This is a genomic window from Paraburkholderia sp. SARCC-3016 (assembly GCF_031119615.1).
Lineage (GTDB): Bacteria > Pseudomonadota > Gammaproteobacteria > Burkholderiales > Burkholderiaceae > Paraburkholderia.
The window spans coordinates 57,672-172,202 of the sequence record NZ_JAVHZD010000008.1; the positions used below are offsets into that span (position 1 = coordinate 57,672).

The 114,531-nt window shown below is 63.7% G+C and carries 105 protein-coding genes and 1 pseudogene (2 of these 106 running past the window's edge); 46 read left to right on the plus strand and 60 right to left on the minus strand.

Annotation, left to right across the window (positions count from 1 at the left end; all coding sequences use genetic code 11):
* From QYH69_RS10055 to QYH69_RS10075, 5 genes are all read right to left on the minus strand, one after another.
* On the minus strand, window positions 1-401 hold the 5' portion of the coding sequence (locus QYH69_RS10055) for a hypothetical protein (RefSeq protein WP_308831716.1). The gene continues 58 nt to the left of window position 1, outside the view; 401 of the gene's 459 nt are visible here — the first part of the coding sequence; its start codon is at window positions 399-401; its stop codon lies beyond the left edge, outside the window.
* Entirely contained in the window at window positions 398-1,024 is a 627-nt protein-coding gene (locus QYH69_RS10060; RefSeq protein ID WP_308831717.1) for a cytochrome c oxidase subunit 3, read from the minus strand. The genes QYH69_RS10055 and QYH69_RS10060 overlap by 4 nt, the downstream gene beginning before the upstream one ends.
* Before the next feature lies 1 nt (window position 1,025).
* Window positions 1,026-3,044: a cytochrome c oxidase subunit I gene (ctaD, locus tag QYH69_RS10065; protein WP_308831718.1), complete on the minus strand. Its 2,019-nt coding sequence runs from the start codon at window positions 3,042-3,044 to the stop codon at window positions 1,026-1,028.
* Window positions 3,045-3,088: 44 nt separating this feature from the next.
* The gene (gene coxB, locus QYH69_RS10070; RefSeq protein ID WP_308831719.1) at window positions 3,089-4,087 is read right to left on the minus strand and encodes a cytochrome c oxidase subunit II; all 999 of its coding nucleotides are present in this window, start codon (window positions 4,085-4,087) and stop codon (window positions 3,089-3,091) included.
* Window positions 4,088-4,356: 269 nt separating this feature from the next.
* A complete protein-coding gene (locus QYH69_RS10075; RefSeq protein ID WP_308831720.1) occupies window positions 4,357-6,150 on the minus strand; it encodes a thiamine pyrophosphate-requiring protein in 1,794 nt (597 codons plus the stop codon).
* 206 nt (window positions 6,151-6,356) lie between these two features.
* Between QYH69_RS10075 and QYH69_RS10080 the strand changes: the two genes are divergently transcribed.
* From QYH69_RS10080 to QYH69_RS10105, 6 genes are all read left to right on the plus strand, one after another.
* Complete coding sequence (locus QYH69_RS10080; RefSeq protein WP_308831721.1) at window positions 6,357-7,517, plus strand: enolase C-terminal domain-like protein; 1,161 nt, start codon at window positions 6,357-6,359, stop codon at window positions 7,515-7,517.
* Between the two features lie 57 nt (window positions 7,518-7,574).
* The gene (locus QYH69_RS10085; protein WP_308831722.1) at window positions 7,575-8,543 is read left to right on the plus strand and encodes a hypothetical protein; all 969 of its coding nucleotides are present in this window, start codon (window positions 7,575-7,577) and stop codon (window positions 8,541-8,543) included.
* A gap of 106 nt (window positions 8,544-8,649) precedes the next feature.
* Window positions 8,650-9,276 carry a gluconate 2-dehydrogenase subunit 3 family protein gene (locus QYH69_RS10090; protein ID WP_308831856.1) on the plus strand — a complete coding sequence of 209 codons (627 nt, stop codon included), beginning with the start codon at window positions 8,650-8,652 and terminating at the stop codon, window positions 9,274-9,276.
* On the plus strand, window positions 9,266-10,909 hold the full coding sequence (locus QYH69_RS10095) for a GMC family oxidoreductase (protein WP_308831723.1): 1,644 nt from the start codon (window positions 9,266-9,268) through the stop codon (window positions 10,907-10,909). The genes QYH69_RS10090 and QYH69_RS10095 overlap by 11 nt, the downstream gene beginning before the upstream one ends.
* A gap of 55 nt (window positions 10,910-10,964) precedes the next feature.
* Entirely contained in the window at window positions 10,965-11,969 is a 1,005-nt protein-coding gene (locus QYH69_RS10100) for an SDR family oxidoreductase (protein WP_308831724.1), read from the plus strand.
* Window positions 11,970-11,971: 2 nt separating this feature from the next.
* Window positions 11,972-12,088 carry a trehalase-like domain-containing protein gene (locus QYH69_RS10105; protein ID WP_308831867.1) on the plus strand — a complete coding sequence of 39 codons (117 nt, stop codon included), beginning with the start codon at window positions 11,972-11,974 and terminating at the stop codon, window positions 12,086-12,088.
* Window positions 12,089-12,119: 31 nt separating this feature from the next.
* On the opposite strand, the gene QYH69_RS10110 is transcribed toward QYH69_RS10105, so the two are convergent.
* From QYH69_RS10110 to QYH69_RS10120, 3 genes are read right to left on the minus strand one after another with little or no spacing between them, the layout of a single operon-like run.
* Window positions 12,120-12,905: an SDR family NAD(P)-dependent oxidoreductase gene (locus QYH69_RS10110; RefSeq protein WP_308831725.1), complete on the minus strand. Its 786-nt coding sequence runs from the start codon at window positions 12,903-12,905 to the stop codon at window positions 12,120-12,122.
* 60 nt (window positions 12,906-12,965) lie between these two features.
* Window positions 12,966-13,136 (minus strand): hypothetical protein, encoded by a 171-nt coding sequence (locus tag QYH69_RS10115; RefSeq protein ID WP_198039129.1) that lies wholly within the window; start codon window positions 13,134-13,136, stop codon window positions 12,966-12,968.
* Window positions 13,137-13,192: 56 nt separating this feature from the next.
* Complete coding sequence (locus QYH69_RS10120) at window positions 13,193-13,423, minus strand: hypothetical protein (protein WP_308831726.1); 231 nt, start codon at window positions 13,421-13,423, stop codon at window positions 13,193-13,195.
* 169 nt (window positions 13,424-13,592) lie between these two features.
* Here QYH69_RS10120 and QYH69_RS10125 point away from each other — a divergent pair, with 169 nt between their 5' ends.
* Entirely contained in the window at window positions 13,593-13,832 is a 240-nt protein-coding gene (locus QYH69_RS10125; protein WP_308831727.1) for a hypothetical protein, read from the plus strand.
* A 45-nt stretch (window positions 13,833-13,877) separates the two neighbouring features.
* Here the strand turns inward: QYH69_RS10125 and QYH69_RS10130 are convergent, their stop codons facing one another.
* Genes QYH69_RS10130 through QYH69_RS10140 form a run of 3 tightly spaced genes read right to left on the minus strand, consistent with a single transcriptional unit; the run spans window position 13,878 to window position 17,795 of the window.
* A complete protein-coding gene (locus tag QYH69_RS10130) occupies window positions 13,878-16,100 on the minus strand; it encodes a xanthine dehydrogenase family protein molybdopterin-binding subunit (protein WP_308831857.1) in 2,223 nt (740 codons plus the stop codon).
* Window positions 16,101-16,143: 43 nt separating this feature from the next.
* Window positions 16,144-17,154 (minus strand): xanthine dehydrogenase family protein subunit M, encoded by a 1,011-nt coding sequence (locus tag QYH69_RS10135; protein ID WP_308831728.1) that lies wholly within the window; start codon window positions 17,152-17,154, stop codon window positions 16,144-16,146.
* The gene (locus tag QYH69_RS10140; RefSeq protein ID WP_308831729.1) at window positions 17,151-17,795 is read right to left on the minus strand and encodes a 2Fe-2S iron-sulfur cluster-binding protein; all 645 of its coding nucleotides are present in this window, start codon (window positions 17,793-17,795) and stop codon (window positions 17,151-17,153) included. Before QYH69_RS10140 ends, QYH69_RS10135 begins: the two co-directional genes overlap by 4 nt.
* A 254-nt stretch (window positions 17,796-18,049) precedes the next feature.
* Here QYH69_RS10140 and QYH69_RS10145 point away from each other — a divergent pair, with 254 nt between their 5' ends.
* Both QYH69_RS10145 and QYH69_RS10150 read left to right on the plus strand, forming a co-directional pair.
* Entirely contained in the window at window positions 18,050-18,367 is a 318-nt protein-coding gene (locus QYH69_RS10145) for a hypothetical protein (RefSeq protein WP_374992379.1), read from the plus strand.
* A gap of 63 nt (window positions 18,368-18,430) precedes the next feature.
* Complete coding sequence (locus QYH69_RS10150; RefSeq protein ID WP_308831730.1) at window positions 18,431-19,723, plus strand: HlyD family secretion protein; 1,293 nt, start codon at window positions 18,431-18,433, stop codon at window positions 19,721-19,723.
* 98 nt (window positions 19,724-19,821) lie between these two features.
* On the opposite strand, the gene QYH69_RS10155 is transcribed toward QYH69_RS10150, so the two are convergent.
* Window positions 19,822-20,076 (minus strand): hypothetical protein, encoded by a 255-nt coding sequence (locus tag QYH69_RS10155; RefSeq protein ID WP_308831731.1) that lies wholly within the window; start codon window positions 20,074-20,076, stop codon window positions 19,822-19,824.
* 193 nt (window positions 20,077-20,269) lie between these two features.
* Here QYH69_RS10155 and QYH69_RS10160 point away from each other — a divergent pair, with 193 nt between their 5' ends.
* Both QYH69_RS10160 and QYH69_RS10165 read left to right on the plus strand, forming a co-directional pair.
* Window positions 20,270-22,486, plus strand: coding sequence for a VTT domain-containing protein (locus QYH69_RS10160; protein ID WP_374992385.1), 2,217 nt, complete (start codon window positions 20,270-20,272; stop codon window positions 22,484-22,486).
* Between the two features lie 92 nt (window positions 22,487-22,578).
* Window positions 22,579-23,343 (plus strand): endonuclease/exonuclease/phosphatase family protein, encoded by a 765-nt coding sequence (locus tag QYH69_RS10165; protein WP_308831859.1) that lies wholly within the window; start codon window positions 22,579-22,581, stop codon window positions 23,341-23,343.
* Between the two features lie 61 nt (window positions 23,344-23,404).
* Here QYH69_RS10165 and QYH69_RS10170 read toward each other — a convergent pair whose 3' ends face one another.
* From QYH69_RS10170 to QYH69_RS10185, 4 genes are read right to left on the minus strand one after another with little or no spacing between them, the layout of a single operon-like run.
* Complete coding sequence (locus tag QYH69_RS10170) at window positions 23,405-23,692, minus strand: PAAR domain-containing protein (protein ID WP_308831733.1); 288 nt, start codon at window positions 23,690-23,692, stop codon at window positions 23,405-23,407.
* A 3-nt stretch (window positions 23,693-23,695) separates the two neighbouring features.
* Window positions 23,696-25,120 (minus strand): hypothetical protein, encoded by a 1,425-nt coding sequence (locus QYH69_RS10175; protein ID WP_308831734.1) that lies wholly within the window; start codon window positions 25,118-25,120, stop codon window positions 23,696-23,698.
* Window positions 25,110-27,815 (minus strand): DUF2345 domain-containing protein, encoded by a 2,706-nt coding sequence (locus QYH69_RS10180; protein WP_308831735.1) that lies wholly within the window; start codon window positions 27,813-27,815, stop codon window positions 25,110-25,112. The genes QYH69_RS10175 and QYH69_RS10180 overlap by 11 nt, the downstream gene beginning before the upstream one ends.
* A complete protein-coding gene (locus QYH69_RS10185; protein ID WP_308831736.1) occupies window positions 27,794-28,555 on the minus strand; it encodes a phage late control D family protein in 762 nt (253 codons plus the stop codon). The genes QYH69_RS10180 and QYH69_RS10185 overlap by 22 nt, the downstream gene beginning before the upstream one ends.
* A 402-nt stretch (window positions 28,556-28,957) precedes the next feature.
* Between QYH69_RS10185 and QYH69_RS10190 the strand changes: the two genes are divergently transcribed.
* The 3 genes from QYH69_RS10190 to QYH69_RS10200 all read left to right on the plus strand — a co-directional run bounded on the left by QYH69_RS10190 (window position 28,958) and on the right by QYH69_RS10200 (window position 33,372).
* Entirely contained in the window at window positions 28,958-30,559 is a 1,602-nt protein-coding gene (locus QYH69_RS10190) for a DHA2 family efflux MFS transporter permease subunit (protein WP_308831737.1), read from the plus strand.
* A gap of 13 nt (window positions 30,560-30,572) precedes the next feature.
* A complete protein-coding gene (locus QYH69_RS10195; RefSeq protein WP_308831738.1) occupies window positions 30,573-32,183 on the plus strand; it encodes an efflux transporter outer membrane subunit in 1,611 nt (536 codons plus the stop codon).
* A 151-nt stretch (window positions 32,184-32,334) separates the two neighbouring features.
* The gene (locus tag QYH69_RS10200) at window positions 32,335-33,372 is read left to right on the plus strand and encodes a glycosyltransferase (RefSeq protein WP_308831739.1); all 1,038 of its coding nucleotides are present in this window, start codon (window positions 32,335-32,337) and stop codon (window positions 33,370-33,372) included.
* A 27-nt stretch (window positions 33,373-33,399) separates the two neighbouring features.
* On the opposite strand, the gene QYH69_RS36055 is transcribed toward QYH69_RS10200, so the two are convergent.
* From QYH69_RS36055 to QYH69_RS10215, 3 genes and pseudogenes are all read right to left on the minus strand, one after another.
* A complete protein-coding gene (locus QYH69_RS36055) occupies window positions 33,400-33,834 on the minus strand; it encodes a GAF domain-containing protein (RefSeq protein ID WP_374992380.1) in 435 nt (144 codons plus the stop codon).
* Window positions 33,749-34,321: a hypothetical protein gene (locus QYH69_RS10210; protein ID WP_308831741.1), complete on the minus strand. Its 573-nt coding sequence runs from the start codon at window positions 34,319-34,321 to the stop codon at window positions 33,749-33,751. The genes QYH69_RS36055 and QYH69_RS10210 overlap by 86 nt, the downstream gene beginning before the upstream one ends.
* Before the next feature lie 384 nt (window positions 34,322-34,705).
* Window positions 34,706-34,993, minus strand: a pseudogene (locus QYH69_RS10215) (chemotaxis protein); the annotation flags it as partial.
* Between the two features lie 287 nt (window positions 34,994-35,280).
* Here QYH69_RS10215 and QYH69_RS10220 point away from each other — a divergent pair.
* The 5 genes from QYH69_RS10220 to QYH69_RS10240 all read left to right on the plus strand — a co-directional run bounded on the left by QYH69_RS10220 (window position 35,281) and on the right by QYH69_RS10240 (window position 39,625).
* Entirely contained in the window at window positions 35,281-36,882 is a 1,602-nt protein-coding gene (locus QYH69_RS10220) for a methyl-accepting chemotaxis protein (protein ID WP_308831743.1), read from the plus strand.
* Window positions 36,883-37,311: 429 nt separating this feature from the next.
* Window positions 37,312-37,764, plus strand: a complete 453-nt coding sequence (locus QYH69_RS10225) for a CBS domain-containing protein (protein ID WP_308831744.1) — start codon at window positions 37,312-37,314, stop codon at window positions 37,762-37,764.
* A gap of 29 nt (window positions 37,765-37,793) precedes the next feature.
* Window positions 37,794-38,306 (plus strand): PRC-barrel domain-containing protein, encoded by a 513-nt coding sequence (locus tag QYH69_RS10230; protein ID WP_308831745.1) that lies wholly within the window; start codon window positions 37,794-37,796, stop codon window positions 38,304-38,306.
* Between the two features lie 53 nt (window positions 38,307-38,359).
* Complete coding sequence (locus QYH69_RS10235) at window positions 38,360-38,956, plus strand: DUF4142 domain-containing protein (RefSeq protein WP_308831746.1); 597 nt, start codon at window positions 38,360-38,362, stop codon at window positions 38,954-38,956.
* A 15-nt stretch (window positions 38,957-38,971) separates the two neighbouring features.
* The gene (locus QYH69_RS10240) at window positions 38,972-39,625 is read left to right on the plus strand and encodes a UdgX family uracil-DNA binding protein (RefSeq protein ID WP_308831747.1); all 654 of its coding nucleotides are present in this window, start codon (window positions 38,972-38,974) and stop codon (window positions 39,623-39,625) included.
* A gap of 108 nt (window positions 39,626-39,733) precedes the next feature.
* Here the strand turns inward: QYH69_RS10240 and QYH69_RS10245 are convergent, their stop codons facing one another.
* Window positions 39,734-39,943, minus strand: coding sequence for a hypothetical protein (locus QYH69_RS10245; RefSeq protein WP_308831748.1), 210 nt, complete (start codon window positions 39,941-39,943; stop codon window positions 39,734-39,736).
* Between the two features lie 137 nt (window positions 39,944-40,080).
* On the opposite strand from QYH69_RS10245, the gene QYH69_RS10250 reads away from it, so the two are divergent.
* The 3 genes from QYH69_RS10250 (at window position 40,081) to QYH69_RS10260 (ending at window position 42,576) form a co-directional block, all read left to right on the plus strand.
* Window positions 40,081-40,512, plus strand: coding sequence for a PRC-barrel domain-containing protein (locus QYH69_RS10250; RefSeq protein ID WP_075157024.1), 432 nt, complete (start codon window positions 40,081-40,083; stop codon window positions 40,510-40,512).
* Window positions 40,513-40,679: 167 nt separating this feature from the next.
* The gene (locus QYH69_RS10255; protein ID WP_308831749.1) at window positions 40,680-42,005 is read left to right on the plus strand and encodes an MFS transporter; all 1,326 of its coding nucleotides are present in this window, start codon (window positions 40,680-40,682) and stop codon (window positions 42,003-42,005) included.
* A gap of 124 nt (window positions 42,006-42,129) precedes the next feature.
* On the plus strand, window positions 42,130-42,576 hold the full coding sequence (locus QYH69_RS10260) for a hypothetical protein (RefSeq protein ID WP_308831750.1): 447 nt from the start codon (window positions 42,130-42,132) through the stop codon (window positions 42,574-42,576).
* Window positions 42,577-42,635: 59 nt separating this feature from the next.
* Here the strand turns inward: QYH69_RS10260 and QYH69_RS10265 are convergent, their stop codons facing one another.
* Window positions 42,636-42,866: a hypothetical protein gene (locus QYH69_RS10265; RefSeq protein WP_308831751.1), complete on the minus strand. Its 231-nt coding sequence runs from the start codon at window positions 42,864-42,866 to the stop codon at window positions 42,636-42,638.
* 189 nt (window positions 42,867-43,055) lie between these two features.
* Here QYH69_RS10265 and QYH69_RS10270 point away from each other — a divergent pair, with 189 nt between their 5' ends.
* Window positions 43,056-43,226, plus strand: coding sequence for a hypothetical protein (locus QYH69_RS10270; RefSeq protein WP_308831752.1), 171 nt, complete (start codon window positions 43,056-43,058; stop codon window positions 43,224-43,226).
* 119 nt (window positions 43,227-43,345) lie between these two features.
* On the opposite strand, the gene QYH69_RS10275 is transcribed toward QYH69_RS10270, so the two are convergent.
* From QYH69_RS10275 to QYH69_RS10345, 15 genes are all read right to left on the minus strand, one after another.
* Entirely contained in the window at window positions 43,346-44,644 is a 1,299-nt protein-coding gene (locus tag QYH69_RS10275; RefSeq protein WP_308831753.1) for an MFS family transporter, read from the minus strand.
* A gap of 358 nt (window positions 44,645-45,002) precedes the next feature.
* A complete protein-coding gene (locus QYH69_RS10280) occupies window positions 45,003-46,730 on the minus strand; it encodes a SpoVR family protein (RefSeq protein WP_308831754.1) in 1,728 nt (575 codons plus the stop codon).
* Window positions 46,727-47,995: a YeaH/YhbH family protein gene (locus QYH69_RS10285; RefSeq protein ID WP_308831755.1), complete on the minus strand. Its 1,269-nt coding sequence runs from the start codon at window positions 47,993-47,995 to the stop codon at window positions 46,727-46,729. The genes QYH69_RS10280 and QYH69_RS10285 overlap by 4 nt, the downstream gene beginning before the upstream one ends.
* 141 nt (window positions 47,996-48,136) lie before the next feature.
* Entirely contained in the window at window positions 48,137-50,059 is a 1,923-nt protein-coding gene (locus QYH69_RS10290; RefSeq protein ID WP_075157018.1) for a PrkA family serine protein kinase, read from the minus strand.
* A gap of 1,111 nt (window positions 50,060-51,170) precedes the next feature.
* Entirely contained in the window at window positions 51,171-51,932 is a 762-nt protein-coding gene (locus QYH69_RS10295) for a hydratase (RefSeq protein ID WP_308831756.1), read from the minus strand.
* A gap of 682 nt (window positions 51,933-52,614) precedes the next feature.
* The gene (locus tag QYH69_RS10300; protein ID WP_308831757.1) at window positions 52,615-54,441 is read right to left on the minus strand and encodes a methyl-accepting chemotaxis protein; all 1,827 of its coding nucleotides are present in this window, start codon (window positions 54,439-54,441) and stop codon (window positions 52,615-52,617) included.
* A gap of 377 nt (window positions 54,442-54,818) precedes the next feature.
* Window positions 54,819-55,751 carry a ribokinase gene (gene rbsK, locus QYH69_RS10305; RefSeq protein ID WP_308831758.1) on the minus strand — a complete coding sequence of 311 codons (933 nt, stop codon included), beginning with the start codon at window positions 55,749-55,751 and terminating at the stop codon, window positions 54,819-54,821.
* A 127-nt stretch (window positions 55,752-55,878) separates the two neighbouring features.
* On the minus strand, window positions 55,879-56,913 hold the full coding sequence (locus tag QYH69_RS10310; RefSeq protein ID WP_075157011.1) for a LacI family DNA-binding transcriptional regulator: 1,035 nt from the start codon (window positions 56,911-56,913) through the stop codon (window positions 55,879-55,881).
* A gap of 213 nt (window positions 56,914-57,126) precedes the next feature.
* Window positions 57,127-58,209 carry an ABC transporter permease gene (locus QYH69_RS10315; RefSeq protein WP_374992381.1) on the minus strand — a complete coding sequence of 361 codons (1,083 nt, stop codon included), beginning with the start codon at window positions 58,207-58,209 and terminating at the stop codon, window positions 57,127-57,129.
* The gene (locus tag QYH69_RS10320) at window positions 58,206-59,801 is read right to left on the minus strand and encodes a sugar ABC transporter ATP-binding protein (protein WP_308831759.1); all 1,596 of its coding nucleotides are present in this window, start codon (window positions 59,799-59,801) and stop codon (window positions 58,206-58,208) included. Before QYH69_RS10320 ends, QYH69_RS10315 begins: the two co-directional genes overlap by 4 nt.
* Window positions 59,802-60,213: 412 nt before the next feature.
* Window positions 60,214-61,170, minus strand: a complete 957-nt coding sequence (locus tag QYH69_RS10325; protein WP_308831760.1) for a sugar ABC transporter substrate-binding protein — start codon at window positions 61,168-61,170, stop codon at window positions 60,214-60,216.
* A gap of 218 nt (window positions 61,171-61,388) precedes the next feature.
* The gene (gene corA / locus QYH69_RS10330; RefSeq protein ID WP_308831761.1) at window positions 61,389-62,366 is read right to left on the minus strand and encodes a magnesium/cobalt transporter CorA; all 978 of its coding nucleotides are present in this window, start codon (window positions 62,364-62,366) and stop codon (window positions 61,389-61,391) included.
* 62 nt (window positions 62,367-62,428) lie between these two features.
* Window positions 62,429-62,875, minus strand: coding sequence for a hypothetical protein (locus QYH69_RS10335; RefSeq protein WP_308831762.1), 447 nt, complete (start codon window positions 62,873-62,875; stop codon window positions 62,429-62,431).
* Window positions 62,876-62,990: 115 nt separating this feature from the next.
* Window positions 62,991-63,410, minus strand: a complete 420-nt coding sequence (locus QYH69_RS10340; RefSeq protein WP_308831763.1) for a type II toxin-antitoxin system VapC family toxin — start codon at window positions 63,408-63,410, stop codon at window positions 62,991-62,993.
* Entirely contained in the window at window positions 63,397-63,639 is a 243-nt protein-coding gene (locus tag QYH69_RS10345) for a DNA-binding protein (RefSeq protein ID WP_075158765.1), read from the minus strand. The genes QYH69_RS10340 and QYH69_RS10345 overlap by 14 nt, the downstream gene beginning before the upstream one ends.
* Window positions 63,640-63,937: 298 nt before the next feature.
* Between QYH69_RS10345 and cydX the strand changes: the two genes are divergently transcribed.
* On the plus strand, window positions 63,938-64,108 hold the full coding sequence (gene cydX / locus QYH69_RS10350; RefSeq protein ID WP_308831764.1) for a cytochrome bd-I oxidase subunit CydX: 171 nt from the start codon (window positions 63,938-63,940) through the stop codon (window positions 64,106-64,108).
* 40 nt (window positions 64,109-64,148) lie between these two features.
* Window positions 64,149-64,736, plus strand: coding sequence for an ATP-binding protein (locus QYH69_RS10355; RefSeq protein WP_308831861.1), 588 nt, complete (start codon window positions 64,149-64,151; stop codon window positions 64,734-64,736).
* A 49-nt stretch (window positions 64,737-64,785) separates the two neighbouring features.
* On the opposite strand, the gene QYH69_RS10360 is transcribed toward QYH69_RS10355, so the two are convergent.
* Together QYH69_RS10360 and QYH69_RS10365 are read right to left on the minus strand one after the other, a co-directional pair.
* The gene (locus QYH69_RS10360) at window positions 64,786-65,883 is read right to left on the minus strand and encodes a saccharopine dehydrogenase C-terminal domain-containing protein (RefSeq protein ID WP_308831765.1); all 1,098 of its coding nucleotides are present in this window, start codon (window positions 65,881-65,883) and stop codon (window positions 64,786-64,788) included.
* A 293-nt stretch (window positions 65,884-66,176) separates the two neighbouring features.
* Window positions 66,177-66,650 (minus strand): Lrp/AsnC family transcriptional regulator, encoded by a 474-nt coding sequence (locus tag QYH69_RS10365; RefSeq protein WP_308831766.1) that lies wholly within the window; start codon window positions 66,648-66,650, stop codon window positions 66,177-66,179.
* Between the two features lie 384 nt (window positions 66,651-67,034).
* Here QYH69_RS10365 and QYH69_RS10370 point away from each other — a divergent pair, with 384 nt between their 5' ends.
* The 3 genes from QYH69_RS10370 to QYH69_RS10380 all read left to right on the plus strand — a co-directional run bounded on the left by QYH69_RS10370 (window position 67,035) and on the right by QYH69_RS10380 (window position 69,884).
* On the plus strand, window positions 67,035-68,378 hold the full coding sequence (locus QYH69_RS10370; RefSeq protein WP_308831767.1) for a nucleobase:cation symporter-2 family protein: 1,344 nt from the start codon (window positions 67,035-67,037) through the stop codon (window positions 68,376-68,378).
* 274 nt (window positions 68,379-68,652) lie between these two features.
* Window positions 68,653-69,159 carry a Spy/CpxP family protein refolding chaperone gene (locus QYH69_RS10375; protein ID WP_308831768.1) on the plus strand — a complete coding sequence of 169 codons (507 nt, stop codon included), beginning with the start codon at window positions 68,653-68,655 and terminating at the stop codon, window positions 69,157-69,159.
* A 287-nt stretch (window positions 69,160-69,446) separates the two neighbouring features.
* On the plus strand, window positions 69,447-69,884 hold the full coding sequence (locus tag QYH69_RS10380) for a PGDYG domain-containing protein (RefSeq protein ID WP_308831769.1): 438 nt from the start codon (window positions 69,447-69,449) through the stop codon (window positions 69,882-69,884).
* A 45-nt stretch (window positions 69,885-69,929) separates the two neighbouring features.
* Here the strand turns inward: QYH69_RS10380 and QYH69_RS10385 are convergent, their stop codons facing one another.
* The 4 genes from QYH69_RS10385 to QYH69_RS10400 form a co-directional block, all read right to left on the minus strand.
* Entirely contained in the window at window positions 69,930-70,298 is a 369-nt protein-coding gene (locus QYH69_RS10385) for a DUF3022 domain-containing protein (protein WP_308831770.1), read from the minus strand.
* Between the two features lie 66 nt (window positions 70,299-70,364).
* The gene (locus QYH69_RS10390) at window positions 70,365-71,225 is read right to left on the minus strand and encodes a YhfC family intramembrane metalloprotease (protein WP_374992382.1); all 861 of its coding nucleotides are present in this window, start codon (window positions 71,223-71,225) and stop codon (window positions 70,365-70,367) included.
* A 248-nt stretch (window positions 71,226-71,473) separates the two neighbouring features.
* Window positions 71,474-72,442, minus strand: coding sequence for an NAD(P)-dependent oxidoreductase (locus QYH69_RS10395; RefSeq protein ID WP_308831771.1), 969 nt, complete (start codon window positions 72,440-72,442; stop codon window positions 71,474-71,476).
* Between the two features lie 153 nt (window positions 72,443-72,595).
* On the minus strand, window positions 72,596-73,480 hold the full coding sequence (locus QYH69_RS10400; RefSeq protein ID WP_308831772.1) for a LysR family transcriptional regulator: 885 nt from the start codon (window positions 73,478-73,480) through the stop codon (window positions 72,596-72,598).
* 128 nt (window positions 73,481-73,608) lie between these two features.
* Here QYH69_RS10400 and QYH69_RS10405 point away from each other — a divergent pair, with 128 nt between their 5' ends.
* From QYH69_RS10405 to QYH69_RS10430, 6 genes are all read left to right on the plus strand, one after another.
* Window positions 73,609-74,724: a YeiH family protein gene (locus QYH69_RS10405; RefSeq protein ID WP_308831773.1), complete on the plus strand. Its 1,116-nt coding sequence runs from the start codon at window positions 73,609-73,611 to the stop codon at window positions 74,722-74,724.
* 213 nt (window positions 74,725-74,937) lie between these two features.
* Complete coding sequence (locus tag QYH69_RS10410) at window positions 74,938-75,675, plus strand: glutathione S-transferase (RefSeq protein ID WP_308831774.1); 738 nt, start codon at window positions 74,938-74,940, stop codon at window positions 75,673-75,675.
* Window positions 75,676-75,909: 234 nt separating this feature from the next.
* The gene (locus QYH69_RS10415; protein ID WP_308831863.1) at window positions 75,910-77,643 is read left to right on the plus strand and encodes a ClcB-like voltage-gated chloride channel protein; all 1,734 of its coding nucleotides are present in this window, start codon (window positions 75,910-75,912) and stop codon (window positions 77,641-77,643) included.
* 248 nt (window positions 77,644-77,891) lie between these two features.
* Window positions 77,892-79,229: a C45 family peptidase gene (locus QYH69_RS10420; protein WP_308831775.1), complete on the plus strand. Its 1,338-nt coding sequence runs from the start codon at window positions 77,892-77,894 to the stop codon at window positions 79,227-79,229.
* A 249-nt stretch (window positions 79,230-79,478) separates the two neighbouring features.
* On the plus strand, window positions 79,479-79,730 hold the full coding sequence (locus tag QYH69_RS10425; RefSeq protein ID WP_308831776.1) for a hypothetical protein: 252 nt from the start codon (window positions 79,479-79,481) through the stop codon (window positions 79,728-79,730).
* Between the two features lie 171 nt (window positions 79,731-79,901).
* Window positions 79,902-80,141: a DUF2795 domain-containing protein gene (locus QYH69_RS10430; RefSeq protein WP_308831777.1), complete on the plus strand. Its 240-nt coding sequence runs from the start codon at window positions 79,902-79,904 to the stop codon at window positions 80,139-80,141.
* A gap of 4 nt (window positions 80,142-80,145) precedes the next feature.
* Here QYH69_RS10430 and QYH69_RS10435 read toward each other — a convergent pair whose 3' ends face one another.
* From QYH69_RS10435 to QYH69_RS10450, 4 genes are all read right to left on the minus strand, one after another.
* Window positions 80,146-80,418: a hypothetical protein gene (locus QYH69_RS10435; protein WP_308831778.1), complete on the minus strand. Its 273-nt coding sequence runs from the start codon at window positions 80,416-80,418 to the stop codon at window positions 80,146-80,148.
* Window positions 80,419-80,875: 457 nt separating this feature from the next.
* Window positions 80,876-81,844 (minus strand): hypothetical protein, encoded by a 969-nt coding sequence (locus QYH69_RS10440; RefSeq protein WP_308831779.1) that lies wholly within the window; start codon window positions 81,842-81,844, stop codon window positions 80,876-80,878.
* Between the two features lie 77 nt (window positions 81,845-81,921).
* Window positions 81,922-82,518 (minus strand): hypothetical protein, encoded by a 597-nt coding sequence (locus tag QYH69_RS10445; protein WP_308831780.1) that lies wholly within the window; start codon window positions 82,516-82,518, stop codon window positions 81,922-81,924.
* A 493-nt stretch (window positions 82,519-83,011) separates the two neighbouring features.
* On the minus strand, window positions 83,012-85,528 hold the full coding sequence (locus QYH69_RS10450; protein WP_308831781.1) for a penicillin-binding protein 1A: 2,517 nt from the start codon (window positions 85,526-85,528) through the stop codon (window positions 83,012-83,014).
* 598 nt (window positions 85,529-86,126) lie between these two features.
* On the opposite strand from QYH69_RS10450, the gene QYH69_RS10455 reads away from it, so the two are divergent.
* The 3 genes from QYH69_RS10455 (at window position 86,127) to QYH69_RS10465 (ending at window position 89,363) form a co-directional block, all read left to right on the plus strand.
* On the plus strand, window positions 86,127-86,792 hold the full coding sequence (locus QYH69_RS10455; RefSeq protein WP_308831782.1) for a hypothetical protein: 666 nt from the start codon (window positions 86,127-86,129) through the stop codon (window positions 86,790-86,792).
* Between the two features lie 482 nt (window positions 86,793-87,274).
* Window positions 87,275-87,955, plus strand: coding sequence for a PspA/IM30 family protein (locus QYH69_RS10460; RefSeq protein ID WP_308831783.1), 681 nt, complete (start codon window positions 87,275-87,277; stop codon window positions 87,953-87,955).
* A gap of 187 nt (window positions 87,956-88,142) precedes the next feature.
* Complete coding sequence (locus tag QYH69_RS10465) at window positions 88,143-89,363, plus strand: tetratricopeptide repeat protein (RefSeq protein ID WP_308831784.1); 1,221 nt, start codon at window positions 88,143-88,145, stop codon at window positions 89,361-89,363.
* 112 nt (window positions 89,364-89,475) lie between these two features.
* Here QYH69_RS10465 and QYH69_RS10470 read toward each other — a convergent pair whose 3' ends face one another.
* Window positions 89,476-90,252: a class I SAM-dependent methyltransferase gene (locus QYH69_RS10470; RefSeq protein WP_308831785.1), complete on the minus strand. Its 777-nt coding sequence runs from the start codon at window positions 90,250-90,252 to the stop codon at window positions 89,476-89,478.
* A 184-nt stretch (window positions 90,253-90,436) separates the two neighbouring features.
* Window positions 90,437-90,604: a hypothetical protein gene (locus QYH69_RS10475; RefSeq protein WP_308831786.1), complete on the minus strand. Its 168-nt coding sequence runs from the start codon at window positions 90,602-90,604 to the stop codon at window positions 90,437-90,439.
* Between the two features lie 76 nt (window positions 90,605-90,680).
* Here QYH69_RS10475 and QYH69_RS10480 point away from each other — a divergent pair, with 76 nt between their 5' ends.
* Entirely contained in the window at window positions 90,681-92,405 is a 1,725-nt protein-coding gene (locus QYH69_RS10480) for a ShlB/FhaC/HecB family hemolysin secretion/activation protein (RefSeq protein WP_308831787.1), read from the plus strand.
* A gap of 49 nt (window positions 92,406-92,454) precedes the next feature.
* Complete coding sequence (locus QYH69_RS10485; RefSeq protein ID WP_308831788.1) at window positions 92,455-94,434, plus strand: filamentous hemagglutinin N-terminal domain-containing protein; 1,980 nt, start codon at window positions 92,455-92,457, stop codon at window positions 94,432-94,434.
* A 168-nt stretch (window positions 94,435-94,602) separates the two neighbouring features.
* Here QYH69_RS10485 and QYH69_RS10490 read toward each other — a convergent pair whose 3' ends face one another.
* The 5 genes from QYH69_RS10490 to QYH69_RS10510 form a co-directional block, all read right to left on the minus strand.
* The gene (locus QYH69_RS10490) at window positions 94,603-94,953 is read right to left on the minus strand and encodes a hypothetical protein (RefSeq protein WP_308831789.1); all 351 of its coding nucleotides are present in this window, start codon (window positions 94,951-94,953) and stop codon (window positions 94,603-94,605) included.
* 680 nt (window positions 94,954-95,633) lie between these two features.
* Window positions 95,634-96,452 carry an ABC transporter permease subunit gene (locus QYH69_RS10495; RefSeq protein ID WP_308831790.1) on the minus strand — a complete coding sequence of 273 codons (819 nt, stop codon included), beginning with the start codon at window positions 96,450-96,452 and terminating at the stop codon, window positions 95,634-95,636.
* Window positions 96,449-97,378, minus strand: a complete 930-nt coding sequence (locus QYH69_RS10500; protein ID WP_075156982.1) for an ABC transporter permease subunit — start codon at window positions 97,376-97,378, stop codon at window positions 96,449-96,451. The genes QYH69_RS10495 and QYH69_RS10500 overlap by 4 nt, the downstream gene beginning before the upstream one ends.
* Complete coding sequence (locus QYH69_RS10505; RefSeq protein ID WP_308831791.1) at window positions 97,375-98,538, minus strand: polyamine ABC transporter ATP-binding protein; 1,164 nt, start codon at window positions 98,536-98,538, stop codon at window positions 97,375-97,377. Before QYH69_RS10505 ends, QYH69_RS10500 begins: the two co-directional genes overlap by 4 nt.
* A gap of 105 nt (window positions 98,539-98,643) precedes the next feature.
* On the minus strand, window positions 98,644-99,747 hold the full coding sequence (locus QYH69_RS10510) for a polyamine ABC transporter substrate-binding protein (RefSeq protein WP_308831792.1): 1,104 nt from the start codon (window positions 99,745-99,747) through the stop codon (window positions 98,644-98,646).
* Window positions 99,748-100,134: 387 nt separating this feature from the next.
* On the opposite strand from QYH69_RS10510, the gene QYH69_RS10515 reads away from it, so the two are divergent.
* Together QYH69_RS10515 and QYH69_RS10520 are read left to right on the plus strand one after the other, a co-directional pair.
* Window positions 100,135-101,436, plus strand: a complete 1,302-nt coding sequence (locus QYH69_RS10515; protein WP_308831793.1) for an Nramp family divalent metal transporter — start codon at window positions 100,135-100,137, stop codon at window positions 101,434-101,436.
* Between the two features lie 153 nt (window positions 101,437-101,589).
* The gene (locus QYH69_RS10520) at window positions 101,590-101,793 is read left to right on the plus strand and encodes a DUF1289 domain-containing protein (protein ID WP_308831794.1); all 204 of its coding nucleotides are present in this window, start codon (window positions 101,590-101,592) and stop codon (window positions 101,791-101,793) included.
* Window positions 101,794-101,838: 45 nt separating this feature from the next.
* Here QYH69_RS10520 and QYH69_RS10525 read toward each other — a convergent pair whose 3' ends face one another.
* A complete protein-coding gene (locus QYH69_RS10525; protein ID WP_308831795.1) occupies window positions 101,839-102,528 on the minus strand; it encodes an OmpW family outer membrane protein in 690 nt (229 codons plus the stop codon).
* 146 nt (window positions 102,529-102,674) lie between these two features.
* A complete protein-coding gene (locus tag QYH69_RS10530; RefSeq protein WP_308831796.1) occupies window positions 102,675-104,111 on the minus strand; it encodes an aldehyde dehydrogenase family protein in 1,437 nt (478 codons plus the stop codon).
* A gap of 236 nt (window positions 104,112-104,347) precedes the next feature.
* On the opposite strand from QYH69_RS10530, the gene QYH69_RS10535 reads away from it, so the two are divergent.
* Window positions 104,348-104,839, plus strand: a complete 492-nt coding sequence (locus tag QYH69_RS10535; RefSeq protein ID WP_308831797.1) for a hypothetical protein — start codon at window positions 104,348-104,350, stop codon at window positions 104,837-104,839.
* A gap of 72 nt (window positions 104,840-104,911) precedes the next feature.
* On the opposite strand, the gene QYH69_RS10540 is transcribed toward QYH69_RS10535, so the two are convergent.
* Both QYH69_RS10540 and QYH69_RS10545 read right to left on the minus strand, forming a co-directional pair.
* Window positions 104,912-106,504, minus strand: a complete 1,593-nt coding sequence (locus QYH69_RS10540; RefSeq protein WP_308831798.1) for an ABC-F family ATPase — start codon at window positions 106,502-106,504, stop codon at window positions 104,912-104,914.
* Between the two features lie 162 nt (window positions 106,505-106,666).
* Complete coding sequence (locus tag QYH69_RS10545) at window positions 106,667-107,560, minus strand: NAD(P)-dependent oxidoreductase (protein ID WP_308831799.1); 894 nt, start codon at window positions 107,558-107,560, stop codon at window positions 106,667-106,669.
* Window positions 107,561-107,772: 212 nt separating this feature from the next.
* Here QYH69_RS10545 and QYH69_RS10550 point away from each other — a divergent pair, with 212 nt between their 5' ends.
* On the plus strand, window positions 107,773-107,982 hold the full coding sequence (locus QYH69_RS10550) for a dodecin (protein ID WP_308831800.1): 210 nt from the start codon (window positions 107,773-107,775) through the stop codon (window positions 107,980-107,982).
* Between the two features lie 342 nt (window positions 107,983-108,324).
* A complete protein-coding gene (locus tag QYH69_RS10555) occupies window positions 108,325-109,254 on the plus strand; it encodes a LysR substrate-binding domain-containing protein (RefSeq protein WP_308831801.1) in 930 nt (309 codons plus the stop codon).
* Between the two features lie 29 nt (window positions 109,255-109,283).
* On the opposite strand, the gene QYH69_RS10560 is transcribed toward QYH69_RS10555, so the two are convergent.
* A complete protein-coding gene (locus tag QYH69_RS10560) occupies window positions 109,284-110,669 on the minus strand; it encodes an 8-oxoguanine deaminase (protein WP_308831802.1) in 1,386 nt (461 codons plus the stop codon).
* 359 nt (window positions 110,670-111,028) lie between these two features.
* On the opposite strand from QYH69_RS10560, the gene uraH reads away from it, so the two are divergent.
* Entirely contained in the window at window positions 111,029-111,382 is a 354-nt protein-coding gene (gene uraH, locus QYH69_RS10565; protein ID WP_308831803.1) for a hydroxyisourate hydrolase, read from the plus strand.
* A gap of 254 nt (window positions 111,383-111,636) precedes the next feature.
* A complete protein-coding gene (locus tag QYH69_RS10570) occupies window positions 111,637-112,830 on the plus strand; it encodes a urate hydroxylase PuuD (RefSeq protein ID WP_308831804.1) in 1,194 nt (397 codons plus the stop codon).
* A 135-nt stretch (window positions 112,831-112,965) separates the two neighbouring features.
* On the opposite strand, the gene QYH69_RS10575 is transcribed toward QYH69_RS10570, so the two are convergent.
* Both QYH69_RS10575 and alc read right to left on the minus strand, forming a co-directional pair.
* Window positions 112,966-113,484, minus strand: coding sequence for an ureidoglycolate lyase (locus QYH69_RS10575; protein WP_308831805.1), 519 nt, complete (start codon window positions 113,482-113,484; stop codon window positions 112,966-112,968).
* A 62-nt stretch (window positions 113,485-113,546) separates the two neighbouring features.
* Window positions 113,547-114,531, minus strand: the 3' portion of a protein-coding gene (alc, locus tag QYH69_RS10580; protein WP_308831806.1) for an allantoicase. It continues 26 nt past the right edge of the window; only the last 985 of its 1,011 coding nucleotides appear in the window; its start codon lies off the right edge, out of view — the gene reads right to left on this strand; the stop codon is at window positions 113,547-113,549.

Here is a 114,531-nt window from a genome sequence, read left to right on the forward strand (position 1 = left end):
CCGAACATAAAGAGCGCGCTCGACAACGCACTGACCCGCGCGAGAAACCATTCGAGTTCCGCCACGCGGCGTGCGCGGCCCTCGAGCCGATGCTTGCGCTTTTCGCGCGTGAATACGACGTTGCGCCACGCGATCACGACGCCCGCAATACCGATCGCGAAGCACGCCACGCTGACCGCGATCAGCACGGGCATCGCCCACGGCGGCGGCCCGACCGGACGAAGCGCATCGGACAACCCGCACACATTGGCGGTCAGGATTTCGCCCGCGCCCATCAGCGCGAACCACGCGAGCGCGGTCGCGAGCATGCCGATCGACAACCGCCATGGATGAAACTGCGGCGCGGCGCTATCGGGCCGCGTCGACGGCTGCGGTTGCATGCGTGCGCGTCGATCGCTCATGTGCGGGCCCTCAACACATACGGCGACAGATAGATCGTCGAGAAGATAAAAAGCCATACGAGATCGACGAAGTGCCAGTACAAGCCGCCGATCGTCAGCGCGACACAGCGCTTCTCATCGAAGTAACCAAGCGCGGTCCACAGCAGCAGCAGGGCAAGCACGACGAGCCCGACCAGCACGTGCGCCATATGAAAGCCCGTTATCGTGAAGTACAGCGAGCCGTATAGGTTCGACGTCATGCCATACGGGTGGTCTCGCCACTCCTTGATCTGGATGCCGACAAAAATCACGCCGAGCACGAGCGCCGTTGCCATCGATGCGACGGCCCAGCGCACGCGCCGCCGCTTCACGCAGCGCTCGCAGAGCATCACGAACACGCTGCTCGTCAGCAGAATGACCGTGTTGGCGCCGCCGAGGCCGAGCTTCGGCAAACCTTCGGGTGGCCACATACGGCCGCTTTGCGAGGCGAGATACAGGTACGAGAAGATCAGGTAGCCGAATAGCGAGCCTTCCGTGGCGATCAGTGCGAGGCAACCGAACCAGCCCCCCGAGCGCTCGCCTGCGCTGCCGACCGGCAGTCGCACGGACCCGGAATAGGTGTCCTCGCTCGATGCGTCGCTCATATCAGCTCCTCGCATCGTGTACGCGCCGCGGCTCGCGCTGGATCAGGCTGCGCTCCGGCCACAGCCATACGACGATCGATACGGCGCAGCCGAGCAGCATCGCCGCGGCAAACCACCACGTTTGCAACGCGAGCCCCGCGAAAAACAGTGCTGAAAACGCGCCCAGCGCGAACGGCGTACAGGAGTCTTCGGGCATCTTCAGAATGACGTCGGGCCGCGCTTCGAGCGCCGTCGTGCCGAGCGCTTCGCGGCCATGATCGAGCATGTAGCCTTCCGCGAGCGACGATCGGCTGCCGCTTCTTCCCTCCCCTTCGATGCGCCCTTCCTCTTCGATGCGTCCCTCCCATAACGGATGCCGGCTCGCGATAGTCGGCACGACCGCGAAGTTGTAGGGCGGCGGCGGCGAAGTCGTCGACCATTCGAGCGTGCCCGCGTCCCACGGATTGTTGCCCGCCAGTGCGCCGCGCCGCAGGCTATAAAACAGATCGCACAGGAAAATCAGAATGCCGAACGCGAGCACGAACGAGCCGATCGACGTAATCATGTTTACCGTGTTCCAGCCCATATCGGGTGCATAGGTATAGATGCGGCGCGGCATGCCGAGCAGCCCTGCGATGTGCATCGGAAAGAACGCAACGTTAAAGCCGATAAACATGACCCAGAACGCGAGCTTGCCGACACGCTCGCTCATCATGCGTCCCGTGAACTTCGGAAACCAGAAATACACGCCGCCGATCACCGGAAACACATTGATGCCGAGCAGCACGTAATGCAGATGCGCGACGACGAAATACGTATCGGTCAGTTGCCAGTCGAACGGCACCGCGGCCGTCATCACGCCGGACACGCCGCCCACTACGAACAGCAGCACGAAGCCCGCGAAGTAATAGAACGGCACGCGAAACACGGGCCGTCCGAGCCAGATCGTTGCGATCCACGCGAACGTGGCGATCGCGCTCGGCACCGCGATCGCCATACTCGCCGCGCCGAAGAACGACAGCGCGAGCGCCGGCAGACCGGTCGCGAACATATGGTGAATCCACACGCCAAAACCGATCAGCATCGTCGCGATCGTCGAGAACGCCACAGGACCGTAACCGACGAGCGGCCGCCTGCAGAACACGGGCAACGCATCGGAGACGATGCCCATCGCCGGCAGCACGACCACATAAACCCACGGATGAGCGAAGATCCAGAAGAGATGCTGCCAGAGCAACGCTCGCCCACCGTTCGCGACATCGAAGAAATGCGTGCCGATGCGCCGGTCCATCCACAGCAGGAAAAACGCGAGGCTGACCGACGGCACCGCGGCGAGGTTGCCGCACGACGCGGTCATCGTGCCCCAGACGAGCACCGGAACGCGATCGAGCGACATGCCCGGCGCGCGCATTCGCAATAGCGTCACGACGAAGTTCACGGCGCCGACCGTCGTCGAAATGCCGAGCAACACCATGCCGAGCGCGTAGACGTCGATATTCGGCCCCGTGTTGTATTCGAGGCCCGATAACGGCACGTAGTTGAACCAGCCCGCATTCGGCGCTTCGCCGAGCGGAAAACTCGCATAGAGAAAAATCGCGGCGAACAGGAACACCCAGTAAGACAGTGCGTTCAGGCGCGGAAACGCCATATCGCGCGCGCCCAGTACCAGCGGCCATAGGTAGTTCGAGAAGCCTGACAGCACCGGCAGCGCATACAGAAAGATCATCGTCACGCCGTGCATCGTGAAGATCTGGTTGTACTGTTCGGGCGTGAGCAGCGTCGCATTCGGACGGGCAAGCTGGATGCGCATGATCAGCGCCTCGACGCCGCCGGCGATCAGAAAGATAAACGCCGTAACCAGATAACGCATGCCGATGCGCTTGTGATCGACCGTCGATAGCCAGCCGCGCCAGCCGGCCGGTGTCTCCCACAAGTCGCGCAGCTGTTCCTCGGCGGCGCTGCCGCGCGCGACGACGCCGCGCCGCAGCGTTCTTTCGAGCTGTGGTGCACTCGTCGAAGAGTGTGTCGTCGTGTCGGCCATCCTGGTTCCGTTTTATTCGCTCGCGCGACAGGTTCAAGTCGGGTTCAGTGCAGCGTCGCCAGATAGGCGGACAACGCGGCCGCGTCGTTCGCCGTCAGTGCGATGCTCGGCATCAGCGAATCGGGTTTGATCCGTTGCGCGTGGGCGATCCAGTCGAGCTGATGCTCGCGCGTGTTCGTCATCGTGCCGGCCGCAATCAGGCGGCGCGTGTCGAGATGCGTGAGGTCGGGCGCCTGTGCGCCGTTCGCATCGGTGCCGCGCACCGTATGGCAGCCCGCGCAGCGGTCGAGAAACAGCTTCTGTCCATGCAAGGCCAGCGCATTGGCCGCACCGGCAACGGGCGTAGCAGGTTTCGCCTCGGTGCTGCGCCATGCGTCGAACGCGGCGTGGTCCTGCGCGACGACCTCGAAGGCCATATGCGCGTGCTGCGCGCCGCAGAATTGCGAGCATTGCCCGCGATAGACACCGGGCGCGTCGGCCTGAATCCACTGCTCGTTGATCTGACCTGGAATGGTTTGCGTCTTGCCGGCGAGTTGCGGCACCCAGAATGCGTGGATCACGTCGGCGCTCTTCAGCACGATCTTCACGGGCTCGCCGACCGGTATGTGAATTTCATTCGCCGTGACTAACGCCGGGCCGCCGTCCGCATCGCTGTATTCGACTTTCCACCACCAGTCGTAGGCCGTCACGGTCAATGTAAGCGAGGGCGCGCGGGGCGGCGCTGCGACCGAATCGAGCGTGAAGAGCGTGTAGGCGAGCGCAGCGATCAGAAATACCGACGAGATGCCTGTGCCGATATAGACCCACCGCATGCCGGTCTTCTCGTCCCGCACGATCGTCGGACCTGCATGGTCCGCTTCGATTCGGCGGCGACGCGCGGTCGCCACCGCGAGCAACAGCGCGACGATGACGATCACGGCCATCGATAAAGCCGCAAGCGCCCAGCCGAGAACCATCGTCGGTCCGGCGGCAGGACCCGCCGCATGCAGAAAATAGTCGAGGGGCGCGGCGTGCATATGAATCGATTCCACCTTCCATTGCATCCGGCCGCACTCCCGCCCTGTTCGATGTCCGAATCCGGCGCGTCACGAGCGCCCCCTCAATCAACAGACGCGTAGCAAGAAATGGACTTGACAGGCTGTAAGCTGGAAAAGCGGAAAGGTAAATAGTCCGGCAAGAAATCGCCGCAGACCGGACCTGCGCCGTGACGCACCGATCTGCGCGGCTTCGTACGATTTACATCACATTGCGACATTTACATGCGGCAGCAGAGGCGCCGCCGCGTGCAGTTCGCCGCCCGTCGTAGCATTGGTTAGTCTTTCGTGCCGGGAAGCACCGAGCCGAGCACCTGCCGCGCGGTATTCGCAATCACGCTGCCTTCCTTCGGGTCGCCCTCCATTAGCGTGCGCGCAAAGGCCTTCGCTTGCGGCAGCGTGACATGAGGCGGCAGAGGCGGCACTTCCGGGTCGCACTTCACCTCGAGCACGACCGGCCGTTTCGCTGCAAGCGCGGTTTCCCACGCTTCGGCCAGCTGGTCGGCCTTGTCGACATAAATGCCGGTCAGCCCGATCAATTCTGCAAAACGGTGATATGGCACATCGGGAATCTGCTGCGACGCGTTGAACTTCGGATCGCCGTTCATCACGCGCTGCTCCCAGGTCACCTGGTTCAGGTCTTCGTTGTTGAGCACCATGCAGATCCAGCGCGGATCGGCCCACTGCTTCCAGTATTTCGACACCGTAATCAGCTCGGCCATATTGTTCATCTGCATCGCGCCGTCGCCGACCATCGCGATAACGGGCCGACCGGGATAAGCAAACTTTGCGGCGATCGCATACGGCACGGCCGCACCCATCGACGCGAGCCCGCCCGACAGCGACGCCATCATGCCGCGCCGGATCTTCAGGTCGCGCGCGTACCAGTTCGCGCACGAACCTGAGTCGCTCGTCAGGATCACGTTGTCGGGCAGACGCGGCGACAGCTCGGTGAAAGCGCGCTGCGGGTTGACACCGTTCGCGGTCGGCTGATGTGCGCGTTCGTCGAGTGTCTCCCACCAGCGCGATGTCCAGCGCTCGATTCTCGAACGCCATGCGTCGCCGGTTTTTTCCTTCAGCAACGGCAGCAGCGCGCGCAGCGTCTGTGCGCTGTCGCCGACCAGATTCACTTCCATCGGGTACCGCAGGCTCAGCATGTCCGCCTTGATATCGATCTGGACGCCGCGCGCATCGCCCTCCTTCGGCAGGAATTCCGAATACGGAAAACCCGTGCCGATCATGAGCAGCGTGTCGCAGGTGTTCATCATTTCGTAGCTCGGCTTCGTGCCGAGCAGGCCGATCGACCCTGTCACCCACGGTAGATCGTCAGGTAACGCGGCCTTGCCGAGCAGCGCTTTCGCGACGCCCGCGCCGAGCCGGTTCGCCACTTCGATTACTTCGTCGGTGGCGTTCAGCGCGCCCGCGCCGACGAGAATCGCGACCTTGTGACCCGCATTGAGCACCTCGGCCGCGCGCTGCAGTTCGTCCTGCGTCGGCACGACTGTGGGCCGCGCATAGCCGACGCCCGAATGCGCGGTGCCGTGCTTGCGCGCGGGCCCTTCGTATTCGAGATCCTGCAGATCGTTCGGCAGGATCAATGCCGTGACACGCCGCTCGGCGAGCGCGATGCGTATCGCACGGTCGACCATATGGCGCACTTGCGCGGGCACGCTTGCCTGCTGCACATAAGAACCGGCGACATCCTTGAACATCGCGGCAAGGTCGAGTTCCTGCTGATAGTGCGAACCGAGTCCCGCGCGCGCCTGCTGTCCGACGATCGCGAGCACCGGCATGTGATCCATTCTTGCGTCGTAGAGCCCCGTGATCAGGTGGGCCGCGCCCGGGCCCGAAGTCGCGATGCACACGCCGAGTTCACCGGTGAATTTCGCGTGTGCACTGGCCATGAAGGCGGCCATTTCTTCGTGACGCGTCTGCACGAATTCGATCTTCCCGTCCGCGCGGTTCAGTGCGCCGAACACGCCGTTGATGCCGTCGCCGGGGTAGCCGAACATCCGCCTGATGCCCCACTGATGCAGCCTGTCGACGATAAAGTCGCCCACTGTCATAGCCATGAAAATCTCCTGCTAAAGAAAAATGGTGCCGAACGCGTTGTGCGTGTCGACGTGTCTGTCGTGCCATCAAGCAGCCCTTCAGGCGTACCTTCCACGCCCAGCAAGCGACGCGCCGCGTCGCGCGAAACCCTGCTGTAAGGAACAGCCATTGCTGATGCGCCAGTAATGGAAACTGTTGGTTCCTGTCGTTTCTGAAAGCGCACACCATGCACGACGCTGCTTCTTCTTCATCGCCTTCTTTCCCGCGCGCCGCGAGCGATCGTTGCGCCGCAGCGCCGATCGCGCGTATCGTTGCGGATGCCTACACGATTCCGACCGACGCGCCAGAAGCGGATGGCACGTTCGAATGGAATTCGACGACGCTCGTCGTTGCCGAGGTCGAAGCCGGCGGTGTAACCGGGCTCGGTTATACGTACAGCGATGCGAGCGTCGCAACACTGATCCGGCACACGCTTTCGGACACGCTCGAAGGCGAGGACGCGTCGGACCTGCAGCGCCTGTGGCTGCGGATGCAGCAGCGCGTGCGCAATCTCGGCCGCGACGGCATCGCGGCCACCGCGATTTCGGCGCTCGACTGCGCGCTCTGGGATCTGCATGCGAAGCGCCTCGGCGTTCCGCTCGCGACTCTGCTCGGCGCGGCGCGCGATCGCGTGCCCGTGTACGGCAGCGGCGGCTTTACGACCTACACGGACGGCCACATGCGCGAGCAGCTATCGCGCTGGGTACGCGACGACGGATGTCGCTGGGTGAAGATCAAGATCGGCAGCGACGCGGCACGCGACCCCGCCCGTGCCCGATGCGCACGCGATGCGATCGGCAACGACGCGGGCCTCTTTGTCGACGCGAATGGCGCATTCGATCCGAAGACGGCTTTGCGTTTTGCCGAGGAAATTTCCAGACTCGACGTGCAATGGTTCGAAGAGCCGGTCAGTTCGGACGATCTCGCCGGGCTCGCCGCGATCCGGTTCGCCGCGCCGCCGGGTATGCGGATCGCCGCGGGCGAATACGGCTATACGGCCGACTATTTCAGGCGAATGCTCGAAGCGCAAGCGGTCGATGTTCTGCAGGCCGATGCAAGCCGTTGCGGCGGCGTGACGGGCTTTATGCGCGTCGCGCATCTTGCCGATGCGTTCCATATCCCGCTTTCGGCGCATTGCGCACCGGCGCTGCATCTGCACGCGGCGGCCGCTGTGCCGGGGCTGTGTCATCAGGAATGGTTTCACGATCATGTGCGCATCGAATCGATGCTGTTCGACGGCGCGCCGCGCGTCGCTAACGGCAGCATCGCGCCCGACCTGTCGCGCCCCGGTTGCGGACTCGAATTCAGGCGCAAGGATGCGCAGCGTTTCGCCGTGAGCATGCCTTGATGCACATACTGAAGCATCGCAGTTCAATGTTTCTGGTTCGCCCATACGACATCGACGATGATAAGAACCACGTTATATGTGCTCGGCGCGCTGAGCGCACTGTCAGGCGCCGCGTTGCTGGCGACGCGTAGAACCGGTGCTCGCGCACAGCGCGCGCATGCACCGGTCGGGTCCGCAGCAGTGGCGAGTAGCGATCGATGGAGGTCGCCTCAGCGCGTGCATATCGATGCCGCGCGTGGGTTCAATCACAGTTCCGCGCTGCTCGCCTTCTCCGCTTTGGCCGATAGCGCCGTCGAACACTATCGCGGTTCGTTCGAGAATCCCGCCATGGTGACGCCGCTCGTATCGGCGACCTGCGCGCTGTTTGCAGGCTTGCATGGCGGCCGGGATCATACCGAGGCGTCGCATTCGATCAGGCATGCGATCTATCTGGCCGCGGCTGCCGCCGGCGTCGCGGGCAGTGGCTTCCACCTGTACAACGTCACGAAGCGTCCCGGCGGTTTCAGCTGGCATAACCTGTTCTATGGCGCGCCGCTTGGCGCGCCGATGTCGTTGCTGCTGTCGGGGGCGCTCGGCGCGGTCGGCGAACAGTTGCGCAACGAACCTGCACTCGACCCGCGTCTGTTCGGCATGCCCGCCGGCAAGGCGCTCGCGCTGGCGGCCGGCATCGGGCTCGTCGGCACGATCGGCGAGGTCGGACTGCTGCATTTTCGCGGTGCATTCCAGCATCGCGCGATGTATGCGCCAGTCACGATCGGACCGCTTGCGGCGGTACTGCTTGCGCATTCGGCACTCGCGTCGCCGGGTCCACGCTGGTTTACGCGCATCTGGCTGCGCACGACCGCCGCGTTGGGCTTCGTCGGCACGCTGTTTCATGCGCGCGGTGTCGCGCGCATGCAAGGCGGCTGGCGCAACTGGACGCAGAATATTCTGGGCGGTCCGCCGCTGCCGGCGCCGCCGAGCTTTACCGCGCTCGCCATGGCCGGCCTCGAGGCGTTGCGCCTGAGGGAGACCGAGCGTGAGTAAAGACCTCAATGCGAACTCGAACGCGGACCTCAATGCGGACCTCAATGCGGACGCCAATGCGCGCGTCAATGCGCACGGTGCCCTTCCCGCCTATCCGCATTACGACGTGCTCGACAAGCGAGATTCGCCTTCGTGGGACGATGCGACGCGCAGTGTAATCGACGATCGCATCGGCACCCGCGACGAACCGGCATGGTGCACTCCGGAAGAATGGCGCACGCTACGCGCGCTATGTGCCGTGATCATTCCGCAGCCGGACAGCCGCTCCGCTGCGAATCGCCGGCCCGTTCCGCTGGCCGCGCTCGTCGACCGCAAGATCGCCGGCAATAAAACCGACGGCTATCGCAACGCGAGCCTACCCGGCTTGCAGCAGGCGTGGCGCATCGGTCTTTCCGCACTCGACGACGAAAGCCGGCATCGCTATCAGGCCGCGTTCGCCGATCTCGACGACCACGCGCGCATCGCTCTCGTGCAGGCAATGGAACACGGCACGCTGACGCGCGATTCGTGGCAAGCCATGTCATCGAAGCTGTTCTTCCGGCAGCGCGTGCTGCACGATGTCTGCACGACTTACTATGCGCATCCGTCGTCGTGGAGCGACATCGGCTTCGGCGGACCGGCCAATCCGCGCGGCTATGTGCGCATGACGTTCAATCGCCGCGACCCGTGGGAAGCTGTCGAATCGACCGGCGAGTACAGTGCGTCGGAACCGGAGACGCATCGTGCCCGATGATGCGCTCCGTCATCCGCGCGGCGCGAACGGCCGTGCGCCCGATGTGTTCACGCGCGGCGGCTGGGTGCCGATGCGCGAGTATGCGCAAAACGAAGAGGTCGATTTCGTCATCGTCGGCACCGGTGCGGGCGGCGGCACGCTCGCGTGCCGGCTTGCCGAAAAGGGCTTCAAGGTCGTTGCGCTCGACGCGGGCGCCTGGTGGCGGCCGCTCGAAGAGTTCGCCTCCGACGAGATGCATCAGGCCAAGCTCTACTGGACCGACGAGCGCATTGTCGACGGCGACGACCCGCTCGTGCTCGGTGCGAACAATAGCGGCAAGGCGGTCGGCGGCAGCACCGTGCACTTCGCGATGGTGTCGCTGCGCTTCCGGCCCGAGTGGTTCAAAGCACGCTCGCTGCTCGGTTATGGCGCGGACTGGCCGCTCGACTGGCGCGAAATGTGGCGCTACTACGCGTACGTCGAAGATGCGCTGAAAATCTCCGGACCGGTGCGCTATCCATGGGGACCGGAACGGCCGCGCTATCCGTATCGCGCGCACGAAATGAATGCAGCGGCGCTCGTGCTCGCGAAAGGCGCCGAAGCGCTCGGTATCGGCTGGAGCCCGACGCCGCTCGCCACGCTTTCCGCGCCGCGCGGAAAAGCGCATCCGTGTGTCTATCGCGGCTTTTGCGTGTCCGGTTGCGCGACCAATGCCAAACAGAGCGCGCTGGTCACATGGATACCACGCGCGGTCGCGGCCGGCGCCGAGATCCGCGACCTCTCGATGGCCGGCCGCATCGATGTCAATCCGGCTGGCCGCGCAACCGGCGTCGAATACTTCCGCGAAGGCCGCTGGCAATTCCAACGTGCGCGTCATGTGGTCGTGGCCGGATATGCGATCGAAACGCCACGCCTGCTGTTGATGTCGGCAAACGAGCGTTTCCCCGAAGGGCTCGCGAATCGTTCCGGACTCGTCGGCAAGAACCTGATGGTGCAGTCGAATCAGGCCGTATGGGGCGTCATGGACGACGAAATACGCTGGTACAAGGGACCGCCGTCGCTTGCGATCAGCGAACACTGGAATTACACGGACAAGGGTAAGGATTTTTTCGGCGGCTATGCGTATATGAGCCAGGGGCCGCTACCGATGGTCTGGGCGCAGACGCAATTGGGCCGCGGCCTGTGGGGCCAGGCGCTGCTCGACGAGATGCAGTTGTACAACCATCAGGTCGGCCTCAAGATTGTCGGCGAGACGCTGCCGCAGGAGCGCAACCGCGTCACGCTCGCCGACGAGAAAGACCAGTACGGCCTGCCGGTCGCGCGTGTCACGTGGAGCTATTGCGACAACGACCGGCGGCTCGTTTCGCATTCGCTACGCTTCATGACCGACGCGCTTGGCGCAGCCGGTGCCGCACGCATCTGGCAACAGACCGACGACACCTGCCATCTGAACGGCACCGCGCGCATGGGCGACGACCCGGCGACGAGCGTCGTCAACGCCGACTGCCGCAGTTGGGATGTTCCGAATCTATGGATTTGCGACGGATCGGTTTTTCCGACCGTCGGCGGCGTCAATCCATCGCTGACGATCCAGGCAATTGCATGCCGCACGGCGGACAGGATCGAAGTGCTGGCTTCGCGCGGGGAGTTGTAGCGGCTTACACGTGCGCCTGAACGCATCGCATTAGAAGAGCAAGGAGGGAGAACTCATGGGCCGGATCCGAAAACCAGAGATCGTCGTGATTACGGGCGCAACAGCGGGCGTCGGCCGCGCGGCCGCACTCGAATTCGCGCGGCACGGCGCCGACGTCGCATTGCTCGCACGCGATCGGGCTGCGCTGCGCGACACGGCCGAGGAGGTGCGCGCGCACGGCGTGCGCGCGCTGCCCATCGAAGCGGACGTGAGCGACGCCAAAGCAGTCGAGGCCGCCGCTGCTTCCGTCGAAGCGCAATTGGGCTCGATCGACGTGTGGGTCAACAATGCGATGGTCACGACGTTCGCGCCCGTCGACACGTTGCCGCACGAGGACTTCGCGCGCGTGACGAACGTCACGTATCACGGTTACGTCTGGGGTACGATGGCCGCGCTGAAACGCATGCAGAAGTCCGACCGCGGCACGATCGTACAGGTCGGCTCGGCGCTCGCCTACCGCTCGATTCCGCTGCAAGCCGCCTACTGCGGCGCCAAGCACGCCATACGCGGCTTTACCGACGCACTGCGCTGCGAGCTCTATCACCGTAAGAGCCGCATCCACGTGACGATGGTGCAGATGCCCGCGCTGAACACGCCGCAGTTCGACTGGGCCGGCAACCAGATGCCGCATGCACCGCGTCCGGTCGCGCCGATTTTTCAGCCGGAAGTCGCGGCGCGCGCGATCTACTGGGCCGCCACGCATCGGCGCCGCGAAGTGTGGGTCGGCATATCGTCGATCAAGGCGATCGTCGCGAACCAATGGATACCAGGCTGGCTCGATCGTTACCTCGGGCGCACCGGCTTCGATGCGCAGCAGGACCCGCATGCGGTCGCGAATCTCGACCATGCGTCGAACCTGTGGCAACCGGTCAGCCGGCTACATCGCGTGCATGGGCGGTTCGATGCGTCCGCTGTGCCGCGCAGCCGTGCTTTGTGGCTCGACACGCATCGCGGCGTCGTGATGGTTGCGGCCGCAACCTTCGCGACACTCTGCTTCGGTCTGCTGCGACGCCGGGTTTGATCGTGTCCTTGCGGATCGAGGACTATGCGCTGATCGGCGACGGACAGAGTGCCGCCCTCGTCGGCCGCAACGGCTCGATCGACTGGCTATGCTGGCCGTCGTTCGATGCGAGCCCATGATATAGCGAAGACGCTGCTCGCGCCGAAGCGCTCAGCCGACGAGCAGCGATTGCCCGCCGTCGATCCATACCGGCGTGCCCGTAATGAACCGCGCACGATCCGACGAAAGGTAGACGACCATGTCGGCGATATCGTCGCTGCTGCCTGCCTTGCCGTCGGTGAGCGGAATCTTGCCTTGCGGATACTCGGCGGCTTCCGATGCCTCACCGGGCGAACGCGTCTGCGTGTTCTCATCGATTTCGGTGTCGATCTTCCCCGGACAGATCACGTTCACGCGAATCTTGTGCTTGGCGAGTTCGAGCGCCGTCATCTGGCCCAGCGCGAGCAATCCGGCTTTCGTCGTCGAATACGCGGAGGCGCCGCCGTGACTGAATACGCGTGTCCCGTTGATCGACGAGATGATCACGATCGACCCTGCGCCCGCGCGTTTCAGATGCGGCACGGTCAGGTGCAGCGTCAGATACGCGCCGCGCAGATTCGTATTGATCGTGTTGTCCCATTCGGCCGGCTTCAGTTCGTCGATCGGCGCCCATACGCCGTTGATACCGGCATTCGCAACAACGATATCGAGCCGTCCGCTTTGCGAAACCGCGTGATCGAGTCCCTGGCCGAAGCCGGCATCGTCGCGAAGGTCGGCCGTGAAACCGAAAGCGTCGCCACCGTGCTTGACGATCTCGTCGACGGTCGCGCGTGTTTCGTCGTCCTTATGCGCATGCACGATCACCCGCGCTCCGGCCGCGGCGAGGCGTAGCGCGCTCGCCTTGCCGATGCCCGATCCCGCACCTGTGACGAATGCCGTTTTGTTCTGCAGATTCATCGGTTTTCCTCCGCTGATATTCGCGCTTTTGCGCGCCGTTGTGTTCCGGGTCCTGTTTCATTAACCGCCGCCTATGCCTTGCAGCACCTTGCCCGTGCCGCTGCAGACTTCGCAGCGTTCGCCCTCCACCAGGCCGGTGCCGTCACAGACGGCGCATATGTCCTCGCCCACGCCGGGAGCATCCGGCGGTCCTTCGTCGCCCGGCGAAAGCGGTTTTTGATCGGGTTCCATGATGTCCTCCGTAAACAGTTGCGTTGCGGCGTAACCGGCCGCGTCAAGGCGCGGCGCTACGGCTTGCGTGCATCCTCGGGCCGTTGCCTCTGCGACGGACGGCCGCCGCCGCCCGGCGGTTCGGAATGACTGCCGGTGCCGTGCGGCACTTCCGCCGTCTGCTCGGGATGAACATTCGCGCGCGGCGGGTTTGCCTGCTTCATCGCTTCGGTAGGTGGGGCCGGCGGTTGCTGGTCGCGGTCACGCGCGCCGTCGCGGTCGTCGTCCTGGTTGTCGTTCGATGCCATCGTTTCCTCCTTGATCTCGCGTTCGTTGAGATCGTATAGAACTGCAGCAACAAGTGGACCAAACAAGTGGACCAACAGCGGGACCGAACAGCGGGACCAAGCCACGGGCTCCGCATCGGGTACGCCCAATGCGCGTGATCGGTACGCGAGCACATTTCAGGAGCCCCGCATGAGCATCATGACCATTCGCACCTCGGATACCGAAGTCCAGGTCGAGCAGACCGTGTACACGTTTGCGAAAAAAGACGAAGCGGATGCATTCCAGCGCTGCGTGGCCGATCGTTCGATCGACGCGTGCAACCGCGAACATCCGCCGCTTTCGCTGAGACCGGCCACGCCGGAGATGAGGCCCGACGATCCGAATCGCGACAGCACGATCTCGCCGACGGTAGGCGGTACACCGCTGTGACGCGATCGGCCCGAGGCGCCGACACTTGCATGACGGCGCATGCGGTCACGCAAGCAGCTTGTCCGGCGTGATCGGCAAATCGCGAATGCGCTTGCCGGTAGCATGCCAGATCGCGTTTGCGATCGCGGCCGCCACACCGACCACGCCGATTTCGCCAACGCCCTTTACACCGAGAGGGTTGACGACGTCGTCCCGTTCGTCGACGAACAGCACGTCGATATCGTGGATGTCCGCGTTGACCGGAAAGTGATAGAGGGCGAGATCGTGGTTCATCACGCGGCCCAGCGCGTGATCGACCTGCGCTTCTTCCTGCAGCGCCATCCCGATACCCCATACGACGCCGCCCGCGACCTGGTTCGCGGCCGTCTTCGGATTGATGATGCGCCCCGCCGCGACGGCGCTGACGACGCGCGTGACGCGCGCAATTCCGAGCGACTCGTCGACACGCACTTCGGCGAACACGGCCGAATGCGTGGCCATCGAGTATTGCTTCTGGCGGTCCTCGGGCTTGACCGTCGCCTCTTGCTGGAGCTGGTTTATGCCCGCGCGCGTCATCAGTTCGTCGATCGATACGGTCTCGCGCGCGTCTGTGCCGCGCACGATGCGCGCGCCGTTACGCCGCAATTCGCCGGGCTTCGCCTGCGCGAACGCCGGCCCGCCATATTGGCGGGCGAGCGCGACGAGCTGCTCGTGCAATTGCGTGCACGCGGCCTGCACCGCGCTGCCGACCGACGAAACGGTGAACGATCCGCCTTCCACCGGCGCCTTGGGCAAGGCCGTATCGCCGAGTTCGAAGCGCACCATGTCGAGCGGCGCATGCAGCGCGTCGGCGGCGATCTGCGTCATCGCGGTGTAGGTGCCGGTGCCGATATCGGCAGTCGAACTCGACACCACCGCATGGCCGTCGCGCGTCATCACGGCGCGCGCGCTCGCCTGCGTTTGCAGCGCCTCCCAGATGCCGGTCGCCATACCCCAGCCGACCAGCTCGTCGCCGTCGCGCATCGAGCGCGGCGCAAGCGGCCGTGCGGACCAGCCGAAGTGCGCGGCACCGCGCTCGAAGCACTCGCGCAGCGCCTTGCTCGAAAACGGCAGATTCTTGTTGCCGTCGCGCTCCGCATAGTTGACGAGACGCAGCTTCAACGGGTCCATTCTCAGTTCGGCGGCCAGCTCGTCGATTGCCGATTCGAGCGGAAAAAGTCCCTGCGTGGCGCCGGGCGCGCGCATATCGCCCGGCGTCGGCAGATTTAGCTGAGCGACCTTGTAGCCGAGGCGTACGTTGTCGCACGCATAGAGCTGCCCTGCCCAGTTCACGACGACGTCGCAATAGTCCTCGTACAGCGACGTCTCCGAGACCGCCTCGTGCGCGACCGCGGTAAGACGCCCTTCCCGCGTCGCCGCGAGCACGACGCGCTGGATCGACTGCGGTCGATGCGAGAACGTGAACATCTGCTGGCGCGTCAGCGTCACGCGCACCGGCCGCTTCAGATCGAGCGCAGCCATCACTGCGAGCGGCAGGTGGTATTGCGGTCGCAGGCCCGAACCGAAAGCGCCGCCGACGAACGGCGATATCACGCGCACATGATCGTCCTTGAGGCCGAACATTGCGGTCAGGTACTGCTTCGTGTTCTGCACGCCTTGCGTCTTTTCGTAGACCGTCAGGCGTTCGCCGCTGTCGGGCACGACCGTGCAGCCGTGCATTTCCATCGGATTGTGGAATTCGATCGGCGTCGTGTAGAACTCGTTGATGCGCACGGGCGCGTCGGCATAGGCAGCCGTCGCATCGCCGCGCGGCGCCGGCGGCGGCTCGAAACCGCCCTTTTCGAGCGACGGCGGATATGCATTGCCGACCACACGATCAAGCTCGGTGCAGTGCGGCGTGTGCTCATAGCGCACCTGCACGAGCGACGCCGCATGACGCGCAAGCTCGAGCGACTCCGCGACGACAAGCGCAACGGGCTGGCCGCTGAACCAGATGCGGTCGTCCCACAGCGGTCTGAACGGCATGCCGCCCGGCGCAATTGCATCCTTGTAGTTCGCGTCCATGAGCGGCAGCGTCATGCGGTTCTCGTGCGTCAGCACGAGCAGCACACCGGGCGTTTCGAGTGCCGCGGACGCATCGATCGAAATCACGCGTCCGCTTGCGATCGCGCTCGACACGACAAAGCCATAGACAAGCCCGTCCGCGGCGAATTCGCCGGCATAGCGCGCCGCGCCCGTGACCTTTTGCGTGCCGTCGACGCGGTTCAGCGGCGTACCGCTCACCCGCATTGTGTCGTATTCCTCTTCGGCGGACTCGCGGTGCCGGGTTTCTTCAACCGTCATCTCGTTCGCTCCTGAAATCGCGCCCAGTGGCGATCTGGAATGCGCGTACGACCGCGCGCGTGACCAGTTCGATCTTGAAGGCATTGCCACGCCGGCCCTGTGCATTGCGCACGAGCGCACCGGCGAAACGGCGCACGACATCGCCGGTCAGCGGCGCGCCACGCAGCATCGACTCGGCATCGAAATCGCGCCATGGCTTGTGCGCGACGCCGCCGAGTGCGCAGCGCACGTCGCGAATCGCGTCGCCATCGAGTTCGACCGCGAGTGCGACCGAGACGAGCGCGAATGCATACGACGCACGCTCGCGCAACTTCAGATAGGCGTGGTGCCCGGCGAAACCTTGGGGCGGCAATTCGACTGCCGTCACGATCTCGCCTCGATCGAGGTTCGTGTCGATATGCGGCGTGTCGCCTGGCAGCCGGTGAAAATCCGGGAATGCAATCGCGCGCGCGCCATGCGGGCCGTCCGTGTGTACGGCCGCATCGAGTGCGGCGAGCGCCACACACATATCCGACGGATGTACGGCAATGCAGTGCTCGCTTGCACCGAGAATCGCATGCATGCGGTTCACGCCTTCGAGTGCCGGACAGCCGCTGCCCGGCTCGCGCTTGTTGCACGGTACGTCTGTGTCGTAGAAGTACGGACAGCGCGTGCGTTGCAGCAGGTTGCCGCCGATCGTCGCGGCATTGCGGATCTGGGCGGACGCACCTGCGAGTATCGCTTTCGAGAGCAGCGGGTAGCGTTCGGCAATCGTGCGGTTGCGCGCAGCCGCGCTGTTGGTGACGAGCGCGCCGATGCGCAGACCGCCGGCGGGCGTCTCATCGATCGACTTCAACGGCAGCCGTGTGATGTCGATCAGCCGTACAGGACGCTCGACATTGACGCGAATCAGATCGACGAGATTCGTGCCGCCCGCGACGAACGCGACATGCGGCGCACCGTGATGCTGCGCGAGCGCATCGCGAAGGTCGGTTGCCCTCGCATACGAGAAGCGGTTCATGCGCGGGCTCCGTGGCCTTTGCCGTGGTCGTCGCGCGTGCTGTCGTCCTCGCGCGTGTCTGAACCGGCACGCTTTCCGGCCTCGCGTTGCCGGCTGCGGGCGTCGCTCAAACCCGCCACCTCCTCGATCGCCGCGACAATGTTCGTATAGGCGCCGCAGCGGCACAGATTGCCGCTCATCGCTTCGCGAATCTGGTCGCGCGAACGAAGCGCGTCTTCGTCGAGCAATGCGACCGCCGAGCAGATCTGGCCTGACGTGCAGTAGCCGCACTGGAACGCGTCGTGATCGATGAACGCCTGCTGCATCGGATGCAGCGTATCGCCCTGCGCGAGCCCTTCGATCGTCGTGACCGATGCGCCGTCATATACGGCCGCGAGTGCAAGACACGTGTTGATACGCTGGCCGCCGACGATCGCCGTGCAGGCGCCGCATTGTCCGTGGTCGCAACCTTTGTGCGTGCCGGTCAGCCCGCAGGTTTCGCGCAGCAGATCGAGCAGCGACGTCCACGGCTCGATCTCGAAGCTGCGCGAAACGCCGTTGATGTCGAACGAAACCGACACGCGCTGGAGCTCGGGAGGATCGACATCGAGGTTCTGCCGCGACTCCGTGTGGCCGTTGGCGGGAAGGTCGGTTGGCTGCATGGACGGCTCCTTCGACTGGTGGTTCGGGTAGTGGGATGCGTTAAACGCACATCGCAGCGGGCCGCAATCGATATACCCGACTTATCGGCATAGCGTGGCTTTCAGAAAGCGAATGCGGGGAATATCTACATCGGCCGCAGGCAAGCATTGCAACGCGACGCGGCGGGGCTGCGCGGTTGCGGCATCGCCGCATGAATAACGGCGGAACGTTCCTTGCTGAGCGAATTGTTCCGGTTCAATACACGGAGAATTTCATGCTCGGCCGCGAAATACCCCGCAACAAACCGCGCCATGTCGATTCACGCGTCCTGTATTCCGGTTCTTACCGGTTGGGCGCGTCGGGTTCATCGGCGCCGAAACGTCATGACGAGAAGCATCCCCATTCCGAACGCTCGGAAAAAAACATCGACAAAGCCGTCGAGGATTCGTTTCCCGCGAGCGACCCGCCCGCGACAGGCGGCACGACACGCATCGATCCCTCGCCTTCCGAAGAAAACGCGAAAGACGACTCCAAAAACAACGATCACGCGGCACACAAGCGTCCGGTCTCGGACAAAGGCGGCAACCCGTGATGCTTATGAGCGGCCACCGCAGCGTTGACGACGTCAAAGATCCAAACAAACGTGCTGAACAATATGATTGAAAGTCCGGGGCAGTGGCCGCGCGTGCATGACAGGCTTCGCAACGATTACAGCGACACCGCCGGTCACGCGCGCGGCAGCGATGAAAAACGCGAGAGCGGCCACGACGAGGACGCGCGGCACGAACACGGCAGGAACGAGTCCGACGCCGACAGCGGCAAGCGCGGTGGCGAGAACCGCGCGGATAAAGATGACACCAAGGAAAGCAACGACGACAGCGGCAACCGGGACGGCGACGGCGAAGACAAAAAGCCGCGCAGCCGCAAGCCGCTCTATATTCTCGGCGCGCTCGTCGTGCTGCTGATCGTCGCGGGGGGCATCTGGGCCTTCGCCACACGCAACCAGGTCACTACCGACGACGCCTATACCGACGGCAACGCGATCACGATCGCGCCGAAGGTGTCGGGCTATGTCGTCCAGCTTGCAGTAGACGACAACACGCATGTGCACAAAGGCGATCTGCTCGTCGTGATCGACAAGCGCGACTACATTGCGCAGGTCGATCAGGCGAAAGCCGCGCTCGGACTCGCGCAGGCGCAACTGCAGGCCGCGCAGGTGCAGCTCGAGATCGCGCGCGTGCAGTATCCGGCGCAGTATCAGCAGGCGAAGGCGCAGGTCGAATCGGCGCGGGCGAACCTGACGCAGGCGCAGGCCGCATACAACCGTCAGCATTCAGTCGACATTCGCGCCACGTCGCAGCAGAACATCGACGCCGCCAACGCGCAGCAGCAGAACGCGAGCGCGAGCGTGCAGGAAGCACGCGCGCAGCTGCAAACCGCGAGCCTCGTGCCGCAGCAGATCCGCCAGACGGAAGCGAGTGTCGCGGAGCGGCAGCAGCAGGTCGAGCAGGCGCGCGCGCAGCTCGAGCAGGCGGAACTGAATCTGTCGTACTGCGAGATCCGCGCGCCGGCCGATGGCTGGATTACGCGCCGCAACGTGCAATATGGCACTTTCCTGCAAGCCGGTACGTCGCTTTTTTCGATCGTCACGCCGCAGGTATGGGTGACCGCGAATTTCAAGGAGTCGCAACTGACGCGCATGCGTCCCGGCGACAAAGTGAAAGTAGACGTCGACGCGTACCCGGACCTCGAACTGCATGGGCATGTGGATAGCATCCAGCTTGGCAGCGGCTCGCGCTTTTCGGCGTTCCCGGCCGAGAACGCGACCGGCAATTTCGTGAAAATCGTGCAACGCGTACCGGTAAAGATCCTGATCGACAGCGGCATGCCGACTGATCATCCGCTGCCGTACGGGCTCTCGGTGACGCCGAAGGTGTATCTGAAGTGATGCGCGAGACGACGCATGACGACCCGGCGTGATCCAGGATCGCCGCGCCGCCCTCGCCCGTGCTTACACCAGTCGCTTAGCCGTCGCTTACCCGTCGCTTACCAGTCGGGATCGTTCACTTCCTGCCGGTAGTCGTAAGCGCGATTCACGAGCCGGTGTGGACGGCCATTTGCCTGCAGCACTTCGCGCCAGCTGGCGAGTTCCGCGAGCGAATTCGTGTGCAGTACCGCATACGCCTTGCCGTTCGCCCCGGTGCCGGCAACGACCTCGATCGGGTCGTCCCCCGTTGCGTCTCCCGTGGCGAGCAGCATGCGGATGTCCGCCTGCAGGACCTGCATTTCGTATTGAGTCATCTGCGTTCTCCTTCCGGTTGAACACATTGGTTTGAACACATCAGTAGCAGGTCGATGCGCGGACCAGCGCGGATTAACAGCATACGCCGTACCCGGCGCGCTGTCGCGCGCATCGCGCCCGGGCGCGGCACAGCCCGTGCTCGCCGCTCAGACAGTGACTCAAACCCTCAGGCACCATCCTTTCACCATGACGATGCGCGAGGCCGACCCGATAACAGACGATCCGCCGGCAAACGGTGCCGGAACCAATAGCGAAGCCTGTCCACGCACCGAGCGCGACGCGTGGCTGCAGGAAGGCCGCACTTGCGCGTGGCTACGGCGCGCGCAGCGTTTGCGCGTGCTGATCGATGCGGCCGACTATTTCGATGCGCTGCGCGCGGCAATGACGCGCGCCCGCGACACGATCTTCATTGTCGGCTGGGATATCGACAGCCGTCTGCAACTGACGCCCGAAGGCGCGCGCGACGGCTTGCCCGCCGGCCTCGCCGAGTTTTTGTGCGCGCTCGTCGAAAAACAGCGGCATCTGCGTATCTACGTGCTCGCGTGGGACTTCGCGATGCTCTATGCATTCGAGCGCGAATGGCTGCCCGTCTACAAGCTCGGCTGGCGCACGCATCGACGCGTGCGGTTTCAGCTCGACGGACGCCATCCGCTCGGCGCGTCGCATCATCAAAAACTCGTCGTGATCGACGATCGCGTGGCGTTTGCGGGCGGCATCGATCTGACCGGCTCGCGCTGGGACACGCCCGACCATCATCCGCATACGCCCCTGCGACGCAATGCCAATGCGGAGCCGTATCAGCCGATGCACGACGTACAAGCGATGTTCGACGGGCCGGCAGCCGCGGCGCTCGGCGAGCTCGTGCGCGAACGATGGCGGCGCGCGTCCGCACGGCACGTCGAACTGCCGCCGGTTGCCGTGCACGACGCGAGTGCGGGGCGCGCCGCGCACCTCGATCCGTGGCCGGAGCAAGTGCAAGCCGACATCGAGAATGTCGAGCTCGGCATCGCGCTGACCGAACCTGAATACAACGGACGTCCCGCGGTCCAGCACATTCAGCAGATGTACGTCGACGCGATTGCGCGCGCACGCGAGAGCATCTATATCGAGAACCAGTACTTCACCGCGAGCCGCATCGGCGCCGCGCTGGCGGCGAGCCTCGCGGATCCCGACGGCCCCGATATCGCCGTGGTCGGCCCCGAACGGCAAACCGGCTGGCTGCAGCACGCGACGATGGGCGTCATGCGCGCGCGGCTGCACGCGCTGATGAAGCAGGCCGACCGCCACGGCCGCTACGCGCTGTACGCGCCGACCGCGGGCGGATTCATGCACGACCAGTTCATCAACGTGCACAGCAAGCTGATGACCGTCGACGACGAATTGTTGCTGATCGGCAGCGCGAACCTGAACAACCGGTCGATGGTGCTCGACACCGAATGCAATATTGCGCTCGACGCGCACGGCGACCCGCGTATCAAGGCGATGATCGCGTCGGTGCGCAATCGGCTGCTGGGCGAACACCTCGACGCGACGCCCGAAGCGGTCGCCGAAGCGCTTGCGGCGCAGCGCCTGAATGCGGCGATCGCCACGCTGCGGCACGGCGAGCGCACGCTCGCGCCGCAGGATCCGGTCGCGCCCGCGGAGCCCGACGAGCTGACCACGCGGATGTCGGTCTTCGACCCCGAAGCACCGCTCGCGCCGCAGGAACTCGTCCGCCAGTTCCTGCCCGAAGCCGAAAGCCGCCCGTTGCGCGGCCGGCTGCTAGTGCTCGGCGGTTTCGCGCTCGCGGTCGCCGTGTTTGCGGTGTTGTGGCGCTTCACGCCGCTTGGCAACCTGTTGAGCTTTTCCGCGCTCGTCCATGCGGCGCATGAACTGCACGACTCGCGGCTCGGGCCGCTTGCGATCGTCGCGGTCTATGCGCTCGCCGCGAGCATCTCGGTGCCGGTCACACTGCTGATCGCCGTCAGCGGCTTCGTGTTCGGCGCGCTGGCCGGCAGCCTCTATGCGTTGAGCGGGACCTTGATCTCGGCGGTCATCACCTACTACGCGGGTGCATCGCTCGGCCACGACGCGGTGCGCCGCCTCGCTGGTTCGCGCATCAACCGCATCAGCGAAAAGCTCGGCAAGAAAGGGTTTGTGGCTGTCGTGATCGCGCGGATCGTGCCGGTTGCGCCGTTCACTTTGCTCAATCTCGTGGCCGGCGCGTCGCATATCGGCTTTCGCGATTATCTCGCCGGCACGGCGATCGGCATGGCGCCCGGCATCGTGCTCGCGACGACGTTTGCACAACAGCTCGTGGCCGCGGTCCACCATCCATCGCTCGCCGGCATTCTGATCGTCGGCGCGATCGGCGCGGTGCTGGTCGGTATCTCGGTCGCGCTGCACCGCTTTTTTGCCCGCCGGGCATGAACGAGCCATTGAACGAAGATACGAACACACCATTGAACAGGCCTTCATATACACGCTCGTGCGTGGATTTGCATGCATCCTTGAACACGGGCATGCACGCGTGCGCGGACCCGTCGGCGCTCAGCGATACGCTAGCGAGCGCGCCATCGAAACCGGCCGCGGCCGATTCGCGTGTGCTACGTATCGCGACCTACAACATTCACGGCGCAATCGGCTGCGACGGTGTGTACATGCCGCAACGCATCGCCGACGTGATTGCCGAACTCGACGCCGATATTGTCGCGCTGCAGGAAGTGCCGCTCGGCGGACGCGATGCACCACCGAATGCGCTGCCGATGCTGCGCGAGGCAACGGACATGCTCGCGATTGCCGGGCCGACACTCGATACGCCCGAGCGGCGCTACGGCAATGCCGTGCTCACGCGTTTGCCCGTGCGCGGAACGCGCACGCTGAATCTGTCGTTCGGTAAGCGCGAGGCACGCGGCGCGCTCGACGTCGATATCGCGAGCACGAGCGGCGTGCTGCGCATCGTCGCGACACATCTCGGCCTCTCCGCACGCGAGCGGCGCGCGCAGATCGCGTCGCTGATCGCGGCGTTCGATACGCCGGCGCTGCCCGTGATCCTGCTTGGCGATATCAACGAGTGGTTCGTCTGGGGTTATCCGTTGCGCGCGCTCGTCACGCACTTCAAGGCGGCGCCCGCGCCGCGCACGTTTCCGGCGTGGTGGCCGGTGTTTTCGCTCGACCGCATCTGGATGCACCCGGTGGAGCGGTTGATCGGCGTGGAAGCCCATCGCAGCGCGCTCGCGCGTGTTGCATCGGACCATTTGCCGCTCGTCGCGCACGTACGGTTGTGATGCCGCGGTTGTGACGGCAAGGCGGCGCGCGATGCGGTGACCGGGCGTCGTTGGACGGAGTTCAGGTCCAGACGCCCATATCTGTTTGCGACGCGAGCACGCGTGGCTTCGGATCGCACCGGCAATGGCAGAGATCGCCGTCGAGGGCTGGCTGCCGGTTCGAGATGCGGTCATCCGGGCGCGGTCCTTTCGGCTCGATATAGCCCTCTGTGTTGCAAGCCGGGCATGACACCCTCGCGCCGAGATAACTGAGGCAGCGCCCGTTTGCGCGCATCTCGGCGTCGCCTTCGAGCACCTGACCGCCGCTAGTTGTTTTGTCGAACTGCATGACATAAGCACGTCTCCGCATGTTTCAGATTCCTATCCATTCCCAGTACGACAGGCCGTGACTTGATAATTCGACGATTTCGGGCATCTTCTCGCCCGCTCTGCAATGAATCACACGGTTAGAACTATCGTCGTAAGTCACTGGAAACATCGGATACGGCAACTGTTTTCGTTCAAACCAGCGGCCCGAACGCGGGCAGGCCTTCCCCGGGCGGCAAACCACATCTGTTCCGTACGGCGGCAGACCTGGATCGGCCTCCCAGAACCATGCAGCGAGGCGGTCATGAATAGGCTCTCCGTTTTCATCAATCACCGTCTCCGCTTCAGGCGCAACGTCGCCCTTATGAAAACGCGTTACGAACCGGCTGCGCTGCCTGTTGAATTCCGATACAGCACGGTAATAGCCGTCCTCGGCAAATTCCGAACCGGGAAGCACAGGCTGCGAAGACATCGCTTCGCGCTTCTGTGCTTCGTAGTTTTCGAGTTCTTCGGGCGTAGACGGATAGTCACGGTCGAAGGTCACCACGACAGGCTTGCTGTTATCCGAAGTGAAGCCGACTCGCCCCATGGTGGCTGCAATACCGTCGCCGCCTATTCCGGCAATAACGAGTGCTCCGACGCGATAGGTTCCACGTTTGATCTTTTTATCGGGTACCGCGATGAAGTTGAAGGTGACGTTGCCGCCAGCGGGAATCGTCAGCGTCTCATCGGGAAATTCGGTCCCGTTGACAATCGGGACACCGGCGAGATCAACGCCCCAATCATTGCTGTCGTCTGTATCAATGGCTCCTACGTCCAGCCGGTCCCGGTGCTGCCGCCAGGTATCCGGCCTTGACATCAGGATTGGATACCGACCGCTATTGACAAACCGGACAGATACAAACAGCTTACCTCGTTGCCGTTGAACACTTGCTACAGCAACGTTGAGCTTGAGAATGGCACGCCCCTGACCAGCGTAGTTTTTGAGGATCCTGGACTGATAGTCGGTAAGCTGGAATGCCACTTCTCGCGGCAGTTCATGCCACTGCCCGTGATACGGCTTGAGTTGGCCATTTTCCATACAGGTTATCGAGTACACCAGCGGGGGGCGCATTGGCTCCAGCTCCGTAGTGGGTCCTCTCCGGGCAGCCTCACACAGTTTGCGGTGAATAACCTTCGCCTGGGCGAGATCGTCGTGGGATAACTCCGCTTCCACGACGCCGACGCCGGTTAGCTTGCCCGTCACGCCTTTATTCAGCGTATTGGACAGCCTTACGCGGGCGGTGCCTTTCAACCATACACCTACCCCATTTGCGCCGTCCGGCATGACGTTCATCGAACTGAACCCGAAACCTTCCCCAACGGGGATATCGGATTCTTCCGCAGAGGATCCGGACATAATCAATGCTCCAATGACAAATAATATGGAAACCTTATTTAACAAAACCCGGCGAAACCCTTTACCTCCCATACCCGACCTTCCAGTTCTTATGTGTCATGTCAGTGAAATGCTTTCGGACGTATTCCAGGTAATATGGTCCGACGGACGCGCTCGGCGGAGCGCCTGGACTTTGAGGAACCGGATTATTGCAACCTCCTCCCATGAGGTTTCTTGCCGATGTCATCTGCCATTTCTGTTTCCCCCGATGCGCTGCGTCGGCGGCAAAGTCAAGCTGGTTATTGTTGATATACATACGATGTACCCAGCCGCCGTACTCCCAATACTCATCCGGAAAGTTAAACAGGTGGCCGCATTCATGGGCGGCCACGTTGGAATCGCCGCCGCTATCAACGTAGGTTCCATCTCTACGGCGTCTCGTACTGATTTCACCCCATGATTTGGCGTCAGCACGCAGTTCCCGCGGAAACAGATAGACCGTCTTGTGGATTTTTTTGCCGTTTCCAACTTCCGCTCCGGCCACGCTGATAAGAAACTCCACCCTGAAAATCACGGATACACGACAACCGCACGAGGCATCCTTCGCACAGCCATCGAGAATCAACTGGCACCCGTGTCCATTCAATACAGCCTCGACCTGGCGCTTCTTCTTTTCGACATCAAAACGCGGGCCGGTTCCGCGGCGGTATTCCATGACGTGGCCGTTGTCGTACCTGCCGACTCCGTAGGCGACACATCGGTAATGAGCATCGGAGTCGTAGGGCACGGACTGCTTCTGCCCATCTGGACCAAGCAATGCCGTCCCCGTTGCATCAGACACAAACAGGTCGACAGGGATGATCTTTACTCTGACCGTGGCGTACAAAGTTTTCGACTGTTCGTCGTAGGACAGCACAAATTCGGTCGGAAAGGTCCCGCCTGCCGTCCGCTGCTGGTTTGTTACGTCATTCAGCCACGGCCGCTTTCTTTCGTCGAGCGCCATATAGCTGCCTGTCTCTGTTGCATCCACGCACTCCTTAAACATACCGGGCATGCGCCAGGGGCAATAGACGCCCTTCTCCAATCTCACCGGAATGCTCAAGTCACCTGAAGGCGGCAATTGCGGTTCAAGGATATGGTTCCTGTCCGCATTGTTCCGGTCAGGCGAATCGATCGCAACGACTCCAGCGCCCAACCTTAGCGTTCCCCCGATGCCCGATACCGGCGCAGCCGGCATCGGGCCGCCTTGTCGATCGATGGCTGCAGGCGACGTATCGGCCGCAAGCGAAGCGCCGCCGCGCCACGCCTCGCACGACACCTGGAATGGGACCATGGCTGGCGAGAACGCCGGCGCACCGAGGTGCATCTGCGCAGACGGTGTCTTCTCGAACTTCGAGATTTCCCAACGCAGTTCATTTGGCGCACCGAGCGTGATGCAGCCATTCGAGAGCTTGATAAACGCTCCCTGGCATTCGACGATGAACTCCTTCGCCGCCTTTATCAGCACCGAGCCGTTCACGCTCGATATCGTTACGTTCTGGTCGGCAGCCAGCGACAGCAGGTTGCGCTGTGCCTGGATCTCGATCGGGCCTTGACCCGAAAAGGTCTTGATGCCCTGTTTGCCGCCGAACATCGAGATCATTTCACCGGCCGCGATCGCGACGCGCATGGCAGCATTGAGGTTGAACCACGATGCCGTCGCCACGCTGACATCCTTGCCCGCCGAGACCATCACACGATCTGGCGTCGCCATGCCAATGCCGTTCGGTGCCGACAGCGCGATCACTGCCTGTTTCAGTCCTTCCAGCTCGTTCCAAAGCCATTGGTTCTCCTCCTTCAGGTCTGCAGTCTCGATCTGCGACGCCCGGGCCGCATCGGCAAGCGACTGTACGTAACGCTGCATCGCCTCGAACTGCTGCATGGCCGCTTCCATGCTGGCCTGCTCGCCCAGCGCCCCGGACTGTGCCTCAGTCGAGATCAGCATGCCGCCGCCCGCGCGCAGGTGTCCCTTCAGGTCGCTGCGCAGTTCAAAGCCCTCGCCGCGCACATTCCCGTCAGCAGCGACCGTATGCCCGAGGTTGAGCTGCGATTTGCCATGCTCGGTCGCGGTCTTGATGTGCTCCTTGCCCTTGTCGTTCTCGAACTCGAACGTGTTGTTCGAACGCGTCCGGATCGTGTCGCGTGTACCCCATTTGCCGGCCACCACCGGATCCCTATCCCGCACCGTGTGCAACGCCTGACTGATGTATGGCAGATCGGGATTGCCGCGCAGGAACGCCACCGTCACCACGGTTCCGTCGACGAGGCCAAAGTGAAAGCCGGTGCGCCCGCCACCCGCGAACGGCTTCGCAAGCCGCATCGGACAGCTATTCAGTCCCGGCGTGCGCGGGTCGCGGTCCAGATGCAGGTCCACGATGTAACGTCCCTGCTCGTCGATATACGGGTGCGTGTGACCGCCCGTCGACGTGATGCGGCCGGTCACCACACCGTGAATCTTCGGCCACGTCTCCTCGAGCAGCGGCAGGCGGTAGAGGCGGTCGGCGGGTGTCGCCGTGAAGGTCACGTGATAACCCCTGTCGCGCGACGCAGCATATGTCACGCTCACCGCGAGCAGCCCGTGCTTCGCCTGCGCCAGTTCCCGATCCAGCAAATTGAGCACGTACCCAGGTGCGAGATCGAGCAGGTTGCCGGTTCCTCGATATTGAATCTGCCCCGCCTGCGCCGCCTGGGCACGCAGCTGCGCTTCCTCTGCGGCCTCGTCGGCGGTCAGGCAGGGGGCGCCCCACACATAGACCTCGCCGGATGTGGTGGAGTCGCCCGTATCTCCCAGGTCCGTTCGACCGGCTCCTCCAGCATGCTTTCGGGACTGAAGGTCCGCACGGTGTAGCGTGTCGCAATGGTCGTCGCGTGCATTTCGAGCGTGTGGACCGACTCCATCCCATTGCTATCCATGCCGCTGTACGGGCGATACGCGACCGTCAGATCCGGATCGCGCCGGTAGTGCGTGAGATCGTCGCCAAAACGCACCTTCTCGCAGCGCCGGCCTTCCTCGCAGACATACCACAGACCCGAACGGCGACACAGACGGGTGATGAACGCAAGATCGTCCTCGTCCCACTGCATGACAAATTCCCGCTTGCGATAGGTCCGGTGCAGTGCGAACTCGAAGTCCGCCAGCAGCTTGTCGAAGCCGTTTTCACGCAGGATCTGCCCGATGATCTCGGGATCGCTCCGGTCAACGAAGAAGCGGCACTTCGGGCTGTTGCGCAGCAGCGCCATGCGCGACTCCAGAACCACCTCATACGTCGATTCGTCCCGGTTGCTTCCTGCCAGAGCAAAGCCGGTGACGATGCCATACACGCGTCGTTCCGGTTCAGGCCGGGTCCACTGCTGTTGCGGTGGCTGGATGATGAACGTCGCCATCCTGTTCAGATATTCATCGTGCGACAGATCGTGGCGTGGATGCGTGAAGCGGATGACATAGCGCGTTGGTGCGCCGATCGCACGAACGCCGTCGAACGAGTACACATCGGCCAGTTTCGAACTGGCCGTCTGCGCAAGATCGAGACGGTAATACCGATGCGCGTTCCCGGACGCGTCGTTTGCTGCTGCCGTTTTCAGAACTCCTCCTTAGCCTGTTCGATGCTGGAAATATTCGCGCGTGAAAATCTACCGGACTCGTTCTACAAAAACACACAATCCGTAGTCCAAAACGTAAAATATCGTCAAGATTCTTCACTTTTCTGATTTATCTCACGCTGGCTAACGGAATCACTTACAAGCCGCGTCCCGTGCAATGCGGGGCGGCACACGCTGCATTCGCTTACCCGCGCCTCGCGGATGCCTGAAAGCTTCGGGCTCGCACCTTGCTTACTGTTCGAATCGGTTTTCTCCGGAACCTATCAATGACAGACAGGAAGCGCGTGCGCGATGAGCACCACGCATAACGAATCGAACAGCCAGGGCTCGTCGCGCGACGAAAACTGGCGCCCGTCCGCAAACCCGTGGCTGATCGCAGTCGTCGTGACGCTCGCGGCATTCATGGAAGTGCTGGATACGACTATCGTGAACGTCGCGCTGCCGCACATCGCCGGCACGATGTCGGCGAGCTACGACGAAGCGACATGGACGCTGACCTCGTACCTCGTTGCAAACGGCATCGTGCTGCCGATCTCCGCGTTCTTCGGGCGCGTGCTCGGCCGCAAGCGCTACTTCGTGATCTGCATCATCGCGTTCACGATCTGCTCGTTTCTGTGCGGCATCGCGACGAACCTCGGTCAGCTGATCGTTTTCCGCCTGCTGCAGGGCTTTTTCGGCGGGGGCCTGCAGCCGAACCAGCAGTCGATCATTCTCGATACGTTTCCGGCCTCGCAGCGCGGCCGCGCCTTTTCCATTTCGGCGGTCGCAATCGTCGTCGCGCCGGTGCTCGGGCCGACGCTCGGCGGCTGGATCACCGACAATTTCACGTGGCGCTGGGTGTTTCTGCTCAATGTGCCGGTCGGTATCCTGACGTCGATTGCCGTGATGCAGTTCGTCGAAGACCCGCCCTGGGAACGCAAGCGCAAGGGCAAGGTGTCGATCGACTATATCGGCATCGGGCTGATCTCGATCGGCCTCGGCTGTCTGCAGGTGATGCTCGATCGCGGCGAAGACGACGACTGGTTCAGCTCGAATTTCATCCGCATTTTCGCGGTGCTCGCCGCGCTCGGCATCGGCGGCGCGATCACGTGGCTGCTTTACACGAAGAAGCCCGTGGTCGATCTGCGCTGTATGAAAGACCGCAACTTCGCGCTCGGCTGCGCGGCGATCGCGGCATTCGCGGTGATCCTGTACGGCAGCGCGGTGCTCGTGCCGCAGCTCGCGCAACAGCAGCTCGGCTATACGGCGACGCTCGCGGGCCTCGTGCTGTCGCCGGGTGCGATCCTGATCACGCTGGAGATTCCGATCATCAGCCGGCTGATGCCGTATGTGCAGACGCGCTCGCTGCTGTCGATCGGCTTCATGCTGATGGCGCTTGCGCTCGCCTACGCGCATACGCTGACGCCGGACATCGACTACGACACGCTCGTGAAGATGCGCAGCGCGCAGTCGCTCGCGATCGGCTTTCTGTTCGTGCCGATTACCACGCTCGCGTATCTGACCGTGCCGCAGCGGCTGCACAACGATGCGTCGGCGATCTTCACGATGTGCCGCAACGTGGCGGGTTCGATCGGCATTTCCCTTTCGACGGCGCTGATCCGCGAACGCAGCCAGGCTCGCATGGCGCACCTCGCCGAGCATATGACGCCGCTGTCGCAGAACTATAGCGACGCGCTCGCGCGAAACACACAGTCGGTGATCGATTTCATGGGTCAACCGCGCGCGCAGGCCGTGCAAACCGCAACCGGGCACCTCTATCAGACCTTCGTGAGTCAGGCGACGATTCTCGCGTATGTGGACGTATTTGCGATGCTGTCGATCTTTTGCATCCTGTGCATTCCGCTCACGTTTTTCTTTTCGCCGGCGAAAGCGGCCGGCGGCGGAGCACATTGACATGACGGTCGACATGAAAAAAAAGCCGCGTGCCCGCTCGTATGCATTCGCGTTGCTGCTGTGCGTCGCGTTGAGCGCATGCGCGGTCGGCCCCGACTTCAAGGCGCCCAACGGCCTCGGTCAGGACGAGCCCGCGCATTGGCGCGATCCGCAACGCACCAGCGATGCGACGTCGAATGGCGAAGCGCCGAAACCGGGTGCCGGCGCCGTGAAAGTGCCCGACGCCACCGCCGTTTCGTCGCATCCGACCGAAGACTCGGACCCGGACCCGCGCTGGTGGCGCAGCTTCAACGATCCGACGCTCGACGGCCTGATCGCACGCGCCGCACAAAGCAATCTCGATTTGCGCGAAGCGGTGCTGCGCATCGAGGAAGCGCGCGCCCAGGTGCAAGGCGCGGCCGCGCAAGGTCTGCCCAACGTGCGCGCGACCGGCAGCTATACGCGCGAGCAGCTCGGCATCAAGGGCATTCTCGACGATCAGAACGTCAATAGCCGCATCGATGCGCTTGGCGCGTCCGGCCAGGGCGCCTCGGTTCAGAACGGCGCACGCAATCTCGTGGACCAGCTCGAACAGCCGGTCAACCTGTGGCAGGCCGGTTTCGATGCATCGTGGGAGCTCGATCTGTTCGGCCGCGTGCGGCGTTCGGTCGAAGCTGCGAATGCACAGACCGAAGCGGCAGTCGAAAGCCGCAACGATGCGCTGCTGTCGCTCGAAGGCGAAGTCGCGCAGAACTATATGCAGTTGCGCGGCGCGCAGGCGCAGCTAGATATCGCCAAACGGCTCGTCGACGAACAGAACGGCGTGCTGACGCTCACGCAAAGCCAGGCCAGGGTCGGGCTCGCAAGCCAGCAGGACGTGCAAAGCGCGGCCGCGCAGCTCGAATCGACGCGCGCGCAACTGCCGCAATTCGAGCAGCAGATCGCGCAGGCCTTGAACGGTTTGTCGTATCTGCTGGCCGAGCCGCCGGGCGCGCTCGACGACGAGCTCTCGGCCCCTGCCGCGGTGCCGCCCGTGCCGCCCGTCGTCGCGACCGGCCTGCCGTCGACACTGGCGCGCCGACGCCCGGATATTCGCCGCGCCGAAGCGAACCTGCATGCGGCAACCGCGAATGTCGGCGTCGCGGTCGCACAGTTCTACCCCGATATTTCGCTGACGGGGCAGATCGGTTTGCGCGGCACGCACGCAAGCGATCTCGCGCGCTGGTCGCATCTGTTCTATTCGTTCGGACCGTCCGTTTCACTGCCGATTTTCGAGGGCGGCGCGCTCGTGTCGAACCTCAAGGTCACGAAAGCGCAGCAGGCCGAGGCCGCGCTCGAATACCGCAAGACGGTGCTGCTCGCACTGCGCGACGTCGACAATGCACTTGCCGTCTATCGCACCGACCAGACGCGCCGCACCTCGCTCGAGCGCAGTGCGGCCGCGCAGCAGGATGCGTTCGACCTCGCGCGCGAAAGCTACCGGAAAGGGCTGACGAACTTTATCGACGTGCTCGATGCGGAACGGCAGCTTTCGCAGGTCCGGCAGCAGTACGCGCAGAGCACGACGCAGGTCAGTACCGATCTCGTCGCGCTGTACAAGGCGCTGGGCGGCGGATGGGAACAGACGCCAGAGCGCAATCCATGATTTGCATCAGGCAGAAGCGCAGATCAGATCGCCAACGTCGCAAACAGCACACACTGGAAGGCTTTACAGGTATATCGTTTGAAATTGAGTGGTTAGCGAAGCGCGGCTCACCGTCGCGCACCAAAGTCGTCCCCTCATCGGCAGATCGATCATGCAAAGCCGCCCGCCCGCCTTGCCCCGCATCTCAGTGGTCGTCCTGACGCACGATCGCGCCGGTCAACTCGTGGGCACGCTCGCGCGGCTCGCGTCCTTGCCCGAGCAACCGCCCGTGATCGTCGCGGACAACGCTTCGCGCGACGAGACGGTCAAGCTCGTCGATATGCTGTTTCCTCAGGTGCGTGTGGTCCAGTGCGGCACCGACCTCGGCGCTGCGGGCCGCAATCGCGCGGTTGCCTGCGTGCGCACCGACTATGTCGCGTTCTGCGACGACGATAGCTGGTGGGAACCGGGCTCGCTCGCGCTGGCCGTGAAGCTGCTCGACGGCGCACCGCAAGTCGCGGTGCTCAATGCGCGCGTCGTGACCGGCGAAAGCGGCGCGCTCGATCCGCGCTGCCGCTCGATGGCGGCAAGTCCGCTCGCCGCGCCCGGCTGTCCGGCGGCGGCGGTCACGAGTTATATCGCGGGCGCCTGTGTGTTTCGCACCGCCGTGTTCCGGGCGGTTGGCGGATACGAACGGCGGTTCGGCGTCGGCGGAGAGGAAGCGCTCGTCGCGCTCGATGTACTCGACGCCGGGCACACGATCGCCTATTGCAACGAACTGACCGTGCGACGCGGCGTTTTTGCATCCGACACTGCTGCTGCGCTCGATAGGTTCGGGCGCCGGCGCACCGACAGGCACGACTCGCCCGACGATGCATGCGGTAGTGAAGACGCGTTGCAGCGGCGCGTGCAGGCGCGTAACGCCGCGTGGGTCGCGTGGCTGCGGCTGCCATGGCGCGACGTCGGCCGTTCGACATGCGCCGCGCTCGCGACCTTCGCGCATGAGCACACGTTATGGCGGGACGGCGCAGCGATGATCGCCGGCCTGCCATGGGCGCTGGTCAACCGGCACAGGGTCAATGCGCAGGTGCTGGCCACGCGTGCCGAAGCGCGGGCCGCGCAGCGGCGGCTGGCACGAGGCGCGCAGGCCGAATGCGACGCGCAGAACGCGAGGCATACGGTGGCCGAGCCGCGTTCGCACGATCATTGACTGCGGCGCTTCCCGTCCAGACCCGCGTCACCCCTTCTGCCGCCGGCTCAACGTATCGAGCGCCCAGCGCAATTGCCGGTCGGTCGCGCGCAGGCGCAATTCGTCGGACGCGATCGCCGCCAGCGCGGCCAGCGTCTCGCGCGCTTCTTCATCGAGCGTGCGCGGCTCGCAATCGATCACACACAACGAACCGATCGCGAAGCCGTCCTGGTCGACAACCGGCGCGCCCGCGTAGAAGCGGAAGCACGGGCCGCCCCCACGGCCGGATTGTCCGCGAAGCGCGGATCGTCGGCGAGATTCGACGCGACGAGGCGCTGTGCTTCGTTCGGGAAGCGCGCCCGGATACGCACGCTCGCGCTTCTCACTCCCGCTTCCGTCATGCGCGGCTTTCGTCGAGTTCCACGGGCGGACGCGTCGGGTCGAAGTCAGCCCATTTGCCGTGCTGCCACCGGCCCGTTGCACGCTCGATCTCCGCGCCGCCCGCCTCGCGCAGCGTTTGGGCGGCGGCGTTCTGCGTATCGGGTGTGACGTGAACGGCCAGCAGCACGCCCGAATCGCGCGCCTCGTGATGCACGCGCTGCGCAGGCGGACGCTTGCCGCCGCCGCGCGTGCGTGACATCGCGCCGATAAGCGAGCCGACATACGCGCCGACGCCCGCCGCGATCAGCGATACGAGCAGAGGCGCCGAAAACGCGGCAAAGATGCCGACGCCAACGACAGCCCCGATCACAGCGCCGATCGTCACGCCCATGCCCGCGCCTTTCGGCGCGTCGGTCGATGCGGCGTCCTTGTTCGCATCGCCGCCTATCGGATAACGCGCGTGCTGACCGCGCGGATTGACGAAGAAAAGCGACACATCCTCTTCGACGAAACCCTGGCTGAATAGTCGTTCGGCGGCCGACTCGGCAGCCGGAAAGGTGGTGAAACGTGCGGCAACAATCAGCGACATGGTGCCTCCTCATTCACGCCATAGTGTTGAAAATGCGGGCAGCGGCGCGGCAGTGTTGACCAGTCCGCCTCGTCGGCGCGGCTTCGTCCGATCCCGCTCGAAACCGCTCGAATCGTATGATTGCTCCGGAGCAAAGCGCGCGCCTTATCGGACGAGCGCACGCCATCGATAGAACAGGTATAGCACCCGTGTGGCGCTCGCGCCTGACGCGCCAGCACCAGCGCGTGCCAGCGGCCACGTTCAGCGTTTTCGCCTATCTGCGCGCACGGTATCGCCCGCTGCGTCGCCCGCCTCGTCTTCTTGGCTCGCCTCGCCTTCGTCGGCGATCCGGTCCGCAAGCCGCTCGCCGGCGACAGATTCATCGCTATCGCCTCGATAAGGGTCGTCGATGCGGTCGACGTCGATGTCGCTGTTTTCCTCGAGGGTCGAATCGCCGTCGGCTGCCGCGCGCTCGCCGGTGCCGGCGCGATCGGTATCGCTTGCAAGTTCGCTGTCGCCGGTTTCGAGCGCATGGTTGTCGAGTTCGGTATCACGGTCGAAATCGTGGCGCTTCGCGCCTGCCACGTCGCTGCCGCTATCGGACGAATCGCTCGGACCGAGTGTCCCGGTCGTGTTCGCAGTCTCCTTGACGATCTGCGGTTCGCCTTCGTTCGGATCCAGTGTGCTGCTCATAAGGCCTCCCTTTAACGGTTGCTTCCTGCATCAGGCGCGCAATATCCGTTCCGCGGTACGCCGCAGCGGCGGCCGGCGCGGTTATGCGCCTCGCATCGGACGAATAGCGCTGCGTGTCCCCTCATGACGAAATCTCAGCATGTGGGCGCAAATTGAGCGCCATTGCACCGGATACCTAAAGTTCGGCTCCGTGTAAGCCGTTTACCCCGAATAACAACAACCATGCCCCATGCACTTCTTCCCATAGCGTTTGTGCACGGCGAAGCAACGCTGGAGACCACGCCCTCATGAAAATATCGATCAGGATGCGCCTTGCCGTCGCGATGTTGGTGCTCGGCTGTCTGTTGTCGCTTGTCGGCATACTGGGACTCAGCGGTATGTCGAGCAGCAATCAGGCGAATCGCGAGACGTACAGCAACAAGCTGCCGCGCGTGGTCTATATCGGCGATTCGGAGATCGTGCTGACGCGCCAGCGGGCGGCGCTGTTGCGCGCCGCGCAGGATCCGACCGCGCCGGATCTGGAAAGCATCATCAAGAAGTCACAGGGTTTCGAAAAGCAGTCGCACGCGTTGTGGGACAAGTATCTGGCGTTGCCGCGCAGCGCCGACGAAGACCGGCTTACGCAGGAGGTGGTCCGCACGCGCACTGCGATGGACAAAGGTCTCGACGACTTCGTCGCCGCGCTGCGCAGCGGCGACAAGGATGCGATCACGAAGGCCGGTCTGGCGAACAACGACCTGTACGCCGCATTCAATACGGCCGGCGAAAAGCTGCGCCACTACCAGTTCGCCACTGCGGAGGACGACTACGAAGCACAGCAGCGCGGCTTTACGCTGCTTCGGGGCTTGATCATCGGCGCCATCGTGCTCGGCGTGCTGGCGGCCCTGTACAGCTGGCATAGTCTGCACAGCGCGATCTCGCGGCCGCTCGAGGCGGCGCTGTCGCATTTCGAGTACATCGCGGCCGGCGACCTCACGCATCGCGTCGACGTGACGTCGCGCGACGAAATGGGCCAACTGATGGCGGGCCTTGCGAAAATGCGTGACAGCCTGGCGCACACGGTGCGCACGGTGCGCAAAGGCAGCGATGCGATCGCAACCGCGACGCGCGAGGTGGCCGCGGGCAACCTGGACCTGTCGGCACGCACCGAGGAACAGGCCGCGTCGCTGCAGCAAACCGCAGCGAGCATGGAACAGCTATCGGGCACCGCGAAGCAGAACGCCGACAACGTGCGCGAGGCGGCGAACATGTCGACGGCCGCATCCGGCACCGCCGATAAGGGCAGCGACGTCGTGCAGCGCGTCGTGCAGACGATGACCGGCATCGACGAAAGCTCGAGCCGCATCAACGACATCATCAGCATCATCGAAGGCATTGCGTTCCAGACCAATATTCTCGCGCTCAATGCAGCCGTCGAAGCGGCACGCGCCGGCGAACAGGGCCGCGGCTTCGCGGTCGTGGCGGCCGAAGTGCGCAGCCTCGCGCAGCGCTCGTCGAGCGCCGCGAAGGAGATCAAGCAGTTGATCGAACAATCGGTCGAACGCGTGAAGGTCGGTACGACGCTCGTCGGCGAGGCCGGCGCGACGATGACGGAAATCATTGGTTCGGTGAAGCGCGTCACCGACATCATGGGCGAGATTGCGGCCGCCACGCACGAACAGACCAACGGCATCGACCAGGTGTCGCATGCGGTCACGCAGATGGATGAAGTCACGCAGCAGAATGCCGCGCTCGTCGAGCAGGCGAGCGCCGCGGCCGCCTCGCTCGAAGATCAGGCACGCGCGCTACGCGATGCGGTCTCGGTGTTCAAGCTGGCGGACGATGCCGGCGTCCATGCGAGAACCGAACATGCGACGTACGCGCGGATACCGGCGCTGGTCGCCGCGTAGCGGCTTATGTGCGGCTCGAGCGCCGCTCGCGTCGTCCGCCCATCTTCCGCTTGACCGGCATCGGTTTCACGCCGGCTTCACGCCTTTATCGCCCGCGGTTTCGTCCATTCCGCGGGCGCTTTTTTTGCACGCCCTCGCCGTGCCGTCCATGACGCGCTAATCCGCGTATGTCGCCGTAACGGCCGAGCCAGTCAGATCTTCGATCAACTGAGCGGCTCTTGCTACGCGCCCCGACCGGTCGCGCGTAACCGCTGCGCCTCGTGAGCAAAGCCAACCCGCTGCAATGCAACCGTTCCGCGACGCGCGTGCAAAGCGCGCACGTCGCAGCCACGCCGACGCCGCTTTGTGCGTGTTCCTGGGCATAGCGCTTGCGAGTCCTTGCGGCATAGCCGTTGCTCATTGAAGTAAAAGACCCGACCGAGGATCGAAATGAATCGAGCCGTACGCGAACTGATGTCGCGGGATGTCGTAACGGTCGCGCCTTCGGACACGATCGGCCACGCGGCGCAATTGATGCATCGCCATGGCGTGCGCGCGCTGCCGATCTGCGACGGCGCGCGCCTGACCGGTCTCTTGACCGATCGCGACCTCGCGGTGCGCGCGCTATGGGTAGGCAAACCGCCCTACACGCTCGTGCGCGACGTGGCATGCGGCGGCGCCGAGTGGTGTTTTGACGACGACGATGTCGCCGAGATCGCACGGCAGATGCACATCGCGCAGTTGCGGCTGATGCCCGTCATCGACCGTCGGCATCGCCTTGTCGGCATGCTGTCGCGACGCGACATCGTCGAAAGCGCGGAGGCCGTCGCAATCGACGATAGCCGCCGAAACGTTACGCGCAACACGCCCGGCACGGCGAAAACCGCGGGAGACGACACTTAAGGCAACCAGCCACAGAAGGGAGGCACATCATGACCATGATCAACGAACCGGACAGCAATGCGCAAGCGCGCACCGTCGGCCAAGGGTCCGCGACGGCCGCCGGGCCGGGCCCCGAGGTGATGGCGGCTGCGACGCTCGACGGCAACAAGGTGCTGACGGCGGACGGCGAAACGGCCGGCAAGGTGAAGGACATCATGCTCGATGTGCGCTCCGGACGCGTCGCGTATGTCGTGATGTCGAGCGGCGGTTTTCTCGGCATCGGCGACAGGCTGTTTGCGATTCCGTGGAACGCGCTCACGCTCGACACGGACCGCGCGTGCTTCATGCTGAAGGTCGACGCATTGCGCGTGAAAGATGCACCAGGCTTCGATCAGGAGCACTGGCCAACGATGGCGGACCAAAGTTGGGCGACATCCGTTCACGAATACTACGGCAGCGAGCCGTACTGGGGCGGTCGCGGCGCATTGCACGATCCGCTTGCCGACCCGCTCGGCGAAATGGGCGATGTGCTCGAAGGCGGTCGTGGCGAATTGCGGCGCTAGGCACGTCGGCGCGCTGCAAACAACGACACTGATACACACAACTGGGAGGTTCTATGAAGATTCGACAAGCAGGATTCGAGGCTGCGCTCGTTGCAGCCACCTTGGCGATCGCCCCGCTCGCCGCGGGTGTGAGCGCCGTTTACGCGCAAAACACGACGCAAAACGCGACGGACAACCCGGCTGCGGCGTCGAAAAATGGCGCACAGGCGCTATCGGACACTGACCGCCAGTTCGTGCACACCGCCGCCGTTTCGGGCACAACCGAAATCGACGCGGCAAAGCTCGCGATGCGTCAATCGAACGATAAAAGCGTAAAGGCTTTCGCCGCGCGCATGATCGCCGATCACACGAAGCTCTCGTTGCAATTGAAGGCCGCGGTGCCGCACGGCGTCGATGTGCCGAAGGATGCCGATACGTCGGCGCTCGACAGCATCCGTTCGCTCAAGGGCGCAGAGTTCGATTCGGCCTATATCAGCAAATTCGGCGTACAAGGCCACAAGGATGCCATCGCTGCGTTCCAGGACGAGGCGCAGAACGGTCAGGACGCGAGTCTGAAGAAGACCGCGCAAAAGGCGCTGCCGACCATTCAGCACCATTACGAAATGGCGGAGGAACTCGCGAAGAAGAAGAACGCGGTGGCTAGCAAGTAACGCGCGCATATTGCCGTGGGCAAATCCGAAGACCCAGGCGAGGACAAACACGGCGCGCCCGAGGTCGACCCTCTGCAACAGCCCGCGCGCCTCGATGCGTGCCGTCGCTGCGCGTTATGGCACGGCGCGACGCAAGCGGTGCCTGGCGCCGGGCCGCGCCACGCGCCGATCATGATGGTCGGCGAGCAGCCCGGCGACAGCGAGGACCGCGCGGGCAAACCGTTCGTCGGGCCGGCAGGGCAACTACTCGACGATGCGCTCTCTGAAGCCGGCGTCAAACGCACGGACGTCTTCGTGACCAACGCGGTCAAGCACTTCAAGTGGGAACCGCGCGGCAAGCGGCGGATGCATAAAACGCCCGCGCAACGCGAGATTGCCGCGTGTCGCTACTGGCTGGAGAAGGAACTGGCGAGCGTCGGACCGGTTGTAGTCGTCGCGCTTGGCGCGACCGCATTGAAAGCCGTGCTCGAAACGCGCGGTACGCCGCTGCGCGAAGTGATCGGCCAGGTGCTCGAACATGATGGGCGCTATGTGATTCCGACGTGGCACCCTTCGTTCGCGCTGCGCGCCCCCGACCGCACGACGCGCGAACGCGTGTATGCGGACATCGTGCAGGCGCTGCAGGCAGCGGGCCAGCTCGCACGCGATGCCGCCGGGCATCGTCGCTAGGCAGTCGCGCGTAATGCGTCCGGCCCCACGTCTTTCTTCGCGTCTCCGACTATTACTGCAAAATCGCGCCCGACCGTGTACGGTAGCGGGTTGTTACGAATAGAAGACTCAGTCGCCCGGGTATGCCGTGCACGCAGTCGCCATCGGCGAAACGCAGACGGCCGCGTAATTGGCGGTCCAGTCGAGCTTCTCTGTCACTGCCACGGCATATTGCAACTCAGGGCTGCTTTCGTAGGCGATGAACGACGAGCAAACGACCGCGGACAGCACGACCAACGAAAATGCAATCTTTTCAAATACTTGATACTGATGCGGCATGACGATTCTCAATTTTTGGCAAGCATCGCCATTCTATCTCAAATAAGGGTTTTTACCTAGGGGTTTCCCTAGGTGCACTATCTGCAGGTCTTTTTGTTGCTTTCGCCCACCCCGGGCTGACTAAAAAAGGAGTCGATATGAAGAAAGCGTTTTCCCAAGCTTTGATCGCAGTCGCCGTGCTGGCCGCCGCGAGCGCCCATGCGCAGGTCGCCGGCACGCAGACGCTCGGCGTCAGTGTCCAGCAGTCGCAGGCGCTGCTGCAAGGCTGGAGCGCCAAGAAGGGCATCCTCGGCAAGCCGGTGTATAACGATTCGAACGAGAAAATCGGTTCGATTTTCGATCTCGTGATCGCCCCGGACGGCTCGCTCTCGGCTGCGGTCATCTCGACGGGCGGCTTTCTCGGCGTCGGCTCGCACAATGTCGCCGTGCCGATTCAGGCATTCGATCTGAAGAACGGCAACTTCTATCTGCCGGGCGCGACGAAAGAGGCGCTGAAGGCGACGCCGGCATTCGAATACAGCAAGGTCGAGAAGCCGAAGAAGCCGCAGAAGATCCAGTCGCCGCAGTAAGTTTTCATTTACACTCCCCGCTCGTGCGCGCCGGCTGGCGCGCTTTCCCGTTAGCCGTCTGTCGGACTTGGGCCGCTCACCCGGCCGTCCGCATGCTGTACCGCGCGGTGCACGACGCGGTGCACGCATGAGGCACCGCCGATTTCGCCCGGCACCACAACAACGCGATGAACGAGCCGTCACCACCGCAGCCCGCCTCCCCGCAGTCCGCCACTTCGTCCGACCGCCCTCGCGACATCAACCCCGGTTTGCCCGCTGGCGACGGCGCGAGCGAACGCCTGCCGAAAAGCGGCGCGTTCCAGCGCTTCTGGTGCACGCGTGTGCTGTCCTCGCTGTCGTTCCAGATGCTCGCGGTCGCCATGGGCTGGCATATCTATGCGCTCACGAAAAGCGCGTTCGCGCTCGGCATCGTCGGGCTCGCGCAATTCCTGCCGATGTTCATGCTGACGCTCGTCGTCGGGCACGTGGCCGACCGCTACGACCGTCGACGCATTGCCGCGATGTGCCAGACGATCGAATGCGCGGCTGCCGCGATCTTCGCGCTCGGCACTTACGGCGGCTGGATCGACGCGCCGATCATCTATGTGCTTGCCGCATGCGTCGGCGCCGCGCGAGCGTTCGAGGGCCCGGCTATTGCCTCGCTCTTGCCGGCCGTCGTGTCGCGCGCCGACTTGCCGCGCGCGACTGCATGGTCGACTTCGGCAAACCAGGCGGCACAAATCATCGGCCCCGCGCTCGGAGGGCTGTTGTACGGCATCGGCGCCGGGCCGGCTTATCTTGGTTGCGCGCTGTCGTTCGCCGCGGCCGTGTTACTCGTCTCGAGCATTCCGCTGCATGCGAAGCCCGCGACACGCCCTCCGGTCACGCTCGAGTCGGTATTCTCGGGTATCCGCTTTATCTTCCGCGAGCCGGTCATTCTCGGCGCGCTGTCGCTCGATCTGTTCGCGGTGCTGTTCGGCGGCGCGACCGCGCTGCTGCCCGTCTTCGCACGCGATTTCCTCGACACGGGGCCGCTCGGCCTCGGTCTGCTGCGCTCCGCGTCGGCCGTCGGCGCGCTCGCCGGGACGTTGTGGCTCGCGCGCTTCCCGTTGAAGAACCGTCCCGGCTTCGCGATGTTCTGCGGCGTGATCGTGTTCGGTGTCGCAACAGCCGTGTTCGGTCTGTCGCATCAGTACATCGTGTCGCTGCTTGCGCTCGTGGTGCTCGGCGCGTCCGACGTCATCAGCGTCGTCGTGCGGCTGTCGCTTGTGCAGTTGCGCACGCCCGACGAGATGCTCGGGCGCGTGAGCGCGGTCAACTCGCTCTTTATCGGCACGTCCAATCAGCTCGGCGAATTCGAATCAGGCGTGACGGCCGGCTGGTGGGGTGCGCGGCGCGCGGTGCTGGCGGGCGGCATCGCGACGATCGCCGTCGCAATGCTGTGGATGCGCCTGTTTCCGGACTTGAGACGAACGCGTTCGCTCGAGCGCGACGGCGAACATCGCGCAGGGTGAGCCCGTTTAGCCCGTCGCAACGCGAACCGGTGCCGATACGCCGTAGAAATGCCGCATGAACGCTGCGCGCCAGGAACGAAGTCTGCTTGACGACCTCGTCACCTGTCTCTTCGAGGAGGCGCAGATGCACTCACTCCGTTCGACCCTGTTCCGCGCAACTGTGGCTGGCGTGACGCTGGCTTTGCTGGTGCCGGCCATCGCGCGCGCCGACGATGCGCCTAGCCCGTGCGCCGCGCTCAAACGGATCGTCGCGGCGGCTCCCGGCGGATTCGCGCAGTTGTCGCCCGCGGATGGCCGCGGCGTCGCGCAGCCGTACGGCGACGATGCGCAATGCAGCGGCTCGCACGCGAGCTATCAATGCGTATGGACGCCGCATGGCGACGCCGGTTCGAGCGCGACGGCGTTGCAGGCCGTCGCGGCCGATATCGCGTCGTGCCTGCCGGACGCGACACACGATGTGAATTCGCCGGCGCGGCAGCATTTCTATATCGGCGCGCGCGACGCGCGGACGCAAATTACGGCGGCCACCGCCGGTGCGAACAAGCTCAAGCTCGTGGTGTCGGGCCAGTAGCGGTGCGGCTTGCTCGTGCGATTGCTATGCGCGTTCGTTTCGCCGCCCGGGTAGCCCGCTCACTGTACCCGGTACCAGACGCGGATGCCCGAATACCAGTGACTGACGCTCGTATCGTCGCCGGAGCCGAATGTCGACAGGCTTTCCACGTTGATGACGTCGACACCGCGTTCCGCGAGCCACGCATTTGCGCGCCCGACGAGCGCTGCCGCGTTCTCGTACACGTGCCCTTTGATCAGATGGCGCTCGACAACCCGCCGCTCGAAATCTTCGAATGCGATTCTCGTCATCGTGAGTCTCCGGTTTGGCGTGTCTTCCGGTCCCATACTGGCTGATAGTGTCAGCCAGTCCCAAGGGCAGCGGGCCGGAATTCGAGTCTAACAAAGCTAATGCGCGACTCGCCCAGCTCGGGCGGATCGCTCGTTGCTGGTCCGCTGTTTGCTGATCGATCAGGACCAGCTTCCACGGAGATCGGCAAAATGAATCAGACGACCACGCAGCCAGGCGGCGACATCGAGCATCCGACGCAGCCTAAACACAACGACAACGAAAAGAGCAAGATGCCCGAGCGCAACGATCAGAACCGCAAGCAGGCCCCGTCGGACAAGCCGGGTAAAAAGCCGGGCGAAGGCGAAACGCCGGTAGGCTGAACGCCCATGAAAAGACGGCGGCCCGGTCATACCGTGGCCGCCGTCTTTTTGGATCTTATCGATGCGTGTTGCGGGCGCATGACGCCCTCGCGCCGTTTATGCAAAGCGGCGCCCTTGCATCAAGGTTCGTCGCGCAGATACCCGACCTTCGACGGGTCGCGCATGCGGAACGACACAAGCCCCGCGATCGCGCACAGCACGGTTACGTACCAGTAGAACATCGACTCGCTGCCGGCCTGCTTGAGCCACAGCGCGACATACTCGGCGGAGCCGCCGAAGATCGCATTGGCGACCGCATACGAGAGCCCGACGCCCAGCGCGCGCACTTCAGGCGGAAACATTTCCGCCTTGATCAGACCGCTGATCGACGTGTAGAAGCTCACGATCGCAAGCGCCGCCACGACGAGCACGAACGCCATATACGGGCTCGTCACATCCTTGAGCGCATGCAGCAGCGGCACCGTGCCGATGGTTGCGAAGAAGCCGAACAGGATCATCGACTGGCGGCGGCCGATGCGGTCCGACAGCGCGCCGAACAGCGGTTGCATCAGCATGTAGGCGAGCAGCGCGACCGTCATCACATTGCTTGCGGTCTTCGCGTTCATGTGTGCCGTGTTCACGAGGTACTTCTGCATATAGGTCGTGAACGTGTAGAAGATCAGCGAGCCGCCCGCGGTGAAGCCGATCACCGTGAGGAATGCGCCCTTGTGCTTCCACATGCCGGCGAGCGTGCCCGCGTCGCTGCGCTGACGGCTCGCCGCCGTCGACGTTTCGTCGAGCGACTTGCGCAGATACAGCGCGACAAGCGCGGCGAGAGCGCCGACCACGAATGGCACGCGCCAGCCCCATGCCTTGAGCTCGTCGGTGGTCAGCGTCTGTTGCAGGATCACGAGCACGAGCAGCGCGCACAGCTGGCCGCCGATCAGCGTCACGTACTGGAACGACGCGAAAAAGCCGCGCCGGCCCTGCAGGGCGACTTCACTCATGTACGTCGCGCTCGTGCCGTATTCGCCGCCCACAGAGAGCCCCTGGAACAGGCGCGCCACGAGCAGCAGCGCCGGCGCAAGCACGCCGATCTCCGCATACGGCGGCAGCACGGCAATGACGAGCGAGCCGCCGCACATCATGAACACCGACACCATCATCGCAAAGCGCCGGCCGCGCTTGTCGGCAAGGCGTCCGAAGAACCAGCCGCCGATCGGGCGCATCAGGAAGCCCGCGGCGAACACGCCGGCGGTGTTGAGCAGCTGGGTTGTCGTATCGCCCTTCGGAAAGAACGCGGGCGCGAAATACAGCGCGCAGAACGAGTAGACGTAGAAGTCGAACCACTCGACGAGATTGCCCGATGAGGCGCCGACGATGGCGAAGATACGCCGGCGCGTATCGTGTGCTGGAGTGAAAACAGTCTGGTCGACCATGATGCTTTGTCTGTCCCTTGTTGGAATGAATATGACCGGCGGCGGCGCGCGTTTATTTTAACTTTCAGTTTTCATCGGTCACCCGTGCGACGTTCATATAAATGAAAGCTGTCGCAGGGTCCGTATGTTATCGGATATCGGCATGCGCCGGGAGGGAAATAGCGTGGATGCGCGGTTAAAAGTGGCGCCTGGGCGCGCAACTGTGGCGCAACCGGCGGGGTGCCGCCCGTGCGGGAAATCCCGTCAGACACGCCATTGCGAGGATCAGATCCAACGAAAAAGGCCAGCCCGGTAAGGCTGGCCCTCAAAAAACTAATCGATTAGCAAATGTAATTTAAAAGAAAGAATAGAAAGAGCTTCAGATCCTCACTGTCGGCGCCGTGTAACGGCATTCATAGCGCTTGCGCACGGTCCCGTTCTCGTCGACGCTTTCGAGAAACACATCGAATTGCCACAGCCGCGCCATGTGCTTCAGCACTTCGTCGCTGTCGCTGGACAGATGACGGTTGTCGCTCATGAAGTGCCGCAGCGTGAGACTGCGGTCGCCGCGCGTATTGACCGACCACACCTGAATGTTCGGTTCGCGATGGTGAATGTCGTATTGCCGCGACAACGCCTGCCGGACGTACTGATAGCCGCTGTCGTCGTGAATCGCGGACACCTCGAGCGCATCGCGCATGTCGTCGTCGAGCACCGAGAAGAGCCGCATTTCGCGGATCAGATGCGGCGACAGGTACTGCGCGACAAAGCTCTCGTCCTTGAAGTTGCGCATCGCGTAGTGCATGGCCGGCAGCCATGGGCTGCCCGCCAGCTCCGGGAACCAGCGCCGATCTTCTTCAGTCGGGTTCTCGCAGATGCGGCGAATGTCGCTCATCATCGAAAAGCCGAGTGCGTACGGATTGATGCCGCTGTAGTACGGCTTCGTCACGGGCGGCTGGTAGACCACGTTGCTGTGCGAGTGCAGGAACTCCATCATGAAGCCGTCTTCGAGCTTGCCCTCGTTGTACATCGTGTTGAGCAGCGTGTAATGCCAGAACGTCGCCCAGCCTTCGTTCATCACCTGCGTCTGGCGCTGCGGATAGAAGTACTGACCTATCTTGCGCACGATGCGAATGACTTCGCGTTCCCACGGCTCGAGCAGCGGCGCGTTCTTTTCCGCGAAATACAGCAGGTTCTCCTGCGGCTCGGGCGGATAACGCCCCTCCTCTTCCTCGGGCAGCTGGATCTGCCTGCTCGGCAGCGTGCGCCACAATTCATTGACCTGCGACTGCAGATAAGCCTCGCGCTCGCGACGCGCTTCGAGTTCCTTTTGCAGCGACAGCTTTTGCGGCCGCTTGTAACGGTCCACGCCGTAGTTCATGAGCGCGTGGCACGAGTCGAGCAACTCTTCGACGCGGTCGAGCCCATAGCGCTCTTCGCAATCGGCAATGTAGTTCTTCGCGTACACGAGATAATCGATGATCGCGTGCGCATCGGTCCACAGGCGGAACAGATAGTTTCCCTTGAAGAACGAGTTATGGCCGTACGCCGCATGCGCGATGACGAGCGCCTGCATCGTCATCGTGTTCTCTTCCATCAGGTACGCGATACACGGGTTCGAATTGATGACGATCTCATAGGCGAGACCCATCTGCCCGCGCCGGTAGCTCTTTTCGGTCGACAGAAAGTGCTTGCCGAACGACCAGTGACGGTAGTTGACGGGCATGCCGACCGACGCGTAGGCATCCATCATCTGCTCGGAGCTGATCAGCTCGAGCTGGATCGGGTACACGTCGAGTTCGTATTGCTCCGCAACATGCGAGATATGTGTGTCGTACTCTTCGATCAGTTCGAAGGTCCAGTCGGACGGGCACGGCAACGGCCGTCTGTCGGCTACGTTCATACGGACTTCCCTTTGCCCGATGCTGGGCGCCCCGGTTTGTCCCTGTGCTTGACCGGCTTCACGTGGCCCGCTTTTTCCGGCGTCGGGTACGTAGACCTTATGAACGCCGGTGTCGGCATGCTCCACCTTGTCGCCTGTCTGCTCGCCTTTCTTGCGCTCCGGCTCGTAGCCGCGCGCCTCGTTGTGCAAATGTCGCGTCGTCATACTTCCACGTGCTTCTCGAACAGTTCACGGAACACCGGATAAATATCCGCGGCTGTCTCGACCTTCTTCATCGCCAGATGCGGCACGGTCTGCGCAAGCTGCGCATACTCGACCCACAGGTTCTGTTCTTCAGGCGTAACCTGAATATAAGCAAAATACCGCACCTTCTCGAGAATATCATCTGCGAGGATCTTGCGGCATTTGGGCGAATCATCGGTCCAGTTGTCGCCATCCGACGCCTGCGCGCCGTAAATATTCCATTCAGTGGGTGAATAGCGCTCGTCGAGTATCTTCTGCATCAACTCGAGCGCGCTCGATACGACCGTCCCGCCGCTTTCGGTCGAATGAAAAAACGTGTCTTCGTCGACTTCCTCCGCACGCGTGTGATGGCGGATAAACACGACCTCGATCCGCTCGTAGTTCCGCTTCAGGAACAGGTACAGCAGGATGAAAAAGCGCTTGGCGAGATCCTTGCGCTGCTCGTCCATCGAACCCGACACATCCATCAGACAAAACATCACGGCCTGGCTCGACGGCTGCGGCTGCTTCACGCGGTTCACGTAGCGCAGATCGAACGGATCGATGAACGGAATGCGCCAGATGCGACCACGCAGATGGTGGATCTCTTCCTCGAGCAGCTTGATCTCGTCGCGACGATCGGCCGGGTCGGCCTTCATCTCTTCGAGCTGCTGTTCGAGATCATGCAATTCGTTGACGAGCGGCGCGCCGAGCGCGATGCGCCGGCCGAGCGCGCTGCGCAGCGAACGCACCACGTCGATGTTGTTCGGCGTGCCCTCGGCGGCCCAGCCCGCACGGATGCTCTTCCATGTCGGCACCGCGAGCAGATGCGTCTTGACGAGGCGCGGCAGTTCGAGGTCGTCGAAGAAATACTGCATGAATTCCTCGCGCGACAGCTCGAACACGAAATCGTCCTGCCCTTCGCCTTCGTTGCTCGCGCTGCTTCCGCCGCCGCCACCGCCGCCCCCTTGCGGACGCGGAATCTTGTCGCCGCGGATGTAATCGGAATTGCCGGGATGGACGAGTTCGCGCCTGCCGCCCGGACCATGCCGGAACGACGGTTCAGCGATGTCCTTGCGGGGAATCGTGATGCTCTGCGTGCTTTGAATGTCCTTGATACTGCGGTCACGCACCGCGTCGGACACGGCGCGCCGAATGTAACTCTTTACGCGACGCAAAAAACGTTCGCGGTTTGCGATGCTCTTGTTCTTGCCAGCCAACCTGCGGTCGATGATTTGATGAAGCACACCGGGTCTCCCGCTTCGATGTCGAACACGCAAGACGCAAGTTGTGCATGCAACCTCAGGTCCATGCCGCTTGCGACTTGCAAGGGGCCCGCGCGGCGCCGTTCGGAAAACCCGCGCCGCGCGGGCTGTGCGTGCCGCGTGTCATGACGACTTGCGCACGCGCAGATACCAGTCACACAAGAGCCGTACCTGCTTGGGCGTATAACCTTTCGTGACCATCCGGTTGACGAAATCCTCGTGCTTGCGCTGCTCCTCCGCCGACCCTTTCGCATTGAACGAAATGACCGGCAAAAGTTCTTCCGTGTTCGAGAACATCTTCTTTTCGATCACGACGCGCAGCTTCTCGTAGCTGATCCAGGCGGGATTCTTGCCACCGTTCGCCGCACGCGCGCGCAGCACGAAGTTGACGATCTCGTTGCGGAAGTCCTTGGGGTTGCTGATGCCCGCGGGCTTCTCGATCTTCTCCAGTTCCGCGTTCAACGCGGCGCGGTCGAAGCTCTCTCCGGTGTCATGATCGCGGAACTCCTGATCCTGAATCCAGAAGTCCGCATACGTGACATAGCGGTCAAAGATGTTTTGACCATACTCGGAATACGACTCCAGATACGCGGTCTGGATTTCCTTGCCGATGAACTCGGCATAACGCGATGCCAATACATCCTTAATGAACGACAGATACTTCTGTTCGGTTTCCGGCGGGAACTGCTCGCGCTCGATCTGCTGTTCGAGTACGTACATCAGATGCACCGGATTGGCCGCGACTTCCGTCGTATCGAAGTTGAACACACGTGACAAGATCTTGAACGCAAAGCGCGTCGAGACACCAGTCATCCCTTCGTCAACACCTGCGAAGTCGCGATATTCCTGGTATGACTTCGCTTTCGGGTCTGTGTCCTTCAGATTCTCGCCGTCGTACACCTGCATCTTTGAGAAGAGGCTCGAGTTCTCTGGCTCCTGCAAACGCGTTAACACCGACATCTGCGCCATCATCTTCAGCGTGCCGGGCGCGCAGACCGCATTCGCAAGCGACGAGTTGCGCAGCAACTTCTCATAGATTTTCATTTCTTCCGAGTAGCGCAGGCAGTACGGCACCTTCACGACGAAGATACGGTCCAGCAACGCCTCGTTGTTGCGGTTGTTGCGGAATGCTTTCCACTCGGACTCGTTCGAGTGCGCGAGAATCACACCGTCGAACGGTATCGCGCCGAACCCTTCCGTGCCCTTGAAGTTACCCTCCTGCGTGGCGGTGAGCAGCGGGTGCAGCACCTTGATCGGCGCCTTGAACATTTCGACGAACTCGAGCAAGCCCTGATTCGCGAGGCACAGGCCACCGGAATAGCTGTATGCATCCGCATCGTCCTGCGCGTATTGCTCGAGCTTGCGGATGTCGACCTTGCCGACCAGTGACGAAATGTCCTGATTGTTTTCGTCGCCAGGCTCGGTCTTCGCGATGCCGATCTGCCGAAGGATCGACGGATAGCGGCGCACCACGCGGAATTTACGGATATCGCCGTTGTATTCGTGCAGACGCTTGACCGCCCACGGGCTCAGGATACTTTTGAGGTAACGGCGTGGAATGCCGTACTGCTCCTCGAGAATCGGGCCGTCTTCGTCATAATCGAACAGACCGAGCGGCGATTCGTTGACGGGCGAACCCTTGATCGAATAGAACGGCACGCGTTCCATCAACTGCTTGAGACGCTCTGCTATGGAAGACTTGCCCCCGCCCACCGGCCCCAGCAGATAGAGAATCTGCTTCTTTTCTTCGAGCCCCTGAGCAGCGTGCCTGAAGTAGGCGACGACCTGCTCGATCACGTCTTCCATTCCGTAGAACTCACGGAACGCGGGGTATACCTTGATGACCTTGTTCGCGAAGATCCGCGACATGCGCGGGTCGTTACGCGTATCGATCTGTTCAGGCTCTCCGATTGCCGTCAACATGCGCTCGCCAGCAGTGGCGTACGCGGCGGGATTGTCTTTGCAGAGCGCGAGGTACTCTTCGAGCGAAAATTCCTCCTCTCTCGTTTTCTCGAAGCGGGTCGCGAAACTGCTGTAGATATCCATGCTACCTCCTCGCCGAAGTCTGGAACGATGTCGTGCGCGGCGCGCTATCAGGAAACGCCATCGTTCGAATTCATCCTAAACCCTTTTATATTTTTTTTCACGAACTACGTTAAGAAAACACGTCAAACCAAGTACGGACAAGCTTCACTTGTAGACGCCGTTTCGGTCACCTACAATCTCGGGCCGCTCGCGACAATCGAAGCGCGAATCATGCGGCCTTCCTTGCCAACTGCGCTGCGAACACCGGGCCAACAGTGCTGCCAACAGCTACGAGCAGCTACCAGCAGCGAACTCATGCTCGCTGCTGCTGCACGCAGTTGCGTGATGCGTTGCATGCAACGTACCTCAAACTGCGTTTGCGTGCGCGATTGCGCGCAGCAAGCACTTCCATCATCGATTCCGCGCGCGGCAACGTGTTTGCCCGGAGCATGCGTCTAGCGCATGCGCTGCTGCGTCGACCGCGTTACACGCGTTACGTTTCCGGCACATTCGCAAACTCGTCCGGTGTGCGCCGTGTGGCGCCACACATTGCGGCGCACCGTAGGCGGCCGGCGAGCCGCGCAATGTTGTCTGCCGCTCCCACCGCTTGCGATGCTGATTACGTTAACGTGCGCGACGCTGTAAACGACGACATTGCAACGCGCTGTTACACGTTTGTGCACGCCGACTATTCGGCCCCGCATACCTGATTTCGTTCAACATCGGCTGACAATGTTTCATGGTGCGCGTGTACGAACGTACACGATGCAGGTCATATGTCGCATTGCAGTTTTTCCGTCCGTCCTTCGCGCTTTTGACCATCGGCGCGCCCAGCGCCGATACCCGCGTCGGCCGCATGGCCGGCACACGAGATTCGCGGCGACGCTCACCTGTGCGCGTCGCCGCACGCCGATCGCTGCTGTTGTGCGTTCCATCGGGCCTCTCGCCTGTATGACGGTTTGTCGGAGCGGCATCTGAATCGGTAGATACACCGCGGCCGGGGTGCCGTTCGTCGCAAATCTGTCGCAGGTCTGTCGTGAATCGGAACACGGCACGTCATCGTCGCCCTCAATGAAGCCGATAGGCGATGCAACGCGCACAAAATACTTTCAGCGGCAAAGGAGAGTGCGTTTCAGACCAGTTCGACTTCGACTTCGCCAAGGCCGTCGATATGTCCGCGCACCGTACCCGGTGCGCCGATCATGTGCGCGCCGACGTACGAACCGGTTGTAATCGTCCAGGACGGCTCGATCGTGATGCTCATCGCCGCACAATGGTTGACGAACCAGACGAGCAGTTCGCGCGGATCGCCAGCGGGATTGCCGGGCGCGTCCGGCACGAGCGATGCGCCGTCGAACGTCAGTTCGAGCTCGGGAGAAACGAAGTCGAAACCGCGCGCGAAGCCCGCATAGCTGACCGGATGGCCGGTCACGAGCGCGCCGTTGTTCTGTGCATCGGCAAGCTGCGCGAGCGGCGCGACATTCGGCCATTCGGCGAAGCGGCTATCGACGATTTCGATGGCGGGCAACACGGTGCCGACGAGCGCCAGCACTTCGTCGCGCGCATAGGTCTGAGCGCGCGGAGCGACGGGTTCGGCAAAACGGAACGCAACTTCGAGTTCGATCAGCACACGAAAGAACGACTGGTGCTCGATGCGCGCCGGCGACGCGAACGTGAGCGGCGCCGGAATCGGCGCACCCGACGCGTCGCCGCCCGGCGAACGGGCACCGATTTTCCAGGCGCCGGTCGCGCACCCGAGGCCGTCGAGTACGGCCTGCTGGATCGCGTACGCGGTTGCCGCGTCAGGCGGCAGGCAACCCGAAGGCAGCGATTCGATGGCGCGGTGCTGGCGGCGCGCCGAGATCAGGCGTTGCGCGAGGTCTTGTTGCGTCATGGCGTTCCTTTCTGGCTGTCATGCTTGAACCCGATGCTTGAACCCGATGCTTCTACCCGATGACTAAACCCGGTGCTTAACCGCGGAATTCGCAACTACAGCGTCGAACGGCGATGCTCAACGGCTGTATCGAACGGAAAACCGATGCTAAACGACATACGCCTGGTCTGGCTCGAGTCCGTAAACGCAGAAGCGCACGCAAATGAAGAAACGCCGCCGCTTTTCGCGGATTATGAACGCCTTCCGGTGCCGGTCCGGGTCCGCATTCATGCCGGTCGGGACGCTTGCAGACACGCGTGACAGTTACAAACGAAGCGCAACGCGACTCGTTTAGCAACTTGCGTACACGCGCCGATGGAAACACTCGAGCACCGTGCCCGCCAATGTACCGGAACAATTTCGCGGCGGGTCGATTTGGGTGTAGAGAATGCCAAAAGGATCATGACGCCGACGGTTCGACGGTGAGGAACGGTTCGGCGCGAAAACCGGTGCCGGCGCATAGGCGCGGGCTATTGCCTGTCGACTAGCGGCTTTCGGCAAAGCCGTATGGAGCGGCGTCCGGGTGCGACGCCGACCGTTGCGCAAACGGCAACAAGCCGGCCGTCATGGAACCGATTTAACGCGACGCCGCCCACGACCGCGTCAAATTGCGCAAGAAACGCCCAACCCGAACGCGTGCGCCTTAAAACGTCTCCCAATCCTGCTCCGCTGCGCTCGCGCCGGCGGTCTGCGCAGCCGCACCCGAAGCGATGGGCATCGAGGGCGTGACGCGGCTTTCATGGTGCATTGCGGGGGAAGCGCCGGCGGGCACGACCCGGCGTGCAGCGGCCTTGTGTACGCCCTTCTGCACGCCCTTGTGCACTGCGCGCTGCGGCACCGCGTTTTGCACGGCCGGCCTGTGCGCGGCCGAAGCGGGCGTCGCCATCGCCTTGGCGCGCGCCGCGCTGCTGCCAGCAGCATCGGCGGCGCCCTCCTCGATGTCGAACACGGCGACTGCGCCGCGCAGTTTCTGCGCCTGGTCTTCGAGCGACTGTGCCGCAGCGGCGGCCTCTTCGACGAGCGCCGCGTTCTGCTGTGTCGCTTCGTCCATCTGCGCGACCGCGCGTGCCACCTGGTCGATGCCGCCGCTCTGTTCGGACGAAGCCGCGGCGATCTCGCCCATGATGTCGGTCACACGTTGCACCGCACCGATGATTTCGGTCATCGTGCGGCCCGCTTCGTCGACGAGCGCCGAGCCTGACTGCACGCGATCGACCGACGTGTCGATCAATTCCTTGATCTCCTTCGCCGCCGCCGACGAGCGTTGCGCGAGGCTGCGCACCTCGCCCGCGACCACCGCGAAGCCGCGCCCTTCTTCGCCCGCGCGCGCCGCTTCGACAGCCGCGTTCAGCGCGAGAATATTGGTCTGGAACGCGATGGCTTCGATGATCGTGATGATGTCGGCGATCTTCGCCGAGCTCTGATTGATTTCGCCCATCGTGCCGACCACCTGGCCGACCACGCCGCTGCCCTTGTTCGCGATCTCCGATGCATTCGCGGCCAGCGCGCTCGCCTGGCGCGCATTTTCGGCGTTCTGCTTCACGGTGCCGGTCAGTTGCTCCATGCTCGCGGCCGTTTGCTGCAACGCCGACGCCTGTTCCTCGGTGCGCGACGACAAATCGATGTTGCCGGCTGCGATCTCGCGCGTTGCGGTGGCGATCGAGTCGCTGCCCGAGCGGACCGTACGCACCGTCGCGATCAGGCTCTTCTGCATCTTTGCGATGCCTGCGATCAGTTGCCCCATCTCGTCGCGCGATTTCGCGACGACCGGCCGGCGCAGCTCGCCGGCGGCGATCGCGTCGAAGTGGTCGAGCGCCTCGGCAAGCGGGCGCGCGATCGCGCGGCGCAGCGTCAGGTACGAGAGGAATGCCGCGATCATGCCGGCGACGAGCGCCGCGATGCTGACGACACGGAACGTGTTGAAACTCGACTGCGATGCGTCGAAGCCGGTCTGCGCCTGTTCGAACTGGATCTTGCGCAGATCGGCCGCCGCGTTCGCCATATCGTTGTAGGCAACCTGCAAGCGGTTCGCACCGTCGACGAGCTTGCCCTGATCGTTCGCGATAATGGTCGCGGCGAACGCGTCGATCGCCTGATAGTACGTTTCGCGCTTTGCTGCCACGCCCTGCGCAACCCGGTCCTCGCCGGCTTCGCGCGGCAGCGCGAGATACTGCTTCCAGCCCTCCTCGGCGAGGCCATGCAGCATGCGCGCGCGGTCGATCGTCGCCTTCGCCGCGGGCGTGCCGATCTGCAGCGCCGCGCGGTCGAGCGCCAGGCGTTCGCGGCCCGCGTAAATCTCCGCCTTGTCGATCGCGGCCACCGACGGCATCGAATTGCGGTACATACCGGACAGCGCCTCGTTCGTGCGGTTCATGCCGAAGAGGCCAAGCGCACTGATGACAGCAAGCAGCGCGGCCAGAAAAGCCATCGCCACGCCAATCCGCGCCTTGATCGTAATGCCTTTGCTCATGTCGTTTGTCTCCTGTCGAGAGTGATGCTGCGTGCGCAGTCCTGGCGCCTTGATCCGAGACAGGATGAGACGCTCTGAGGTTGTTTACGACAGGCTTATAAAAATCTTGAAATTTTTATATGGTATGACGAATGCGCATGGCGCAATTGCAATTACTACAATTCGCGTACCTTAAATTGTAGTAATGACGACGCTCGATACACGAAGCGATGCTGCGTCAGGCGAAGCGTCGAGATGGAGCGGGCGCGAGAACCGAAGCGCGTACGGAGCGAAGCAAGGGTGCGGAAAGCCCGGCACGCGCCGTGATGCGATGCGTTGTACGCGCCTGCGACGCATTGCGCGGAAGCGTCGTGGTGCCGTGGTGCGTCGTCCCCCGCCTAGCGGCTTGCGTCGACTTCTTCGCGAGTGGGGATGGACGGCTGCGCGCCGGCGCGCGTCACGGAGATGGCCGCCGCGCGCTGCGCGAAGCGAATCGCGTCGTCGACTGGCACACGTTGCGCGAGTTGCGCGGCAAAGCCGCCAATGAAAGTATCGCCGGCGGCGGTCGTGTCGACGGCGGCCACGCGCGGCGCGGCAAAATGCGCGGGCGCGGCATCGCCGAGCGCCGCCAGTACGCCCTGCGCGCCGAGCGTGACGATGACGTTGCGCGCGCCGCCCTTGCGCAGCGACGCTGCGGCCGCAGCTGCTTCCTCGGGCGTGCGCACCGGCAGGCCCGTGAGCGTCGCCGCTTCGAGTTCGTTCGGAATCAGATAGTCGATCAGCGGCAGCCAGTGCGGCGGCAGCGGCCCGGTCGCGGGCGCCGGATTCAGCACGACGGTCTTGCCGAGCCGGTGCGCGGCTGCGAGCGCCGCCTCGACGGTTTGCGGCGGGGTTTCGAGCTGGCAGACCACCACCTCGGCGGCAGCCAGCACGGCCTCGTGACGCGCGATGGTCGCCGGCGTCACTTCCCCGTTGCTGCCGGCCACGATCACGATCGCATTCTGCGAGCCATCGTCGACGATGATCAGTGCGACACCGGTTGGCGCGCCAGTGCTCGTCTCGAGCGCCGCGCAGTCGATCCGCTCGGCCTCGAGGCCCTTGCGCAACTGCGTGCCGTTCGCATCGTTGCCGACGCAGCCCACCATCGCGACCTGTGCGCCAAGGCGCGCGGCGGCCACCGCCTGATTGCCGCCCTTGCCGCCCGGCACCTGGGCGAACGTGTGCCCGGCCAGCGTTTCTCCCGGCTGCGGCATGCGCGGCGCGCGCGCGACGAGGTCCATGTTGAGGCTGCCGACAACGGCTACGCGAGCGCCTGCTTCGTTTGATGCCACTGCTTGTCTCCTGAAATTCGATCAGCGATGGCGCCTTTGCGCCTGGTCTGGTGCCACGCGGCGCGGCAGCTTGCGCGTCTGCGCGTAGCTGGCGCGATGCGGCAGATCTGTCGGATCGGGGCCTCGCCTAGGCGGCGACACCACCGCGCCGCGCGCCCGCAAAAGCCGCCGTCGACTCGCGCAACACGAGACGCGGCGCAATCACGCGGCGCCGGCCAGGCGGCGTGCTCGACGCGCCGCCGGCAATCCGCTCGATCAGCGTTTGCGCGGCCATGTCGCCGAGCGCCCGCACCGACTGGCCGACCGTCGACAACGCCGGGTAAGTGAAGCTGCCAAGCTCGATATCGTCGAAGCCGATGATCGAACAGTCGCGCGGCACCTCGATGCCGCGCTCGGCCGCCGCGCGCAGCGCGCCGATGCCCATCATGTCGTTGCACGCGAAAATCGCCGACGGCTGGATCGTGTCGAACAGCCGGCTCGCGGCCCAGTGGCCGCCCATCCCCGAAAAATCGCTTTCGACGATCGCCTCGGGCGCGAACTCGATGCCGCGCTCGGACATCGCGCGAATGAAGCCGTGCACGCGCATCGCGCTGACCGCGGTCTCGATCGGCCCCGTAATGCAGCCGATCTTCACGTGACCGAGTTGCAGCAGATGACGCGTGGCCAGATACGCGCCTTTTTCGTGGTCGATCTGCACGAGATCGGCATTCACGCCTTCGATGTTGCGATCGACGATGACGAGCGGTTCGCGCGAATCGGCGAGCGTCTTGGCCAGCACCGCGTCGTCGCCCGCGGATGCGACGATGAGACCATCGATGCGCTTTTCCTGCAGCACGCGCAGGTAGCTGCGCTGCTTCGACGGATCGTCGTCGGAGTTGCAGAAAAACACGCAGTAGCCGTTGCGCGCGCAACCGTCCTCGATGCCGCGCGCGAGTTCCGCGAAATACGGATTCGTGCTGTTCGGCACCACAAGGCCGATCGTCGCGGTCGAACGCGCCTTTAGCGAGCGCGCGACTGCCGACGGCACATAGTTGAGCTGGCGAATTGCGCGTTCGACCTTCGCGCGCACGTCCGCCGAAACGGGCCGCGAGTTGTTCACGACATGCGACACCGTCGTGAACGACACGCCGGCCGCTGCCGCTACATCCTTGATCGTCGCCATAACCTGTTGCTCCCCTGCCTGTTTTCACCGCTAATCGATGCGCATTGTCGCGCCGTACCGCTCGCCGCCCGCACGGCGCCGCAACCGGCACGCCGTCCCGCGGACCCTCGTTGCAATCTGCCGCGCGACGCAACGCTTATCGTACATGCCGCGCGTGGCTTTCATTCGATACAAGTTCTCGCTCAGGCGCTTTTCCCACGCTTTTCATACGCTTCATGCGCGTTTACGACGGCTGCGATACGTGTCGAGAACGACCGCCACGACGATTACCGCGCCCGTAATGATGCGCTTGGTCGGCTCGTTTGCGCCAATCTGCGCGAGGCCCGCCGCCAGCACCGAGATGATCAACACGCCAAAAAACGTGCTGATCACCGACCCGCGCCCACCCATCAAACTCGTGCCGCCGATCACGACAGCGGCAATGACCTGCAGTTCGAGACCGACGCCCGCGTTCGGGTCCGCCGCCTCGAGCCGTGAAATCTGGAACAGCGCCGCGAGCCCCGACAGCGCGCCCATCAACGCAAAGACGATGACCTTGTACGGCCGCGGATTGACGCCCGCGAGTCGCACCGCTTCCTCGTTCGTGCCGATTCCGACCAGATAGCGCCCGAATACCGTGCGCGTCAACACGAGCTGCGCGACGATCATCACCGCGACCGCGATCAGGAACGCCGGCGAGATGCCGAGCGCGATCGGGTTCGACAGGAAGTCGAACGCGTCGCCGATATACGCGGTGCGCGAGTTCGTCATCTGGTACGCGAGGCCGCGTGCCGCTTCGAGCACGCCGAGCGACACGATGAACGACGGAATGCGCCAGCCGACCGTCACCGCACCGGTCACCGTGCCCGTCAACGCGGCGGCGGCAAGGCCGATCGCGGCCGCCAGCAGCGGGCCGAGGCCCCACTTCAGCGACGCGACGCTCACGACCGATGCGCCGAGCGCGAGCACCGAGCCAACCGACAGGTCGATGCCCGCGATGATCAGCACGAAGGTCATGCCGACCGACATCACGACGAGGTCGGGAATCTGATTGGCGATCGTGATGAACGTGTCGTAGGTCAGGAAATGCGAACTCAGCACCGAAAACAGCGCGATCATCGCGGCGAGCGCGCCCGCGAGGCCGAGGTAGTTGGAGAACCCGAGGCGCGTGCCCGCCGGCTTGCCGCTCGCGAGCGCGGCGGACGGATCGTGCGCCACGGAGGGCGATGCGGCGCTCGTGCGACCTGCGCCGCCTGCCGATGTGCCGCTGCCGCTGCCTGGCTCCTTGCTCATTCCGACGCGAGGCCGTTCGATCATGACAGCTCTCCTGCGGCATGAGATTCGTGCGGCGCGAGCATCGCTTCGCGACTGCGGTAGCCGGCAAACGCGGCGGCGAGCAGCGCGTCCTGCGACCACGCATCGCGTTCGAAAATACCTGTCATCCGGCCGGCCGACATCACGCCGATCCGGTCGCAGATCAGCATCAGCTCGCGCAGGTCGCTCGATACGACGACGAGCGCGCGGCCTTCGCGTGCTAGCGCTCCCATCAGCGCGTAAATGTCGAACTTCGCGCCGACGTCGATGCCGCGCGTCGGTTCGTCGAAAAGCAGCACCTTGCAGTCGCGCGCGAGCCAGCGGCCGATCACGACCTTCTGCTGGTTTCCGCCCGATAGCTCGCCGACCGGCTGCGCCGGCCCCGAGGTGCGGATGCGCATCGCGTCGATCTGCTGCTTCGCGAGCGCATTCTCGCGCGCCGTATCGATGATGCCGTGCCGCGCCACACGGCCGATATTGCCGAGCGAAATATTGGCCGCCACCGGTTGCGGCAGCAACAAACCTTCGCCTTTGCGATCTTCGGTGATAAGCGCGATGCCCTGGCGTACCGCATCGGCCGGCGACGCGACCTGCACCGGCACAGGCGGCGTGCCCGGCGATGCGGCTAGCGACACCGTGCCGCGATCCTTCGGATCCGCGCCGTAGATCAGGCGCATCAACTCGGTACGTCCCGCGCCGATCAGACCGCTCACGCCGAAGATCTCGCCCGCGCGCACCTCGAACGACACGTCGCGCACCGCCTGGCCGCGGCCCAGTCCGTCGATCCTGAGCAGCGGCGCGCCGATCCGGCGTTCGCCGAGATCGATGCGCTCGCCGATCTCGCGACCGACCATCAGCGTGACGATCTGGTCGCTCGTCAGATTGGCCATCGCATCGACATGCACGAGCTTGCCGTCGCGCAGCACGGCGATGCGCCCCGCGATGCGCGCCAGTTCCTCGAGCCGGTGAGAGATATAGACGAGCGCGACGCCGCGCGCCTTCAACCGGTCGATCTGCTCGAACAGCAGATCGACTTCGCGCGCGGTCAGCATCGCGGTCGGCTCGTCGAGAATCAGCACGCGGCAGTCGCCGATCAGGTTGCGCGCGATTTCGACCATCTGCTGATGACCGATGCCGAGCTCGCCGACGAGCGTGTCCGGATCGATCGTATCGAGACCGACCTGCGCCATCGCTTCGCGCGCGTCGTCGCGCAGGCGCCGCCGGTCGATCCAGCCGAACGACAGGCCGCCGCGCTTCGGCAGACGGTTCAGAAAAAGGTTCTCGGCAACCGATAAGGTCGGCAGCAGGTTCAACTCCTGCATGACCATGCGCACGCCGAGCGCTTCGGCTTCGGTGCGGCTTGCCGGCGCGTAGGACGCGCCCCCAAGGCGCATCGTGCCGGCGGTGGGCGCGACCAGACCGCCGATGATTTTCGACAGCGTACTTTTGCCCGCGCCGTTCTCGCCGGTCAGCGCCAATACTTCGCCCGCGCGTAGCGTGAGCGCGACATCGGATAACACCGGCTCGGCGTAGGTTTTGCCGATCCCGGTTACGGACAGCACGGCGGACGATGCGTCGTTGTCGGTCGAATCCATTCTGATCAAGGTTCCGGGCTGCCGCGCCGGGTGTCGTTCGCCAGTTGTACAGCGGACGATACGGCGCCGGGCAGCCACGCATGTCATGTCGGCATGCCGCGCGGAAGTCGTGTGTGGTGCACACGACGTAACGCGGACCACGTTGGACGCTTGCTTATGCTGCGCCGCGCGGGCCGTCATGACGCTTAACCTGATAACGGCGCCGCAGCGGATTTCTTTAGCATTTATTGAATTGACGGAAAAACATTCGCGCGTAACGATATTGCACGGTGATTCATGCTTTTCGCATGCACGACGATTTTCCGTCGGGTACTGCACAGGCGGTGCACGAGTGTGCGCGGGGCGCGCATTCCGGACGCGCCCGGTTGCATGCGCCTCCTTTGCATGCCCTTTGCACGCCGGCTGCACGCGCCTACTTCGTCACGAGGTTGACGGGCGTTTCCACCACGCCCGACAGCTGCGACTGCTTCTTATGCTCGCTCAAGGCCTTCAGCGCAGTATCGATGCCGAACACGGCCTGCTTCGCCGCGTACTGATCGGCGGTCGCAAGCACACGGCCGTCCTTCAGCATTGGCTTGATCGCGTTGATGTCGTCGTAGCCGACCACATACACCTTGCCCTGCTTGCCCGCCGCGCGCACCGCCGATACTGCGCCGATCGCCATATTGTCGTTGCCGCACAGCAGCGCCTTCAGGTTCGGGTACTCGTTGAGCATAGCGGATGCAACAGCGTTGCCCTTATCGATTTCCCATTCTCCCGATTGCACCGATACGATCTTCGCGCCGACCTTCTGCATCGCGTCTTTGAACCCCGCCGTGCGCTGCTGCGCATTGGTGGTAGTGGACACGCCTTCGATAATGCCGACCTCGTCGCCTGCCTTGAGCTTCTGCGCCAGATAGTCGCCGACCTTTTGCGCGCCCTTGCGGTTGTCCGGACCGACGAACGGCACATTGAGGTCTTTTGACTTCAGCACTTCGGGATCGAGCCGGTTATCGATGTTGACGACGATGATGCCGGCATCGACCGCCTTCTTGACGACGGGCACGAGCGCCTTCGAGTCGGCCGGCGCGAGCACGATCGCGTCGACCTTCGAGACAATCATCTGCTCGACGATGCGGATCTGGTTCGCCGTATCGGTTTCGTCCTTGATGCCGTTCGTGATCAGGTCGAAGGTGCCGGAGTTGTGTTGCTGATAATCCTTCGCACCGGTTTCCATCGTGAGGAAGAATTCGTTCGCGAGCGACTTCATGACCAGCGCCACCTTTGGCTTTTTCGCGGCCTGCGCATGGGCCGGCAAGGCGGGCAGCGCGATAGCGGCGGTCAAGGCGAGCCCGGCGGCAAGAATGCGGCGGCGGATGCGTTGGTTCATGCGTTATCTCCGGTTGTTGGCAGGCTTAAAGCCTTCTTTATTAAGTTCCGCAAACGTTTGCGGAGCCTATTCTCGATGCATGCGCTTGCCCGTGTCAACGGCTGCGGGTATTGCGCCGCACAGAGCGGGACGAAGGAACGTCGATTCGGGACGTCGATGCGGGACGTCGATTCGGCCGTGTCGACGTGTCGCTCGACGCGGTGGTTGACCTGCCTGCACTATAACCAGTTGGCCCTCTTGAAACGCCACCACAGAAATACATCGATCGCCAGCATGACGCCGATACAGATCGGATAGCCGAATTTGTAGTGCAGCTCGGGTATCTTTTCGAAGTTCATCCCGTAGATGCCGGCGATCATCGTCGGTACCGCGAACAGCGCGGCGAATGAGCCGAGACGCTTGGTTACCTCGTTTTCCGCGAGCGAGATCATGCCGAGGTTGACCTGAACCGCCGTGACGATCATTTCGCGGCGCCCTTCAATCGTGCGCACAATCCGGTCGAGATGGTCGTAGACGTCGCGAAAGTACGCCTGCATGCCTGAACAGATGACCGGAATGCGCCCTCCCGTAAACTTGCCGAGCGCCTCGAGCAACGGTGCGATGTGATGTTCGAGCGTGACGAGCCGGCGCTTCAACGAGTAAAGGTCCTGAATGATCGCGCGCGATGCGGCGAGGCTGTGCCTGTCGAAGATGCGGTCTTCGAGCTGTTCGATCTCGGTACCGAGCGCCTCGAGAATCGGGAAATAGCGATCGACGACGGCATCGGCCAGCGCGTACAGCACGAAGGCAGCGCCCTGCCTGAGCAACTGCGGTTCGCGCTCGCACCGTGCGCGGACCTCCTGAAAGCCATGCCGCGTGCGATTGCGTACCGTGAGCACATAATTGCTGCCGACGAACACATCGACTTCGCCGATCAGGATCTCCCCATCGTCGTCGAGTTCGAGTGTGTGCATGACCGCGAACAGCGACTCGCCGTACTCCTCGATTTTTGGCCGCTGATGGCCGTGGCGTACGTCTTCGACCGCGAGTTCGTGGAGCCCGAACTCATTCTTCATCACGTCCAGTTCGCCGGGCGCCGGATCTTTCAGTGCAACCCAGACGAAGCACTCGGGCTTCGCCACATAGACGCTGATATCGTCGATCTCGATGTCGGCGAGTTTTCGGCCGTCCTGGTAAGCGGCGCAGTTGATCAGCATGGTCAGATACCTTGAAAACGAATATGCGAAAGAGGAATGTGGAATTGTCGGACCGGTAGCCGCTACTGCGCAACGCGCGTAAGTACGATGCGGTGATCGGCGTCGAACCTGACGCTCGCGCGATTCGTGTAACGCGGGTCGGCGGTCACGATGAATTGCAGCTCGCGCACTGGATCGAACTGTGTTGAAACCGCAAGCCGGTGTATGCCCGGCGTCAGGTAGAACACAACGCGTTCGCCATTCATCAGATCGGTGACACGCTCGCCGTCGACATAGACGAGCGCATCGCGAAACCGCACGATGACGTCGTCGGTCCGCTCGCGACGGATTTCGACCGCGACCTTGCCACTGGCAGGCTCCGTATAACCAGGCTTGACGATTCGGTTGGCGGGCACGGCCTTGAACGGCACGGGCTGTGCGGATGTCGCCGCGCACGCGGCCACGCAAACCGTGGCCGCTGCGAGCGCAATTGTGCCGCGTTGACGAATCGAGGGCACCAGTAGCCGCATCAGTCGTCTCCGTTGGCCGAATTTCTGCTCGCTTTCTGCTGTGTGTCTTTTCATTGTCCGTCTGCTGCGTCGATGTTCAACCGCATCGTGCGCAGGACTCGCCTCGGCGCCGGCACTATGCGCCAAACGGGTTCATCACGCGCGCGCCGGTGCCCGCAAAGTCGCCTGTATTGCGCGTGACAACCGTCAGGTTATAGATCAGCGCAGTTGCGGCGATCAGCTTGTCGAGCGAATGCTCGGCGTGCGGCACACGCAAACGGCCCCATGTTTGCGCAACGTCGTCCCCGACTGTCAGGATGTGATTGGCGAACGACTCGAGCAGCGAATTCAGCCATTCTTCCAGCTTGGCCGCCTGCTCGATGTCGCCGCGATGGCGCATCAGGTCGACGCCGCGCCGCAATTCGCCGATCGTGATGACCGACAGGTACAGCCCCAGTTGCTCCTCTTGTGCATGGCTAAAGAATTCGCGCACGCCTGCGTCGGCGCCGCGCTGCTTGCGGATTTCGCTGATTACGTTGGTGTCAATCAAATACACGGTTTCCCTCACCTTCTTCATCATTATTGGCGCGTTCGAAATCGGCGTCGTGACCGACATCGGGCATGCTCATGAGTACCTCAGCAAAGCTGAGCTTTTTCGGGTGGCGAAGCGCTTCCGCCAGGATTTCCCGATGCTCTGCTTCGACGCTGCGGTTATGCGCCGCGGCGCGTATGCGCAGGCGCTCTACGAGCGCCTCTTCCAGACCTCGAACCAGCAGAGTGGCCATGAACATCTCCAGGCTTTGACATGCTATCAATGCTATCACCTCCTTATGAAAACTGAAAGTAATGAGTAGCCGGCGACCGTGCGACGCTTGCGCCGCGCAGTCTTCCGGGTGAAGATCGTTCGGGCGGCCGGCAGCACGCACCCCGCCTTTACGGCAAGCCGTCCGTGCTGTTCGCAGACATCAGTAAGCCATGGTCGACGCGGGGCGAGAAGATCGTCCAGATGGCATATGGATAAGCCGCCCGGTTCGGTGTAACGGCTGGGCGCTCAATGAAAATCAGGAGAAAAGGGAGGCGTCCATGTGGTACTTCAGCTGGATTCTCGGCATCGGCGTAGCGTTGGGTTTCGGCATCATCAACGTGATGTGGCTCGAAGCGAACGGCAAGTTCACGCGCGACGCCACGACCTCCGCGGCGGCCGATGGCGCGCCGGAGCGTGAGCCAGCGCCTGCCGCGCACAAGCCGTTATGACTCGCGTGGCGCCACGCGCATCTTTCGACTGACGCCCGCCGTGCCCTATCTCGTGTTCATCTGCGGCCACGCGGGCACCGGCAAAACCACCGTGGCGCGACGGCTGCTCCGCCCTTTGATCGAGGCGTGCGGCACGCCCTTCTGCCTGCTCGACAAGGACACGCTATACGGCCGCACCGGCGCCGCGACGATGCAGGCGCTGACGGGCGACCCGAACGATCGCGACAGCCCGCTCTACCTGCAGCATCTGCGCGACCCCGAGTACCGCGGCCTCGTCGATACCGCGCGCGACAATCTCGCGCTCGGCGTGAGCGTGCTCGCGGTCGCGCCGCTGTCGCGCGAAGTGCGCGAGCGGCGGCTTTTCGATCGTCAGTGGCTTGGTGTGGAAATCGACGTCAGTATTCGCGTCGTCTGGGTAACGGCAAACGACGACGTTGCGCGCGACCGGATCGCGGCACGCGGCGATCCCGCCGATGCATACAAGCTCGCGCACTGGCAGCAATACCGGCAGCGCCGTTTCGACTGGGCCGATCTGACGCAGGCGCAGCGCGACGGCGTGCTGCTGTTCGACAACGGCACGGACGGCGGCGCGGATTACGAAGCATTGCTTCGGCAAATCGTTGCATAGCGACGTAGCAGGCACCGCCGCGCTCCCGCGCGGCAGCGGCTCGCCGCGCTCAAACCGTCGCCATCGCATCGAGCGGCTGGCCTTCATACAGCTGGCCGAACCGGTTGCCGAGAAAGTCGCGCAGCGGCACCTGCTCCTGCCGAACGAACCCGCTTTGCGGCAGGCGTTGTTCGCGAAACAGATCGAGCACCGCGCACATCGCGCCTGCCGTGGTGATCTGGATTGCACTCATCGGCATGCCGCAGACGGTCTTCGCGAAGATCTTGCGCGTGAAAACTTCCTGCACGAGCTGACCGTCGCGCATTCCCGTCACCGTGATGAATACGAGCACGACATCCTGCGCGGTCGACGGCACGGCGCGGCGCATGATCGACTTCAGCGTGTCGCGGTCGGTCGACAGGCGCAGATCTTCGAGCAGGAATTGCATCAGGTCGCGGTGGCCCGGGTATCGCACCGACTTGTAGTCGAGCGATTCGACGCGGCCCGACAGCGTTTCGCATAGCGTCCCGAGGCCGCCCGAGGTGTTGAACGCCTCGTATTCGATACCGTCGAGCGAAAAATGCTCGAGCCCCTCGAGCGGCTGAACCCATTGCGTGCGGCTGTCCCGAATCGCTTCGCATGGCTGACAATATTCGTTGATCAGCCCATCGACGCTCCACGTGAGGTTGTACTTCAACGCGTTGGTCGGAAACTCGGGCAACGCGCCAACGCGCATTTTGACGTCGCGGATTTCGTTGAAGCGCTTGGCGAGTTCGTGAGCGGCGATGCCGATAAAGCCCGGCGCAAGCCCACATTGCGGCATGAACGCATGCGCGGCTTCGTCGGCGATCGCACGGATCGCGTGCGTCGCGCGCACGTCTTCGGTCAGGTCGAAATAATGAACGCCCGCGCCCTTCGCTGCCGACGCGACATTGACGGCGAGGTAATACGGCAACGCATTGATGAGCACATCGAAGCCCTGCACGGCCGCGCGCAGCGCGGCAGCATCGGCGCAATCGACGCGGCGCGTCGGAATACCTTGCGCGGCGAGCTTGTCGAGGGCGTGCTGGTCGCGGTCGAGCGTGACCACTTCGTAGTCGCCGGTCTCGCGCAGCATGTGGGCGATCGTATGGCCAATCAAACCTGCACCAACGATGGCAACTTTCATGCGCTTCTCCTTTTTTGTGAGTGTCGTGAGCGGGATTCGCGCGCCGCGCGGCTTGCAGCTTTCCGCGCGGCGCCCGGCGGGCAAGCCCTACGAAGAGTTTAAGGAGAAGGACAGCCGGTTCCTACGCACAGAATGCTGCGCAATGACCGCCGTTTTCGTCATTTCGACAACGAATATTGTCGTTATGACGAAAATGTGTAAAAGCGATGTAAATGGCGGCGCGTACCGAGGCGCAAGGTGGCGCATCACCGCGCGGCTGGTGCGCGCCCGAAAAGCGCCTGACCGCCCCGCCCCTAGCCGCGCTCGCCGCCGATCATCCCGCGGTCGATCTTGCGTGCAAGTATGATCGACGTGGTCGTCCGTTCCACGCCCGCGAGACCGCCGATCTGATCGAGCAGTTCGTTGAGCCGGTCCGGCGAATCGGCACGCAGCCACGCGACGTAGTCGAATTCGCCGCTCACCGCGCACAGCAGTTGCACCTCGGGCATCTTCGACAGGCGCTTCTGCACATCGGGCCCGTACTTCGGCGCGATGATGATGCCCACATAGGCGTAAATACTGGCGTCCAGCACGTCCTGGCCGAGGCGCACGCCGTATCCCGCGATCACGTTCGTCTTTTCGAGGCGGGCAATGCGCGCCATCACCGTCGTGCGCGCGACCCCCAGTTGGCGCGCGAGATTCGCGACGCTTTCGCGCGCGTTGTTCTGCAGCAACGCAACGAGGTTGCGGTCGAGTTCGTCGAGTTGATCGAGGCGCGGTGGTCTCATTGAAGGCGGCTTGTCTTGTCGTGTGGTCGTGTTGTCATATTGCCGTGTCGACCGCTCGGTCGATCCGGATACTGCGCGGTTCGCTGATTATGCCCGCGTTCGCGCCGCCCTCAGTCATCGGGATGCGCCGCACAGCAAACAAAGATCGGTATCCGACGCAAATGGACCACGATTTCATGGAGGCGTACCCGGGCAAAATAGATAAGCGTAATCTTCTATCCGGTCGCTTTTATCGCGCGCAGCCCGCTCTGGAGCGGTGCGCGGAATATCCGGCTGCAGCAGGTGTTGTATCGGCACCGCCGCTTATCGGTTGCCCATCCGTTGCGCATGTAGCGCGCATCTGGGCCAGCGCGCGGCCCCACTCTCAACGACCAAGGAGAACCCATGCACGCGACCACGGTCCACCCGTGCGACGAACGCCTGCCCGCGGCCCGTCTGCTCACGCTCGGTTTCCAGCACGTGCTCGTGATGTACGCAGGCGCAGTCGCGGTGCCGCTGATCGTCGGCAGCGCGCTGAAGCTGCCGAAGGAACAGATTGCGTTCCTCATCAGCGCCGACCTGTTCGCGTGCGGCATCGCCACGCTGATTCAGACGCTCGGCCTCGGCATGTTCGGCATCCGCCTGCCGATCATCATGGGTTGCACGTTCACCGCGGTCGGTCCAATGATCGCGATCGGCTCCGATCCACGTCTCGGGCTGCTCGACATTTTCGGCTCGACGATCGCGTCGGGCGTGATCGGCATGCTGCTCGCACCCGCGATCGGCAAGCTGTTACGGCTCTTTCCGCCGGTCGTGGTCGGCAGCGTGATCGCGGTGATCGGGCTTTCGCTGATGGAAGTCGGCATCAACTGGGCCGCCGGCGGCGTCGGCAATCCGGACTACGGCAACCCGGTGTATCTCGGCCTGTCGCTCGCCGTGCTGATGCTGATCCTGTTGATCAACCGCTTTGGCCGTGGCTTTCTGGCGAGCATTTCGGTGCTGCTTGGCATCGTCGCCGGCTTCGCGGTCGCCGCGCTGCTCGGCCGCGTCGATCTCGACGGCGTGGCCGCCGCCCCATGGCTCGGAGCGGTCGTGCCGTTCCGTTTCGGCGTTCCGCACTTCGATCTGTTCTCGATCGCGACCATGACGATCGTCATGTTCGTGACGTTCATCGAATCGACCGGCATGTTCCTCGCGGTCGGCGATATGGTCGGCCGTCCCGTCGATCAGAAAGCGCTCGTGCGCGGCCTGCGCGTCGATGGTCTCGGCACGCTGATCGGCGGCGTCTTCAACGCATTTCCATATACGTCGTTCTCGCAGAACGTCGGGCTCGTCGGCGTGACCGGCATCAAAAGCCGCTTCGTATGCACGACCAGCGGCGCGATTCTGATCGTGCTCGGGCTCGTGCCGAAACTCGCGCAGATCGTCGCATCGATTCCAGCCTTTGTGCTCGGCGGCGCCGGCATCGTGATGTTCGGCATGGTGGCGGCGAACGGCATCAAGGTGCTCTCGGAAGTCGACTTTACGAAGAACCATCACAACCTCTTTATCGTTGCGGTCAGCATCGGGCTCGGACTCGTACCGGTGGTATCGCCGCAATTCTTCGCCAGACTGCCGCCTTCGCTTTCGCCGCTTTTGCACAGCGGTATCCTGCTTGCCGCGGTAGCCGCCGTCGTGCTGAATCTGATTTTCAACGGCCTGCGCGGCGAAAGCGCAGCGCTGCACGACGTGCAGCGCATCAGCCAATAAGAAGTGGCGGACTCGTGCATGCCTGCACGAACCGATGGCTGCAAGCTGACAATTTGCTTCGCGCAGGCTTCACGCGTGCCTGACGAGAAGCCTCAGGCCTCAGGCCTCAGGCGGACTCGCGCGTGCCCGGTCGTTTCTTTCTTCGGGCACGCGCATTTACCGATCGTTTCGGTTGTAAGCAGTTGTCGCATTGGCGTCGCATTGCGGCGATATCGTGGTATTAATAGCGTCCAGTTCGTACCCGTACCTCGATACCAAGACATCAGGAGTCTCGATGAAAAAAACGCTCGTTTTGCTCGTGTCAGCGCTCTCGATCAGCAGCGCCTTCGCCCAGACCCCGGCGTCGTCGGCCGCACCCGCCATGACCGCGGCTTCGAATGCGGACAAGTCCGCGCGCCGCGAACAGCATGTCGAAGACCGTATCGCGTATCTGCATCAGCAGCTCAAGATCACGCCGCAACAGGAAACGCAGTGGAACGCATTCGCCGACGTCATGCGCAACAACGGCGATACGATGGCGAAGCTCTTTGAAGCGCGCCGTGCCGACAAGAACATTTCCGCGCTCGACGACATGAAGCAGTATGCGGAGATCACGCAAGCGCATGCGGACGGCACCAAGAAACTTGTCGATGCATTCCAGCCGCTTTACGACAGCATGTCGGCCGACCAGAAGAAGCTCGCCGATACGACGTTCCGCGAATCGCCGCCGCAAGGTCGCCGCCATTCGCACAACGGCGGCAAGAAGGCCGCACCGTCGAACGAGTCGACCGACAACTCCTGATCGACAGGCCCGCTTCGCAGCACCTGATTGGCAATACGCGGCGCTACGTGGCATAAGCGGCGCACTCGCTAAAGCGCAAGCACCGCCTGCGGTGGCAATCCGAACGAACGCCTGCCTCGAACGGCAGGCGTTTTTATTGGCACGTTCGTGAGCCTCCCCGACCGTTTTGCGCGGACGCTCTTATTGCGCGTATTGTTCCAAACCGCTAACGCCTGCAATCAATCTGGCATCATGCGAGTCCCGGGCTGCGCGAGCCGCCCGTTTCCTCCATTCTTGACAAGACCGTCATGATCGAACTGACGAACCTCGACTTGCGCACCGACCCGCTTGCACAACGCGTCGTAAAGGACGAAACGGTGACGGTGGACTTCGCCGCACACGCCGGCCAGCTCATGAGTCTCGAAGGTCCGAACCGCTATGCGGCCGGCGACGCGCTGATCACCGGCTCGAACGGCGAGCGCTGGGTCGTGTCGCGCGATCGCTTCGACGCGAAATACGCACCTGCCGATCCCGCAATGCCGCACGGGTCGCAAGGCGCTTATCGCAATCGCCCGGCGGTCGTGCTCGCGAAGCAAATGGCCCAGGCGTTTTCGCTTGCGCGCACGGCCTCTGGCGGCGATCTGCTCCGAGGTGCCGCCGGCGACTGGGTGATGCAATATGCGCCCGGCGACTACGGCGTCGTACAGGCAGCGCGCTTTGCGAAGGTTTATCACCGCGCATCGTAAAACTCGCGCTCGCCGTGCGTGCCGCGCACGATCGCGCTGGCGCGCTCAGGCGAACTCGTCCCCGAGTTCAACCGTCACTTCGCGCGGCACCGCCTCGCCATTCGCGTATTGCTCTTCGAGCGACCCGAGCGACGCTTCGACAAACGCGCGCAGCACCGCAAAGCTGCGTGCTCGCGCCCGCGCCGGCATGGCGCGATAACGCGCGAGCGCAGGCGGCGCAATCACGATGCTCATCGTGATCCGGCGCGCGGTCGCGCCAAAGCGCATCGCGACCCATTGCACGGTCAGCACCGGCGTGCCGTGCTCATCCGCGGGCCGCTCGACGAAACGGGTCTGATCGGGGAACAGGTCGCTGATTACGCGCGCGAGTTCTTCGATGTCCGCGCTGGCGCACTCGTATTGATAGGCTTCCATATCGTGTCGGGATAATTGAATGAGCGGTGGCGCTGTCCGAATCCTTGCCTTTGCCGCGTGCGGCGCTCAGCCTTTGCGCGCCGCTTGCAACGCCTGTGCGTCGCGGCGAAACACGCGCACGAGGCCGATCGCAACCGGCACGGCGAGCAGCACATAGATCGTATCGACAACCACGAGCGGCAACGCCTGCGTCTGCGACAACGCCGCCGGCACTTCGAGCAATGCATGCACGGCGATCGCAAGCGGCAGCACCGCGATCGAGCCGGCGCGCACGCCGCGCCACATCAGCACCGACAGGCCGAGCTGAAATACGAGGGCCGCGCCGCGCTCGATCATGAACACGCCCGCCGCGGCCGGCGTCAGGCTCACGACGAGCAGATGGATGCGCATCAGCGTATCGAGCGGCAGGCCGGACAGTGCGCTGCCGAGCCGCCCCGTATCTTCGAGCCACGCAAACACGATCCACTGAATCTGCACGATCACCCCGGTGAACCACAGCTCGGCACCGCCATGACCGAGACCGTAAGCAAGCGCATTCGGCTCGCGCGACGGCGAGGCTGCCGCTGCGGCGTTTTCCTTTCTCGAAGCGCGTCTGAAAAGCCAGCGCATGCCGATGTATCGCCCGACTTCCTGGCAAATGCCGATCGACAGCACGCCGACGATCACAAAGACCGTCGGGTTCTGGAGCCAGCCCGCGACGGTCGGGCTCGCCCTCAGCAGAAGGTCGTTCACGCCGCGCTCGATCAGCATCGCAAACAGCGCGAACACGCCGATACCGAGGATCGCGGCGCGCCGGTCCAGTTCGAGCGGTTTGCGCAGTCGCATATAAAGGATGAACGGCAGCGCGGCCATGAAAAGCGTCGCGGCAATCAGACAAGCGAGCGTCAATGGCGCGACGGGCAGTGCAACGGACGGTGCAGCAGGCATGAGCTTCCTTACTAAAAGCGGGAAATCGAGGAATGGCGGTTGATCGGCCGCGGGCGGACCCGCGACGAGAGCCGGCGGCGAGGCCAGGCAGAGCGCCCGGAGAGCCGCTTCAGGTCGCCTCGGGCAGTGCGCCGCAGCCCGAATGATCGCAGATCATCGCAAAGTCGATGCGCGTCCGATCGCTTCCGGGCGCGGCGGGCACAAACCGGCCCCGGTCGAAAACCCAAGGCGGCACCAGCACCGCGGACTCATCCTCGCAGCACTTCGCGGTTGACGATATTGCGCGCGAGCGTACCGTCGAGCGTGCCGATCAGATTTTCGGCCGCACAGCGCGCCATCGCGTGCCGTGTTTCGTGCGTGGCCGAGCCGATATGCGGCAGCGCGACCACATTGCGCATCGTCAGCAGCGGCGAATCGGCGGCGATCGGCTCCTGTTCGAACACGTCGAGGCCGGCCGCGAGAATCGTCCCCGCTCGCAACGCTTCGATCAGCGCGGCTTCGTCGACGACAGGACCCCGCGCCGCGTTGATCAGGATCGCGGTCTTCTTCATTGCCTTCAGTTGCGGCGCGCCGATCATATGGCGCGTCTCTTCCGACAGCGGCACCTGCAGGCACACGAAGTCCGCCTCGGCGAGCAGCGTATCGAGCTCGACGCGCCGCGCGCCATATTGCCGCTCCGCCGCGGGGTTCGCCGAGCGGTTCGCGTACAGCACGCTCATGTTGAAGCCGAGCGCGGCACGCCGCGCCACCGCGCCGCCGATACGCCCGAGCCCGACGATGCCGAGCGTCTTGCCCTGCACGTCGACGCCGAACTGCTCGGGCCCGACGCTTTGCGACCACCTCCCGGCGCTGACCCAGCCGGCGAGTTCGACGACGCGGCGCGCGGTCGCGAGCATCAGCGCGAACACGGTGTCCGCCGTCGATTCGGTCAGCACGTCCGGCGTATGCGCGAGCACGATGCCGCGGCGCGTGAGGTCGGCGACGTCGAATGCGTCGTAGCCGACGGAGATCGTCGATAACGCTTTCAGGCGCGTCGCGCCGTCGATCATCGCGGGCGTGATCTTCACCGTCGAGCCGATCGCGCCGTCGGCGTCGCGCAGCGCGGCGACGAACGCATCGTGGTTCGACGCGTCGACCTCGATCACATCCGCATGCTCGCGCAGATAAGCGAGCACGTCTTCGGGCAACGGCTTGTAGACGACGATTCTGCTTTTCATCGATGGTTCCTGGCTGTGGATGGGGGAGCGATGCGCTCGTGAACGCGTAGGATGCCGCAGACCGGCGCGGCGCGCCATTTGGATGGCGATGGCGGCGTAACGGCAACGTCATGGCGACACAGGCGCCGCGAACTCGGACGCGCCGGTCCGCGCTCAGCTTTCCGCGAGACACATCTCGAGAAACCGCCCGACGAGCCGCGACGGCGCACTCGCATGCGGCACGAGAATCGACAGGCGGCGCGTGAGCTGCGGCGAAAACGAGCAGCGGCATAGCGCGTCGTCTTCATGACGCATCGACATCGCCGACACGAAGCTGATGCCCATCCCCGCGCGCACGGCCTCCTTCACACCTTCGACGCCGGCGATCTCGAGCACCACGCGCACCGGCAGGCCGGCGTCGGCGAACGCGCGCTCGACCAGCTGCCGCACGCCGGAGCCCTCCTCGCGCAGCACGACCGGCTCGGCACTCAATTGCGCCAGCGACACGCCCTGCCCGCGCCCAGTCTCCGCGAGCGGATGCGTGCGCGGCATGATCGCGACGATTTCGTCTTCGCGCCACGGATGCACGGCCGTATCGGGCGGCAGATCGGGCCCGACGACGCCCTCGATCAACGCGATGTCGAGCGAGCCCAGATTCCCGACGATCTCCGACGTATTGCCGCCCGCCGTATGCAGCGTCACATCCGGATAGCCGCGCTGGAACGCCGCGATCAGATACGGCAGCAGGTAGCTCGCGGGCGTCGTGCTCGCACCGATGCGCAGCGTGCCGCGCTCCATGCCGCGCAGCGCGTCTCGGTATGCATGCGCCTGGCGCCAGGTGTCGCGCAAACGCGCCGCGTAGCTCGCCAGCTGCTCGCCGGCAGGCGTCAGCCGCACGCCGCGCCCATCGCGCAAATACAGCGGCTCGCCGAATTCGTCCTGCAGCTGACGCAGTTGACCCGAGACGGCCGGCTGCGACAAATGAAGGGCGACCGATGCGCGGCTGATGTTGCGGTGCTCGGCGACGGCCGCAAACGTTATAAGCTGATCCGGGGTCATGGGGAGTCAAATATCAGTTTGACCTATATATTACGTCACAAATCACGATTTCTCATATCGATATATTAAATTTAGGATTAGGCCATCGCTGCGACACGTCGCAGCCCATTCACCGAGCCTGATCCACCATGTCCACAGTCAATCTTCACGCCTCTCCGGTTGCCGGGCCGTCCACGCGCGGACAGTTGAACGGCATCCTGTTCGTCGCTCTTTTCGCCGCCGCGGTGACGAGCGTCGCGTCGCTGCCGGCCGTCGCCGCGCTGGGCCTGAGCCCGCTCATCGTCGGCATCGTCGCCGGCGCGGTTTACGGCAACGTATTGCGCGACGGCATGCCCGCCAGCTGGGCGGCCGGCGTCAATTTCTCCGCGCGCAAACTGTTGCGCATCGCGGTGGCGTTTTTCGGTCTGCGCGTCAGCCTGCAGGAGATCGCACAAGTCGGCCTGCCCGGCCTCGCCGAATCGGTGCTGATCGTCGTCAGCACGCTCGCTGTCGGCACGTGGGCCGGCATGAAGCTGATGAAGCTCGATCGCGACACCGCGCTGCTCACCGCGGCCGGCAGCGCGATTTGCGGCGCGGCGGCGGTGCTTGCTTTCGAATCGACGCTGCAGTCGAAGCCGCACAAGAGCGCGATGGCGGTCGGCAGCGTCGTGCTGTTCGGCACGCTGTCGATGTTCCTCTACCCGGCGCTCATGCGCGCCGGCTGGCTGCATCTCGATACGGTCGGCGCCGGGCTCTTTTTCGGCGGCACGATTCACGAAGTCGCCCAGGTTGTCGGTGCGGCCAGCAATGTGAGCCCCGAAGCGACGCATATCGCGACCATCGTCAAGATGACGCGCGTGATGCTGCTCGTGCCGGTGCTGCTCGCGGTCGGCCTGTGGGTCAACCGTTCGGCGCACGGGCCGGCTCATCGAGCGGGGCGCCATCGCGCAGCGCACGATCGCTCGCACGGCGGCGCGCATCGCCCCGTGCCGCGCAAGCTCGCCGTGCCGTGGTTCGCGCTCGGCTTCCTGCTGTGCGTCGGCCTGAACTCGGTGCACGTGCTGCCCACGCAGGCGACGCAGACGCTGAACCTGCTCGACACCTTCGCGCTGACGATGGCGATGACCGCGCTCGGTATGGAAACGCGTGTCGCGCAGATTCGGGAAGCCGGTCCGCGCGCGCTGCTGACGGGCCTCGTTCTCTATGTGTGGTTATTCGTTGGGGGTCTCGGCATCACATGGGCCGTAGAACGTCTGTTCGGCTGAACATGCCGGGCCCGTCACGTCAGAAAAGCCTCGCCTCGCGCGAGGCTTTCGGCGTTCGAGGCAGCACGCGCGGCAAATCGGACGGCAAGTCCGACGGCAGCCCGGCGCCAGCGTTCGGGTCCGCAACATGCGTCTTCCGTGGCGGCGTACTCGGTGCATGCGCGCCGCAACCGCGACGCGCCGCCCGGGACACCACCGAATGAGGACTGACCGATGACTTACGAGCTTTTTTACTGGGACGGATTGCAGGGCCGCGGCGAATTCGTACGGCTTGCACTCGAGGAAGCCGGCGCCGAATACATCGAAGTGGCGCGCGGCAGCGAACATGACGGACTCGGCACCGGCGCGATGATGGCGGTGATGGGCAGCAAGTCCGAGCCCTATCCGCCGTTTGCGCCGCCGTTCCTGAAGGACGGCGATCTGCTGATCTCGCAGACCGCGAACATCCTGTTCTACCTCGGCCCGCGGCACGGTCTCGCGCCCGGCGTCGACAGCCTGCGCTATGTCGTCAACGGCCTGCAGCTGACGATTGCCGACGTCGTCGCCGAAGCGCACGACACGCATCATCCGCTGTCGACGAACCTGTACTACGAAGAGCAGCAGGACGCCGCAAAAGTGCGCGCGCACGACTTCATCGACGAGCGGATTCCGAAGTTCATGGGCTACTTCGAGCGCGTGCTGAAACAGAATCCGGCCGGCGACGCGTACCTCGTCGGCGACTCGCTCACTTACGTCGACCTGTCGATGTTCCAGCTGATCGACGGCCTGTACTACGCGTTCCCGCGCGCGATGAAGACGTTCCCGAAACACTACCCGCGCCTCGCCGCCCTGCACGACGCCGTGCTCGAACGGCCGCGTATCGCTGCGTACCTCGAATCGGAGCGCCGCATCGAGCACAACGAGTCGTGCATCTTCCGGCACTACCCGGAACTCGACAAGGACACCCGTTAACCCTTTTTTGCTGCAGAACTGCAGATGACCCGAGCTTCGCAAAACAACACGACAAACGAGTCTCCCGCGGACACCCCGGGGGACACGCCGGGGGACGAAGCGCGGCGCACACCGGCTGGCATCACGAACGAAGCCGGCGCGCCGCGTGCACGCGATCCGTCGGGCGAGGAGACCGCAGCGGCGTCGCACGATGCTATCCTTGCGCGCGACACCCACGAACCTGCCGCCTATTCCGTGCTCTCGTTCCTGCTCAGGCTGCGCACCCGCGCCGCGCGACTGTTCCGGCTCTCGGATGCGCATACGATGCTCGTCTGGTCGGTCATCATCGGTATCGTCGGTGCGCTCGCGACGGCCGCGTTTCGCGAAGGCATCTCGCTGCTGCAGCGGCTTTTTGCGGGCACCGAGGGCAGCTTCGTCGAAATGGCGCGCAGCCTGCCGTGGACCACGCGAATCTGGCTGCCGGCCGCCGGCGGGCTGATCGCTGGCGTCATGCTGGTCCTCGCGCAGCGCAAGCAGGACAAGAAGGCGACGACCGATTACATGGAAGCGGTCGTGATCGGCGACGGCGTCGTGCCGGTGCAGGCGAGCCTGTGGCGCACCGTGTCGTCGCTGTTTTCGATTTCGAGCGGCGGCTCGATCGGCCGCGAAGGTCCGATGGTGCAACTGGCGGCGCTGTGCGCCTCGCTGATCGGGCGCGTCGTGCATCTCGATCCGCCACGCTTGCGGCTGCTTGTCGCGTGCGGCGCGGCGGCCGGTATCACGTCCGCGTATAGCGCGCCGATCGCCGGCGCGTTTTTCGTCACCGAGATCGTGCTCGGCTCGATCGCGATGGAAAGCTTCGGACCCGTCGTCATTTCGTCGGTGGTTGCGAACATCACGATGCGCGAGTTCGCCGGCTACCACGCGCCATACGAAATGCCCGCCTTCCCGGCCATCACCGGCCCCGAGGTGCTGCTCTTCGTCGGCCTCGGCCTGCTGTGCGGCGCGGCCGCGCCGCAGTTCCTGCGGCTCATCGACGCATCGAAAGCGACCTTCAGGCGCATCAGGCTGCCGCTGCCGATACGGCTCGCCATCGGCGGACTCGTGGTCGGCATCATTTCGGTCTGGACACCGGAGGTCTGGGGCAACGGTTACAGCGTCGTCAACTCGATCCTGCATTCGCCGTGGACGTGGACCGCGCTCGTCGCCGTGCTCGCGTTCAAGATCATCGCCACCGCGGCGACGGTCGGCTCCGGCGCGATCGGCGGCGTCTTCACGCCGACGCTTTTCGTCGGCGCGGTGCTCGGCGCGCTGTTCGGTCTCGGCATGCACGCGCTCCTGCCGAACTACACGTCGCCGTATTTCGCCTATGCGATGGTCGGCATGGGCGCGTTCCTCGCGGGCGCCACGCAGGCGCCGCTGATGGCGATCATGCTGATCTTCGAAATGACCTTGAGCTACCAGGTCGTGCTGCCGCTGATGCTGTCGTGCGTGGTCGCCTATTTCGTCGCACGCGCGATCGGCAATGCGTCGATGTACGACATCACGCTGCATCGCAATCGCGAGGAGCAGGAACGGATGCGCCTGCGTTCGACGCAGATGCGCGAACTGATCCGCCCGCCGCAGACCGTCGTGCAGCCCACCGCCACGGTGCAGGACATGACGCGCGTGTTCCTCGAATATCCGGTCAAGTATCTGTACGTGACCGACGAAACCGGCAGTTTTCTCGGCGTGGTCGCGTTGAAGGACATCACGTCGGATCTGCTCGAACGGCGCGACACGTCGACCCGCACCGCAGCCGATTATCTGCAGCCGCACTTCGGCGTGCTCACGCCCGACATGCCGCTTGGCGTCGCACTGCAGCACTTTCTCGCGCATCAAGGGGAGCGGCTGCCCGTCATCGAGAGCGTCGCGCGGCCGAAGCTGGCCGGCGTCGTCTACAAGTCGTCGCTGCTCGACGCGTACTTCCGGATGAATCCGACGCGCTGACGCGCTGATCGCTGCTACGCTCCGACGCGCGCTTGCGCGACCGCTCCGCTGATACCAAACGTCACAACCTGCCGCGTGCAAAGCGCGGCAATTTCTCTAAAATAAATTGACAGAAAGCGACCCGCCGGCTGCCCGCTGCAAGCCGCGCGCGCCGCGCTGCCGGCCCGCCAGGAGCACATGCCGGCGTGCGGGCCGTGCGCCATGCTTCGCGTTCGGAAAGACGCGGCACCCTACGACCGGGAGCGGACATGAGCGAACCGTCCATCGATGCCGTGCGACGCGATCACGCGGGCTGGATCTTCGTGCATATCGAAGGCGAGCCGTATGACCGCGGCGAACAGCACGGGCAATTGCTCGCGGCCGAAATCCGCAATGCGATCCACACCGCACGCTACCTCGCCAAATGGGACACGGGCGAGGACTTCGACACCTTCGTCAATGCCGCCGTGGCCCAGTTCGCGCCGCGCCTCGACACCGAATTCGCCGACGAAATCCAGGGCATTGCCGACGGCGCAAAGCTGCCGTTCGCCGAAGTGCTCGCGTGGAACGGCTACATGGACCTGCTGCAAAGCTGGTGGCCCAGTTTCGCCGCGGCGCAGCATCCGCGCGTTGGCCTGAAACCGTGGCGCGGGCGGCGCGGCCATCACTGCAGCGCATTTATCGCGACCGGCGACGCGACGCGCGACGGCCGCATCGTGATGGCGCACAACTCGTGGGACCGCTACGCGGCCGGCGACGCATTCAACGTGGTGTTCGATATCGTGCCCGACTCCGGGCACCGCATCCTGATGCAGGGGCTGCCCGGCTGCATTTCGAGCCTCACCGACTTCTGGATCACGTCCGCGGGCCTCATGGTCACCGAAACGACGATCTCCAACTTCGCCGGCTACCACGCGGCCGGCGCGCCGGAGTTTTACCGCTCGCGGCGCGCCACGCAGTACGCGAGCAATATTCGCGAGTGGTGCGATATGTTCGCGGTCGCGAACAACGGCGGCTATGCGAACAGCTGGCTGCTCGGCGACATCAACACGGGCGAGATCGCGCGCTACGAACTCGGGCTGCGCCATGCGGGCTTCGAAAGCACGAAGAACGGCTTCTATAGCGGTTACAACACGGCGTCGGATCTGAAGATTCGAAACCAGGAATGCGTCGGCGAAGGCGAAGACTATACGGATGTGCGCAAGAACGGCGCGCGGCGGCTGCGCTTCATGCAGCTCGCGGAGATGCATCACGGCCAGATCGATCTCGAACTCGCCAAGCAGATGATTGCCGACCATCACGACGTGTATCTCGATCGTGCCGACAACCCCTGCTCGCGCACGATCTGCGGACACCTCGAACTCGACGACGCGCGCTTCGGCGGCTCCGATCACGGCCCGTTCAATCCATGGGGCGCGAACGACGGCAAGGTCGTCGACAGCGAAATGGCGCGCGACATGGCCTTTTACGCGCGCTGGGGGCATCCGTGCGGGCGGCCGTTCGACGCACAGGCGTTCATGAAACGTCACCCGCAGTGGAACTGGCTCAATGGCTATATGCGCGACCGGCCGTCGTGGCCGTGGACGCGCTTCGAGATGCTGCGCTAGAGGCCGCGTCCGCGCGCCGCCCACCCTTTCTTAAAGCTTACGAATTCACACCGGATTCGTCGCCCATGGCGATTCGAACCCTGACGCGGGTCTGCGCTAGCTCAAGGTTCCTGAAAAAATTACCATCTAAGATGGCCATAATGGCGTTGCGCTGAAGCGCAGCCATGCCAGATAAGGCGCCTCATGGGCGCCCGAATGGCATAGCGCTTGCAAGAATGGCTGCGCTGGCTTTGCAAAGGAGGTCGGGCGATGAAAACCTCGACACTGTTGACCATGGTAACGTTGTCGGCCTCATGTTTCGCCGCGCCGGTTCACACCGCGCAGGACGCGCTGACCGACTTCTCCGCCCAACGCACGAATGCCGCGCCGGTCGCGCCGCCTGCGCCCGAGATCGCGGTACAGCCCGATATCCGCCCGGAACGCTGGCAGCACATCACGCTGCCCAGGTCGCGTCGTCCCGATCGCGGTCTGGCGGCGCGCGACGAGCATTTGCAGACCTGATTCGATGGGCGCGCCGTGGGCGTGGCGCCGCGGCGCTTCGATGATGACCCCTCCTGCGCACTGCCGTTCGCGTCGGATCCGGCTGCGCGAGCGCCTGACCTCCCGTCTGACCGTCTGACCGTATGACCAACCCATCCGCTCTACAACGCCTGCATAGCGAGGAATGAACCTATGACCCCACCGGCATCCCACGACGTGCCGCGCGAATCGATCGATCTGCAGATCGCCGACGTGCTGAGCGCCGCGACCTATCCGGCCAACAAGGATGCCCTCGTCGATGCGGCGCGGGACGCGGGCGCGAGCAACGAAGTGCTCGCGATGCTTGACGGTTTGCCCGAGCAGGATTACGCCGACCTCGCCGCCGTGACGAAGCTGATCGGCAGCAACTTCGGGCCGGGCCTCAGCGCGTAGCCGCTTACGTCAAGCGGAGCTTGCCGAGCTTACGTTCGAGGCTGCTGCATCGGTCGTCGGATCGTCGAAGCTCGGTCGTGCAGTCACTGACCTCGCGGGTCCTTCGCCAGAAGTCGGCGTGCGCGGTCAGAAGTTGTGCCTCGATGTCGCTTTTGCGCGCCGGGTCGAGGCCGCTCTGCTGTTTCCGGGCGTCAAGGTCCTTGATCTGCGCGCTCGCCTGATCGAGCGCGGTGATCGCTCGTTCGCGCGCTGCGCGTGCCGCATCGCGATCGCGCATCGCTCGCTCAAGGCTGCTGCGCAGTTCATAACGTTTCGCTTCATTGGCAGCGCGTTGCGTCTGCGCGCTGCTGCGGGTTCCGTAGTCCGCGCGATGGCTGCCGGAACCCGCGCCACCAGGCAGCAGATTCTCGCGATCGCCGCCTTTGTCCCCTGAACCTTGTGCATTCCCGCCGCCACGTAACCGCAGGACGGGGCTGGCGTCTCGAGACGCGTCAGGTGCCGTTGTCTGCGATGAACTCCGCGGCGTTGCGTCCGAAGGCGCCCGATACTCGGGAGGTCTAACGCCGGAGGGATGAAACGTATCGTGAAACGATCCGCCAACGTGCATGCCAGGCATAGTGGTCCTCCCGTGAGCCGATGCGCACGCCGTGTGCGCGGGCTTTCATTACATCACCGCAGACCTGCGCCATGTGATGAAGCGCCACCACGCACAGCGGCACGCCGAAGCCTGCCGCTCACATCGAGTCGATGCGCGCTTGCTCGCGTTCGAGGTCCGCAAGCTGGCGCTCGTGGCGCAGCCGTTCACTTTCCAGCGAGGCGAACTCGAGTTCGAGTTTCGATGCCTTGTCTTCCATATGCACCTTTTCACGCCACGCATCGCCAAGCTCGGCCTCGATTTTCGACAGATCGCGCCGCGCCTCGTCGCGCTTGCTCGACCATTCGCGATGACTGTCCTCGTACCGTCTTTGCTCGTCACGGGCTTCGCGCACTACGGATTCGTCGTTGAACGCCGATTGCAACTTCGATCCGGCCTGGTTCGAGAACAGGTGCTGCAGTTCGAAAGGAAGATCCGCGCGCTGCGTCGAACTCGTCGCATTTGCCGCATCGTGGCGGCGCTTCGCTTCCTCATGGTGACGGGCGGCCTGTCCGGCTTTGCGCTCGTAATCGCCGGCTCGCGCCGACGCTTCCTCGAAACGTCGCTTTGCCTCGTCCTTGCGCTGGTCGAGCGCAGAAATGCGGCTTTCCGCGCCCGTCTTCGCGACGCGCGTATTGTTCAGCTCGTCGCGCTTCGCGTTTCCTTCTGCCCTTTTTGCTTCGAGCTCGGTTCTTGTCGCCTGCGCTTTTTCCTGGAGCGCCGCCCGTGCGCGGGCCTTGTCAGCCTCCGACCAGCCCGCGCCGCGCAGTCCGCCTTGCAGCGGCGTACGCGATCCGTCGACGGCGCCTGAACGCGTGCTGATCAGCCGCGCACCGGACAGGAACCGGTCGCCGGCGCCGATCCTGTATCCGATGTCGCGAAGCGCACCGCTTCCCGTCGCCATCGCCGATCCCGTCGACAGGCGGCCTGGCGCTGTCGGGAACGACTGAGCGCTAGCGCCGGCAAGCCCGGTCGCGACGCCAGCCGGATGCGACAAGCCTTGTCGTGCGCTCTCTGTTACGGGCTCATGAAACGTGTCGTGAACATTGCCGATGTGTATGCCCGGCATGCAACCTCCCTTTTGATGAATGCGGCCTCGCCCCTGCGTTCCGGGCACGCGAGGCCGTCGTGCGGATAATCGTCGCGTCAGCCCGCATTGCCGTGCGGTGGCGGTCGAACATCGTCACGCGCGGCGGCTCCGGTGCGACCCGGGACCGGCTGCGTGGCAGACAGATCCCCGAGCTTGCGTTCAAGCCTGCCGATCTTCTTCGAATACCTGTCCTCTTCGAGTGTGAAATTCGCCTTCTTGAACCGGTTCCGCGCGATCGTGCTGTGCGCCTCGCGCATCTGATACTCGATGGAACGACCTGCTCCGGCCTCATCGCCGGCGCGCGGATCGTTTCGCTGACGCTTCAATCTGTCGATGTCGGCCCACGCCTTGTCGATATCGCGCTGGGCCGCCTGCGTAACCGAATGCGCGCCGTCCAGCTTTTTCCTCGCACGGTCGAGCTTCGCTATGGTTTTTTCCAGTTTGCTGGCATTTTTTGCGTCCAGCTTCGTTCCTGAGGTACCTGCACCCGCGACAGGCTCGTCGTGTACCGCCCTGTCGTACGAGGGCCGCCCGGTTGACCCATTACCGTTGGTGCCGGCCGTCGCGACGCCGACGCGCAACGTGCGACGGCCGATGGAGAAACCCGGCGCGTCCGCTACGGCAGGCGCGCGCGAATGCGTCGCGGCGGACATGGGGGACCCTGCGCTCGGTCCTGCGCTCGGTCCTGCGCTCGGTCCTGCGCTTGAACCCGTGCTCGATCCCGCGCTTGATCGCGATCTGCTGGCGCCGGAGATATCTCCATGCGCTTGCGCGGCACGATTGGCTGACGCAGTCCCACCCGGCTCCTGCAATCGCTCATAACCGGAGCCCCAACGAAAGATGCTTCCAATGCGGAAATCGATCACGGCCTGTCCTCCCGATTGAATCGCGGCGTACTTCGCTCGATGTGCATGCCGGCCTGCTCGACACCACGCAGCACGCACGACGGCTCGACGACAACGCGCAAGGACGAACGACACGTCCATTGTTCATGCCGTCGAGACACATTGAAACAGCATGTGCCTGAGGACGGGTCATAACCGGCGATGGTGCGCAGGACGTGCTGCCGAAGCACGCGAAAAAAAAGCGCGTCCGGCAATCTGCCTTGGACGCGCTTTCGATTCCGGCTGGAATCGCAGCCGACGATCAGGGTTTGTTCGATTCGAACAGATCGAGAATCTGCTTCTTTTCCGTCGACGACACGGTGGGCTGCGGCTGAACCTGTTGCTGCGGCGTCATCGATGCCGGGCCCACGCCGCCCTGCACGTCGCTCGCCGCGGCAAGCGGATTCGCACTGTCCATGCCGATGCTCGCGACGAACCCGCTGCCCGGCTCGCGGTCTGCATAGAACAGTTCGCCGTCGACGTTCGCCACGCCCGCCGGTATCTCCGGCTCCGCTTGCGGCACGCCGCGCAGCGCACGGCCCATGTAGTCCATCCAGATCGGCAGCGCGAGCTGCGCGCCGAATTCGCGGCTGCCGAGGCTCTTCGGCTGGTCGTAGCCCATCCATGCGACCGCGACGAGCGATTGCTGGTAACCGGCAAACCAGCCGTCCTTCGCGTCGTTGGTGGTGCCTGTCTTGCCCTGCAGGTCGTTACGATGCAGCGCATTCGACGCCGCGCCCGTGCCTGCCGTGGCGACCGAATGCAACAGGCTGTTCATGATGTATGCGTTGCGCGGATCGACCGTGCGCGGCGCATCGCGGCCCGCGACGAGCGGTTGCGCACGCGAAATCTCGATGCCGCGCGCGTCGGTGACATCGGCAATCAGATACGGATTGACGCGATAGCCGCCGTTCGCGAATACCGAATACGCGCTCGCCGATTGCAGCGGCGTAACGAGCCCGGCGCCGAGCGCCATCGGCAGGTACGGCGGCGTCTTGTCCGCATCGAAGCCGAAGCGCTGCGTCACATAGTCTTGCGCGTACTTCGTGCCGATATACGACAGGATGCGAATCGACACGAGGTTCTTCGACTTTTCCAGAGCGACGCGCATCGACATCGGGCCGTCCGGCTGGTCGTCGTCGTGCGGCTCCCACGCGTCGCCGCCTGGCGTCGTCGGCGGGAAGTACAGCGGCGCGTCGTTGATGATCGTCGCGGGTCCGAGGCCCTTGTCGAGCGCGGCCGAATAGATGAACGGCTTGAAGCTCGAGCCCGGCTGACGCCACGCTTGCGTGACGTGGTTGAACTTGTTCTTGTTGAAGTCGAAGCCGCCGATCAGCGCGCGGATCGCGCCGTCTTGCGGCGTCAGCGAGACGAGCGCGCCTTCGACTTGCGGCAGTTGCGTGATCTGCCAGTTGCCGTTCGCATCGGCGACAAGGCGCACGATCGAGCCGGGCCGGATGCGCTGCGCCTGCGAGGCGCGCGGCGACAGCGCGGCGGCCACGAACCGCAGACCGTCGGCTTTCACCGTGGCAGTCGTGCCGTCCTGCAGTTGCGCGGTCACTTCCTTCGGGCTCGCGGCCGTGACGACAGCCGATACGATCTCGCCGTTGTCCGGATGCTCGGACAGCGTGTCTTCGATCGTTTCCTCGCGGTCGTCCGCGTTTTGAGGCAATTCGATAAAGCCTTCCGGGCCGCGATAGCCGTGACGGCGCTCATAGTCCATGACGCCCTTGCGCACGGCCCGATACGCGGCGTCCTGATCCGCCGAATCGATGGTCGTGGTGACGTTCAGCCCGCGCGTATAGGTTTCGTCCTTGTACTGCGCGTACATCATCTGCCGGACCATTTCGGCAACGTACTCCGCATGCACGCTGTATTCGTTGCCGGCGACTTTTGCGTGGATGTCTTCCTTCACGGCCTGATCGTATTGATCCTGCGTGATGTAGCGCAGATCGAGCATGCGCTTGAGGATGTACTCCTGGCGAATCTTCGCGCGCTTCGGATTGACGACGGGGTTATACGCGGACGGTGCCTTCGGCAGACCGGCGAGCATCGCCGCCTGCGCGAGCGAAATGTCCTTGAGGTCCTTGCCGAAGTACACGCGCGCGGCGGCCGCGAAACCGTATGCGCGCTCGCCGAGATAGATCTGATTCATATACAGCTCGAGAATCTGGTCTTTCGACAGCGCGCGTTCGATCTTGTACGCGAGCAGCATCTCGTAGATCTTGCGCGTATAGGTTTTTTCGCTCGACAGGAAGAAGTTGCGCGCGACCTGCATCGTGATCGTGCTTGCGCCCTGCGATGCGCCGCCATGCGAAAGATCGGCGAAGCCCGCCCGCAGAATGCCGACGAAGTCGACGCCGCCGTGCTCGTAAAAGCGATAGTCCTCGATCGCGAGCACCGCTTTTTTCATCTGGTCCGGGATATCCTGGAAGCGCACGAGGCTGCGGCGTTCCTCGCCGAATTCGCCGATCAGCACATGGTCCGCCGTGTAGACGCGCAGCGGCACCTTCGGCCGGTAGTCGGTCAGCGCGTCGAGCGACGGCAATTGCGGGTTCATCACGACGAGCGCATAGCCGACGATCAGCGCGCCGACCACGCCGAGCGCCGCGATCAGTCCGAAAAACCAGATCACGAGACGCGTCAGCAATGACATACGGCGGCGAGGCGGTGGTTCGTCATAACGGTGATACGGATTGTCGGATCGATCCGGATCGCGGCCCCGGTCGCCAGGATGATCCGATGAGTTCGAAGAAGGCGGTCGTTTGATGATAGGCATGACTTGGAATGTCGGCGCATCGCTGCACGCCGTCTGTATTCGTGCTTTCGGACGCAGGTGAGTCGTATCTGAATGCACGCCGTTCGTGGATGCAGCGTGATCGTAGCGTGTAGCGCGTGCGAGCGGGCACGCCGTGCCCAGCGTAACAGTGCATTTTAAAGAAAACCGGCATTATGCTAGCCGATTTTTTTGTAAGAATTTCCTCGTGCGTGCGCGCTAACAACGCGAAACAATAAAAAACCGCAATCTGGCGGCTCAAACGAGGCACAAATGCGGCCCGAGTGGGGCTCGACCGACGTTCGAGCGTCGTTCAGGCGCGATTCGAGCCGCTTTAAACGGCATCCGCCATGTTCGAACAGACGCGAATGCGAAGCAGCGTTCGCACGCGGAAGTGCGGTTATCAACAGAAGTTGTTGAAAGACCTGTGGACAATGCCCGTCTAATGCAGACAAGTCGTTGATGTCACAACAGATTCACGGCGCGCCCGGTTTCGCATCCGCGCCAGTCGTTTTATGATGGTTCTTCGCATGCGCCGTGCAGGCAGATGCCCGCTCGGGACAACCCGCTGTTCGATGCCTACAAATACGCGAGCCGCCTTATGAACAAGCCTAGCGAACGCATCGTCGTCTTTGTGTCGCCCGCCCAGAAGCGCGCGATCGCCACCACGGCCGAAGAACTCGGCATCAGCGTCAGCGAACTGATGCGGCGTGCCGTGCTCAATTTCGGCGCGACCAGCGAACAGATCAAGGCGGCAAGCATCGTCGACCGGCTGCGCGCGCCGCGCGAACCCGATGCATTGAACGCGGCGCTGCAACGGGTCGCGCGTTCGGCGAAAGCCAACCGCGACACCTTGCCCCCGGCGCTCAGAAACGCGAGTGCGGCCACGCACGATGCGCGCGATCACGCGCACGACCCGCATCGCGACAGCGTGCCGCAGGCGCCGCTCCAGCCTGCGCGCCAACCTTTATCCGCGCACGTGCCCGTCAGTGTCGCGCCGGTGGCAACGCCGGTTCCGGTCGATCCACTGCAGGCGTTCGCGGCAATAGCGAGCGAAGCAGCCGAAGCCGATTCACCTGTCGACGAAGCGGTGCGCGCAGCCGAAGCGCAAGCGGCCGTCGAAGCCGCGGCGCGCGTCGCGGCTGCGAAAGCCGCTACGTTGAAGGTAGCGAAGCCGTCGTCGAAATCGAAGCCCGCGGCGGGCACTTCCTCGCGCGACGAGAATCCGTTTATCGATCCCACCAAGGGCAGCGGGCGTTTCGCGTAGACGTCGCGCGACGAATCGCAACGAATCGCAACGAATCGCGAGGAACGCGACACATGGATCGTCGATGCGTCAGGGTTCCGAAAGAGTCGATCTTCCGATGCGCTCCGTACCTGCCGCCGGCCATGCGATGCGCGTGCGCATGAGATCGACGCGATAGTCGATTCACACGTCGACACGCCTCGCGACGTCATTGTTGTTTAAGCCCTTTTTAAGAGAGCGCGTGGTGTAATATCCGCGAGCCGATCCCGTGCATGCAAGCGGTGCATGCAAGCGCAACAACGTGCTTGCTGCGACGTGGTATTCCGGCACTGCATCACGTCGCCCGCGCGGCGGATTTTGCACAGCGTGCTTGCAATGCGCGCGGGCGCCCCGATGTAGAACCGCGCCGAACGCGCAGTGTGCCGCGTGGCGGCATAAACTAGCGGATGAACGGGTCAGCGCGCCGGAAATTCAGCGCCGATTTCAATCAATGGAGGTATTTCATGTCGCTTTTCGACAGCATCTCGCGAACGCTCAAAGGTCTGCTGAACGACGCAGCCGATTCCGTGCAGGATCCGTCGCGGGATGCGCGCCAGATTGTGCGCGAACTCGACGAAAGCATTGCGAAGGCCGAGAACTCGCTGATCGAGATTCAGGCTCAGGTCGCGACGCAGCAGAGCAAGCGCGACGTCGCGGCGGACAAGGCAAAGAAGTACGAAGACGGCGCGAAACGCGCGCTGCAGGGCGGCGACGAATCGCTCGCGCGCGAGGCGCTCGCGGCGCAGGCCAACGCCGAAACCGAACGCGATGCGCTCGCGCGTGAACTGACGACGCTCGAGCCGTCGGTCGATCAGTTGAAGCAGCAGATCGACGACATGCGTCAGCGCCGCAACGATCTCTCCGCGCGTTCGAACATCCTGCAGGCCAAGCAGCAGATCGCGCAGGCGAAAGATACGGCAGCGACGGCGCTCGGCGGCATCGGCGGCAAGAACCTGTCCGAAGATTTTCAGAGGCTCGAAGACAAGGTCGCGCTGTCGAATGCCCGTTCCGACGCGCGTTTGAATTCCGCCGACACGAAAAGCGGCAAGGCGCTCGACGACAAGCTCGCGGAACTGAATCGTGGACCGTCGGTCGACGATCGTCTTGCGGCCTTGAAGAAGCAGTTGAATACGCCCGCCGAGTGATGCGAGGCGTCACTGCGCCTCGCTTGCAGCCGAGGCGTTCATGCGGTCACGGCGGGCCGCCACACGTCGCGCGATGCATCGGTGCATGATTCTTGCGCGGCGCAGTGGGCCGCAGTGGGCCCCACACTGGGGTCCACACCGTAACCGATCGATATGGAGACGGGTGTCAAGACACCCGGCCTGCATCATGAGAAAACCGTTTATAGCCTTTCTGACCGCCGCATGTCTGTCGCTGTCGCTCATCGCGGGCGGCGCTTATGCCGCGGTGCCGACCGCGACGCAGGTCGAAACGGCGATCCAGCAGCAGAACTGGCAGAAAGCCGGCAGCGAGCTGCAGGAAGTGCTCAACGCCCATCCGGACAACGCGCGGGCGCATTACCTGTACGCGCAGGTGCTCGACCAGCAGGGCCGCTCCGCGGACGCGCTCAAGCAGATCGAACAGGCGAAGACGCTCGATCCGCAGGTGCGCTTCACCGACCCGGGCCGCTTCGCGCAGACGGAAGCGCGCATCCGCAGCGACGCGGCGCGCGTGAACGCGACGCAGACGAATACGACGCACAATCCGTTCGCGCAGCAGTCGTCGGGCGGCGACCAGCAGGCGGCATTTGCGCCGGAAGCTGCGCAGCACCATGGACCGTCGACCGGCATGTGGATCGGCATCGTCGTGGTCATTGCGGCCATCGCGCTGGTCCTGCGCTGGACCTTGCGCCGCGCGCGTTCGCAAAGCAATTCGAATGCCGACGACGAACGGCGCGAGCAATTGAAGCGCGCGACCGAGCTGCTGAACGCGGTGCGTTCGCTGAAGCTCGACGTGCGGCTATCGACCGCACCGGGCCATGAGCAGCTCGAAAAAGAAGTCGAAGGCACGGAAGCGCAATTGCGCGACGTGGTCGAGGGCTTGTCCGATCGCAAGAATCCGGTGCCGCCGTATCAGATCGACGAACTCGAACGGCAGGTTGCCAGTTTGAAAGCGCGCGCCGAGGGACGTCCCGATCCGAATGCGGCAACGGCGGCGTCGGCGCAAAACTATTCGAGCGAGTCGTCTTACGCGCGCGAAGCGGATGCGAATTTCGGCCGGCAAGTGCCGCCGGGGCAGCCGCCCTACCCTTATCCGCCACAGCAACAGCAGCCGCCCGTGATCATCCAGCAAGGCGGCGGCGGATTCGGCGGCGGCATGGGCGGGTTGCTGACGGGCGTATTGCTCGGCGAAGCGCTGAACTCAGGGCGCGACCGCGTGATCGAACGCGACGTGATCGTCGACGACGACGAGCGTCGTCGTGGCGGTGGCGGCGACAACGGATCGATCGACTTCGGCCAGGGGTCGAACGATTGGGACGATGGCAGCGGCGGTGGCGGCGGCGATGTCGATATGGGCAGCGACGATTCGGGCGGATGGAACGATACTTGAGCGGCCCGAGTCGCGGCGCCTGTCCTGGCGAGCAGCCATAGCAAACACCAGGTCAAGAAGCTCCATCGCACCAATGGAGCTTTTTCTTTTTCAGCGAGCCGCGATGCCGTTACTACGCGGCCGCAGCGTATCCGACGTACACGCGCGTCTCATACGCGAATTCCACGCTGCCGTCTTGCTGCGTGCGATCGAACAGTTCACGCAACGCGGCCAGCATCGGTTCGTGATTCGGATGTCCTTGTTGCGGCGCATACGACGACGACATCAGCCGCCCTTTAAGCCCATCGAAATCGAGCGACTGCGCATTCTCGAAATTGCCCTTATGAGCGAACGCGGGGCCGAACCATGCGGCCATCGATTTATCGTCACCGTAGCGCTCGGCAACCGACTGATAGTCGGTGCCGTAGCGCTGCAGCAGCGCCTCGTATCCGGCAAGAAAAGGCGAACCGTCGAGCAGCCGGCTATTCCACATCAGCGCGATCAGGCCGTGCGGCTTCAGAATGCGTGCGAACTCACGGCGCGCGGCGACGGGATCGAACCAGTGAAAGGCCTGCGCGGCGATGACGAGTTCGACGCTTGCGTTATCGAGCGTCGTTGCCTCGGCGGTGCCCGCGACACTCGAAAAAGCGTCGTACTTCGCGAGCCACGCATCGGCTGACGCACGCATCGCATCGTTGGGCTCGACCGCGACGACCGGATGGCCCGCATCGAGAAAAAGCTTTGCGGAGATGCCGGTGCCGGCTCCGATATCGGCGACGCGCGCGCCTGGCGCAAGCCCGCACGTGTCATGCAGAAACGTGACGATCTCACGCGGATACGTGGGGCGAAACTTCACGTAGTCGGCGACGCGGTCGGAAAAGCGCTGCGTGGAATTGGCAAACGTCGGCATGGTCGTCTCCGTTCGTTTCGGGCATCGTTGGGATGCTTCACGTTACCCGAGTTCGGTGCGCTCCGCATGGACGCTGCGCATTATCCTCCGCCGAGCAGGCGCAGCAGGTTCCACAGGAATTTGCAGACCAGTACGATCAATTCCCACAAGCGGACCAGTTGTTCCCAGCCCGATACTTCCATCGTCACCCCGTCAATCCTGGAACGCCGGTCGCGTAGGTTGATAAACGTAAAGATTGCTGACGATCGGCATAACGCGCAGACCCCATCGACGCGATCGCTGCCGCGATCGAGCAATCAATTTTTTGCAGACCTGCTGATTGTGGCGCCAGAACTGGTGCATTTCGTTTCATTTCGCGGCTCGCGATTGTCGCGTCTGCGAAACCTGCGTACCGTCCGCCACTTCGACTTTTTCCTACGCGTGTTGATGTGCGGTACTTTAGCAGGACCACTTTTGCGACGGCTGCGTGCCTGTCGTTCGCCAGCGTGGCGTCGTATGCGCAAAGCGAGCCGGTGTTTGTGCCGCTGCCCGGTTCGGACGTTCAGCGGATGCAGCGGCAGCAGATCGACGCGACGAACACAAGCGGTACGCTCGGCGATGCACTGAAGCCCGGCGATCTCGCCCCCGCGGCACCCGACCTCGCCCATCTGCCCACCGAAACGCCCTGCTTCGAGATTCGCAAGATCGAACTCGACGGCAATCCGTTCGACTGGCTCGCATCGTTGCTGCAGCCGGTCGCCGGTCAATGCGTCGGGCCCAACGGTCTGAAGATCATACAGGACGCCGCAGCCAACGCGCTGATTCAACGCGGCTACATCACCGCGCGCGTGCAGATTCCACCGCAGTCGCTGAACGACGGCACGCTGACGCTGCAAGTGGCGCCGGGCCGCGTCGGCGAGATAAGTACGGACGACGCGAACCACGCCGCGGCCGGCTGGCTGCCGGCCGCGCTGCCGACGCACGGCGACGCGCTGCTCGACCAGCGCGACATCGACCAGGCGCTCGAGAATTTGCGGCGCCTGCCTTCGCAGGCCGATGCGAGCTTCGATATCGTGCCGGGCGCGCAGCCGGGCCAATCCGACGTCGTCCTGCATCCGGGCACCGGCAGGCGTTGGCATGCGGCAATCGGCTACGACAACGCGGGCCTCGACGCCACGGGCAAGAACAGAGTGTCCGGGTCGTTCACCTTCGATTCCCCGCTGCATCTCTACGACCAGGTGCAGGTGTCCGGCATGGTCAATGCGAATGCCGGCGCAAAGGATCGAGGCAACGACTTCGCGGCGGTGTCGTATAGCGTGCCGCTCGGCTACGCCATGCTGAGCGTCGACGCGAGCCGCTCGCACTATTTGCAGACCAGCGCGACCGTGTTCGGCCCGATCGAATACTCAGGCATCCAGAAGAATGCCGGCGTCAAGCTGTCGGGCGTCGTACAGCGCAGCACGCATTCGCGCACCGAAGTGCGCGCGCGGCTCTTCCGCGCGATCAACGACAACTATTTCGCCGATATTCCGATCGACGTGCAAAGCCGCGACATCTACGGCTATGAACTCGGCGTGTCGCATCGCCATTACTTCGGCAATGTGCAGGTGGATGCCGCCGCGGGCTGGCGCGCTTCGTTGCCGGGCATTTCGCGCAATACCGGCTATGCGGTCAGCGACTCGCCGTTCAACGGCCATACCGAGGTCGAGACGGCGAGCCTCTCGGTGCTCGCGCCGTTTCGCATCGGCAGCCAGCCGTTCTCGTACCAGTTCGGCTGGTCGATGCAGAACGCGCGCACGCCGTTGTGGGCACCGGACTATTTCATGATCGGCACACGCTACGCGGTGCGCGGCTTCGATCAACAGACGACGCTCGCGGCAGAAAGCGGCTGGGCCGTATCGAACGAACTCGACTGGTATGTGCCGACGTCCGTCGGCGTACAGGCGCTCTATACGGGCATCGACGCTGGACGCGTGCGCGGACCGACCGCACCGTACCTGGCGGGTAACACGCTGGTCGGGATGGTGGCGGGCATCAAAGGCACGCTGGCGCCGAAGAACGTGTTCGGCACGACCGTCAACTATGACGTGTCGGTCGGCTGGCCGCTCTACAAGCCGTCGGGCTTTCCGAATCGCTCGCCCACCATGCTGGTCCAGGTCAGCGCGCTGATCTAGACCATCCGTTCCCAGCATCAATCGTGAGGCATCACATAAAGGATGAAATATGAGTAAGCAGTTCAATCGTTCCGTGCACACGCAGGCCGGGCCAGCACCGCTGTGGTTCGCTGCTCGCGCAAGCGCATTCGCCGCGCTGTGCGCGTTCGGCATGCAGCCGCTCGTCGGGAGCGCGCAGGTCGCACCGGTGGCCGGCGCGGGCACGACGGTCGGCACATCGTCGGCCGGTGTGCCGGTTGTCAACATCGTCGCGCCGAACGCGAGCGGCGTGTCGAACAACCGCTTCGACCGGTTCAACGTCGGCAGCAATGGCCTGATCGTCAATAACAGCGTGAATGCGGCGCAAACGCAGATTGGCGGCGGCGTGCAAGGCAATGCGCAACTGGGCGGCCGCAGCGCGGCTACCGTACTGATGCAGGTGACGTCGGGCGCTGCCTCGCAGTTGCTCGGCAAGACCGAGATTGCAGGCCAGGGCGCGAACTTCGTGCTCGCGAATCCCGCCGGCATTTCGTGTTCGGGCTGCGGCTTTCTGAACGCGCCGCGCGTGACGCTTTCCACCGGCACGCCGATCCTTAACGCGAACGGGGCTTTGACCGGTTTCGACGTCAAGCAGGGGCAGATTGCGATCAACGGCGCGGGTCTGTCCGCTTCGAACAGCGCGGTCGACCTGATCTCGCGTGCGATGACCATCAACGGACAGGTGCAAGCCGCGTCGATCGATGCGATCGCCGGTGCGAACCGCGTCGACTATCAGACGAAGAATGCCACTGCGCAGGACGGCATCGGTGAAAAGCCGGCCGTTGCGATTGACGTGCAGGCGCTTGGCAGCATGTACGGCAACGGCGCGGTGCGCCTGATCGGCACCGAAGCCGGCGTCGGCGTGCGCGACAACGGCAAGCTCACGTCGTTGACCGGCGACATCAATGTGTCGGCGAACGGCGATGTGACGATCGGTGCGCCCGCAACGATGCAGGCGGCTGGCAATCTGTCGGTACGCGGTGCGAACGTCGCGAACGGGGGCTCGCTTGACGCGACCCGCGGTGTCGACGTGCGGGCCGACCGCGCGTTGGCGAACAGCGGCAGCATCAGCGGCGCCGAGGGTGTAGGCCTGATGGCCGGCACGACGCTGACCAACAGCGGCCGCGTGGACGCGGGCAATCTGGTTGTCAACGGTGTGGAAAGCGTGGCCAACACCGGCATGCTGTCGGCGAACGGCGACACACAGATTGCCGGTACGCGCGTGCTGCTCGACAACGGCAGCATCAAGGCGGCTGGACCGCTGACGCTCAACGCGCAGACCGTGACGAACCAGCACGGCACGCTGGCTTCGGAGCGCGAGCTCAACGTGTTTGCCGACCGTGTCGACAATACGAACGGGGTGTTGTCCGCCGGTACGAACGCGTCGGTTCAGTCGAGCGATCGTTTCATCAACGCGAACGGCATGCTGACTGCGAATGGCAGCGTGGCTTTCAACGGCGGCACGCTCGACAACGCGAACGGAAAAATCGCCGCGACGCAAGGCATGATCAGCGCGTCCGCGACCAATGCGGTGCTGAACGCCGGCGGCAGCATGCAGGCCGGCGACGCGCTGCAGTTGGGCGCGGGCTCGCTGGACAACGCGCGCGGAACGATGTCGGCGGGTACGAAAGCCGTGCTGAACGCGTCGTTTGACTTGAACAACGCAGGCGGTTCGATCGAGGCCGGCGACACGCTGTTCGCGAACGTCGGCTCGCTGTCCAACGACAACGGCACGATGGTCGCGCCGCATGGCACGACGATCGTCACGCGTGATGCGGGCGGCCCGCTGCCGGCGCCGTACGATCCGAACGCGTCGGGCAACGCGGGCTGGGTGGACCCGTCGGTAAACGCCGGCTGGGTGGATCCGAACGCCGGTTCCGGCTGGCAAAACGATAATACGGCGCGCGATCCGAATGCTGGTCAAACGTACCCTGCAGGCAACGGTGGGAATGCGGCTCAGATCGACGCCGCGCTTAACCCTGGCTGGGTCGATCCGAATAGCCCGCTGTAAGTGATCGGAGCTTGATGGGCGCGGTTCGATGGTCCATCGGGCTTGATTGTTCGGGGCGGCATGTGTGCTTGTGTGCATGCCGCCCTGACATCGCATCGTGACCGCGATGCGCGCGCCGCAGCTTGCCGAAAGAGGCTGAGGCGCGACTGATCGTGGATTGATGTAGCGCTAGTGTGTCGTCACCGTATCGGATGCGCTGTTCAGTTGATGCTCGAGGTAGTCCCACTGATCGGGTGTGCAGTCGCAGAAATACTCGATGCAGTTTCTGTCGAGTGCGGCTTCCGATTCCGCGTGCGTCGCGAGTTGTTCGATGGTTTCGAGCATGGCGACACGATCGACGAGCGACACACCGGAGCGCCGGATCGCGCGCGCGAGCGCGGCGATTTTTGCGGCTTCATCGCTGAAGCGCTCGGCGTTTTCCATCGCAGTTTCGTTGACGCGGCTGAGCAGGACAAGCCGTCTTGCGATCTGATCGTGAGTCAGCGATTGCAGAGCTTCGAGCGTAATTTGATTCGTCATGGCGCCTCCCTGGAGCAAGACCCCGAACACCCGTTTGAAGCGGGTGAGCGGGCACAGTGACAGGGTTAGCAGACCGAGGACACAGGCAAACCCGGCGAGCCTTGCGGCTCCCCTGCCACGGCCCGCCCATGAAGAGCAGACGCGAAGGCAAAGACACCGCCTGCCGAAGCAGGCGTGCGTCCTGTTTGCTGATTCAGGCTGCTAAACCCGACCGTCGATGTTTCGACGGCTTGGCCAGTATAGGCGGTGTGTTTTTCGAGAGATCAACCGCGCCGGCTAAATCGCGCCAGCGCGAGATTCAGCAATACTACGTACGCGGCAGCTGCATTCCAGCGGGGCGTGACAGAAGGCGTTATGCCCTACCGAGACGCGCGCGTAGCGTGCGGAGCGGGAAGAATGAATGCCTTGTCACTGTGGTGTGTGGTGCGATGTGTCGGATGGTCCGCGCACCACTATCTTGGCTGTGCGGGGTTCCCGCTTAGCACCCCAGGCGGCTTTCTTTTGCCTACTTTTCTTTGTCCCCCAAGGGGACTTCCTTCGGGGCGCCGCTGCAAAGTAAAGTAGGTGCCGCCCCGCACAGGGGCAACGCCTGCGCTGCGAGGCGAAATCGCGGATGCCAGCGACAAGCCGAGCATCACGACAAAAAAGCGCGCACCTGCAGCCCCGCTGCCCCACTACCCCTAAGCGGCCATTTCAAGCCGACGCCTTTCGGCCCGCTGCATAAACCCATTAGCAACCACAACGCCAACAGACACAACAGCAATAAACAAAGTCGCAAGCGCATTCATCTCCGGATTCAACCCCAGCCGCACGCGCGAAAAGACGACTAAAGGCAAAGTAGTCGACCCAGGTCCAGACAAAAACGCCGACAACACGAGATCGTCGATAGACAAAGTGAAAGAGAGCAACCACCCCGCAACCAGCGCTTGCGAAATCAACGGCAGCGTCACGCTAAAGAAAACCCTCAAAGGCGTAGCCCCAAGATCAAGCGCGGCTTCCTCAAGCGAAGGATGCAAATCCCGAACACGTGACTGAACGATAATCGCGACATAGGACATACAAAGCATCACATGTCCGATCCAGATCGTCAGAATGCCACGCCCTGCAGGCCACCCAAGCCACTGTGCCATTTCGACGAACAGCAGCAGCAGCGAGATCCCCTGAATGACTTCAGGAATCACGAGAGGCGCATTGATCATCCCGGTATAGAGCGTAAACCCACGAAACCGCCCCATCCGCGCCAGCACGAACCCCGCCCACGTCCCGATAAAAACCGAAGCAAACGCAGTCAGCAACGCGACCCGCAACGACAGCCACGCGGCGGCGATCAACTCATCGTCCTGCAGCAGCGCCGCATACCAGCGCGTAGAAAACCGCGTCCACACCGTCACAAGCTGCGACTGATTGAACGAGTAAACAACAAGACTGACAATCGGGATATACAAAAACAGAAACCCAATCCCCAACACCAGAATCTGCAACCAGCGATTCGGCTTCATCGGCGCCCTTCCTCCAACGCTTTCGCCTGCGAGTGCTGGAACAGGGCCATCGGCACGAGCAGCAGCAACACCATCGCGCAAGTCACCGCGGACGCCATCGGCCAATCCGCATTGTCGAAGAACTCATTCCACATCACGCGGCCAATCATCAGCGTATTCGCGCCGCCGAGCAGCTCCGGAATCACGTACTCGCCGACCGCCGGAATAAACACGAGCATGCAGCCCGCGATAATGCCGTTCTTCGACAGCGGCAGCGTGATCTGCCAGAACGCCTTCCACGGCTTCGCACCGAGATCGTACGCAGCTTCGAGCAACGTCAGGTCCATCTTCACGAGATGCGCGTAAAGCGGCATCACGAGAAACGGCAGGTACGAATACACCATGCCGATATAAACACCGGTATTCGTGTGATAAAGCTCGATCGGCGCATGGATGAGCCCGATCGACATCAGGAAATTGTTCAGCAGCCCGTTATTCTTCAGAATGCCGATCCACGCGTAGACGCGAATCAGAAACGACGTCCAGAACGGCAGCATCACCAGCATCATCAGGATATTGCGCGTCGCCGGATTCGAGCGCGCAATGTAATACGCCATCGGATAACCGATCAGCAGACAGATCAGCGTCGTCACCGCCGCGACCAGCAGCGAATTCAGATAGGTCGCGAAATACAGGCTGTCCTGAAACAGAAACGCGTAGTGCGAAAAATCGAGCGCGATATTGAGCACGCCCTCCTTGAACGCCGTCAGCTGCGTATAAGGCGGAATGCCAAGCTGCTGGTCCGCGAAGCTGATCTTCACGACCAGCAGAAACGGCACCAGAAAGAACAGCAGCAGCCAGATGAACGGGCCCGCCACGACCGCCGTTTTCCCCGTCAGCCGGAAGCGCCGCGCCGGCCACGTCGCGATAGCGCCGAGCGTACTCATGACGTCAGCACCACGCCGGCCGATGCGCTCCAGCGCACGTACACCTCGTCGCCCCACGTCGGCGTTTCGATCTCCATCAGCGCGAGGCTCGACACGTTCGCGACCACCGTCTTGCCGGTGTCGAGCTTCACGTGATACAGCGAGTAGCCGCCCATGTACGCGATGTTCGTCACGACGCCCTTGCCCCAGTTGAACGCGCCCTCGGGCGGCTTGCGCGTGAGCGCAATGCGCTCCGGTCGTACCGAGATCGTCACGGGCATGCCGAGCGGGCCGGTAATGCCGTGGCTCACGTACATCTGCACCGGCAGATCGGCCGTGTCGATATACACGTGATCGGGCTCGTCCTCGACCACATTGCCGTCGAACAGATTCGTCGAACCGATGAATTCCGCCGAGAAGCGGCTATTCGGGTATTCGTACACCTCGTTCGGCGTGCCGATCTGCACGATCTCCCCTTCGCTCATCACCGCGAGGCGGCCCGCCATCGTCATCGCTTCTTCCTGGTCGTGCGTGACCATGATGCAGGTCACGCCGACCTGATCGAGGATGTTGACGAGCTCGATCTGCGTGCGCTGGCGGATCTGCTTGTCGAGTGCCGACATCGGTTCGTCGAGCAGCAGCAGCTTCGGCCGCTTCACGAGGCTGCGCGCGAGCGCCACGCGCTGCTGCTGGCCGCCCGACAACTGGTGCGGCTTGCGCTGCGCGAAACGGCCCATCTGCACGAGTTCGAGCGCCGCATGCACGCGCTCGCGCAGCTCGGCCTTCGGCACGGCCTCCTGCTTCAGCCCGAACGCGACATTCGATTCGACCGTCATATGCGGGAACAGCGCATACGACTGGAACATCATGTTGGTCGGACGGCGGTACGGCGGCAGGTGCGCGAGATCCTCGCCGTCGATCAGGATCTTGCCCGACGTGACGGTTTCGAGGCCCGCGAGCATGCGCAACAGCGTCGACTTGCCACAGCCCGAACTGCCGAGCAGCGCGAACAGTTCGCCCTTTTTCACGGACAGGTTCACGCCCTTGACGGCCACCGTCTCGCCGAACTTCTTGACGACGTCGACGATCTGCACGAAGTGTTCCGCTGCGTGATCCGCAGCGGCAGAATTGCCCGGAGGCAGCGCACCGGCCCCCGCCGGCGCGCCAGACTGATCGCTCATGATGTGCTGCTTTCCTGCTGCATTTGACGAACAAAGCCCCCGGTGGACGCCGAGGGCTTAAGGATGATGCGGACCCGCACGATCGCGGCGCCTGGTCGAAGACGCTTACCGGCCGGATTTGAACTCCGTCCAGAGCCGTGTCTGCAGGCGCTGGATTTCAGGCGGCAACGGCTTCAGCAGGAACAGCGTCTTCACGACGTCGGGCGGCGGATACACGGCCGGATCGTTGGCGACGTCCTTGTCGACATACTTGCGCGCTTCGAGATTCGCGCTCGGATAATAGACGGCGTTCGTGATCGCCGCGTGCACCTGCGGCGTCTCGATGTAGTTGATCCACTCGAGCGCGGCTTCCTTGTTCTTCGCATCCTTCGGGATCGCCATCACGTCGAACCAGACCGGCGCGCCACCCTTCGGAATGTAATACTCGACCTTGTACGGCTTCTTCGCCTCGAGCGTGCGATGCTTGGCGATCACGACGTCGCCCGACCAGCCGTACGCGAAACAGATGTCGCCGCCGACGAGGTCGTTGATATAGCCCGACGAGTTGAACTGCGTGATGTACGGGCGGATTTTCTTCAGCATCTCGAGCGCGGCCCGGTAGTCGGCCGGGTTCGTGCTCATCGGATCCTTGCCCAGATAGTGCAGCGCGGCTGCGAACATCTGGTCCGGCGCGTCGAGCACCGACACGCCGCACGCCTTCAGCTTCGAAATGTTTTCGGGCTTGAACAGGATGTCCCAGTTGTCGAGCGGCACGTTCTTGCCGAGAATCTGCTGCACCTTCGTCACGTTGTAACCGAGGCCGGTCGTGCCGTAGGCCCAGGGCACCGTGTACTGGTTGCCCGGGTCGGCGCCGGCGACGAGCGCCATCAGCGACGGGTCGAGATATTTGAGGTTCGGGATCTTCGATTTATCGAGCGGCGCGAAAATGCCGGCGGCAATCTGCTTGCCCGCGTAGTTGCTGGTCGGCACGACGATGTCGTAGCCCGAGTTGCCGGTCAGGAGCTTGGCCTGCAACGTGTCATCGCTGTCGTAGTTGTCGTACCTGACCTTGACGCCGGTCTGCTTCTCGAAGTTCGGAATAGTGTCCTTGGCGATGTAGTCCGACCAGTTGTACACATTCAATTGCGTATCTTTTGCCGCGGCCGGCAGCCAGGGCGCGGCGCACAGCGCAACCGCCGCCACCAACCGGCCCAACACCCGTTTGCTCATTCCGTTCTCCAGTCCTGGCCAGCCGACGCCGGCCGTCTACCCCGCTTATGCCGCGATGCCTGCACATGCCCGTCCCGCCTGTGCATGGCGTGCCCGCGACGTCCCTGAAAACCCCGAAAGCTACCACTAATCGATGTGCGCCACAAAAAAAATCCCCCGATGTCGCGCAAACGGTACAGCCGGCGGCGAGCGTGCGCCATTCGGGCGAAACCCGCCGCGACCGGGAAAATGGGCGCAATTTTATCGGGTTATCGGCGCGTGTCTACCTCGAATCGCACCTGATGCCGGATGCCCGTCACTATAGACTGTCATAAAAGCGCTGCGCGCCGGCTGCCGCACAGGCATGGCGCTTGCCTCGCTATCTGGCTCATGTCGAAGAGGGCCTTGATGAACACGAATCCGTTCGCGCTGCATCCGACGCGCCGCCACCCGTCCGACGGCATGCCGCCGCGGCCCGCGCGCCGGTTGTCGTTCATCGGCGCGGGCGCGCTCGTCGCGGTGGGCTATATGGATCCCGGCAATTGGGCCACCGCGCTCTCCGGCGGCGCGAGCTACGGCTATCAGCTGCTCAGTGTCGTGCTGCTGTCGAGCCTGACCGCGATGCTGCTGCAGTGGGTCTCGGCGCGCGTGGGCGTCGTCACCGGACGCGATCTTGCGCGGCTGTGCCGCGAACGCTACAGCCGCCGCACCGCGTTCGCGCTGTGGATCGCAAGCGAAATCGCGATCATCGCGTGCGACGTCGCGGAAGTGGTCGGCAGCGCGGTCGCGTTGCAGATGCTGCTCGGCGTCTCGCTGACCGTCGGCGTGCTGCTGTCGGCGGTCAGCACGTTCGCGATGCTGGCGCTGCAGCGGCACGGCCAGCGCACGCTCGAGGCGTTCGTCGTCGCGCTGATTCTGTTCGTCGGCATGTGCTTCGTGGTCGAACTCGCGCTCGCCCAGCCGGACTGGCACGCGGCGCTCGCGGGCACCGTACCCGACCCGCGCATCGTGCGCGACGCCGGCATGCTGTGGCTCGCGGCCGGCATACTCGGCGCAACCGTGATGCCACACAACCTCTATCTGCATTCGGCGCTCGTCAAGGAGTCCGTGCCCGACGGCGACGACGCGGCGATCGCCCAGGTACTCAAGCGCGCCAATGTCGGCACGTTCGGCGCGCTATCGGTGGCGTTTCTGATCAACGCAGCACTGTTGATCGTCTCGGCCGCGGTCTTTCACGCGCACGGCCATCGCAACGTGTCCGACCTCGCCGACGCGCAGGCGCTGATCGCGCCGCTCGTCGGGTCGCACTGGGCCGCGATTCTGTTCGCGGCGGCGCTGCTTGCATGCGGCATGAATGCGACGGTGACGGGCACGCTCGCGGGACAGGCCGTGATGGAAGGCTTCATGCGTCTCACGCTGCCGCGCTGGCAGCGCGCGCTGCTCACGCGCGGGCTCGCGCTCGGACCCGCGCTGGTCGCGGTCGTGCTATTCGGCCCACACGGGTCGAACCAGCTGCTCGTCGCAAGCCAGGTGGTGCTGAGCCTGCAGTTGCCGCTCGCGGTCGTGCCGCTCGTGCGATTCGCCTCGGACTCGCGGCTCATGCGCGGCTGGCGCGTCAGGCGCGTGCCGCTCGTGTTGGCATGGCTGGCCGCGGCGGCGATCGTCGCGCTCAATGCCGCGCTCGTGTGGCAGGTCGTGGCTGGACGTTGAGCGTTCGGCTCGCTTGAACGCTCCTTCGGGTTACTCGCTGCTCGATGGTTAGCCGCGCATTCGCGCCTTCCGGCAGCCGATCGGTGGCGAGAATGGGCGCCTCGGCTTTTCGTTTACCATATCGGACCGCCCGCGCTTTTCACCTCGTTCCCGATGGCTTCGAATCTTCACGACCTCCCCGACAGCCCGTGTATCGGCGTCTGCTCCACGCTCTTCGACGAAGTGTGCAAAGGCTGCGGCCGCACGGCGACCGAGGTCGCGAACTGGGTCTTCATGACCGACGACGAGAAGCGCTCGGTATGGGAGCGGATCGAACGCGACGGCACCGCCATGCGCTTCAAGTACGACAAGATGTGAGCCGCGCCTCGCGCGGGGCCGATCCGCGCGCCGGGCAGTACCCCGTCAGAATTTCATCCCGACGCCGAGACCGACCACGAGCGGGTCGATACGCAGCGTGCCGATCGATGCCCCGCCTAGCGTCGCATCGGTCCTCATCCAGATCTTCTTGATGTCCGCGTTGACGAACAGCGTCTTCGTGATCTGCACGTCGACACCGGCCTGCAGCGCCGGGCCGAAACTGCTGCGGCTCACGGCAATCGACTGGCCGCCCGCCTTGAGGCCGTCGTTATAAAAATACGTGTAGTTGAGGCCCGCGCCGACGTATGGGCGAATCTTTCCCTGATGGTTGAAGTGATACTGCAGCAGCAGCGTCGGCGGCAGCACGTTCACGCCGCCGAGCGCGCCCAGGTTCGACGTCACCTGATGGCGCGATGTCGCGAGGATCAACTCGACGCCGATGTTGTCGCGAATCATGTACGTGAAGTCGAGCTCCGGCACGATCGCGTTGTTGACGTTCACGTTGAGCGTCGACAACGTACTGCTCGTGCCGACCTGCGGCATGATGCTGATACCGCGCAAACGGACCAGCACATCGCGCGCATGAATGCCGCCCTCGACCGGGCTTTGCACCGTGCTCGCGGCCGACGCTGGGCCGCTGGCTGTGTCGTCGGCGTGTGCGGCGGTGGTCGCGAACGCGCTTATCAGCGTGGCACCCGCCATTGCGAGCGCCATTCCGGTTCTGTTCTTCTTCATTGCCTTGCCCCGCTATCGTTTCGATTCGTTGGTGTTCGAAGCGATTGTCGGGCGCTGCGGCGTTTGCGCTATTGACCTTTGTCAAGTGTGACAAACACGCGCGCGCAGATGCGGCTGAACGCCGCATCGAACGCGTGTGCGGCGCGTTACGTCGTCTTGTTGACGGCGAGTTGCATTGCCTTGTACTCGAGATATTCGTCGAGACCATACGTGCCGTTCTCACGGCCATAGCCCGACTGCTTGTAGCCGCCGAACGGCGCGGCCGCATTCCACGCGCCGCCGTTGATATTGACCTGCCCCGTGCGCATCCGGCGCGCGATGCCAAGCGCGCGTTCGTCGCTGCCCGCCCATACTGCGCCGGCGAGACCATAGACCGAGTCGTTCGCGATGCGGACCGCTTCGTCTTCGTCCTTGAACGTGAGAATCGTCAGCACGGGGCCGAAGATTTCCTCCTGCGCGATCGTCGCCTTCGGATGCACGCGGCCGAATACGGTCGGTTTCGCGAAGAAGCCTTGCTGTATGCCGTCCGGCATGCCGGGCCCGCCGGTCACGAGGTCCGCGCCCTCTTCGATGCCGCGCGCGATGTACTGCTGCACGCGTTGTTGCTGCGCGGCCGATGCGAGCGGACCGAGGCGCGTTCTGTCGTGACGCGGGTCGCCGGGCACATAGCTTTCGGCCGCGCTTTTCGCAAGCGCGCGCACTTCGTCGTAGCGGCTTTCGGGCACGAGCATGCGCGTATGCGCGGAGCACGTCTGCCCCGAGTTCAGAAAGCATGCGCCGACGGTCGCTTTCACGGCGGCCGGCAAATCCGCGTCGTCGAGAATCACCGATGCGGATTTGCCGCCCAATTCGAGCGCGACGCGCTTGACAGTCGCCGCGGCGAGTTCGGACACGCGCTTGCCCGCGCGCGTCGAGCCCGTGAACGACACCATATCGACCGACGGGTGCGACGCGAGCACCTCGCCGACCACCTGCCCATAGCCGCAGACAAGGTTGAAAACGCCGGCCGGCAAGCCCGCTTCGTGAATCGCCTCGGCGAGCACGAACGCATTGAGCGGCGCGATCTCCGACGGCTTCAGGACGACCGTGCAGCCCGCCGCGAGCGCCGCGGCCACCTTCAGCGTGATCTGGTTGAGCGGATAGTTCCACGGCGTGATCGCCGCGACGACGCCGACCGGTTCGCGCACGACGAGCGAATGGCCAACCTTCTCTTCAAACGCGAATTCGCCCGCGAGTTTGGCGTACGCGTGCCAGTTTTGTACCGCCCCGCCGACCTGTATCGCGCGCGACAGCTTGATCGGCATGCCGACTTCGCCGCAGATCAGTTGCGCGAGTTCGTCGGTGCGGGTCTTGAGGTTGTCGGCGATTTTTTGCAGGTACGCGCCGCGCTGTTGCGGCGACGTCGCGGCCCAGGCGTCGAAGGCGGCGCGCGCCGCGACGATCGCGGCTTCCGCGTCCGCTTCGATGCCTTCGGGAATGCGGCCCATCACCGCTTCGGTGCCGGAGTCGATCACGTCGATCGTGCCGGTGCCGCACGGGCTCAGCCATTTGCCGTCGATGTAGAACTGGTCGTAGGTCTTCATGTCGGTGCGTTCCTTGTCTCGGATGCGGCGCTTCGGTCGCACACATTTTACTCAAGCGCCCTGAGCAGGCCGGGATTCGCATCACGATCAAGCGAGCAAGACAAAGGCCCGCGCTGCGATAAGCGGGTCCGATATCCACGGCGACACTCCGCAGCGTTCCTATAGCGAATCTTGCGACGCCAACTTACAATTCGGCACCACAAAACGCCGGTGCGAACCGGCATCGAGACCACACCATGAACAAAATGATCGGATCTACCTTGCTAGCGGCGTCGCTGGCGACGGGGATGGCGGCCAGCGCGGCACAGGCGGACGCCGATGCACAGACCGGGGACGCGGGCGAGGTCGATCTGCCGACGTCCGCGACGCCCGGCAACCGCGCTGCCGAGCTTCCCTCGGGGCTCGGCGACTTCTGCTTCTTCGCACACCTGCCGCCCGCCGACCAGAAATACACGGTCGTCAGGAAACTGAAGGTGGGAAAAGGGACTTATGGCGGCGTCAGCGACATCCTGCCGAAGCTGGCCGAGAACGCGCGTATGCGCGGCGCGGATGCAATCATCGAATACGGCGGCGCACAACACTTCGGCTTCTGGCCATGGCGCATGGTCAGGCCCGTGGTACATGGTATTGCGGTGAAGTGGAACGCTTCGACGCCCGTCGATTGCGAAGCCGCGGGCGGCACCAAACTGAGCACGATACTGTCGACAAACCAGGCGCCGGAGAAGTAGCGCGAACTGCGCGAGGCGCCGCTGCACGCGCTACGGGCGCCCAATCTTGCCCGTAGCGATGCCGATGAACCGTTACTGCACGCCCTGCCCTGCGAGGAAATCCTCGTAGTTCCCGCCGAAGTCGTTCAACGTGCCGTCGGTCTTCACTTCGATGATCCGGTTCGCGAGGCCGCTCACGAATTCGCGGTCGTGCGACACGAAGATCAGCGTGCCGTCGTACTTGTCGAGCGCGATCTGCAGCGACTCGATCGACTCCATGTCCATATGGTTCGTCGGCTCGTCCATCAGCAGCACGTTGTGGCGGCCAAGCATCAGCTTGCCCCAGATCATGCGGCCCTTTTCGCCGCCCGACAGCACCTTGACCGACTTGCGGATATCGTCCGCGTTGAACAGCAGGCGGCCGAGCGTGCCGCGCACCGACTGCTCGTCGTCGCCTTCCTTGCGGTACTGGTCGATCCACTCCATCAGCGTGACGTCGTTCGGAAATTCTTCGTAGGTATCTTGCGGCATGTAGCCAATGTTCGCGTTTTCCGCCCACTTCACCGAGCCGTGTTCGAGCGGCAGATTGCCGAGCAGCGAACGCAGCAGCGTGGTCTTGCCCGCGCCGTTCTCGCCGATGATCGCAATGCGCTCGCCCGGCTGCACGCTGATGCTGAAATTGCTGAAGATCGTGCGGTCGTACTTCTTCGTCATCTCCTCGCCGACCACCGCGATGTTGTGCAGTTTCTTCTCGTACTCGAAGCGGATAAACGGATTCTGCCGCGACGACGGCTTGAATTCCTCGATCTTGATCTTGTCGATCTGCTTGAGACGGCTCGTCGCCTGGCGCGCCTTCGACTTGTTCGCCGAGAAGCGCCGCACGAAGTCCTGCAAATCGGCGATGCGCTCCTTCGCCTTCGCGTTCGCCGCCTGCTGACGCTCGCGCGCCTGCGTGCTCGCGAGCATGTAGTCGTCGTAGTTGCCCGGATAAACCTTCAGCGTGCCGTAGTCCATGTCCGCCATATGCGTGCAGACCTGGTTCAGGAAGTGACGATCGTGCGAGATGATGATCATCGTCGAGTTGTACTCGTTCAGCACATCTTCGAGCCAGCGAATCGAGTTGATATCGAGGTTGTTGGTCGGCTCGTCGAGCAGCAGCACGTCCGGCTTCGAGAACAGCGCCTGCGCAAGCAGCACGCGCAGTTTCCAGCCCGGTGCGACATTGCTCATCGTGCCGCTATGCAGATCGAGCGCGATGCCGATGCCGAGCAGCAATTCGCCCGCACGCGCCTCGGCCGTGTAGCCGTCGTATTCGGCGAACTTCGCTTCGAGTTCGGCGGCGTGCATGTAGTCGTCGTCGGTTGCTTCGGGGTTCGCGTAGATCGCGTCGCGCTCGCTCATCGCGGCCCACATTTCGGTGTGGCCCATCATCACGACGTCGAGCACGCGCACGTCTTCATAGGCGAACTGGTCCTGGCGCAGCTTGCCGAGACGGATGTTCGGTTCGAGCATGACGTTGCCCGACGTGGGCTCGAGGTCGCCGCCGAGAATTTTCATGAACGTCGACTTGCCGCAGCCGTTCGCCCCGATCAGCCCGTAGCGGTTCCCTTCCCCGAATTTGACCGAGATGTTTTCGAAGAGAGGCTTCGGCCCGAATTGCATCGTGATATTGGCAGTAGACAGCACGGCGCGTACCTTTGAGATAGTGATCCGACCTGGATCGCTGAAAAACCGACTATTTTAGCAGCATATCGTGTCCCTCGGGCCGCCGGACACCTGCTCCGGGCCTGCTAACGCTGGCGCGTTCGCGCGCGGTCATAGCCATGCTGGAACACTTTCACGCCGTTTTCAACGGCGCTTGCCCGGTTGCAGCACGTCGACGAACGCGGAGAAATCGGCATCGGCAAGACCCATCGCCGCCGCCAGCCGCAACACCTGCTGCACGGTGCCCGCAACCGGCATCGGCGTGCCCGTTTCGTAGGCGGTCGCGGCAATCGTATCGACGTCCTTCTGGAACGTGCGCATGGCGCCGATCGGTGCGTCGCCGCTCGTCGTCATGCGCGGCACGAAGGTTTGCAGCAGCACCGAGTCCGCCCAGCCGCCCGCCAGCGCTTCGGTCAGACGCGCGGCGTCGATGCCGCTTCGCTGCGCGAGGCTCACCGCTTCGGCGATAGCCGCGACCGTCGCCGTGACGATCGACTGATTGCAGAGCTTCGCGGTCTGGCCCGCGCCCACGTCGCCCATATGCGTAACGCGCGCCGCGTAGGCGCGGATCGCGGGCGTCGCCGCTTCGACATCGGCGGCGGCGCCGCCCGCCATCACGGCAAGCGTGCCGGCGTTCGCGCCGGCCACGCCGCCCGACACCGGCGCGTCGACCCAGCCGACGCCGGCCGCGGCGGCCCGTTGCGCGAAACCGCGCGTCGCCGACGGCGCGATGCTCGAATGGTCGACGATGCGGCGCACCCGCGCGCCGCCTGCAGGCTTTTGCGCGGCTGTTACGATGCCGTGCTGCGGATCGAACACGACCTGCTCGACGGCCGCCGCATCCGATACGCAGAGGAAAATCAGCTCGGCCCGATCGGCCAGCGCGCCCGGTGCCGACGCGATCTGCGCGCCGTCCTTCGCGAGCGCTTGCGCCTTGTCGCGCGTGCGGTTCCAGACGTGGACCGTATGCCCCGCGCGCAGCAGATGCCGAATCATCGGGGCGCCCATCAAGCCCGGGCCGCAAAAACCCACTTCCATTATTTCGATTCCTCTTCGATCTGAACATGTTGCGAACGTTACCCGGCGCCCATCATAGCGCCGCGCACCGGCGTACGTGACGGCGCGGCCGCACATTGCGCCGCGCGTGGCGCATCGACGTGCGCCCGGGCACGTCGACTGCGCGCAAACCCGGGGCGTGCTCGTGAAGCGCGTTATCTATACTTTTTTCGACCCCAACCCGGAGGACCATCATGAGCGAGCACGTCTACAAGACCATCGAAATCACCGGCTCTTCGCAGAAATCGAGCGACGACGCGATTCGCTGTGCAATCGACAAGGCCTCGAAAACTTTGCGCAATCTGTGCTGGTTCCAGGTGATCGAGACGCGCGGGCATATCGACAACGGTCAGATCGCGCACTGGCAGGTCACGCTCAAAGTCGGTCTGCGGCTCGAAGACTGACGCATAAACGCTGCATCATCGCTGCGCATTGCTGAACCGCTGCGTCCGGACCCCGGGCGCAGTTCCGGCACGTCTTTGTCTGACGAATTCGTGGATTTCCGCGAATCGTCTGGTCGTTTCCCGCCCGCCGCCGCTCCCACCACTTTCTCCACCTTCGCTCGTCCGCCCAAGCACTCTTCCGATTGCGTTTAAAACGCCGCGCTGCCCGTCCGTCCAACGCTCTGAGCGCCACGCCTTTCGCGCTGCGGGAAAGCACTGCCTTGACGGCCTGTACCAACTATATTAAAAATCGTATACCCAAGCGTCACATCGATCAGCCTCGACATATATTCTGGAGAAGTCATGAGTCAGCAACGCGAGGCGATCGACACGTACCTCCTGCGCGTATTGCATACGCTACTGATGGAGCGCAGCGTCACGCGTGCGGCCGTCAAGCTCAACCAGTCGCAGCCGGCCATCAGCGCGGCATTGCGCCGTTTGCGCGACATTACCGGCGATCCGCTGCTGGTGCGCGGCAAGTCGGGCATGGTGCCGACCGAATACGGGCTGCGCCTGCTCGAACCGACACAGAACGCGCTGCGCGAAATCGAGCGCATCCGGTTCCAGCAGCAGAGTTTCGACCCTGCAACGTCGATCCGCTGCTATCGGATCGGCTGTCCCGACTACCTGAACGTGCTGTTCGTGCCGACCGTGGTCGAGCGGTTCCGGCAGGCGGCGCCGAACGCCCAGCTCGAATTTCACTCGCTCGGCCCCGCCTTCGACTACGAGCTCGCGCTCGAAGACGGCAAGCTCGACACCGTCGTCGGCAACTGGCCCGAGCCGCCCGAACAGCTGCATCTGTCGAATCTGTTCGTCGATCAAATCGTGTGCCTGATGAGCAATACGCATCCGTTCGCGAAGCGCGGCTCGATCACGCTCGACCAGTATCTGAACGCGCCGCACCTCGCGCCAACGCCGTATTCGGTCGGCCAGCGCGGCGCGATCGACGTGCATCTCGCGCGCGAACGGCTGAAGCGCCATGTCGTCGTCACGCTGCCTTACTTCAATCTCGCGCCGTATGTGCTGATCAAGTCCGATCTGATCTTCACGACGACGCGTCTGTTCGCCGACTACTACGCGAAGTTTCTGCCGTTGACGGTGATGGCCGCGCCGCTCGATTTCCCGCCGATGCAGTACTACCAGCTGTGGCACGAGCGCGTGCATTACTCCGACGAAGTGCGCTGGCTGCGCGGGCTCGTGGCCGAGGCGACGCGCACGCTCATCGATAAATAACGGGGGCGTCCGGCTTCGGGCGGCGCGGGTTATCGCGCCGCGTCGTACAACTGCTGCGCCAAGCGGTTATGCCGCTCGATCACGGGTCCCAGTTCGACGGTGGTCAGAACGCCGTCCTTCACGATCTGCCGGCCGCCTATCACGTTATGCGCGACCTGCGACGGCGCGCAGAACACGAGCGCCGCGACCGGGTCCGCCTGGGCGCCCGCAAACAGCGGCTGCCGCAGATCGAACGACACGAAGTCGGCCGCCATGCCCGGCGCGAGCGCGCCGATGTCGTCGCGGCCAAGCACCGTCGCGCCGCCCAGCGTTGCGATTTCGAGCGCCTCGCGTGCGGTCATCGCGTCGGGGCCGAAGCCGACGCGCTGCAACAGCAGCGCCTGCCGCACTTCGGCCACCATCTGCGCGCCGTCGTTCGATGCCGAACCATCGACGCCGAGCCCGACCGGCACGCCCGCGAGCCGCATCCGTTTGACCGGCGCGATGCCCGAGGCAAGCCGCATGTTCGAGCACGGGCAGTGCGCGACGCCGGTGCCCGTGCGCGCAAAGAGTTCGATGCCGGCGTCGTCGAGCTGCACACAATGCGCATGCCACACGTCGCGACCGACCCAGCCGAGGTCTTGCGCGTACTGGGCCGGCGTCATGCCGAACTTCTCGCGGCTATAGGCGACGTCGTTGACGTTCTCGGCCAGATGCGTGTGCAGCGACACGCCGTAGTGACGCGCGAGCGCCGCCGATTCACGCATCAGGTCGCGGCTCACCGAAAACGGCGAACACGGCGCGACGGCGATACGCAGCATCGCGTAGCGGCCGGCGTCGTGATATGTCTCGATCACGCGCTGGGTGTCTGCGAGGATCTGCGCTTCGCCTTCGACGACCTCGTCGGGCGGCAAGCCGCCATCGCGCCTGCCGACGCTCATGCTGCCGCGGCTTGCATGAAAACGCATGCCGATGCGACGCGCGGCTTCGATGCTGTGGTCGAGCCGGCAGCCGTTCGGAAACACGTACAGATGATCGCTCGACGTCGTGCAGCCGGACAGCAGCAGCTCCGCCATCGCGGCCAGCGTCGACACCTCGATCATCTCGGGCGTCAGATGCGCCCACACCTCGTAGAGGCTCGTCAGCCAGCCGAACAGCTCGGCATTCTGCGCGGCGGGCAAGGCGCGCGTGAGGCTCTGGTACATGTGGTGATGCGTGTTGACGAGCCCCGGTATCACGAGGTGGCCGCGCAGGTCGAGCACGTCGTCGGCCGTCTGCGGCAGATCGGCCGTCGCGCCGACCGCGACGATCCGGCCGTCTTCGATATAGAGGCCGGCGTCGCGCAGCTCGCGCCGCGCGTCGTCCATCGTGACCAGTACGGACGCGTGTTTGACCAGCATCGTCTTGCCGCGGATGTTGCGCTGCGTGTCAGTCATTCGTTTCCTCCTTGATCGGCGCTACCTTCGGCGGTCAAAATCGCGTTGGCAATGCGCTGCGCAGCGATAGTGGGATTCGTGGCGGCGATATAGTGGGCGGATGGGGCACGGACACGGACCGGAAGCGGACCGGAAGCGGACCGGAAGCGGCGCGCAACGCGCGTGTGTCCTTATGCGTCAGCCATTATCTTTCCTATCGCGGCCGCGCGGACCTCGCCAATGTTTCTACAATGCTTGTCACGGCGCTCGCTTGAATCCGCCGACGGGTATGTAGCCACTGACGTGGAGCCTCGATCCGCCGCATGGGAACCGGATCGGGCCGCTGCCGGAACCTCGCATTGACATAAGGAAAATCGCGAATGGGCAAGCTTACTACCCACGTGCTCGACACCGCGAACGGCCGTCCCGGCGCCGGCATCAAGGTCGAACTCTTCGCGCTGGCGGGCGACACGCGCCGCGCGCTCAAAACCGCCTCCACCAATCACGACGGCCGCTGCAACGAGCCGCTGCTCGAAGGCAGCGCGTTTGTCGCGGGCGAATACGAGCTCGTGTTTCACGCGGGCGACTATTTCGCGGCAACCGGCGCGCCGTTGCCGCAGCCGCGCTTCGTCGACCGGGTCGTGCTGCGCTTCGGCGTCTCGGATGCGGATGCGCATTACCACGTGCCGCTGCTCGTTTCGCCGTGGTCGTATAGCACGTACCGCGGCAGCTGAGTTGCAGCTGAGTTGCAGCTCAGTTCCAGCTCAGTTCCAGCTCAGTTTCAGCTCAGTTGCTCCGGAGTGGCAGTCGATCGGCAATCTGCCTGTCGAAATCGAAAACAACATCGCGCGCGCTGCTCGACGCATCCGATGCGGCCTATGCCGCGTAGCGCGATTCTCGCATCGGCGCGGTGCTTCGACCGGGTCTCTGCTCGCACCCGTGCGCTTCGAGCACCGCGCCCACGACGAACAGGAAGTGGAGGAGTTTCATGGAAGGCTTTATCACCGACTGGCTGAACCTCGCGATCCGCTGGTTCCATGTGATCGCGGCGATCGCATGGATCGGCGAATCGTTCTATTTCGTCGCCCTCGACAACAGCCTGAAGCCGCCGCAAGACCCGAGCCAGCGGCGCCGCGGTGTGTTCGGCGAACTGTGGCACGTACACGGCGGCGGCTTTTACAACATGCAGAAATACACGGTCGCGCCGCCCGAAATGCCCGACGACCTGCACTGGTCGAAATGGCCGTCGTATACGACCTGGCTGTCCGGTTTCGGGCTCTTCACGGTGCTCTATCTGCTGGCGCCGAACACGTATCTGATCGACCGCAACGTGCTCGATATGGGGCCGGTGGTCGCGATTTTCTCGGCGCTCGGGTTTCTCGCGGGCGGCTGGATCATCTACGACTCGCTGTGCCGGCTGCTCGGCAAGAACGATCGCCTGCTCGGCATCTGCGTGGCGCTCGTCGTGCTCATCGGCGCGTGGCTTGCGTGCCATATCTTCGCGGGCCGCGCCGCGTATCTGATCATGGGCGCGACGCTCGCAACGATCATGTCGGCAAACGTGTTCTTCGTGATCATTCCGGGCCAGCGCAAGATGGTCGACGCGATGCTCAAGGGCGATACGCCGAACCCGATCTACGGCAAGCGCGGCAAGCAGCGCTCGGTGCACAACACGTATTTTACGCTGCCCGTCGTGTTCGCGATGCTGTCGAATCACTACGCGATGACGTACACGCATCCGTACAACTGGGCCGTGCTCGCGGTCATCATGGCGGCCGGCGCGCTGATCCGGCAGTTCTTCGTGATGCGTCATCGTGGCCGGGTGCTCTGGTATCTGCCGCTTGGCGGCGTCGCGCTGATGGCGGCGGCGCTCGTCTGGACGATGCCCAAACGCGTCGTGCCGCAGGCCGAAGCGGCCAACGCGCCGAAGATCGTCGTGGCCGATATCGCGCCGATCCTTCAGCAACGCTGTGCCGCCTGTCACTCCGCGCATCCGACGCTGATGGGCAGTGCGCCCGCCGGCGTGATGTTCGACACGCCGGCCGAGATCTCGCAGAACGCGCAACGGATCTATCAGCAGGCGGTCACGCTGAAGGCGATGCCGCTGGGCAACGTCACGCATATGACCGATGACGAGCGGCAGAAGCTGGCGGCGTGGTTTCAGGGAGGAGCGTCGCAGTAGTTGCGGCGCGGGAACGGGAGCGTGGGCCGCGGCTTGCGCTTCGCGTTTGCAGCATCGATTGCGAAAAAGCGGTTTTGGGCTCACGCCCAAAACCGCTATTTTTATGGGAGCGGCCCGTCTATACGCGGCCGCCCATCAACATCGCTCACGCACGACGCTTAGCGCATCGTCGGTCAGCCACAAGGATTCGGGCAGGTCCTGCTCGTTCAGATTGCACCCCTCGCCGCCGCGATCGACGACGATAAAGTCGCTCACCTGGCCCAGCGCGATCAGCGGATGGTGCCACACACCCTTCGCGTAGTTCACGCCCTGCCATCCGCTTGTGACGAATGCGCGAATCGCCTGCGGATCGAGCGCGCCGGCCGGCGCCACCACGATCAGATACGGCTTTTCGTCGAACGGGATAAACGCCTGGCTGCCGAGCGGATGCCGCTCGAGCATCTTCACTTCGAACGGCAGCGTGCGCGGCTGTCCGCGAAACAGATTGACGAGCGTACGGCCGCCGGCGTCGTTCACGTCCACCTTCGCGAGATCGTGATAGCGGATCGTCGTGCCGAGATTGATCGGAATCTCTCTAGCACCTTCGAGTTCGATGACATCGCCGAACGGCGCGAAGACCTCGCGCGTCAGCGGTTCGATGGGCAGTGTCTTCATTGCATACCTATCCAGAATCGCGTCCAGCATCGTATCCCTCATTGCGTCGACCTGTTCGCGCATCACGCGAGCGTCCCCCACAGCCGCAGACGCGATACGCCGCCGTCGGGAATGATGTTGAAGCGCACATGCGTAATGGGGCCGAGCGCTTCCAGCTCGCTTTCGAAAAAGTGCTGCCTGTCCATCTGCAGCTTCTGCTCGCCGAGCAGCACCGGCCAGAACATCGCCTGCGTGACGAGCGAACTGTCGGTGCCGCCGGTCACATACGCGGCCTGAATCGAACAGCGGTCGGGGTAATTGCCCTTGAAGTGCGCGGTATCTACTTCGATCTTGCGAATCACGCCGGGCTGCGCGAGCGCGACGATGGCCCAGTCGTTGCCGGGCTCGCGGCGGCGCCGCGTTTCCCAGCCGTCGCCCATATTGACGCCGCGGCCCGGCATCAGAATCGTCGATGCGGCGCCGAAGTGCTGGTTGTTCGCACCGACCAGATACGCGCCGTTTTCCATCGCGGCCAGATCGAACAGCTCGGTGCGGCTCGCGCCTGCCCAGTCGACTTGCGGCTGTCCATAGATACGCAGGCGCGCGATGCCGCCGTCCGGATAGATGTTCACGCGCACGTGCGTGTACGCGTTCGTGTCGGTTACATCGAGATAATGGTGGGAGTTGCCTTGCAGCGTCGTCGATGGAACGATTTGCGTCCATTGCGTCGCCTCGTTCGGCGTGCCGTCGACCACGCGCGCCGCCTCCACCGATGCGGCAGGCGGGAAATTACCGGTGAAATGGCTCGTATCGAGGTCGAGCCCCTTGATCGCGCCGGGCCGCGCAAGCTTCACGATGCACCAGTCGTAGCCGGCCGTGCGCTTGCGCCGCGTTTCCCAGCCGTCCATCCATTTGCCGTGTTCGTCGTATTTGCCGGGAATGAACACGGCGGGCTCCGGATTCAGCATCCGGTCCTTCGGCGCAAAAAATTCGTCGCTTGCTTCGAGCGCCTGCGCACCCAGCCGCGGGTCCGCCAGATTCACATAGCGGCGCGTGAAGTCCGGTGCG

Bases quoted from the DNA above. Each gene is read 5' to 3' on its own strand.
- QYH69_RS10250 (WP_075157024.1), top strand. From the start codon at position 40,081: ATGAAGAAAGCGTTTTCCCAAGCTTTGATCGCAGTCGCCGTGCTGGCC.
- QYH69_RS10395 (WP_308831771.1), bottom strand. From the start codon at position 72,442: ATGAAAAGCAGAATCGTCGTCTACAAGCCGTTGCCCGAAGACGTGCTC.
- QYH69_RS10265 (WP_308831751.1), bottom strand. From the start codon at position 42,866: ATGACGAGAATCGCATTCGAAGATTTCGAGCGGCGGGTTGTCGAGCGC.
- QYH69_RS10455 (WP_308831782.1), top strand. From the start codon at position 86,127: ATGAACAAGCCTAGCGAACGCATCGTCGTCTTTGTGTCGCCCGCCCAG.
- QYH69_RS10390 (WP_374992382.1), bottom strand. From the start codon at position 71,225: ATGCCTGCTGCACCGTCCGTTGCACTGCCCGTCGCGCCATTGACGCTC.
- QYH69_RS10155 (WP_308831731.1), bottom strand. From the start codon at position 20,076: ATGACTCAATACGAAATGCAGGTCCTGCAGGCGGACATCCGCATGCTG.
- QYH69_RS10235 (WP_308831746.1), top strand. From the start codon at position 38,360: ATGAAGATTCGACAAGCAGGATTCGAGGCTGCGCTCGTTGCAGCCACC.
- QYH69_RS10290 (WP_075157018.1), bottom strand. From the start codon at position 50,059: ATGGATATCTACAGCAGTTTCGCGACCCGCTTCGAGAAAACGAGAGAG.
- uraH (WP_308831803.1), top strand. From the start codon at position 111,029: ATGGGCAAGCTTACTACCCACGTGCTCGACACCGCGAACGGCCGTCCC.
- QYH69_RS10445 (WP_308831780.1), bottom strand. From the start codon at position 82,518: ATGTCCGCCGCGACGCATTCGCGCGCGCCTGCCGTAGCGGACGCGCCG.
- QYH69_RS10230 (WP_308831745.1), top strand. From the start codon at position 37,794: ATGACCATGATCAACGAACCGGACAGCAATGCGCAAGCGCGCACCGTC.
- QYH69_RS10430 (WP_308831777.1), top strand. From the start codon at position 79,902: ATGACCCCACCGGCATCCCACGACGTGCCGCGCGAATCGATCGATCTG.
- QYH69_RS10400 (WP_308831772.1), bottom strand. From the start codon at position 73,480: ATGACCCCGGATCAGCTTATAACGTTTGCGGCCGTCGCCGAGCACCGC.
- QYH69_RS10320 (WP_308831759.1), bottom strand. From the start codon at position 59,801: ATGGATTCGACCGACAACGACGCATCGTCCGCCGTGCTGTCCGTAACC.
- QYH69_RS10280 (WP_308831754.1), bottom strand. From the start codon at position 46,730: ATGACGACGCGACATTTGCACAACGAGGCGCGCGGCTACGAGCCGGAG.
- QYH69_RS10510 (WP_308831792.1), bottom strand. From the start codon at position 99,747: ATGAGCAAACGGGTGTTGGGCCGGTTGGTGGCGGCGGTTGCGCTGTGC.
- QYH69_RS10135 (WP_308831728.1), bottom strand. From the start codon at position 17,154: ATGAACCGCTTCTCGTATGCGAGGGCAACCGACCTTCGCGATGCGCTC.
- QYH69_RS10085 (WP_308831722.1), top strand. From the start codon at position 7,575: ATGATAAGAACCACGTTATATGTGCTCGGCGCGCTGAGCGCACTGTCA.
- QYH69_RS10465 (WP_308831784.1), top strand. From the start codon at position 88,143: ATGAGAAAACCGTTTATAGCCTTTCTGACCGCCGCATGTCTGTCGCTG.
- QYH69_RS10195 (WP_308831738.1), top strand. From the start codon at position 30,573: ATGAAAAAAAAGCCGCGTGCCCGCTCGTATGCATTCGCGTTGCTGCTG.
- QYH69_RS10435 (WP_308831778.1), bottom strand. From the start codon at position 80,418: ATGCGCGATCGCGATGCGGCACGCGCAGCGCGCGAACGAGCGATCACC.
- QYH69_RS10575 (WP_308831805.1), bottom strand. From the start codon at position 113,484: ATGAAGACACTGCCCATCGAACCGCTGACGCGCGAGGTCTTCGCGCCG.
- QYH69_RS10360 (WP_308831765.1), bottom strand. From the start codon at position 65,883: ATGAAAGTTGCCATCGTTGGTGCAGGTTTGATTGGCCATACGATCGCC.
- QYH69_RS10460 (WP_308831783.1), top strand. From the start codon at position 87,275: ATGTCGCTTTTCGACAGCATCTCGCGAACGCTCAAAGGTCTGCTGAAC.
- QYH69_RS10410 (WP_308831774.1), top strand. From the start codon at position 74,938: ATGACTTACGAGCTTTTTTACTGGGACGGATTGCAGGGCCGCGGCGAA.
- QYH69_RS10115 (WP_198039129.1), bottom strand. From the start codon at position 13,136: ATGGAACCCGATCAAAAACCGCTTTCGCCGGGCGACGAAGGACCGCCG.
- QYH69_RS10515 (WP_308831793.1), top strand. From the start codon at position 100,135: ATGAACACGAATCCGTTCGCGCTGCATCCGACGCGCCGCCACCCGTCC.
- QYH69_RS10110 (WP_308831725.1), bottom strand. From the start codon at position 12,905: ATGAATCTGCAGAACAAAACGGCATTCGTCACAGGTGCGGGATCGGGC.
- QYH69_RS10270 (WP_308831752.1), top strand. From the start codon at position 43,056: ATGAATCAGACGACCACGCAGCCAGGCGGCGACATCGAGCATCCGACG.
- QYH69_RS10295 (WP_308831756.1), bottom strand. From the start codon at position 51,932: ATGACGCAACAAGACCTCGCGCAACGCCTGATCTCGGCGCGCCGCCAG.
- QYH69_RS10165 (WP_308831859.1), top strand. From the start codon at position 22,579: ATGCACGCGTGCGCGGACCCGTCGGCGCTCAGCGATACGCTAGCGAGC.
- QYH69_RS10385 (WP_308831770.1), bottom strand. From the start codon at position 70,298: ATGGAAGCCTATCAATACGAGTGCGCCAGCGCGGACATCGAAGAACTC.
- QYH69_RS10300 (WP_308831757.1), bottom strand. From the start codon at position 54,441: ATGAGCAAAGGCATTACGATCAAGGCGCGGATTGGCGTGGCGATGGCT.
- QYH69_RS10525 (WP_308831795.1), bottom strand. From the start codon at position 102,528: ATGAAGAAGAACAGAACCGGAATGGCGCTCGCAATGGCGGGTGCCACG.
- QYH69_RS10200 (WP_308831739.1), top strand. From the start codon at position 32,335: ATGCAAAGCCGCCCGCCCGCCTTGCCCCGCATCTCAGTGGTCGTCCTG.
- QYH69_RS10425 (WP_308831776.1), top strand. From the start codon at position 79,479: ATGAAAACCTCGACACTGTTGACCATGGTAACGTTGTCGGCCTCATGT.
- QYH69_RS10345 (WP_075158765.1), bottom strand. From the start codon at position 63,639: ATGGCCACTCTGCTGGTTCGAGGTCTGGAAGAGGCGCTCGTAGAGCGC.
- QYH69_RS10420 (WP_308831775.1), top strand. From the start codon at position 77,892: ATGAGCGAACCGTCCATCGATGCCGTGCGACGCGATCACGCGGGCTGG.
- QYH69_RS10210 (WP_308831741.1), bottom strand. From the start codon at position 34,321: ATGTCGCTGATTGTTGCCGCACGTTTCACCACCTTTCCGGCTGCCGAG.
- QYH69_RS10170 (WP_308831733.1), bottom strand. From the start codon at position 23,692: ATGCGGAGACGTGCTTATGTCATGCAGTTCGACAAAACAACTAGCGGC.
- QYH69_RS10545 (WP_308831799.1), bottom strand. From the start codon at position 107,560: ATGGAAGTGGGTTTTTGCGGCCCGGGCTTGATGGGCGCCCCGATGATT.
- ctaD (WP_308831718.1), bottom strand. From the start codon at position 3,044: ATGGCCGACACGACGACACACTCTTCGACGAGTGCACCACAGCTCGAA.
- QYH69_RS10315 (WP_374992381.1), bottom strand. From the start codon at position 58,209: ATGATCGAACGGCCTCGCGTCGGAATGAGCAAGGAGCCAGGCAGCGGC.
- QYH69_RS10245 (WP_308831748.1), bottom strand. From the start codon at position 39,943: ATGCCGCATCAGTATCAAGTATTTGAAAAGATTGCATTTTCGTTGGTC.
- corA (WP_308831761.1), bottom strand. From the start codon at position 62,366: ATGCTGATCAACTGCGCCGCTTACCAGGACGGCCGAAAACTCGCCGAC.
- QYH69_RS10485 (WP_308831788.1), top strand. From the start codon at position 92,455: ATGAGTAAGCAGTTCAATCGTTCCGTGCACACGCAGGCCGGGCCAGCA.
- QYH69_RS10335 (WP_308831762.1), bottom strand. From the start codon at position 62,875: ATGCGGCTACTGGTGCCCTCGATTCGTCAACGCGGCACAATTGCGCTC.
- QYH69_RS10380 (WP_308831769.1), top strand. From the start codon at position 69,447: ATGATCGAACTGACGAACCTCGACTTGCGCACCGACCCGCTTGCACAA.
- QYH69_RS10080 (WP_308831721.1), top strand. From the start codon at position 6,357: ATGCACGACGCTGCTTCTTCTTCATCGCCTTCTTTCCCGCGCGCCGCG.
- QYH69_RS10370 (WP_308831767.1), top strand. From the start codon at position 67,035: ATGCACGCGACCACGGTCCACCCGTGCGACGAACGCCTGCCCGCGGCC.
- QYH69_RS10500 (WP_075156982.1), bottom strand. From the start codon at position 97,378: ATGAGTACGCTCGGCGCTATCGCGACGTGGCCGGCGCGGCGCTTCCGG.
- QYH69_RS10190 (WP_308831737.1), top strand. From the start codon at position 28,958: ATGAGCACCACGCATAACGAATCGAACAGCCAGGGCTCGTCGCGCGAC.
- QYH69_RS10570 (WP_308831804.1), top strand. From the start codon at position 111,637: ATGGAAGGCTTTATCACCGACTGGCTGAACCTCGCGATCCGCTGGTTC.
- QYH69_RS10560 (WP_308831802.1), bottom strand. From the start codon at position 110,669: ATGACTGACACGCAGCGCAACATCCGCGGCAAGACGATGCTGGTCAAA.
- QYH69_RS10160 (WP_374992385.1), top strand. From the start codon at position 20,270: ATGCGCGAGGCCGACCCGATAACAGACGATCCGCCGGCAAACGGTGCC.
- QYH69_RS10450 (WP_308831781.1), bottom strand. From the start codon at position 85,528: ATGCCTATCATCAAACGACCGCCTTCTTCGAACTCATCGGATCATCCT.
- QYH69_RS10310 (WP_075157011.1), bottom strand. From the start codon at position 56,913: ATGGCGACGATCAAGGATGTAGCGGCAGCGGCCGGCGTGTCGTTCACG.
- QYH69_RS10535 (WP_308831797.1), top strand. From the start codon at position 104,348: ATGAACAAAATGATCGGATCTACCTTGCTAGCGGCGTCGCTGGCGACG.
- cydX (WP_308831764.1), top strand. From the start codon at position 63,938: ATGTGGTACTTCAGCTGGATTCTCGGCATCGGCGTAGCGTTGGGTTTC.
- QYH69_RS10530 (WP_308831796.1), bottom strand. From the start codon at position 104,111: ATGAAGACCTACGACCAGTTCTACATCGACGGCAAATGGCTGAGCCCG.
- QYH69_RS10100 (WP_308831724.1), top strand. From the start codon at position 10,965: ATGGGCCGGATCCGAAAACCAGAGATCGTCGTGATTACGGGCGCAACA.
- QYH69_RS10145 (WP_374992379.1), top strand. From the start codon at position 18,050: ATGCTCGGCCGCGAAATACCCCGCAACAAACCGCGCCATGTCGATTCA.
- QYH69_RS10260 (WP_308831750.1), top strand. From the start codon at position 42,130: ATGCACTCACTCCGTTCGACCCTGTTCCGCGCAACTGTGGCTGGCGTG.
- QYH69_RS10490 (WP_308831789.1), bottom strand. From the start codon at position 94,953: ATGACGAATCAAATTACGCTCGAAGCTCTGCAATCGCTGACTCACGAT.
- QYH69_RS10325 (WP_308831760.1), bottom strand. From the start codon at position 61,170: ATGAACCAACGCATCCGCCGCCGCATTCTTGCCGCCGGGCTCGCCTTG.
- QYH69_RS10550 (WP_308831800.1), top strand. From the start codon at position 107,773: ATGAGCGAGCACGTCTACAAGACCATCGAAATCACCGGCTCTTCGCAG.
- QYH69_RS10220 (WP_308831743.1), top strand. From the start codon at position 35,281: ATGAAAATATCGATCAGGATGCGCCTTGCCGTCGCGATGTTGGTGCTC.
- QYH69_RS10440 (WP_308831779.1), bottom strand. From the start codon at position 81,844: ATGCCGGGCATACACATCGGCAATGTTCACGACACGTTTCATGAGCCC.
- QYH69_RS10120 (WP_308831726.1), bottom strand. From the start codon at position 13,423: ATGGCATCGAACGACAACCAGGACGACGACCGCGACGGCGCGCGTGAC.
- QYH69_RS10255 (WP_308831749.1), top strand. From the start codon at position 40,680: ATGAACGAGCCGTCACCACCGCAGCCCGCCTCCCCGCAGTCCGCCACT.
- QYH69_RS10375 (WP_308831768.1), top strand. From the start codon at position 68,653: ATGAAAAAAACGCTCGTTTTGCTCGTGTCAGCGCTCTCGATCAGCAGC.
- QYH69_RS10520 (WP_308831794.1), top strand. From the start codon at position 101,590: ATGGCTTCGAATCTTCACGACCTCCCCGACAGCCCGTGTATCGGCGTC.
- QYH69_RS10060 (WP_308831717.1), bottom strand. From the start codon at position 1,024: ATGAGCGACGCATCGAGCGAGGACACCTATTCCGGGTCCGTGCGACTG.
- QYH69_RS10150 (WP_308831730.1), top strand. From the start codon at position 18,431: ATGATTGAAAGTCCGGGGCAGTGGCCGCGCGTGCATGACAGGCTTCGC.
- coxB (WP_308831719.1), bottom strand. From the start codon at position 4,087: ATGCAATGGAAGGTGGAATCGATTCATATGCACGCCGCGCCCCTCGAC.
- QYH69_RS10175 (WP_308831734.1), bottom strand. From the start codon at position 25,120: ATGGGAGGTAAAGGGTTTCGCCGGGTTTTGTTAAATAAGGTTTCCATA.
- QYH69_RS10130 (WP_308831857.1), bottom strand. From the start codon at position 16,100: ATGCGGGTGAGCGGTACGCCGCTGAACCGCGTCGACGGCACGCAAAAG.
- QYH69_RS10225 (WP_308831744.1), top strand. From the start codon at position 37,312: ATGAATCGAGCCGTACGCGAACTGATGTCGCGGGATGTCGTAACGGTC.
- QYH69_RS10365 (WP_308831766.1), bottom strand. From the start codon at position 66,650: ATGAGACCACCGCGCCTCGATCAACTCGACGAACTCGACCGCAACCTC.
- QYH69_RS10505 (WP_308831791.1), bottom strand. From the start codon at position 98,538: ATGAGCGATCAGTCTGGCGCGCCGGCGGGGGCCGGTGCGCTGCCTCCG.
- QYH69_RS10125 (WP_308831727.1), top strand. From the start codon at position 13,593: ATGAGCATCATGACCATTCGCACCTCGGATACCGAAGTCCAGGTCGAG.
- QYH69_RS10075 (WP_308831720.1), bottom strand. From the start codon at position 6,150: ATGGCTATGACAGTGGGCGACTTTATCGTCGACAGGCTGCATCAGTGG.
- QYH69_RS10495 (WP_308831790.1), bottom strand. From the start codon at position 96,452: ATGAAGCCGAATCGCTGGTTGCAGATTCTGGTGTTGGGGATTGGGTTT.
- QYH69_RS10555 (WP_308831801.1), top strand. From the start codon at position 108,325: ATGAGTCAGCAACGCGAGGCGATCGACACGTACCTCCTGCGCGTATTG.
- QYH69_RS10470 (WP_308831785.1), bottom strand. From the start codon at position 90,252: ATGCCGACGTTTGCCAATTCCACGCAGCGCTTTTCCGACCGCGTCGCC.
- QYH69_RS10275 (WP_308831753.1), bottom strand. From the start codon at position 44,644: ATGGTCGACCAGACTGTTTTCACTCCAGCACACGATACGCGCCGGCGT.
- QYH69_RS10140 (WP_308831729.1), bottom strand. From the start codon at position 17,795: ATGCAGCCAACCGACCTTCCCGCCAACGGCCACACGGAGTCGCGGCAG.
- QYH69_RS10405 (WP_308831773.1), top strand. From the start codon at position 73,609: ATGTCCACAGTCAATCTTCACGCCTCTCCGGTTGCCGGGCCGTCCACG.
- QYH69_RS10475 (WP_308831786.1), bottom strand. From the start codon at position 90,604: ATGAAACGAAATGCACCAGTTCTGGCGCCACAATCAGCAGGTCTGCAA.